At 69.2% G+C, this 113,234-nt stretch carries 104 protein-coding genes, 3 tRNA genes and 3 pseudogenes (1 of these 110 only partly in view); 60 read left to right on the plus strand and 50 right to left on the minus strand.

All coding sequences use genetic code 11. The annotated features are described in order from the left end of the window. Positions 1–10: 10 nt before the first annotated feature. Both IFT51_RS11285 and IFT51_RS11290 read left to right on the plus strand, forming a co-directional pair. Positions 11–346 carry an Lsr2 family protein gene (locus IFT51_RS11285; RefSeq protein WP_192061181.1) on the plus strand — a complete coding sequence of 112 codons (336 nt, stop codon included), beginning with the start codon at positions 11–13 and terminating at the stop codon, positions 344–346. Positions 347–350: 4 nt separating this feature from the next. Then, positions 351–848, plus strand: coding sequence for a CarD family transcriptional regulator (locus tag IFT51_RS11290; RefSeq protein WP_192061182.1), 498 nt, complete (start codon positions 351–353; stop codon positions 846–848). A gap of 182 nt (positions 849–1,030) precedes the next feature. Here IFT51_RS11290 and IFT51_RS11295 read toward each other — a convergent pair whose 3' ends face one another. Together IFT51_RS11295 and IFT51_RS11300 are read right to left on the minus strand one after the other, a co-directional pair. Beyond that, positions 1,031–2,098 (minus strand): LacI family DNA-binding transcriptional regulator, encoded by a 1,068-nt coding sequence (locus IFT51_RS11295; RefSeq protein WP_192061183.1) that lies wholly within the window; start codon positions 2,096–2,098, stop codon positions 1,031–1,033. A 37-nt stretch (positions 2,099–2,135) separates the two neighbouring features. Then, on the minus strand, positions 2,136–2,831 hold the full coding sequence (locus IFT51_RS11300; RefSeq protein ID WP_192061184.1) for a hypothetical protein: 696 nt from the start codon (positions 2,829–2,831) through the stop codon (positions 2,136–2,138). Between the two features lie 147 nt (positions 2,832–2,978). Between IFT51_RS11300 and nucS the strand changes: the two genes are divergently transcribed. The 4 genes from nucS (at position 2,979) to IFT51_RS11320 (ending at position 6,113) form a co-directional block, all read left to right on the plus strand. Further along, positions 2,979–3,674, plus strand: a complete 696-nt coding sequence (nucS, locus tag IFT51_RS11305; RefSeq protein ID WP_192061185.1) for an endonuclease NucS — start codon at positions 2,979–2,981, stop codon at positions 3,672–3,674. Positions 3,675–3,781: 107 nt separating this feature from the next. After that, positions 3,782–4,021, plus strand: coding sequence for a hypothetical protein (locus IFT51_RS11310; RefSeq protein WP_192061186.1), 240 nt, complete (start codon positions 3,782–3,784; stop codon positions 4,019–4,021). An 80-nt stretch (positions 4,022–4,101) separates the two neighbouring features. Beyond that, the gene (locus IFT51_RS11315; protein WP_192061187.1) at positions 4,102–4,779 is read left to right on the plus strand and encodes an HAD hydrolase-like protein; all 678 of its coding nucleotides are present in this window, start codon (positions 4,102–4,104) and stop codon (positions 4,777–4,779) included. After that, positions 4,776–6,113 (plus strand): MFS transporter, encoded by a 1,338-nt coding sequence (locus IFT51_RS11320; protein WP_320477651.1) that lies wholly within the window; start codon positions 4,776–4,778, stop codon positions 6,111–6,113. Before IFT51_RS11315 ends, IFT51_RS11320 begins: the two co-directional genes overlap by 4 nt. On the opposite strand, the gene IFT51_RS11325 is transcribed toward IFT51_RS11320, so the two are convergent. Beyond that, positions 6,079–6,969, minus strand: coding sequence for an SDR family oxidoreductase (locus IFT51_RS11325; protein ID WP_192061188.1), 891 nt, complete (start codon positions 6,967–6,969; stop codon positions 6,079–6,081). The genes IFT51_RS11320 and IFT51_RS11325 overlap by 35 nt on opposite strands. Positions 6,970–7,180: 211 nt before the next feature. On the opposite strand from IFT51_RS11325, the gene IFT51_RS11330 reads away from it, so the two are divergent. Then, positions 7,181–8,095 carry a cation diffusion facilitator family transporter gene (locus tag IFT51_RS11330; RefSeq protein ID WP_192061189.1) on the plus strand — a complete coding sequence of 305 codons (915 nt, stop codon included), beginning with the start codon at positions 7,181–7,183 and terminating at the stop codon, positions 8,093–8,095. A 79-nt stretch (positions 8,096–8,174) separates the two neighbouring features. Here the strand turns inward: IFT51_RS11330 and IFT51_RS11335 are convergent, their stop codons facing one another. Continuing rightward, positions 8,175–8,693 carry a universal stress protein gene (locus IFT51_RS11335; RefSeq protein ID WP_192061190.1) on the minus strand — a complete coding sequence of 173 codons (519 nt, stop codon included), beginning with the start codon at positions 8,691–8,693 and terminating at the stop codon, positions 8,175–8,177. Positions 8,694–8,808: 115 nt separating this feature from the next. On the opposite strand from IFT51_RS11335, the gene IFT51_RS11340 reads away from it, so the two are divergent. Next, a complete protein-coding gene (locus IFT51_RS11340; RefSeq protein WP_192061191.1) occupies positions 8,809–9,492 on the plus strand; it encodes an SOS response-associated peptidase in 684 nt (227 codons plus the stop codon). A 53-nt stretch (positions 9,493–9,545) separates the two neighbouring features. Here IFT51_RS11340 and IFT51_RS11345 read toward each other — a convergent pair. Continuing rightward, positions 9,546–9,629, minus strand: a tRNA-Leu gene (locus IFT51_RS11345). Positions 9,630–9,736: 107 nt separating this feature from the next. Here IFT51_RS11345 and IFT51_RS11350 point away from each other — a divergent pair. From IFT51_RS11350 to pknB, 7 genes are all read left to right on the plus strand, one after another. Beyond that, positions 9,737–10,453, plus strand: coding sequence for a DUF3662 and FHA domain-containing protein (locus tag IFT51_RS11350; RefSeq protein ID WP_192061192.1), 717 nt, complete (start codon positions 9,737–9,739; stop codon positions 10,451–10,453). After that, on the plus strand, positions 10,450–10,974 hold the full coding sequence (locus IFT51_RS11355) for an FHA domain-containing protein (protein WP_192061193.1): 525 nt from the start codon (positions 10,450–10,452) through the stop codon (positions 10,972–10,974). The genes IFT51_RS11350 and IFT51_RS11355 overlap by 4 nt, the downstream gene beginning before the upstream one ends. 7 nt (positions 10,975–10,981) lie before the next feature. Next, a complete protein-coding gene (locus IFT51_RS11360; RefSeq protein ID WP_192061194.1) occupies positions 10,982–12,226 on the plus strand; it encodes a PP2C family serine/threonine-protein phosphatase in 1,245 nt (414 codons plus the stop codon). A 154-nt stretch (positions 12,227–12,380) separates the two neighbouring features. Further along, complete coding sequence (locus IFT51_RS11365; protein WP_243213742.1) at positions 12,381–13,673, plus strand: FtsW/RodA/SpoVE family cell cycle protein; 1,293 nt, start codon at positions 12,381–12,383, stop codon at positions 13,671–13,673. Beyond that, the gene (locus IFT51_RS11370) at positions 13,673–15,148 is read left to right on the plus strand and encodes a penicillin-binding protein 2 (RefSeq protein ID WP_192061196.1); all 1,476 of its coding nucleotides are present in this window, start codon (positions 13,673–13,675) and stop codon (positions 15,146–15,148) included. Before IFT51_RS11365 ends, IFT51_RS11370 begins: the two co-directional genes overlap by 1 nt. Continuing rightward, positions 15,145–16,947, plus strand: a complete 1,803-nt coding sequence (locus IFT51_RS11375; RefSeq protein WP_192061197.1) for a protein kinase — start codon at positions 15,145–15,147, stop codon at positions 16,945–16,947. Before IFT51_RS11370 ends, IFT51_RS11375 begins: the two co-directional genes overlap by 4 nt. Positions 16,948–17,116: 169 nt before the next feature. Then, entirely contained in the window at positions 17,117–18,811 is a 1,695-nt protein-coding gene (gene pknB, locus IFT51_RS11380; protein WP_371740771.1) for a Stk1 family PASTA domain-containing Ser/Thr kinase, read from the plus strand. A 198-nt stretch (positions 18,812–19,009) separates the two neighbouring features. On the opposite strand, the gene IFT51_RS11385 is transcribed toward pknB, so the two are convergent. Together IFT51_RS11385 and IFT51_RS11390 are read right to left on the minus strand one after the other, a co-directional pair. Continuing rightward, on the minus strand, positions 19,010–19,648 hold the full coding sequence (locus IFT51_RS11385; RefSeq protein WP_192061199.1) for an aminodeoxychorismate/anthranilate synthase component II: 639 nt from the start codon (positions 19,646–19,648) through the stop codon (positions 19,010–19,012). 160 nt (positions 19,649–19,808) lie between these two features. After that, a complete protein-coding gene (locus IFT51_RS11390) occupies positions 19,809–20,582 on the minus strand; it encodes a class E sortase (protein ID WP_192061200.1) in 774 nt (257 codons plus the stop codon). A gap of 108 nt (positions 20,583–20,690) precedes the next feature. Here IFT51_RS11390 and IFT51_RS11395 point away from each other — a divergent pair, with 108 nt between their 5' ends. Then, on the plus strand, positions 20,691–20,939 hold the full coding sequence (locus IFT51_RS11395; RefSeq protein ID WP_192061201.1) for a cell division protein CrgA: 249 nt from the start codon (positions 20,691–20,693) through the stop codon (positions 20,937–20,939). Positions 20,940–21,111: 172 nt separating this feature from the next. Here IFT51_RS11395 and IFT51_RS11400 read toward each other — a convergent pair whose 3' ends face one another. Together IFT51_RS11400 and IFT51_RS11405 are read right to left on the minus strand one after the other, a co-directional pair. Next, the gene (locus tag IFT51_RS11400; protein WP_192061202.1) at positions 21,112–21,969 is read right to left on the minus strand and encodes a rhomboid family intramembrane serine protease; all 858 of its coding nucleotides are present in this window, start codon (positions 21,967–21,969) and stop codon (positions 21,112–21,114) included. Continuing rightward, complete coding sequence (locus IFT51_RS11405) at positions 21,970–22,509, minus strand: peptidylprolyl isomerase (RefSeq protein WP_192061203.1); 540 nt, start codon at positions 22,507–22,509, stop codon at positions 21,970–21,972. 138 nt (positions 22,510–22,647) lie between these two features. Between IFT51_RS11405 and IFT51_RS11410 the strand changes: the two genes are divergently transcribed. Next, the gene (locus IFT51_RS11410) at positions 22,648–23,184 is read left to right on the plus strand and encodes a hypothetical protein (protein WP_192061204.1); all 537 of its coding nucleotides are present in this window, start codon (positions 22,648–22,650) and stop codon (positions 23,182–23,184) included. Positions 23,185–23,465: 281 nt separating this feature from the next. Here the strand turns inward: IFT51_RS11410 and IFT51_RS11415 are convergent. From IFT51_RS11415 to dnaA, 10 genes and pseudogenes are all read right to left on the minus strand, one after another. Continuing rightward, a tRNA-Ala gene (locus IFT51_RS11415) sits at positions 23,466–23,538 on the minus strand. A gap of 40 nt (positions 23,539–23,578) precedes the next feature. Continuing rightward, positions 23,579–23,652: transfer RNA gene (locus IFT51_RS11420), tRNA-Ile, on the minus strand. Positions 23,653–23,675: 23 nt separating this feature from the next. Continuing rightward, positions 23,676–24,069, minus strand: a pseudogene (locus tag IFT51_RS11425) (DUF3566 domain-containing protein); the annotation flags it as partial. Then, positions 24,062–26,731: a DNA gyrase subunit A gene (gene gyrA / locus IFT51_RS11430; RefSeq protein ID WP_192061205.1), complete on the minus strand. Its 2,670-nt coding sequence runs from the start codon at positions 26,729–26,731 to the stop codon at positions 24,062–24,064. The gene gyrA and the pseudogene IFT51_RS11425, both read right to left, overlap by 8 nt. 76 nt (positions 26,732–26,807) lie before the next feature. Next, positions 26,808–28,787, minus strand: coding sequence for a DNA topoisomerase (ATP-hydrolyzing) subunit B (gene gyrB / locus IFT51_RS11435; RefSeq protein WP_192061206.1), 1,980 nt, complete (start codon positions 28,785–28,787; stop codon positions 26,808–26,810). 165 nt (positions 28,788–28,952) lie between these two features. After that, positions 28,953–29,522 carry a DUF721 domain-containing protein gene (locus tag IFT51_RS11440; RefSeq protein ID WP_243213707.1) on the minus strand — a complete coding sequence of 190 codons (570 nt, stop codon included), beginning with the start codon at positions 29,520–29,522 and terminating at the stop codon, positions 28,953–28,955. Beyond that, positions 29,519–30,688, minus strand: a complete 1,170-nt coding sequence (gene recF, locus IFT51_RS11445) for a DNA replication/repair protein RecF (protein ID WP_192061207.1) — start codon at positions 30,686–30,688, stop codon at positions 29,519–29,521. The genes IFT51_RS11440 and recF overlap by 4 nt, the downstream gene beginning before the upstream one ends. A gap of 16 nt (positions 30,689–30,704) precedes the next feature. Then, the gene (gene gnd, locus IFT51_RS11450) at positions 30,705–31,592 is read right to left on the minus strand and encodes a phosphogluconate dehydrogenase (NAD(+)-dependent, decarboxylating) (RefSeq protein WP_192061208.1); all 888 of its coding nucleotides are present in this window, start codon (positions 31,590–31,592) and stop codon (positions 30,705–30,707) included. Positions 31,593–31,646: 54 nt separating this feature from the next. Next, positions 31,647–32,795: a DNA polymerase III subunit beta gene (gene dnaN, locus IFT51_RS11455; protein ID WP_192061209.1), complete on the minus strand. Its 1,149-nt coding sequence runs from the start codon at positions 32,793–32,795 to the stop codon at positions 31,647–31,649. A 494-nt stretch (positions 32,796–33,289) separates the two neighbouring features. Then, positions 33,290–34,705 carry a chromosomal replication initiator protein DnaA gene (gene dnaA / locus IFT51_RS11460; protein ID WP_055799026.1) on the minus strand — a complete coding sequence of 472 codons (1,416 nt, stop codon included), beginning with the start codon at positions 34,703–34,705 and terminating at the stop codon, positions 33,290–33,292. Between the two features lie 366 nt (positions 34,706–35,071). Here dnaA and rpmH point away from each other — a divergent pair, with 366 nt between their 5' ends. The 8 genes from rpmH (at position 35,072) to IFT51_RS11500 (ending at position 40,325) form a co-directional block, all read left to right on the plus strand. Beyond that, positions 35,072–35,209: a 50S ribosomal protein L34 gene (rpmH, locus tag IFT51_RS11465; RefSeq protein ID WP_043595303.1), complete on the plus strand. Its 138-nt coding sequence runs from the start codon at positions 35,072–35,074 to the stop codon at positions 35,207–35,209. A gap of 9 nt (positions 35,210–35,218) precedes the next feature. Beyond that, entirely contained in the window at positions 35,219–35,557 is a 339-nt protein-coding gene (rnpA, locus tag IFT51_RS11470) for a ribonuclease P protein component (RefSeq protein WP_192061210.1), read from the plus strand. Next, on the plus strand, positions 35,554–35,916 hold the full coding sequence (gene yidD / locus IFT51_RS11475; RefSeq protein ID WP_192061211.1) for a membrane protein insertion efficiency factor YidD: 363 nt from the start codon (positions 35,554–35,556) through the stop codon (positions 35,914–35,916). Before rnpA ends, yidD begins: the two co-directional genes overlap by 4 nt. Before the next feature lie 10 nt (positions 35,917–35,926). Continuing rightward, positions 35,927–36,889, plus strand: a complete 963-nt coding sequence (gene yidC, locus IFT51_RS11480) for a membrane protein insertase YidC (RefSeq protein WP_192061212.1) — start codon at positions 35,927–35,929, stop codon at positions 36,887–36,889. A 23-nt stretch (positions 36,890–36,912) separates the two neighbouring features. Then, on the plus strand, positions 36,913–37,491 hold the full coding sequence (locus IFT51_RS11485) for a R3H domain-containing nucleic acid-binding protein (RefSeq protein WP_192061213.1): 579 nt from the start codon (positions 36,913–36,915) through the stop codon (positions 37,489–37,491). A gap of 20 nt (positions 37,492–37,511) precedes the next feature. Continuing rightward, positions 37,512–38,153, plus strand: a complete 642-nt coding sequence (gene rsmG, locus IFT51_RS11490; protein ID WP_192061214.1) for a 16S rRNA (guanine(527)-N(7))-methyltransferase RsmG — start codon at positions 37,512–37,514, stop codon at positions 38,151–38,153. A gap of 322 nt (positions 38,154–38,475) precedes the next feature. Continuing rightward, entirely contained in the window at positions 38,476–39,378 is a 903-nt protein-coding gene (locus tag IFT51_RS11495) for a ParA family protein (RefSeq protein WP_308196159.1), read from the plus strand. Next, the gene (locus IFT51_RS11500; protein ID WP_192061216.1) at positions 39,378–40,325 is read left to right on the plus strand and encodes a ParB/RepB/Spo0J family partition protein; all 948 of its coding nucleotides are present in this window, start codon (positions 39,378–39,380) and stop codon (positions 40,323–40,325) included. Before IFT51_RS11495 ends, IFT51_RS11500 begins: the two co-directional genes overlap by 1 nt. A gap of 916 nt (positions 40,326–41,241) precedes the next feature. Here IFT51_RS11500 and IFT51_RS11505 read toward each other — a convergent pair. The 6 genes from IFT51_RS11505 to IFT51_RS15640 all read right to left on the minus strand — a co-directional run. Continuing rightward, entirely contained in the window at positions 41,242–42,201 is a 960-nt protein-coding gene (locus tag IFT51_RS11505) for a D-alanine--D-alanine ligase (protein WP_192061217.1), read from the minus strand. A gap of 49 nt (positions 42,202–42,250) precedes the next feature. Continuing rightward, the gene (locus IFT51_RS11510) at positions 42,251–43,558 is read right to left on the minus strand and encodes a PLP-dependent aminotransferase family protein (RefSeq protein WP_192061218.1); all 1,308 of its coding nucleotides are present in this window, start codon (positions 43,556–43,558) and stop codon (positions 42,251–42,253) included. Between the two features lie 114 nt (positions 43,559–43,672). Then, positions 43,673–43,999: a thioredoxin gene (trxA, locus tag IFT51_RS11515; RefSeq protein ID WP_055799001.1), complete on the minus strand. Its 327-nt coding sequence runs from the start codon at positions 43,997–43,999 to the stop codon at positions 43,673–43,675. A 68-nt stretch (positions 44,000–44,067) separates the two neighbouring features. Then, entirely contained in the window at positions 44,068–45,066 is a 999-nt protein-coding gene (gene trxB / locus IFT51_RS11520; protein ID WP_192061219.1) for a thioredoxin-disulfide reductase, read from the minus strand. A 182-nt stretch (positions 45,067–45,248) separates the two neighbouring features. Continuing rightward, complete coding sequence (gene murJ, locus IFT51_RS11525; RefSeq protein ID WP_243213698.1) at positions 45,249–46,919, minus strand: murein biosynthesis integral membrane protein MurJ; 1,671 nt, start codon at positions 46,917–46,919, stop codon at positions 45,249–45,251. Continuing rightward, a partial coding sequence (locus IFT51_RS15640; RefSeq protein ID WP_371740772.1) for a DUF6049 family protein occupies positions 46,916–49,101 on the minus strand: 2,186 nt, incomplete at its 5' end. The genes IFT51_RS15640 and murJ, both read right to left, overlap by 4 nt. A 149-nt stretch (positions 49,102–49,250) precedes the next feature. Here IFT51_RS15640 and IFT51_RS11535 point away from each other — a divergent pair. From IFT51_RS11535 to dnaB, 7 genes and pseudogenes are all read left to right on the plus strand, one after another. Further along, a complete protein-coding gene (locus IFT51_RS11535; protein WP_192061221.1) occupies positions 49,251–50,681 on the plus strand; it encodes a CCA tRNA nucleotidyltransferase in 1,431 nt (476 codons plus the stop codon). A gap of 112 nt (positions 50,682–50,793) precedes the next feature. Continuing rightward, entirely contained in the window at positions 50,794–52,221 is a 1,428-nt protein-coding gene (locus IFT51_RS11540; protein WP_192061222.1) for an extracellular solute-binding protein, read from the plus strand. Between the two features lie 117 nt (positions 52,222–52,338). Beyond that, positions 52,339–52,701, plus strand: a pseudogene (gene rpsF, locus IFT51_RS11545) (30S ribosomal protein S6); the annotation flags it as partial. Positions 52,702–52,824: 123 nt separating this feature from the next. After that, positions 52,825–53,391: a single-stranded DNA-binding protein gene (locus tag IFT51_RS11550; RefSeq protein ID WP_192061224.1), complete on the plus strand. Its 567-nt coding sequence runs from the start codon at positions 52,825–52,827 to the stop codon at positions 53,389–53,391. A 66-nt stretch (positions 53,392–53,457) separates the two neighbouring features. Then, complete coding sequence (rpsR, locus tag IFT51_RS11555) at positions 53,458–53,718, plus strand: 30S ribosomal protein S18 (protein ID WP_043595327.1); 261 nt, start codon at positions 53,458–53,460, stop codon at positions 53,716–53,718. 26 nt (positions 53,719–53,744) lie between these two features. After that, positions 53,745–54,200: a 50S ribosomal protein L9 gene (rplI, locus tag IFT51_RS11560; RefSeq protein ID WP_192061225.1), complete on the plus strand. Its 456-nt coding sequence runs from the start codon at positions 53,745–53,747 to the stop codon at positions 54,198–54,200. A 642-nt stretch (positions 54,201–54,842) separates the two neighbouring features. Continuing rightward, entirely contained in the window at positions 54,843–56,228 is a 1,386-nt protein-coding gene (dnaB, locus tag IFT51_RS11565; protein WP_055798980.1) for a replicative DNA helicase, read from the plus strand. A gap of 462 nt (positions 56,229–56,690) precedes the next feature. Here dnaB and IFT51_RS11570 read toward each other — a convergent pair whose 3' ends face one another. Continuing rightward, a complete protein-coding gene (locus IFT51_RS11570) occupies positions 56,691–58,334 on the minus strand; it encodes a P-loop NTPase fold protein (protein ID WP_192061226.1) in 1,644 nt (547 codons plus the stop codon). Positions 58,335–58,365: 31 nt separating this feature from the next. Here IFT51_RS11570 and IFT51_RS15195 point away from each other — a divergent pair. Continuing rightward, positions 58,366–58,926: pseudogene (locus tag IFT51_RS15195) on the plus strand (DDE-type integrase/transposase/recombinase); the annotation flags it as partial. A gap of 313 nt (positions 58,927–59,239) precedes the next feature. Here IFT51_RS15195 and IFT51_RS11575 read toward each other — a convergent pair. Together IFT51_RS11575 and IFT51_RS11580 are read right to left on the minus strand one after the other, a co-directional pair. Then, positions 59,240–61,783, minus strand: coding sequence for a hypothetical protein (locus IFT51_RS11575; protein WP_192061227.1), 2,544 nt, complete (start codon positions 61,781–61,783; stop codon positions 59,240–59,242). A gap of 504 nt (positions 61,784–62,287) precedes the next feature. Further along, the gene (locus IFT51_RS11580) at positions 62,288–62,653 is read right to left on the minus strand and encodes a helix-turn-helix domain-containing protein (RefSeq protein WP_192061228.1); all 366 of its coding nucleotides are present in this window, start codon (positions 62,651–62,653) and stop codon (positions 62,288–62,290) included. An 86-nt stretch (positions 62,654–62,739) separates the two neighbouring features. Here IFT51_RS11580 and IFT51_RS11585 point away from each other — a divergent pair, with 86 nt between their 5' ends. The 3 genes from IFT51_RS11585 to IFT51_RS11595 all read left to right on the plus strand — a co-directional run bounded on the left by IFT51_RS11585 (position 62,740) and on the right by IFT51_RS11595 (position 64,209). After that, the gene (locus IFT51_RS11585) at positions 62,740–63,141 is read left to right on the plus strand and encodes a RidA family protein (RefSeq protein ID WP_192061229.1); all 402 of its coding nucleotides are present in this window, start codon (positions 62,740–62,742) and stop codon (positions 63,139–63,141) included. A 182-nt stretch (positions 63,142–63,323) separates the two neighbouring features. Beyond that, positions 63,324–63,827 carry a hypothetical protein gene (locus IFT51_RS11590; protein WP_192061230.1) on the plus strand — a complete coding sequence of 168 codons (504 nt, stop codon included), beginning with the start codon at positions 63,324–63,326 and terminating at the stop codon, positions 63,825–63,827. A gap of 97 nt (positions 63,828–63,924) precedes the next feature. Next, positions 63,925–64,209: a hypothetical protein gene (locus IFT51_RS11595; protein WP_192061231.1), complete on the plus strand. Its 285-nt coding sequence runs from the start codon at positions 63,925–63,927 to the stop codon at positions 64,207–64,209. A gap of 109 nt (positions 64,210–64,318) precedes the next feature. On the opposite strand, the gene IFT51_RS11600 is transcribed toward IFT51_RS11595, so the two are convergent. The 4 genes from IFT51_RS11600 to IFT51_RS11615 all read right to left on the minus strand — a co-directional run bounded on the left by IFT51_RS11600 (position 64,319) and on the right by IFT51_RS11615 (position 66,534). Further along, entirely contained in the window at positions 64,319–64,618 is a 300-nt protein-coding gene (locus IFT51_RS11600) for a hypothetical protein (protein ID WP_192061232.1), read from the minus strand. Continuing rightward, positions 64,615–65,466 carry a serine hydrolase domain-containing protein gene (locus IFT51_RS11605; RefSeq protein ID WP_192061233.1) on the minus strand — a complete coding sequence of 284 codons (852 nt, stop codon included), beginning with the start codon at positions 65,464–65,466 and terminating at the stop codon, positions 64,615–64,617. The genes IFT51_RS11600 and IFT51_RS11605 overlap by 4 nt, the downstream gene beginning before the upstream one ends. Positions 65,467–65,511: 45 nt before the next feature. Continuing rightward, the gene (locus IFT51_RS11610) at positions 65,512–66,081 is read right to left on the minus strand and encodes a hypothetical protein (RefSeq protein ID WP_192061234.1); all 570 of its coding nucleotides are present in this window, start codon (positions 66,079–66,081) and stop codon (positions 65,512–65,514) included. Positions 66,082–66,222: 141 nt separating this feature from the next. Further along, positions 66,223–66,534 (minus strand): Dabb family protein, encoded by a 312-nt coding sequence (locus IFT51_RS11615; protein ID WP_192061235.1) that lies wholly within the window; start codon positions 66,532–66,534, stop codon positions 66,223–66,225. A gap of 432 nt (positions 66,535–66,966) precedes the next feature. Between IFT51_RS11615 and IFT51_RS11620 the strand changes: the two genes are divergently transcribed. Beyond that, on the plus strand, positions 66,967–67,557 hold the full coding sequence (locus IFT51_RS11620) for a DinB family protein (protein ID WP_192061236.1): 591 nt from the start codon (positions 66,967–66,969) through the stop codon (positions 67,555–67,557). 125 nt (positions 67,558–67,682) lie between these two features. After that, the gene (locus IFT51_RS11625; protein WP_192061237.1) at positions 67,683–68,102 is read left to right on the plus strand and encodes a low molecular weight phosphatase family protein; all 420 of its coding nucleotides are present in this window, start codon (positions 67,683–67,685) and stop codon (positions 68,100–68,102) included. A 35-nt stretch (positions 68,103–68,137) separates the two neighbouring features. Here the strand turns inward: IFT51_RS11625 and IFT51_RS11630 are convergent, their stop codons facing one another. The 3 genes from IFT51_RS11630 to IFT51_RS11640 all read right to left on the minus strand — a co-directional run bounded on the left by IFT51_RS11630 (position 68,138) and on the right by IFT51_RS11640 (position 71,520). Beyond that, on the minus strand, positions 68,138–69,151 hold the full coding sequence (locus IFT51_RS11630; protein ID WP_192061238.1) for a zinc-binding dehydrogenase: 1,014 nt from the start codon (positions 69,149–69,151) through the stop codon (positions 68,138–68,140). A gap of 88 nt (positions 69,152–69,239) precedes the next feature. Further along, positions 69,240–70,010 carry an SDR family oxidoreductase gene (locus tag IFT51_RS11635; protein ID WP_192061239.1) on the minus strand — a complete coding sequence of 257 codons (771 nt, stop codon included), beginning with the start codon at positions 70,008–70,010 and terminating at the stop codon, positions 69,240–69,242. Positions 70,011–70,128: 118 nt separating this feature from the next. Next, positions 70,129–71,520 (minus strand): GntP family permease, encoded by a 1,392-nt coding sequence (locus IFT51_RS11640; RefSeq protein WP_192061240.1) that lies wholly within the window; start codon positions 71,518–71,520, stop codon positions 70,129–70,131. 179 nt (positions 71,521–71,699) lie between these two features. Here IFT51_RS11640 and IFT51_RS11645 point away from each other — a divergent pair, with 179 nt between their 5' ends. Both IFT51_RS11645 and bla read left to right on the plus strand, forming a co-directional pair. After that, positions 71,700–72,407: a FadR/GntR family transcriptional regulator gene (locus IFT51_RS11645; protein ID WP_244637235.1), complete on the plus strand. Its 708-nt coding sequence runs from the start codon at positions 71,700–71,702 to the stop codon at positions 72,405–72,407. A 251-nt stretch (positions 72,408–72,658) separates the two neighbouring features. Beyond that, complete coding sequence (gene bla / locus IFT51_RS11650) at positions 72,659–73,621, plus strand: class A beta-lactamase (RefSeq protein ID WP_192061242.1); 963 nt, start codon at positions 72,659–72,661, stop codon at positions 73,619–73,621. A 54-nt stretch (positions 73,622–73,675) separates the two neighbouring features. Here bla and IFT51_RS11655 read toward each other — a convergent pair whose 3' ends face one another. Beyond that, positions 73,676–74,833: a nuclease-related domain-containing protein gene (locus tag IFT51_RS11655; RefSeq protein WP_192061243.1), complete on the minus strand. Its 1,158-nt coding sequence runs from the start codon at positions 74,831–74,833 to the stop codon at positions 73,676–73,678. A 192-nt stretch (positions 74,834–75,025) separates the two neighbouring features. Here IFT51_RS11655 and IFT51_RS11660 point away from each other — a divergent pair, with 192 nt between their 5' ends. The 5 genes from IFT51_RS11660 to IFT51_RS11680 all read left to right on the plus strand — a co-directional run bounded on the left by IFT51_RS11660 (position 75,026) and on the right by IFT51_RS11680 (position 81,908). Next, positions 75,026–76,063, plus strand: a complete 1,038-nt coding sequence (locus IFT51_RS11660) for a LacI family DNA-binding transcriptional regulator (protein ID WP_192061244.1) — start codon at positions 75,026–75,028, stop codon at positions 76,061–76,063. Positions 76,064–76,336: 273 nt separating this feature from the next. Next, positions 76,337–78,463 (plus strand): beta-galactosidase, encoded by a 2,127-nt coding sequence (locus tag IFT51_RS11665; RefSeq protein WP_192061245.1) that lies wholly within the window; start codon positions 76,337–76,339, stop codon positions 78,461–78,463. A gap of 45 nt (positions 78,464–78,508) precedes the next feature. Then, positions 78,509–79,867: an ABC transporter substrate-binding protein gene (locus tag IFT51_RS11670; protein WP_192061246.1), complete on the plus strand. Its 1,359-nt coding sequence runs from the start codon at positions 78,509–78,511 to the stop codon at positions 79,865–79,867. A gap of 86 nt (positions 79,868–79,953) precedes the next feature. After that, positions 79,954–80,946 (plus strand): carbohydrate ABC transporter permease, encoded by a 993-nt coding sequence (locus IFT51_RS11675; protein WP_192061247.1) that lies wholly within the window; start codon positions 79,954–79,956, stop codon positions 80,944–80,946. Beyond that, positions 80,943–81,908 carry a carbohydrate ABC transporter permease gene (locus IFT51_RS11680; protein ID WP_371740773.1) on the plus strand — a complete coding sequence of 322 codons (966 nt, stop codon included), beginning with the start codon at positions 80,943–80,945 and terminating at the stop codon, positions 81,906–81,908. The genes IFT51_RS11675 and IFT51_RS11680 overlap by 4 nt, the downstream gene beginning before the upstream one ends. Before the next feature lie 205 nt (positions 81,909–82,113). Here IFT51_RS11680 and IFT51_RS11685 read toward each other — a convergent pair whose 3' ends face one another. The 6 genes from IFT51_RS11685 to IFT51_RS11710 all read right to left on the minus strand — a co-directional run bounded on the left by IFT51_RS11685 (position 82,114) and on the right by IFT51_RS11710 (position 88,481). Next, positions 82,114–83,283 carry a Gfo/Idh/MocA family protein gene (locus IFT51_RS11685; RefSeq protein ID WP_371740774.1) on the minus strand — a complete coding sequence of 390 codons (1,170 nt, stop codon included), beginning with the start codon at positions 83,281–83,283 and terminating at the stop codon, positions 82,114–82,116. Further along, on the minus strand, positions 83,280–84,539 hold the full coding sequence (locus IFT51_RS11690; RefSeq protein WP_192061248.1) for a Gfo/Idh/MocA family protein: 1,260 nt from the start codon (positions 84,537–84,539) through the stop codon (positions 83,280–83,282). Before IFT51_RS11690 ends, IFT51_RS11685 begins: the two co-directional genes overlap by 4 nt. Further along, positions 84,536–85,324 (minus strand): ThuA domain-containing protein, encoded by a 789-nt coding sequence (locus tag IFT51_RS11695; protein WP_192061249.1) that lies wholly within the window; start codon positions 85,322–85,324, stop codon positions 84,536–84,538. The genes IFT51_RS11690 and IFT51_RS11695 overlap by 4 nt, the downstream gene beginning before the upstream one ends. Positions 85,325–85,356: 32 nt before the next feature. Further along, positions 85,357–86,109, minus strand: coding sequence for a carbohydrate ABC transporter permease (locus tag IFT51_RS11700; RefSeq protein ID WP_371740777.1), 753 nt, complete (start codon positions 86,107–86,109; stop codon positions 85,357–85,359). 130 nt (positions 86,110–86,239) lie between these two features. Then, a complete protein-coding gene (locus tag IFT51_RS11705; protein ID WP_192061251.1) occupies positions 86,240–87,241 on the minus strand; it encodes a carbohydrate ABC transporter permease in 1,002 nt (333 codons plus the stop codon). Between the two features lies 1 nt (position 87,242). After that, the gene (locus tag IFT51_RS11710) at positions 87,243–88,481 is read right to left on the minus strand and encodes an ABC transporter substrate-binding protein (RefSeq protein ID WP_192061252.1); all 1,239 of its coding nucleotides are present in this window, start codon (positions 88,479–88,481) and stop codon (positions 87,243–87,245) included. Positions 88,482–88,695: 214 nt separating this feature from the next. Here IFT51_RS11710 and IFT51_RS11715 point away from each other — a divergent pair, with 214 nt between their 5' ends. Continuing rightward, positions 88,696–89,811: a LacI family DNA-binding transcriptional regulator gene (locus IFT51_RS11715; RefSeq protein WP_192061294.1), complete on the plus strand. Its 1,116-nt coding sequence runs from the start codon at positions 88,696–88,698 to the stop codon at positions 89,809–89,811. Positions 89,812–90,023: 212 nt separating this feature from the next. On the opposite strand, the gene IFT51_RS11720 is transcribed toward IFT51_RS11715, so the two are convergent. The 5 genes from IFT51_RS11720 to IFT51_RS11740 all read right to left on the minus strand — a co-directional run bounded on the left by IFT51_RS11720 (position 90,024) and on the right by IFT51_RS11740 (position 96,103). Then, positions 90,024–91,007, minus strand: a complete 984-nt coding sequence (locus tag IFT51_RS11720) for a carbohydrate ABC transporter permease (RefSeq protein WP_192061253.1) — start codon at positions 91,005–91,007, stop codon at positions 90,024–90,026. Further along, positions 91,004–92,143, minus strand: a complete 1,140-nt coding sequence (locus tag IFT51_RS11725; RefSeq protein WP_192061254.1) for a carbohydrate ABC transporter permease — start codon at positions 92,141–92,143, stop codon at positions 91,004–91,006. Before IFT51_RS11725 ends, IFT51_RS11720 begins: the two co-directional genes overlap by 4 nt. Before the next feature lie 75 nt (positions 92,144–92,218). Next, positions 92,219–93,580, minus strand: a complete 1,362-nt coding sequence (locus IFT51_RS11730; RefSeq protein WP_192061255.1) for an ABC transporter substrate-binding protein — start codon at positions 93,578–93,580, stop codon at positions 92,219–92,221. Between the two features lie 140 nt (positions 93,581–93,720). Next, positions 93,721–94,743, minus strand: coding sequence for a LacI family DNA-binding transcriptional regulator (locus IFT51_RS15645; RefSeq protein WP_192061256.1), 1,023 nt, complete (start codon positions 94,741–94,743; stop codon positions 93,721–93,723). Positions 94,744–95,086: 343 nt separating this feature from the next. Further along, complete coding sequence (locus tag IFT51_RS11740; RefSeq protein ID WP_192061295.1) at positions 95,087–96,103, minus strand: LacI family DNA-binding transcriptional regulator; 1,017 nt, start codon at positions 96,101–96,103, stop codon at positions 95,087–95,089. Between the two features lie 148 nt (positions 96,104–96,251). On the opposite strand from IFT51_RS11740, the gene IFT51_RS11745 reads away from it, so the two are divergent. The 12 genes from IFT51_RS11745 (at position 96,252) to IFT51_RS11800 (ending at position 109,833) form a co-directional block, all read left to right on the plus strand. After that, the gene (locus IFT51_RS11745) at positions 96,252–97,538 is read left to right on the plus strand and encodes an ABC transporter substrate-binding protein (RefSeq protein ID WP_192061257.1); all 1,287 of its coding nucleotides are present in this window, start codon (positions 96,252–96,254) and stop codon (positions 97,536–97,538) included. A 10-nt stretch (positions 97,539–97,548) separates the two neighbouring features. Next, entirely contained in the window at positions 97,549–98,583 is a 1,035-nt protein-coding gene (locus IFT51_RS11750; protein WP_192061258.1) for an ABC transporter permease subunit, read from the plus strand. After that, positions 98,580–99,485, plus strand: a complete 906-nt coding sequence (locus IFT51_RS11755; protein ID WP_192061259.1) for a carbohydrate ABC transporter permease — start codon at positions 98,580–98,582, stop codon at positions 99,483–99,485. Before IFT51_RS11750 ends, IFT51_RS11755 begins: the two co-directional genes overlap by 4 nt. A 173-nt stretch (positions 99,486–99,658) precedes the next feature. After that, entirely contained in the window at positions 99,659–101,950 is a 2,292-nt protein-coding gene (locus IFT51_RS11760; RefSeq protein ID WP_244637262.1) for a glycoside hydrolase family 3 N-terminal domain-containing protein, read from the plus strand. 215 nt (positions 101,951–102,165) lie between these two features. Further along, positions 102,166–102,693, plus strand: coding sequence for a hypothetical protein (locus IFT51_RS11765; protein WP_192061260.1), 528 nt, complete (start codon positions 102,166–102,168; stop codon positions 102,691–102,693). 113 nt (positions 102,694–102,806) lie between these two features. Continuing rightward, entirely contained in the window at positions 102,807–103,595 is a 789-nt protein-coding gene (locus IFT51_RS11770; RefSeq protein WP_192061261.1) for an ABC transporter ATP-binding protein, read from the plus strand. Next, positions 103,592–105,061: an FtsX-like permease family protein gene (locus IFT51_RS11775; protein WP_371740775.1), complete on the plus strand. Its 1,470-nt coding sequence runs from the start codon at positions 103,592–103,594 to the stop codon at positions 105,059–105,061. The genes IFT51_RS11770 and IFT51_RS11775 overlap by 4 nt, the downstream gene beginning before the upstream one ends. A gap of 171 nt (positions 105,062–105,232) precedes the next feature. Beyond that, positions 105,233–107,080, plus strand: coding sequence for an alpha/beta hydrolase (locus tag IFT51_RS11780; RefSeq protein ID WP_192061262.1), 1,848 nt, complete (start codon positions 105,233–105,235; stop codon positions 107,078–107,080). Further along, positions 107,080–107,781, plus strand: coding sequence for a hypothetical protein (locus IFT51_RS11785; RefSeq protein ID WP_192061263.1), 702 nt, complete (start codon positions 107,080–107,082; stop codon positions 107,779–107,781). Before IFT51_RS11780 ends, IFT51_RS11785 begins: the two co-directional genes overlap by 1 nt. A 3-nt stretch (positions 107,782–107,784) precedes the next feature. After that, positions 107,785–108,465, plus strand: a complete 681-nt coding sequence (locus IFT51_RS11790) for a hypothetical protein (protein WP_192061264.1) — start codon at positions 107,785–107,787, stop codon at positions 108,463–108,465. 147 nt (positions 108,466–108,612) lie between these two features. After that, positions 108,613–109,149: a hypothetical protein gene (locus IFT51_RS11795; protein WP_192061265.1), complete on the plus strand. Its 537-nt coding sequence runs from the start codon at positions 108,613–108,615 to the stop codon at positions 109,147–109,149. 33 nt (positions 109,150–109,182) lie between these two features. Further along, positions 109,183–109,833 carry a hypothetical protein gene (locus IFT51_RS11800; RefSeq protein ID WP_192061266.1) on the plus strand — a complete coding sequence of 217 codons (651 nt, stop codon included), beginning with the start codon at positions 109,183–109,185 and terminating at the stop codon, positions 109,831–109,833. Positions 109,834–109,852: 19 nt separating this feature from the next. Here the strand turns inward: IFT51_RS11800 and IFT51_RS11805 are convergent, their stop codons facing one another. Next, on the minus strand, positions 109,853–110,932 hold the full coding sequence (locus IFT51_RS11805) for a GTP-binding protein (RefSeq protein WP_192061267.1): 1,080 nt from the start codon (positions 110,930–110,932) through the stop codon (positions 109,853–109,855). A gap of 63 nt (positions 110,933–110,995) precedes the next feature. On the opposite strand from IFT51_RS11805, the gene ykgO reads away from it, so the two are divergent. Both ykgO and IFT51_RS11815 read left to right on the plus strand, forming a co-directional pair. Further along, on the plus strand, positions 110,996–111,118 hold the full coding sequence (gene ykgO / locus IFT51_RS11810; protein ID WP_192061268.1) for a type B 50S ribosomal protein L36: 123 nt from the start codon (positions 110,996–110,998) through the stop codon (positions 111,116–111,118). A 49-nt stretch (positions 111,119–111,167) separates the two neighbouring features. Beyond that, positions 111,168–111,503, plus strand: coding sequence for a hypothetical protein (locus tag IFT51_RS11815; RefSeq protein ID WP_192061269.1), 336 nt, complete (start codon positions 111,168–111,170; stop codon positions 111,501–111,503). A gap of 83 nt (positions 111,504–111,586) precedes the next feature. Here IFT51_RS11815 and IFT51_RS11820 read toward each other — a convergent pair whose 3' ends face one another. Together IFT51_RS11820 and IFT51_RS11825 are read right to left on the minus strand one after the other, a co-directional pair. Continuing rightward, entirely contained in the window at positions 111,587–112,759 is a 1,173-nt protein-coding gene (locus IFT51_RS11820) for a zinc-binding alcohol dehydrogenase family protein (RefSeq protein WP_192061270.1), read from the minus strand. Positions 112,760–113,077: 318 nt separating this feature from the next. Further along, positions 113,078–113,234 carry the end of a PepSY domain-containing protein gene (locus tag IFT51_RS11825; protein WP_192061271.1) on the minus strand. Its footprint extends 1,478 nt past the window's final position, so the window shows 157 of its 1,635 coding nt (coding positions 1,479–1,635); its start codon lies beyond the right edge, outside the window; it ends in the stop codon at positions 113,078–113,080.

Below are 113,234 nucleotides of genomic sequence, written 5' to 3' on the forward strand. Positions count from 1 at the left end.
GGAGACTCCGTTGGCCCAGAAAACACTCATCCAGCTCGTCGACGACCTCGACGGCACCCCCATCGCCGACGGCGAGGGCAAGACCGTCTCGTTGTCGCTCGACGGCGTCTCGTACGAGATCGACCTGAGCGACGCGCACGTCGACGAGCTCACCGAGGCTCTGGCCCCCTTCGTCGGAGCGGCGCGCAAGGCCGGGCGCAAGACCCCGGCCCGCACCGGCTCGACCAAGTCGAACTCCGACGATCTGCAGAAGATCCGCGAATGGGCGAAGGCGAACGGGCACGACGTGTCCGACCGCGGCCGCATCGCCGCCACCGTCCGCGACGCTTACGACGCTGCGCACTAGAACGGTGACTACGACATACGAAGTCGGCACGACGCTGGTCTACCCGCACCACGGCGCCGTCACGATCACCGACCTGACCACCAAGAACATCAAGGGCTCGCCCACCGAGTACATGTCGCTGCGCGTGCACACGAGCGAGCTGGTCATCCAGATCCCCACCGGCAACGCCACCGACATCGGTGTGCGCGAGGTCATCGACCAGGCCGGTGTCGAGCGCGTCTACGACGTGCTCCGCACCTCCGAGGTCGAAGAGGCTGGCAACTGGTCGCGTCGCTACAAGAGCAACCAGGAGAAGATGACGAGCGGTGACGTCTACAAGGTCGCCGAGGTCGTCCGCGACGTCTGGCGTCGCGACCAAGACAAGGGCATCTCCGCCGGCGAGAAGAGCATGCTCGGTCGCGCTCGGCAGATCCTGGTCTCCGAGCTGGCTCTGGCGCTGAACACGACCTCCGAAGAAGCCGACAAGGCCCTCGAGGGCGTGCTCGCCACCCCCGCCGGCTGACACGCCGCGTCCTGCGAAGAGGGGCGTCGCACCGCTGATCCCAGCGGCGCGGCGCCCCTCTCCTCGTCCCCGGGCATCCCGAGGCGGAGCCTGCAGGAGGCGCGGCGCCCGTCCCGCAGGACGCAGCGCCGAAGACGAGGCGGACCCGGGGCCTGGTATCTGCAGGGGAGGCGCGGCGCCGGTCAGCGACGCGGCGGCGCCGTGGTCGACCCGCGATGGAACACGCTCGTGAAGGTCGTCGACTCGGCGGGTGCGCCGGCCAGCAGGTCGAGCAGCGCCCGGCCCGCCGCACGCCCCTTCTCGACCGCGGGCTGCCGCATCGTCGTCAGGTCGGCTGCGCGGGGGTCGTCGAGCCGGATGCCGTCGAAGCCGACGACGCTGAGGTCGCGCGGCACCTCGAGTCCGAGCTCGGAGGCCGCGGCGATGACCCCCGACGCGAGCAGATCGCTCTGGGCGACGATCGCCGTGGGGCGCTGGTCGGGGGCGACGTCGAGCAGCGCCCGACCGGCCCGGTGCCCCTCCGACGTCCAGCTGCCCGCCGTGACCACGCCGCGGGCCCGGGGGAAGACCTCGCGGACCCCCTGGAGACGCTGCAGTGCGGTGTGCGTCGTCCCCGACGCGATGCGCTCGTCGGTGATCGGCCCGAGGGTGCGCGTGGGGCCGAGCTGGAGCGCGACCACGGCGACGTCGCGGTGACCGAGGTCGTGCAGGTGCCGGGCGAGGGCTCGAGACGCGTCGACGTTGTCGAGACCGATGTCGAGCACCCCCTCCATCGCCCGCGCCTCGATCGACACGACGGGGATGCCCCGACGACGCACGACGGCCACCGACTCGTCGAGCCGCAGACTGCAGCCGAAGAGCACGACGGCGTCGACGGGCGCGTCGATCAGTCGCGACTGCTCCGGTCCGGTCTCGGTCAGCAGCAGCAGCGAGTTGTCGGCCGGGCCGGTGACGTCGGCGAGCCCGTCGAGCATCGCCACGTTGACCGGGTCGCGGAACGCGTCGCTGAGACTCGACTCGATCACGGCGCCGACGATCCCCGAACGGCCGCGGCGGAGCGACCTCGCGCGCGGATCGGGCCCGCCGTAGCCGAGCTCGGCGGCGACGGCCAGCACGCGGTCGCGGGTGGCCGGCGAGACGGGCCCGGCCCCGCTGAAGGCCAAGGAGGCGGTGGAGGCGGACACACCGGCCGCCTGCGCCACGGCGGCGAGCGTCGGCCTGACGGCGGCGGCCTTCTCTGACCGGGTCATGGTGGTGCAGCCTAGCGAAGCCGCCGGAGAGAGCCCCCTACGGCTTGTCGGGAGCGAACGCGATGGAGAAGTCGGCCATCAGACCGGGGATCGCGCGCCATTCGCCGTAGTGCACGGCCGTCTCGATCTCGTCGACGATGCGGGCGCGGAGATCGTCGGAGAGAGCGGGGGCCGCTCCGTGGACGCGCAGCGCCTGCTCGGTCGCGAGCACCGAGAGCGGGCGGACGACCTCGCGATCGAGTCGAGCGGCCTCGTCGTCGTCGAAGAGGCCGAGCAGCGGGTCGGCGAGCTCGATGAGGCGGGCGATGTCGAGGGGCGTCTCGAGCCCGTGCCGGTCGCCGAGGGTCGCGGCGGGCCGCGGCTCGGGGAGGTCCTCGGCCTGGGCGCCGCGGGCCAACGCGAGCTCGATGGCCCCGCCGAGACGGCGCAGCAGGGTCGTCGTGCAGTACGCGGGCAGTCCGACGACCGCGTCGCGTCCGAACGGGGGGCGCAGCAGGACGCCGATCCGGCAGAGCACGTCGACCGACCGGCGCACCTCCGCGAGCGTGACGCCGAGCTCGTCGGCCACGGCCGCCTCGTCGAGCACGTCGCCCGGGGTGTGACGACCCGTCGCGAGATCCACCAGGAACACGTCTCCGACGAGGTCGACCACGGGCCGGGGGTCGCTCGCCTGCGGGTCGCTCGGGTGCGGCGCGGTCGGGTGCGATGCGGTCGGGGGCAGCGTGGTCGACATGGTGTTCCTCCGGGGTCTGAAGCGGATGGTCGGGCACCGATCGTGTCGGTGTCATGAACATATGTCGCATTTCACACTCTGTCAATACCGGGTCGCGGTCCGATCGACGAAGCCCCCCTCCGCCCGGCCACCGCCTAAGATCGTCGGGTGCGTCTCGTCATAGCCCGTTGCTCAGTCGACTACGCCGGGCGACTCTCGGCCCATCTGCCGCTGGCCACCCGCCTGCTCATGATCAAGAGCGACGGCAGCCTCCTCGTCCACTCCGACGGCGGCAGCTACAAGCCGCTCAACTGGATGAGCCCGCCCTGCTCGATCAGCATCCTCGAGGCCGACGCCGACCAGCAGGAGGCGGGGGTCGTCGAGCTCTGGAAAGTCACGCAGGCGAAGACCGCCGACATCCTCGTGGTCTCGATCCACGAGATCATCCACGACTCGAGTCACGAGATGGGCTTCGATCCCGGCCTGACGAAAGACGGCGTCGAGGCCGATCTGCAGAAGCTCCTGGCCGAGCAGATCGAGCTGCTGGGCGAGGGTCACACCCTCGTGCGCCGCGAGTACATGACGGCGATCGGCCCGGTCGACATCCTCGCCCGCGATGCCTCCGGAGGCGCGGTGGCGGTCGAGCTGAAACGTCGCGGGGACATCGACGGCGTCGAGCAGCTGACCCGCTACCTCGAGCTGATGAACCGAGATCCGCACCTGGCGCCCGTCACGGGCGTCTTCGCGGCGCAGGAGATCAAGCCGCAGGCACGCACCCTGGCGCACGACCGCGGCATCCGCACGCTGCTGCTCGACTACGACGCCATGCGCGGGCTGGACGACTCGCACTCGCGGCTGTTCTAGCGCGGCGGCGGACGATGTTCGCCGACCCCCTTGCGGAACCGGAATATGAGGGTAACATTTCTTATGACCCGCCCTCTTCTCCGACCCGCGACCTCCTGGAGGCTCCCGTGACCTCGCCCATCTTCGACCAGATCCTCTCGCAGCGAGAGGCGACTCCCCTGTTCGAGTCCATCTCCGGCTCGTTCCCGAGCGTCATGCGAGACGACATCGACGCCCTCCCCTCGATCTCGCGCCGGCGCTCCGGTTCCGAGCGTCCCGCCCGTCGACCGGTCTCGTCCGATCGCGTCCGACCGGTCGCCCCGCTGACCGTCCCGACGACCACCTGGCCCCTCGGCCCGGTCGCCTGAGCACCGCCGGTCGAGACGCATGGCACGGCGGCCGACCGCACCGCCGCCCGGTGTCGGCGGCGATGCCTAAGCTGAGGGTGATGACTCTCCCCTACACCGCCGTGCTCTTCGACCTCGACGGCACCATCGCGGACTCCGCTCCGGCGATCACCGCCAGTCTCGCCTACACGATCGAGGCCATGGGGCTGCCGGTGCCCCCGGCGACCGAGCTGATCGCCTGGGTCGGCCCGCCCCTCCCGCAGAGCTTCGAGGTCCGTCTCGGTCTCACCGGCGACCGTCTGGTCGAGGCCATGCGCATCTACCGGGCGCACTACCTCGAGACCGGGGCGCTCACCAGCCCCATCTACCCCGGGGTCGCCGATCTCCTGGCCGCCGTGCACGCCGCCGGCATCCCCACCTCGACGGCGACCTCCAAGCCCGAGACCCCGGCCACGCGCATCCTCGAGGTCAACGACCTGGTCCGCTACCTCGACATCATCACCGGCGCCTCCGACGACGAGGTGCGCAACACCAAGGCCGACGTCGTCGCCGAGGCGCTCCGCCGACTCGAGGCCCGCGGCGTCGACCTGTCGCGTCCGGTCCTGATCGGCGATCGGCACCACGACGTCGAGGGCGCCGCCGTCCACGGCGTCCCGACGATCATCGCCGGCTGGGGCTACGGCGACGAGAACGAGCACGTCGGGTCCGTCGCGGTGGCGGCCGACGTCGACGAGCTCGCGGCCCTGCTGGGCGTCACCCTCCTGCGCGGCGCGGCGTGAGCACCCGCGCGGGCGCCGCCGTGCGGTCGCCCGCCACCTGGCTGCTGACCCTCGCGATCGTCCTGATCGCGATCAACCTCCGTGGTCCGATCGTGGCCACCGCACCCGTGCTCGACCAGATGATCGGCGACCTGGGGCTCTCCGCGGTCGTGGCCGGCCTGCTGACCAGCATCCCGGTGCTCTGCTTCGCCGTCGCGAGCCCGGCGGCCTCGGCCCTGATCGGCCGGGTGGGCCCCGAGCTGGCGGTCACCCTCGGTCTCGCCGGCGTGCTCGCCGGCACGATCATCCGCACCCTCGGCAGCTCCTTCTGGCTCTACGCCGGCACGATCGTCATCGGCATCGCGATCACCATCGGCAACGTGGTGCTGCCGGTGGTCATCAAGCGCGACTTCTCACCCGAGCGGGGCGGCTTCGTCACGGGCGTCTACACGTCGGCGCTCAACGTCGGGTCGATGATCACCTCGCTCGGCACCGCCCCGATCGCGTCCGTCGTCGGGTGGCCGGTGGCGCTGCTCACCTGGGGTCTCCTCGCGGTGCTCGCGGGGGTCGTGTGGTCGATCGCCGTGGGGCCCCGGGTGGCGCTGCGGGGCGTGCGCGAGCGGTCGGCGACGGGCGCGGGCGACGCGACCCGCGCCTCCTCGGCTCGCGACGGGTCCGACACGACGCCAGGGGCCGAGCCCGGCGCATCCGACGTGCTGACCGGCGGCGTCCCGGTCATCGACGAGCGGTCCGCCGCCGCCGACGCCGCGCGCCGTGCCGAGGCCGATCGTCCGCCGCTGCTGCGCCGCTGGACGACCTGGGGGCTCACCCTCGCATTCGCGGGCCAGGCCTTCGGCTACTACGGGCTGACGGCCTGGATGCCGACGCTCCTGCGCGACGAGATCGGACTCACGCGCGAGGCCGCGGGCGCCAGCTCGTCGGTCTTCCAAATCCTGGCCGTGGTGGGTGCGCTCGGGGTGCCGGTGCTGGCCCTGAGACTGCGCCCCGCGATCGTCATCGCCCTGATCAGCCTCTTCTGGACGGTCATGCCCCTCGGGCTGCTCTTCGCCCCCGAGCACTGGCTGCTCTGGTCGATCTTCGGCGGCGCGGCCCAGGGCGGCGGCATCACGATCATCTTCATCGTCATCGTGCGCATGGCGAGCACCGACACCGACGCCAGGCGCCTCTCGGCGCTCGTGCAGGGCGGCGGCTACGCGATCGCGGCACTCGGTCCGCTGGCGATCGGCGGGCTGCACGACGCCTCGGGCAACTGGCAGGTGCCGATGCTCGGCGTCTTCGCCGCGACGCTCGTGCTCGGCGTCAGCGGCGTGCTGTCGTCCCGGCGGATCCGCTGACCAGCTGCTCGAGCGTCAGCGGGTCGTGCCCGGTCAGATCGCGCACCGCGGTCGAGACGCCCGACACCTCGCCCGAGGCGATCGACGCGTAGGTGCTGACCCAGGCGTCGGCGATGTAGGGCTCGGGGTTCCAGGCCGCGCGCGACGCGTAGGCCTCGTCGAGGGTCTCGTCGACGAACGTGTGCCGGCGTCCGGTCGCGGTGGTCAGTCGGGCGGCGAGCTCGGCGAGGCTCAGCGCCTCGGGGCCCGTCAGGTCGTAGGCGGCGCCCCGGTGCGCCGACGGGTCGCGCAGCACGGCGACCGCGGCGTCGGCCACGTCGGCGCGGGCGACGGCGGCGACCCGCCCCTCCCCCGCCGGTCCGCGGATCACCCCGTCGGCGTCGGCGAAGTCGATCAGGGCGTCAAGGTAGAACGAGTCGCGCAAGAACGTGGTGGCGGCACCCGAGGCGAGCAGGTGCTGCTCGGTGGCGGCGTGGTCGCGCGCCAGCGTGAAGACCGCGTCGGGCGCCGCGCCCTGGAACGACGTGTAGACGATGTGCCGCACCCCGGCCTCGACGGCGGCGTCGACGAACGCGCGGTGCTGGTCGAGTCGGTCGACGGCCTCGGCGGCCGACACCATGAAGAGCGTCTCGACGCCCTCGAGCGCCGTGCGGGCCGCGGCGCGGTCGGCGTACGAGGCGACGGCGATCTCGACGTGCTCGCCGAGGCTCGGCGCGCGCGAGGCGTCGCGTACGACGAGGCGCAGCGGTACGCCGTCGGCGGCGAGCGCGGCGGCGACCCGCCCGCCGAGGGCTCCGGTGGCGCCGGTCACGGCGACGAGGCGGGGGGAATCCGAGGAGGTGCGGGTCGAGTCCATGACTCAGCCAACCGCGGTCGCGCCCTCCCTGTTCCGTGACCCGCGCCTCCTGGGCTCGATCGCCGTGCTGACGCGGATCGAGAGTCGTTATCGACTGGGTCCGAGACCTGTCGGGTGTCGGCGGCCCGGGCTATCGTCGGGGTGAGCGATCACCGACGACCCGCGACCGGGCCGTGGGCTCGAGCCGCCCGAACACCCGAGAGAGCACAGCATGGCGCACGACCACCAGCACGGTCACATGGCGGCCGACGGGCGACGGCTGCGACTGGCGATCCTCGTCATCGCGCTCGGTCTGGTGGCGCAGCTGATCGGCGCCCTCCTCTCGGGGTCGCTCGCCCTGCTCGCCGACTCGGGGCACATGTTCTCCGACCTCGCCGGCCTGGTCGTGGCGTTGGCGGCCACCATCGTCGCGGCGCGACCCGCGAGCGGTCGGCAGACGTACGGCTACCGGCGGGCCGAGGTCTTCGCCGCCGCGATCAACGGCCTGGTGCTGATCGCCGTGTCGATCTCGGTGGCCGTCGCGGCCGTCGGGCGACTGCTGACCCCATCCGATCACGAGGTGCTCGGTCTTCCGATGCTCGTCGTCGGCGTGATCGGCGGGGCGACCAACGTCGTCGCGCTGCTCGTGCTGCGGGGCGGGGCGACGCACTCGATCAACATGCGGGGCGCCTACCTCGAGGTGCTCGGCGACCTGCTCGGCTCGGTCGCCGTCGTCGCGGCGTCGATCGTCGTGCTGACGACGGGCTTCGTGCAGGCCGACTCGGTGGGGTCGCTGATCATCGCGGCGATGATCGTGCCGCGCGCCTGGTCGCTGCTGCGCGAGGCGTTCCGGGTGCTCTTCGGCTCGGCGCCCGGCGACATCGACCTCGACGACATCCGCAGCCACATCACCGAGACGCCCGGCGTCGTGTCGGCGCACGACGTGCACGCCTGGCAGATCACCAGCGGCGCGACGGTCTTCTCGGCGCATGTCGTCGTCGACCGCGAGGTCTTCTGCGACATGCGGGTCGACGAGACCCTCGACTCGCTCGACCGCTGCCTGGCCGCGCACTTCGAGGTCGAGCACGCGACCTTCCAGCTCGAGCCGGCCGATCACGCCGACCACGAGCGCGCGACGCACGCGTAGTCGACCTCGTCCGCGCCCCGCGCCCCGCGCGGTGATCCCGCCACCACCCGGCGCGGGGTCGGGGGTCAGGGGTCAGGGGTCAGAGGTCGTGCTCCCACGGCAGCCGGTCGGTGCGCGCCACCGGGGCCAACGGCACGACGACGACGGGCAGGTGCTGTCGGTGGCTCAGATGCAGAGCGACCGAGCCGGCGAAGAACTCGCGGACGCTCCCCCGCAGACCCGCCTCGCGGCTGCCGACGACGATCATCGGGGCGCCGATGCGCTCGGCGAACCGGCCGAGGCAGTGCGCGGGTTCACCGGTGAGGGCACGGGTCTCGAGAGCGACGCCCCGGGCCTCCGCGATCGGCCGGAGCCGCGCCTCCTGGTCGTCGTCGAAGGCCGGCGGGCCGTCCAACTCGTCGGGGTCGAGGGGGTACGAGAGCACCGTCCCGTCGATGCCCTCGGTGAAGGCCACGCGATCCGGTTCGACGATCACGCAGACGAGGCCCGTGCCGAAGCGGGCGGCGAACTCGACAGCCCGGGTGACCACCGCCTCGCCGCTGCCGGGGACCACGCCCGCCACGACGTAGCCGTGCAGGTCCGAATCGTCTGTCGCCATGGTCACCCTCGTCTCGTCGAGGCCTCGCGGGGCCGGTGCTGCGGCGGCGTGACGCCGACCGCTCGGCCTCAGTGAAGCACTACCGGTGGGGGCTGCGGAAGGGGAGACTGGGCGCATGTGCGGCCGTTACGTCATCGCCCGAGCCACGTCCGATCTGCTGCCGAGCCTGCTCGACGGTCTGGGACCGCTGCCCGACGACTTCAACGTCGCGCCGACGACCCGCGTGCCCGTGGTGCGCGAGCGGCAGGGTCGACGCGAACTGCCGCTGATCCGCTGGGGCATGGTGCCCTCGTGGTACCCCGATCTGAAGCGGCGACCGCAGCCGATCAACGCCCGCATCGAGACGGTGGCGACGAGCGGCATGTTCCGTCGACCGTTCGCGCAGGCCCGGTGCATCGTGCCCGCGCTCGGCTACTACGAGTGGGTGGTCACCGAGACGGGCAAGCAGCCGCACTTCATCCATCAGCCCGAGTCGGGGCTCGCGATGGCCGCGGTCGCCAGTGCGTGGCCCGACCCGGCCAAGACCGACGACGACCCCGACAAGTGGCTGCTCTCGATGTCGATCATCACCCGCGACGCCCATGTGGCCCCGGGCGAGGTGCACGACCGGATGCCGGCCTGCCTGACCCCCGACTCGTACGACGACTGGCTCGGCGACCACCTCGACACGACCGAGCTGCTCGAGCTCCTCGACCGCGACTCGCACGAGATCGCGCACGATCTGGTGCACCACGAGGTCTCGCGAGAGGCGAACAGCGTCCGCAACAACGGCCCGCACCTGATCACCCCCCTCCCCTAGGAGGCGCGGTGCAAGAGAAAAGGCCCTCCCGTAAGGGAGAGCCAATTCGTTCGTGCGCGAGGGGGGACTTGAACCCCCACGCCCTTTCGAGCACTGGCACCTGAAGCCAGCGCGTCTGCCAATTCCGCCACTCGCGCGAACTCGAAAACACTAGCATGAAGACGGCCTCCCGCTTCGCACTCGTGAGAACATGCCACCCGTTCCGGCTAAGATCGGGCGACCTGAGACCCGACCCTGGAGAGACATGGGACTGCTCGACAACTTCGAACGCGGGCTGGAGCGTGCCGTCAACGGCGCCTTCGCCAAGACGTTCCGTTCGGGCGTGCAACCTCTCGAGTTGACGAACGCGCTGCGGCGCGAGCTCGACACGAAGGCCGCCGTGGTCTCGCGCGACCGCATCCTGGTGCCCAACGAGCTGCTGGTGCGGCTCGCCCCGGTGGACTACGAGAAGATGGCCGCCATCGGCTCCAGCCTCATCGACGAGCTGACCCAGTTGACCCAGCGTCACGCGACGGCGCAGGGGTACCACTTCGCCGGCCCGTTGAGCATCCGCCTGCGCGAAGACGAGTCGCTCAGCATCGGCATCATGGCGGTCGACTCGCGCAACGTCCGGGGCGAAGAGGTCTCGTGGCGACCGGTGGTCGACATCGACGGGCAGCGGCACGTCCTCCGCGGTCAGCGCACGGTGATCGGGCGCGGATCCGACGCCGACATCACCATCCAAGACACGGGCACGTCGCGTCGGCACGTCGAGATCCTGTGGGACGGCAACCGGGCCCAGGCCCGCGATCTCGGCTCCACGAACGGCTCGAAACTCAACGGCGAACCCCTGTCGAAGGCCCCCTTGCCCCCCGATTCGACGATCCAGATCGGTCGTACGCGTATCGTGTTCCGCGTGCTCCCCCTCTCAGCGACGCCCGACCCCTCTCCTGGGCCCGACGTCTCGGGGGGTCGACGATGACGAGTGAGCTCACCCTCCTCGCCCTGCGGTTCGGCTTCCTGGCCGTGCTGTGGCTGTTCGTGTTCGCGATCGTCTTCGCGCTCCGGTCCGATCTCTTCGGCCAGCGGGCCCGCAGACTGCCCGCCGACCAGCAGCCGGGCCAGATGTCCGCAGCCCCCGCCGCGCCTCCTGCCCCTGCCGCGCCTCGCGCCTCGGCTCCGGCCGCCCCCGCCGCGTCCGACGGAGACTCCGCCGCCCGCCGCCTGGTCATCACGAAGGGCGCGAAGGCCGGGCTCGAGATGCCCCTGATCGACGGCCCGCTGACGATCGGTCGCTCGCAAGAGAGCAACCTCGTCATCCGCGACGACTACACGTCGACGCATCATGCGCGTCTCATGCTCTGGAACGGGCGCTGGGTCATCCAAGACCTCGACTCCACGAACGGCACGTTCCTCGCGGGCGAGCGTGTCACGGTCCCGACCCCGGTGCCCGTCGGTTCCACGGTGACGATCGGCCAGACGAGCTTCGAGCTGCGACGGTAAGCGCCCGATGACGCCTCCCAAGAGCGCGGCTCTGTCCAATGTGGGCAAGATCCGCTCGAACAACCAAGACAGCGGCTATGCCGGCGGTCGTCTGTTCGTGGTCGCCGACGGGATGGGCGGGCATGCGGGTGGCGACGTCGCCTCCGCCATCGCCATCCGTCGGATCCGCGAGACCGACAAGCAGTACAGCTCGCCCGGCGACGCCGAGTTCGCTCTGCAGTCGTCGCTGATCGCGGCGAATCAGCTGCTCGCCGAGACGGTGTTCGAGCATCAGGAGCTCACGGGCATGGGCACGACCGTCAGCGCGATGCTGCGGGTCGGCGACAGCATGGCGATCGCGCACATCGGCGACTCGCGCATCTACCTGTGGCGCGAGGGCGAGCTCAGTCAGATCACAGCCGACCACACCTTTGTGCAGCGACTGGTCGACAGCGGCCGCATCACGGCCGAAGAGGCCGCGGTGCACCCCCGTCGCAGCGTGCTGATGCGCGTGCTGGGCGACGTCGACGCGGCTCCCGAGATCGATACGGCCATCCTCGGCACGCAGCCCGACGACCGCTGGCTGATCTGCTCCGACGGTCTCAGCAGCTATCTCGCCGAAGACCGCATCAAGAAGGCCCTCGCGGCCGGGCTCGACCCCGAGCAGACCGCCCGTCGTCTCGTGAAGGAGACGCTCGACCACGGCGCCCCCGACAACGTCACGGTCGTGATCGTCGACGTCGACGAGTCGGGCGACTCGTCCGTCGAGCCGCCGGTGACGGTCGGTTCCGCCGCCGTCCCGCTCACCTTCGAGGGCGAGACGGGTCGCAAGTCGCTCCGGCTGCCCACGATCCTGCTGCACCCGCTCAAGGTCGCGACCACCCCCGAAGACAGCCACTTCGAGCCCGAGTCCGACGAGTACCTCGCCGAGCTCATCGCCGAAGACAAGCGCCGTCGCCGCCGCCGCCGCATCACGTGGCTGGCCGCGCTGGTGGTCGCGATCGGCGCACTCGTCGCCGGTCTCGTGCTCACCTACCAGTGGACCCAAGACCACTACTACGTGGGTCAGCAAGACGGAACCGTCGTGATCTACCGGGGCGTGCAGCAGACCCTCGGGCCGATCGCGTTGTCGAGCGTGGTCGAGGAGACCGATCTCGACGTGTCCGATCTGCCGAACTACACGCAGCGGACCGTCGAAGACACGATCAACGCCGGTTCGCTGGCCGACGCCCGCGCCATCGTCGAGAGGTTGACCGATGCCAGCACCCGGTGACGACACGTCGACCGAGCTGATCGGTCGTCCTTCAGGAGGCGCGCGAGGGTCCGCCAAGACCCCCCGCCCCGCACCCGCCGAGCCCACCAGTCTGACGCAGGCCATCACCATCCGTCTGCGGCAGCCGGCCCGGCTCCGCAACCTCGAGCTGCTCATGCTGCTCATCGCGTGCGGCATCTGCGCGGGCGCCGTGGTGCTCGTGCAGCTCGGCGCCACCGACGCCATCGATCCCAGCGTGCTGATCGCCGGCTCCGCCGTGCTCGGTCTCGGTCTGATCTTCCATGTCGTGCTGCGCGTGGTCGCCCGCGAGGCCGACCCGTTCATCCTGCCGATCGGGCTCGCCCTGAACGGCATCGGCATCGCGATGATCTACCGCATCGACCTGGCCTACGGTCGTTCGGGCTGGGAGGCCTTCGGCATCAAGCAGATCGCCTGGACGGCGATGGCCATGGTGATCGCCCTCGTCGCGCTGTTCGTGGTCCGCAACTACCGCATCCTGTCGCGCTACCGCTACATCGCCATGTTCGTCTCGATCGTGCTGCTGCTGCTGCCGCTCATCCCGGGTCTCGGCCGAGAGGGCCTCAACGCGCGCGTCTGGATCGACATCGGGCCGTTCTCGTTCCAGCCGGGCGAGATCGCGAAGATCACGCTGGCGATCTTCTTCGCCGGCTACCTGGTGACCGCGCGCGACAACCTCTCGCTGATGGGCCCGAAGATCCTCGGCATGCGGTTCCCGCGACCGCGCGACCTGGGGCCGATCCTCATCGTCTGGCTCGTCGCCATGGGCGTGCTGATCTTCCAGCGCGACCTCGGGACGTCGCTGCTCTACTTCGGGCTGTTCCTCGTCATGATCTACGTCGGCACCGGTCGTGCGAGCTGGATCGTGCTGGGTCTGACGCTGTTCCTCGGGGGCGCGATCGTCGCCTCCACGTTCCTGGGCTACGTGCAGGGGCGCTTCGCCGCCTGGCTGAACCCCTTCGACCCGGCGGAGTACAGCGCCGACGGCGGATCGTTCCAGCTGGTCTCCGGTCTGTTCGGCTTCGCGAACGGCGGGCTGATCGGCACGGGGCTCGGTCAGGGTCGACCGCAGACGACGCCGCTCGCCGAGAGCGACTACATCTTCGCGTCGCTCGGCGAAGAGCTCGGTCTCGCCGGCATCTTCGCGATCCTCGCGCTCTACCTGCTGCTCGTCTCACGCGGGTTCCGCATCGGCTTCGTCGGTCAGGACGACTTCGGCCGGATGCTCGGCGTGGGTCTGGCCTTCGTCATCGCCCTGCAGGTCTTCGTGGTCATGGGCGGCGTGACCCGCGTCATCCCCCTGACCGGTCTGACGGCGCCCTTCATGGCCGCCGGCGGATCGTCCCTCGTGGCGAACTGGATCATCGTGGCCCTGCTGCTGCGTCTGTCCGACTCGGTGCGCAATCAACCCAGGCTGGTGATCGGCTGATGAACAAAGAACTGAGACGAGTGAGCCTCGTCGTCCTCGCGATGTTCGTCGCGCTGTTCGTGTCGAGCACGTACATCACGACGTTCCAGGCCGACGCCCTCCGGGCCGACCCGCGCAACTCGCGCTCCCTGCTCGCGAGCTACTCGGCCCAGCGGGGTCCGATCCTCGTCGGCGGCGAGCCCGTGGCGCAGTCCGACCCCGTCGACGACGTCTACGAGTACCAGCGCTCGTACCCGCAGCCCGAGCTCTACGCGCCCGTCACCGGCTACTACACGCTCGGTCAGGGGTCGCGGGGCATCGAGGACGCGATGAACCAGTACCTCACCGGCAACGCGAACTCGCAGTTCTTCGAGCAGATGAACTCGCTGCTGACCGGCCAGTCGCCCGAGGGCGCCACGGTGAACCTCACACTCGACCCGGCCGTCCAGCAGGCGGCCTTCGACGCGCTGGGCTCCAACAACGGCTCGATCGTCGCCGTCGAGCCCTCCACCGGCAAGATCCTCGCCATGGTGTCGAAGCAGAGCTACGACCCCAACCCCCTCGCCAGTCATGACAGCGCCGCCGTCAAGGCCGCGTACGACTCGCTCGTCGCCGACCCGGCCGACCCGCTGCAGAACAAGGCCATCGAGGGCAACCTCTACGTGCCGGGGTCGACCTTCAAGCTCATCACCGTGGCGGCGGCGCTCGAGAGCGGCGACTACACGCCCGAGAGCGCGTTCCCGAACCCGTCCACGCTGACCCTGCCCGGCACGTCGACCAACATCAACAACGCCGAGGGCGGCAGCTGCGGCGGCGGCGACGAGGCGACGATCGCGACCGCCCTCCGCCTGTCGTGCAACATCCCCATGGCCCAGCTCGGTCGCGCGCTCGGCGCCGACGCGTTGAAGGAGCAGGCGCAGGCCTTCGGCTTCGACGACGACTCGATCGAGATCCCCCAGTCGGTCACCCCCAGCCAGTTCCCGATCGAAGACGCCGACGGCGCCGAGATCAGCGACGCGTCCCTCATGCTGCAGTCGTTCGGACAGGGCAACGACCGCGTCACGCCGCTGCAGATGGCGATGGTGTCGGCCGCGATCGCCAACGGCGGGACGCAGATGGATCCGACCCTGATCGACAGCGTCCTGAACCCCGATCTCAGCCCGGTGGAGGATTTCTCGCCCACCGAGTACGGCGACCCGATCAGCTCCGACACGGCGTCGACGATGACCGACATGATGGTGGACGACGTCGCCGACGGCGCGGCCAGCAATGCAAGAATTAGCGGTGTCGATGTGGCCGGCAAGACGGGCACGGCGGAGAACGGCCCAGGCGAGCCGTACACGCTGTGGTTCACCGGCTTCGCCCCGGCAGCCGACCCCGAGGTCGCCGTCGCGGTCGTCGTCGAGAACGGCGGCGGGCAGGGACAATCCGCGTTCGGAAACAGTGTCGCGTCACCAATCGCGAAGAAAGTCATTGAGGCGGTGCTGAACAAATGAGACCTTCGGGCGGAATCACCTTCGGTGGGCGTTACCAGCTGTCGACCCGCGTCGCCATCGGCGGCATGGGCGAGGTCTGGGAGGCCACGGACCTCGTGATCGGGCGCACCGTCGCCATCAAGATCCTGAAAGACGAGTACCTCGGCGACCCCGGGTTCCTCGAGCGCTTCCGTGCGGAGGCCCGCCACGCGGCCCTCGTCAACCACGAGGGCATCGCCAACGTCTTCGACTACGGCGAAGAGGAGGGCAGCGCCTACCTGGTGATGGAGCTGGTGCCCGGCGAGGCCATGTCCACCGTGCTCGAGCGCGACCGCGTCCTGCCGACCGACAAGGTGCTCGACATCGTCGCCCAGACGGCGTCGGCTCTGCAGGCCGCCCACGCCGCGGGCCTCGTGCACCGCGACATCAAGCCCGGCAACCTCCTCGTCACGCCCGACGGTCGGGTCAAGATCACCGACTTCGGCATCGCGCGCATCGCCGACCAGGTCCCGCTGACCGCCACCGGTCAGGTCATGGGCACGGTCCAGTACCTCTCGCCCGAGCAGGCCAGCGGCCACCCGGCCTCCCCGAGCACCGACATCTACTCGCTCGGCATCGTCGCGTACGAGGCCCTCGCCGGTCGACGTCCGTTCACGGGCGAGTCGCAGGTCGCCATCGCGATGGCTCAGATCAACGAACAGCCACCGGACCTCCCCGCCACCGTCTCCGAGCCCGTCCGCCGACTCGTCATGTCGTGCATCTCGAAGAAGCCGGGCGAGCGACCCGCGACGGCCTCGGCCCTCGCGCAGGCCGCCCGCGCCCTGCGTCGAGGCGACGTCGGCGCAGCGACCGTCGCCGTGCCTGCCATCGGCGCCGCGGCCCTCCCCGCCGACGACGCGACCCGCGCCTTCGCGGCGCAGGACGCGACCACGCAGCTCTTCAACCCGAACGCCACGGGTGCGGGTGCGGCCGTCACCGGCGCCTACACGCCCGGGTCCGCAGACCCCGACGCCCTGCGCGACGACGACCTCGACGACGAGCCGAAGCGGCGGAGCCCCTGGTTCTGGCCCCTCATCGTGCTCGGGGTGCTCGTCCTGGCCGGTGCGGTCGCCGTGATCGCCTTCGCGCTGAGCTCGAACGAGCCCGCGCCCGCGCCGACCTCGTCGTCGGCCGCGCCGTCGACCGAGCCGAGCCCGACGCGGACCACGCCGAGCCCGACGCCGAGCCCCACGCCCGACACGGTCAACGTCGTGCCCGGCGACTACGTCGGCATGAGCGAGAGCGACGCACGGGCGGCGCTCGGCGCCCTCGGCCTCGCGGTCGAGTCGGCTCCGAGCTCGGCGGCCCCCGCCAGCGCTCAAGACGTCGGCACCGTCGCGAGCCTGAACCCGAGCGGCAACGTCCGCAAGGGCAGCACCGTGACGATCCTGATCTACCAGGAGGCGCCCCAGCCGACCCAGCCCGGGTCGCCGACCGCGTCGCCCACCCAGATCACCGCCGACGGCACGGACGCCGCCACGATCACGTGGGAGCCCTACGCGGGCTGCCCGGCCGGCTACTCGCTGACCGGCTACTCGTACTCGATCACCGGGGGCACCGACACGGCGGGCCAGACCGGCGGCGCCGTCGGCGCGAACGTCTCGTCGATCCAGGTCGTGACGACGACTCCCGGCAACGTGACCGTCGCCTACGTCGCGAACTGCGGCGACCTCGCGTCCGACCCGTCGCCCGGGGTGACGGTCACCGCGACGGCCGACGAGTCGCAGCCGACCGCCGAGCCGACGACGCCTCCGACCGACCCCGTCGTCCCCACCCCGTAGCACCCTCTCGTGACCACGGCCCTCGCCGGCCGTGGTCACGAACCCGTGACAATCATCCCCACGACGGACCTCGACACCCGATCTGGGGCCAGACGGCCAAGTACACTTGCTGCGACCGTGTGTTCCGAGTTCGCGGTCTCGTGAGGGAGTGTACGGCGTGGTCGAAGGCGTGAGAGAGGGCATCGAACTCCTCGCCAACCGCTACCAGATCGGTGAGCGCATCGGTCGTGGCGGCATGGCAGACGTGCACGTCGGCACCGACGCCCGTCTGGGTCGTCGCATCGCGATCAAGCTGATGAAGCCGGCGCTGGCCACCGATCCGGCGTTCCGCACCCGGTTCCGCCAAGAGGCGCAGGCCGCTGCGCGGATGGCCCACCCGACCATCGTCCGCGTGTTCGACGCGGGCGAAGAGACCGTGCGCTCGGCCAACGGCCACGAGGTGCAGGTCCCCTTCATCGTCATGGAGTACGTCGAGGGGCGCCTCCTCAAAGACATCGCAGCCGAGGGCCCGATGGAGCCCGCCGAGGCCGCGCGCATCACGCAGGGCATCCTGACGGCGCTCGAGTACTCCCACCGTGCCGGCGTCGTGCACCGCGACATCAAGCCCGGCAACGTCATGATCAACCACGCCGGCGAGGTCAAGGTCATGGACTTCGGCATCGCGAGGGCCATCTCCGACTCGTCGGCCACCGTCGCCCAGACGACCTCCATCCTCGGCACGGCCCAGTACTTCAGCCCCGAGCAGGCCCGGGGCGAGACCGTCGACGCCCGCACCGACCTCTACTCGACCGGTGTGCTCCTCTTCGAGCTGCTCACCGGGCGTCCGCCGTTCCGGGGCGAGTCGCCGGTCGCCGTGGCCTACCAGCACGTGAGCGAGCCCCCCGTCCCGCCCAGCACGATCATCCCGAGCATCTCGCCTGCGCTCGACGCCGTCGTCCTGCACGCGCTGGCCAAAGACCGCTTCGAGAGATTCCAGACCGCGGCCGAGTTCCGCTCCGACGTCGAGGCCGCCGCCGACGGGCGGGCGCCGAATCGTCGTCGCCCCGCCGCTGCCGCCGGCTCGACGCTGTTCGGCGTCAACCCCGCCGCGGCGGCGGGCAGCGAGGCGGCGCTGAAAGAGCTCGCCTCCGACGACAACACCCGCCCGCAGCGCACTCAGACCCGACCTCCGGTCGCCTGGATCTGGGCCGGCATCGTCCTGGTCGCCATCGTCATCGTCGCCGTCGTCTTCTGGGTCGTCAATCTGACTCCTCCCGTGGTCGACAACACGCAGTCCGCGCGCATCCCCGATCTCGTGGGGGTCAGCTACGAAGAGGGCTCCGCCGAGCTCGGCGAGCTCGGACTCGACGTCACCCGGGCCGAGATGCCCGACGACACCGTGTCCGAGGGCGACATCATCTCGACCGATCCGACCTCGGGCATGTCCGTCCCTCTCGACACCACCGTCACGGTCACCGTCTCCACCGGCCCGCAGCTGGCGGCCGTGCCCGACATCGTCGGCTCGCAGGTCGACGCGGCCTGGGTGTCGTTGTCCGATGCTGGCTTCACGCAGGGCCAGCAGACCACGGACTACTCGCCCGACGTCGCCCAGGGCGCGGTCATCTCGGCCGACCCGGCGACGGGCACGGAGGTGCCGACGGGCAGCACGGTCGATCTGATCGTCTCGAACGGGCTCGTCAACGTCCCCGATGTGACGGGGCTGTCGACCGTCGACGCGAACGCGCAGCTCGGCGAGCAGCTGCGACTCGTCGTGACGCTCGAGTCCGACTTCACCTGCACGGGCGGTGTCGTCGCCGGGCAGACCCTCGCACCCGGCGATCAGCCGCAGGGTTCGGCCATCACCCTCCGGGTCTGCAGCGGCTGACCGAGCGCGCGCGGGCGGTACCGAGTCACTTCGGGTCGTCTCGAACCGCGTTCGCGACGATGAACCGCGATGTACCGCGGTTCATCTTCGCGAACGCGGTTCATCGTCGCGAACGCGGTTCATCGACATCGCACCCACCCCGGTCCACCTGACCCGCCGCGCCGCCCGGCGCCCGCCGTGGGCGCAGCGCGCCCGCTCTCAGCTGAGGTCGAGCAGCGGTGACAGCCCTCGGGCCGTGACCTTCGCCTCGGGCAGCCCCGCCTCGCCGAGCCAGTTGCCGATCATCTGGTAGCCGCCCTCGGTCAAGACCGACTCGGGGTGGAACTGCACGCCGTACACGGGTGCACTCCGGTGCCGCAGGCCCATGATGATGCCGCCCGTCGTCCGCGACGTGACCTCCAGGGCCTCCGGCACGGTCTCGTCGACGACGGCGAGCGAGTGGTAGCGCGTCGCGGTGAACGGCTGCGGCACGCCGTCGTAGAAGGGGCTGTCGTCGTGCGTCACGGCCGAGGTCTTGCCGTGCATCAGCTCTTCGGCGTGGGTCACCGTCGCACCCAGCGCCTCGGCGATCGCCTGGTGCCCGAGGCAGACTCCGAGCAGCGGCTTGTCGACCTGCAGGGCGGCGTTCACGACGTCGATCGACACCCCGGCGGCCGCGGGCGTGCCCGGACCGGGCGAGAGCAGCACGGCGTCGTAGTCGCCGATGCGAGCAGCCGCGTCGCGACCCGAGAAGGAGTCGTTGCGGACGACCTCCGTCTCGGCGCCCAGCTGCTGCAGGTAGCCGTTGAGGGTGTACACGAAGCTGTCGTAGTTGTCGACGACCAGGATGCGCGTCATGGGTTCTCCACAGTGACGTCGGGGGCGGGCAGCAGCTCGTTGACGGCGGGGAAGACCCACTCGACGAGTGCGAAGAGGACCGCTGCGAGCAGGACCAGCACCATCACCAGCCTCACCCACCACGGACCCGGAAGAATACGCCACAGGGCTGCGTACATGGTCAGCTCCCCACACCGGTGGCGGCGAGCTCGGCCGGAGGCCCGGCGGAGAGCGGCTGCCACGAATCGAAGACGCCGTAGGCGACGATGCGCTCCTGGGCGGTGAACATCGGATTGCAGCTGGTCAACGTGATGAGTCGCTCGCCCGAGGCGGACGAGACGTCCGGGGCGTCGGGCACCGGCTGCAGCACCGACACCTGGGTCGCCTGGACGTACTGCAGATTGCGGAAGCCGTAGGTGTACCAGCCGTCCTTCGTCTCGACGTACATCTTGTCGCCCGCACGGAGGTCCGCGATCGCGTTGAACGGGGCGCCGTAGGTCGTCCGATGCGCGGCGATGCCGAAGTTGCCGACCTCTCCCGGCATCTGCGTCTGGTCGTAGTGCCCGATCCCGACCGTGTTGAGGGTCTTGACCGTGCTCGTGCCCCCGGCGATCGGCACGGCGTAGTCGTCGCCGAAGCGCGGCACGTAGAAGTTCGCGAACTCCTCGGCCTCCGTCGGCTGCTCGCCCACCGGCGGATCGCCGAACGACCCGTCGGCGTCGGGCTCTCTCGCCGGCCCGGCCTCCTGCTCGAAGCGCTCACTGAGACTCGACGCCTGATCGCGGTGCTCGCCGGCGACGACGAGGTCGTTGAACCACTGCTGCCACCCGATGAAGAGCAGCACGAGCGCACCGGCCGTGATCAGCAGCTCACCGACGACACCCACGAAGGAGGTGCGGTGAGGGGCCCGACGCGACCGCGGCTTCCGACCGGGTCGGCGCAGGTCGTCGGTCATGGCTCGATTCTAGGTGCAGGCCCTCGGGGGGCCGGCCGTCTCGGAGACGGCTGTGGACGGATCGACCTCCCCCGCGCCTCCTGAAGGCCCCACGGTATGATGTCGGCCATGGCCAAAGACACGAACCGCACCTCGAAGCCCATCGATCCGCGCGAGACGCGCACGGCAGCAGACGCCCCGAACCCGGTGTGGTTCAAGCCCGTCATGTTCGGCTTCATGCTGATCGGGCTCGCCTGGATCGTCGTCTTCTACGTCAGCCAGAGCACGCTGCCCGTGCCGTCGATCGGCTCATGGAACATCCTCGTCGGCTTCGGCATCATGTTCATCGGGTTCCTGATGACGACCCGCTGGCGCTAGAACACACCTTCGGACTTACACGGATGTAACTATCCCCAGTGTTAATAAACCTGTGGATAACTTTCTGTGGACAACGGTGTGAAAAGTCCCGGCCCGGCCACGAACGACAGAAGAGGGGGCTCCTGAACGGAGCCGCCTCTTCTGTCGTCTGCGTGTTCGAACCCTCGCCGGGTCAGATGATGCCGTAGGCCTGTGCGAGTTCGTACGAGCGCCAGAACACGATCGCGAGCACGACGACGCCGATCCCGGCGATCGCGGCGGTCTGGACCGCGCGCTTCGACCGGTGCCGGGTCTTCGAGAACACGAACGCGACCGCGGCACCGGCCACGAGGCCGCCGACGTGCGCCTGCCACGAGACGTTCGGCAGGACGATGCCGATCACCAGGTTGATGCCGACCAGCACCAGCAGCTGCACCCCGTTCGAGCCGCCCAGACTGCGGGCGATCACGAAGAACGCCGCCATGAGGCCGAAGATGGCCCCGGAGGCGCCGATCACGCTCGACAACGGAGCGATCAGCGAGACCGCTGCCGCGCCTCCTACCCCGCTGATGAAGTACAGCGCCAGGTAGCGACCTCGGCCCAGCGTCCGCTCGAGCTGCCCGCCGAAGATGAACAACGCGTACATGTTGAACAGCAGGTGCAGCAGACCGGCGTGCGCGAACAGCGACGTGACGAGTCGCCACGGCTGAGTGATCTCGAACGGCGCCGAGAACGACAGCTGGTTCGTCAGAGCGGAACCGAAGACGAACTGCAGCACGTACACGAGCACGCTGACGCCGATCAGCGAATACGTCGCCACGGGCGCACCGCTCGCCGACGCGCTCCGCATGCGGGTCACGACGGCGGGCTGGACCCGCGGGGCGTTGCTGCGCGCCTCACGGACGCACTCCGGGCAGTGCACACCGACGGCCGCCGGTGTCTGGCACTGCCCGCAGATGGTCCGTCCGCAGCGCTGGCAGAGCACGAAGCTCTGCCGATCGGGGTGTCGGTAGCAGAAGTTGCCCGCATCCGACGGAGAGGGTCGCGTCACTTAGACCTCGTCGATGGTGACGCTCTGGATGACGACGTCCTCGAGGGGCTTGTCGCGAGCGTCGGTCTTGACCGCCTCGATGGCGTCGACGACCTTCTTGGACTCGTCGTCGGCCACCTCGCCGAAGATGGTGTGCTTGCCCTGCAGCCAGGGGGTCGCGACGGTCGTGATGAAGAACTGCGAACCGTTGGTGCCCTTGCCGCCCTGGGTGCCGGCGTTGGCCATGGCGAGGACGTACGGCTGGCTGAAGTCGAGCTCGGGGTTGATCTCGTCGTCGAACTGGTAGCCGGGGCCGCCGATGCCCTGGCCGAGCGGGTCGCCGCCCTGGAGCATGAAGTCTTTGATGATGCGGTGGAAGACGACACCGTCGTAGAGCTTGTCGGTGCTGACCTTGCCGGTGCCCGGGTGCTTCCACTCGATGGTGCCGGTGGCGAGGCCGGTGAAGTTGGCGACGGTCTTGGGGGCGTGGTTGCCGAACAGGTTGACCTTGATCGTGCCGAGCGAGGTCGTCACGGTGGCAACAGAAGTGTGCTTTGACATGGGCCTCATTCTTTCACAGGGGCCCGTCGACCTCAGGGTGGGTACAGAATTCGTGGTGTTCCCTGTCAGGTTGCGTCGTGCCAGGATGGAGGAGCCAGTATCCCTCTGGCCCCGTTGCCTACTCGTTGGAGGAACACTGTGGCCCTGTCACGCAAGCAGAAGAAGGAACTGAAGAAGTTCAAGAAGCACGCGTCCGACTTGTGGACGGAGCAGCGCGAGGTGCTCGGCCACGCTGGCAAGGTCCTCGTCGACGTCCGCGACGCCGGAGTGAAGGCCGCCAACAAAGAGGTCGTGCCCCGGGTCCGCTCCGCGGTGGACAACAACGTCCGCCCGGCCGTGTCGACCGGTCTCGCCGCCGGCAGCAAGTACGCGACCAAGGCTCAGGACCGCCTGAAGCACGACGTGTACCCGAGCGTGCAGTCGTACCTGAACGGTCTCGACATCACGAACGACCCCAAGGTGCAGAAGGCCGTCAAGAACGCCAAGAAGCAGGGCGCGAAGGTCGCGAAGAAGTACGCACCCGCCCCCAAGAAGTCGGGCCCCGGCGTCGGCGGCGTGCTGCTGATCGGCGTGGGCGTCATCGCGCTCGGCGCTCTCGTCTTCGCCGCCGTGCAGACGCTCCGTGCCGACGACGAGCTCTGGGTCGCGGACGACGACGCCGACACGAAGGCGTAGTCTTCCCCGAACCACCGAGAGGGCCCGCATCCATCGGATGCGGGCCCTCTCGCCGTCCGGGGCCGGCAGACGCAGACCCCACAACTCATTCGGCGGGTTCCCGTCATCCTTGGCGGGTCAGCGCTGACCCGCCACGGATGACGCGAACCCGCCGAACCGGACTGCACGGCCCCGAGCACCGAGCCTTCGAGCCCAGCGCCACGAGCCACGAGCCACGCGAGCACAGACAAGAAATCCCCGCTGCCCGACGACATCGGGGAGCGGGGAAAAAGTACTTCTCGTGGAGCCTAGGAGAATCGAACTCCTGACATCCTGCTTGCAAAGCAGGCGCTCTACCAACTGAGCTAAGGCCCCGTGGAGCTGGGGTTTCACCCGCTGGTGGATCTCACGGGAGTGGGGCTAACAGGACTTGAACCTGTGACCTCTTCGTTATCAGCGAAGCGCTCTAACCGCCTGAGCTATAGCCCCCGAACCGTCGTAAAGCCTACAANAACCGACGAGGAGACCGCCGGTCACACGCACACTGAGGTTGTAGAGCACCGCGACGATGGCGCCGATCACGGTGCCGATCACGACGTTCAGGATGGCGACGACGATCGCGAAGAGCATGACCTGGCCGATGCTGAACGACTCTTGGATCGAGAAGTCCTGATCGCCGAGGATGTCGCGCAGCAGCTGGTCCAGGTCGTTGAAGATGCCTGTCTGGTTGAGGATCAACCAGATCAGGAACGTCGCGACGACGGTGATGATGCCCAGGGCGACCGCGATCAGGAACGAGAGCTTCACGACCGACCAGAAGTCGATGTAGACCAGCTTCAGCCTGACCTGCTTGGTGCCCGCAGGTCGCTTGGCTTTGCGCTGGAGTCGCTCGGCGACACTACTCATTGATCGGTTCCTCTCCGGTGGTGCCGTCGTTCGGCACATCGGTCGTCGTGGCGTCGGTGTCGACGGCGTCGATCACGTCTCCGGGACTGACGGCCGGTACGGCCTCGTTGTCACCGACGGCATCGATGACAGCCTCGTCGGACTGTGCCACGAGGTTGCGCTCGGTGTTGCGCGCCACGGCGATGATCCGATCATCTGCGGCGAACCGTGCGAACACGACACCCATGGTGTCGCGGCCCTTGGCAGGCACTTCGGCCACGGCAGACCGTACCACCTTGCCGCTCGACAGCACCACGAGCACCTCGTCGTCCTCGCCGACGATGAGTGCGCCGGCGAGGTCGCCCCGCGCCTCCGCGAGCTTGGCGACCTTGATGCCGAGACCGCCTCGGTTCTGCACCCGGTACTGGTCGGCGGCGGTGCGCTTGGCGTAGCCGCCCTCGGTCACGACGAACACGTAGCCCTCGTCGTCCGAGACCGACGCCGACAGCAGCGTGTCGCCCTCGCGGAAGGTCATGCCCTTCACACCCGACGTCGACCGACCCATCGGACGCAGCGAGTCGTTCGTCGCCGTGAAGCGGAGCGACATCCCGTGGCGCGAGACGAGCAGCAGATCGTCGTGCTCGTCGACCAGCAGGGCGGAGACGAGCTCGTCGTCGTCGCGCAGGTTGATCGCGATGATGCCGCCGGTGCGGTTCGTGTCGTACTCGGTGAGCGCGGTCTTCTTGATCAGACCGTCGCGGGTGGCTAGCACCAGGTACTGGGCCACCTCGTAGTCGCGGATGTCGAGCACCTGCGAGATCTGCTCGTCGGGCAGCATCGCGAGCAGGTTCGCGACGTGCTGGCCCTTCGCGTCGCGACCGGCCTCCTGGAGCTCGTAGGTCTTGGCGCGGTACACGCGACCCTTGTTCGTGAGGAACAGCAGCCAGTGGTGCGTGGTGGTGACGAAGAAGTGGTCGACGACGTCGTCGGCGCGCAGCTGCGCACCCCGCACGCCCTTGCCGCCGCGGTGCTGGCTGCGGTAGTTGTCGCTGCGGGTGCGCTTCACGTAACCGCCGCGGGTGATGGTGACGACCATCTCCTCTTCGGGGATGAGGTCCTCGACGCTCATGTCGCCGTCGAAGCCGAACATGATCTCGGTGCGCCGGTCGTCGCCGAACTTCTCGGTGATCTCGGCCAGCTCGTCGCTGACGATCGTGCGCTGGCGCTCGGGCTTCGCGAGGATGTCCTTGTAGTCGGCGATCTCGCGCTCGAGCTTGTCGGCGTCCTCCTGGATCTTCTGCCGCTCGAGGGCGGCCAGACGGCGCAGCTGGAGGTTGAGGATGGCCGAGGCCTGGATCTCGTCGACCGTGAGGAGGTCCATCAGGCCGACCCGCGCCTCCTCGACGGTGGGCGACCGGCGGATCAACGCGATGACCTCGTCGAGGGCGTCGAGCGCCTTGAGGTAGCCGCGCAGGATGTGCACGTCGGCTTCGGCCTTCTTCAGACGGAAGCGGGTGCGCCGCTGGATGACGTCGATCTGGTGATCGACCCAGGCCGAGATGAAGCCGTCGAGCGCGAGCGTGCGCGGGATTCCGTCGACGATCGCGAGCATGTTCGCGCCGAAGTTCTCTTGCAGCGACGTGTGCTTGTAGAGGTTGTTCAGCACGACCTTCGCGACCGCGTCGCGCTTGAGCACGATGACGAGTCGCTGACCGGTGCGACCCGAGGTCTCGTCGCGGATGTCGGCGATGCCGCCGACGCGACCGTCTTTGACGAGCTCGGCGATCTTGATCGCCAGGTTGTCGGGGTTGACCTGATACGGCAGCTCGGTGACGACGAGGCAGGTGCGACCCTGGATCTCTTCGACGTTGACGACGGCGCGCATCGTGATGGAGCCGCGACCCGTGCGGTAGGCGTCCTGGATGCCCTTGACGCCGAGGATCTGCGCACCCGTCGGGAAGTCGGGCCCCTTGATGCGCTGCATGAGCGCCTCGAGCAGCTCTTCGCGCGACGCCTCGGGGTTCTCGAGGTACCACTGCGCACCCGACGCGACCTCGCGCAGGTTGTGCGGCGGGATGTTCGTGGCCATGCCGACCGCGATGCCGACCGAGCCGTTGACGAGCAGGTTCGGGAACCGGCTGGGCAGGATGGCCGGCTCTTGGGTGCGGCCGTCGTAGTTGTCTTGGAAGTCGACGGTGTCTTCGTCGATGTCGCGGACCATCTCGAGTGCGAGCGGCGCCATCTTGGTCTCGGTGTACCGCGGTGCCGCGGCCCCGTCGTTGCCGGGCGAGCCGAAGTTGCCCTGGCCGAGCGCGAGCGGGTAGCGCAGGCTCCACGGCTGCACCAGACGCACCAGCGCGTCGTAGATCGCCGTGTCGCCGTGCGGGTGGAACTGACCCATGACGTCGCCGACGACGCGCGAGCACTTCGAGAACGCGCGGTCGGGGCGGTACCCGCCGTCGTACATCGCGTAGATGACCCGGCGGTGCACGGGCTTCAGGCCGTCGCGGACCTCGGGCAGCGCGCGCCCGACGATGACGCTCATCGCGTAGTCGAGGTACGAGCGCTGCATCTCGAGCTGGAGGTCGACCTGCTCGATGCTGTCGCGCTTCAGCGCCGCCGCGAAGGTGGGCGTGACCTCGGGGTCGGTGCCCTCGGGGGTGTCTGTCGGCTCGTCGGCCATGATTCTCCGTTTGTCGTCGTCGGCCCCGATCTGCTCCGCGGGGCGCGGATGTCCTCCGGATCACCGGAGGCGCGTGTCAGATGTCGAGGAAGCGCACGTCTTTCGCGTTCTGCTGGATGAAGTTGCGTCGCGACTCGACGTTCTCGCCCATCAGGGTGTCGAAGATCGTGTCGGCGGCCGCGGCGTCCTCGAGGGTCACCTGCAGCAGGGTGCGGGTCTCCGGGTCCATCGTGGTCTCCCACAGCTCCTTGTAATCCATCTCGCCGAGGCCCTTGTAGCGCTGGATCGCGTTCTCCTTGGGGATCCGCTTGCCGGCGGCGCGACCCGACACCAGCACGGCGTCGCGCTCGGCGTCGCTGTAGACGTACTCGTGCGGCGCGTTGCTCCACTTGAGCTTGTAGAGCGGCGGCTGTGCGAGGTAGACGTAGCCGAGGTCGATCAGCGGACGCATGTAGCGGAACAGCAGGGTCAGCAGCAGCGTCGTGATGTGCTGGCCGTCGACGTCGGCGTCGGCCATCAGCACGATCTTGTGGTACCTGGCCTTGTCGGGGTCGAAGTCCTCGCCGATGTCGGCGCCGAAGGCCTTGATCATCGCCTGGACCTCGTTGTTGCCGAGCGCGCGGTCGAGACGGGCCTTCTCGACGTTGAGGATCTTGCCGCGGAGGGGCAGGATCGCCTGGGTCTCGGGGTTGCGCCCCTGCACGGCCGAACCTCCGGCCGAGTCGCCCTCGACGATGAAGATCTCGCTGAGCGAGGGGTCTTTGCTCTGGCAGTCCTTCAGCTTGCCGGGCATGCCGTTCGACTCGAGCACACCCTTGCGGCGGGTCTGCTCGCGCGCCTTGCGGGCGGCCATGCGGGCCTGCGATGCGAGGATCCCCTTGCGGACGATCTCGGCGGCCTGACGCGGGTTGCGGTCGAACCAGTCGGTGATCTGGTCGAACGCGACCTTCTGCACGAACGACTTCGCCTCGGTGTTGCCGAGCTTCGTCTTCGTCTGACCCTCGAACTGCGGTTCGCCCAGCTTGATCGAGATGACGGCGGTCAGGCCCTCGCGGACGTCGTCGCCCGTGAGGTTGTCGTCCTTCTCCTTCAGCAGCTTGTTCTTCGGGTCTTTCGCGTAGCGGTTGACCAGCGTGGTGAGCGCCGCACGGAATCCCTCTTCGTGGGTGCCGCCCTCGTGCGTGTTGATCGTGTTCGCGTAGGTGTGGACGCTCTCCTGGTACGAGGTGTTCCACTGCATGGCGACCTCGAGCGAGATCTTCTTCTCGGTGTCCTCCTGCTCGAAGGCGATGATGTCGTCGTGGACGGTCTCGACCTTCTTCACCGTGTTGAGGTACTCGACGTAGTCGACGAGGCCCTTCTCGTAGTGGAAGACGTCGTGCCTCGGCTCGGCGTCGTCCTCTTGCACGCGCTCGTCGCTGAGCTCGATGCGGAGGCCCTTGTTCAGGAAGGCCATCTGCTGGAATCGGGTGCGGAGCGTCTCGTAGTCGAACTCGATGCTCTCGAAGATCTCGGCGTTGGGCCAGAAGGTGATCGTGGTGCCGGTGGTCTCGTCCGCCTCGCCCTTGGCGAGCGGCGCGACGGGCACACCGTCGGTGAAGCTCTGCCGGTACACGTTGCCCTGGCGGCGGACCTCGACGTCGAGCTCGCTCGAGAGCGCGTTGACGACGGAGCTGCCGACGCCGTGCAGACCACCCGAGACCGCGTAGCCGCCACCGCCGAACTTGCCGCCGGCGTGCAGCACGGTGAGGACGACCTCGACCGTCGACCGCCCCTCCACCGGGTGGATGTCGACCGGGATGCCGCGGCCGTTGTCGACGACGCGGACGCCGCCGTCTTCGCGCATCGTGATCTCGATGTGGTCGCAGTGCCCCGCGAGGGCCTCGTCGACCGAGTTGTCGACGATCTCGTACACGAGGTGGTGCAGACCCCGGGGCCCTGTCGAGCCGATGTACATGCCCGGTCGCTTGCGGACGGCCTCGAGCCCTTCGAGCACCTGGATGTCGCCGGCGCCGTAAGAGTGGTCGGGTTGGGCGTCGGTGGTGTCAGGTGACATGTGCGGGGAGGCTCCTGCCGGATGGGACGAGGGTGGAACGCCCGTTCTCCGAACCCCTGAAGAGGCCGGCGGACGACCTTCCGAGTCTACCGCAGGCCCGTCCGCGACGGGGCGAAATCCGCCCTCAGAGGGATTTTCTCCACCGCCTTGGACGATTCACCCTCGTCACCCGTAGGTATCGCGAGGACCACGCCCTGGAACCGATCTGGGACCGCGTTTCCAGGTCGGGGCGTTGGGTGCCAAGAATCGCACCGACTGAATGCCCGCCTCGGGGTACCTCTGGACGATGGTCGTGGTGACCTGTCCGCGCATCAGACGGAGCTGCGTCGCCCAGGCCGTCGAATCGCACTGCACGGTGAGCGTGCCGTCGTCGATCGACACCGGATGCGAGTGCCCCGAGAGCTCGTCGCCCACCAGCGCCGGCCACGCCTCCATCAGCTCGGACTGCGCGAGCGGGGAGTTCCAGCCCATCTCGGTCGTGACGCTGGCGAGCACGTCGGCGATGCCCCGTGGCTCGCGACCCGTGCCGAAGGGCTGACTCGGCGATCCGAGCTTGATCGCCTTGCGTCGGCGACCGTCGCGCGACCGGCTGGTGGGGTCGCCGAAGACCCGACGGAACCGGAGATACACCCGCTGCGCCTCGTCGGCGGGCGGCGGCTCGACCGGCGGCAGCTGCGGGCCGGGGACCGGAGGAGGCGCGGCGCCGGTCTCGGACGGATCGGGCGCGTCGGTCACGGGGTCGCCTCGTCGACGATGGTGCCGGCCGCGATGCGCACGGTGTGCGCCTTCAGTCGCTGCGGCACGTCGCCCTCGACCGCGGCGGTGATGAGCACCTGCTCGTAGCCGGCGACCTCGTCGGCGAGACGCTCGCGGCGGGATCCGTCGAGCTCGGCGAACACGTCGTCGAGCACGATGACGGGGTCGCCGGTGGCCGACTCGGAGCGGACGACCGCCGCCGACGCGAGCTTCAATGCCAGAGCGAACGACCACGATTCGCCGTGGCTGGCGTAACCCCGTGCCGGGAGGCCGTTCAACGAGAGGAAGAGGTCGTCGCGGTGCGGCCCGACCAGGGTGAGACCGCGATCGAGCTCGGAGGGACGCACGCGGGCGAGCGCCTCGCGGAACACGTCGGCGACGGACTCGGCCGGGATCGCCTCGTCGGGGACTTCGGCGGCCGCCGCGGTCTCGTCGTCGGGGACGGACCCGCGGATGCTCAGCACGGTGGCGAGCCGGGCCCGGTGGTCTTCACCGGCCACGGCGGCGTAGGCGCGGGCGACCTCGGGGGCGAGATCGGCGGCCAGTCGATCGCGCGCGATGATGAGCTCGCTGCCGAGGGCGACGAGACGTTCGTCCCAGATGTCGAGGGTGCCGAGCTGACCGGCCTTGACGCCGCTGGCCCTGGCCGACTTGAGCAGGGTGTTCCGCTGCTTCAGCACCCGCTCGTAGTCGGTCTGGACGCCGGCGAAGCGAGGTGATCGGGCGACGAGCAGCTCGTCGAGGAACCGGCGGCGACCCGACGGCTCGCCTCGCACGAGTGCGAGGTCTTCGGGGGCGAACAGCACGCTGGTGAAGTAGCGCGGCAGCTCGCGGGGCTTGATCGCGCCGCGGTTGATCTGCGCCCGGTTCGCCGACGACCGGTTGATCTGCACCTCGGCGAGCAGCTCGCGACCGTCGGCCTCGAGTCGGGCCCGGACGATCGCGGAGTCGGCGCCCTGTCTGATGAGGGCGGCATCGCTCGAGACGCGGTGCGAGCCGAGACTCGAGAGGTAGCCGAGCGACTCGACCAGGTTCGTCTTGCCCTGGCCGTTGCTGCCGACGAAGAGGTTCGGCCCGCGCGCGAGGCCGACTTCTGCAGTGGTGTAGTTGCGGAAGTCGGTGAGACTGAGATGCAGTACTCGCACGCGGGCCGGAGAGGCGCTAGGCCTTCTTGACCGCGTGGCCACCGAACTGGTTGCGCAACGCGGCGACGGCCTTCATGGTCGGCGAGCCCTCGCCCTGACGCGAGACGAAGCGCGCGAAGATCGACGCGCTGATCGTCGGCATCGGCACGGCGTGGTTGATCGCCTCTTCGAGAGTCCAGCGACCCTCGCCGCTGTCCTCGACGTAGCCCGAGATCTCGGCGAGCTTCGGGTCGGCCTCGAGGGCGAGGACCATCAGCTCGAGCAGCCAGGAGCGCACGACGGTGCCGCGCTGCCAGGCCTTGAAGGTGCCGGGCACGTTCTTGATCAGGTCGGAGCGGGCCTCGAGGAGCTCGTAGCCCTCGCCGTAGGCCTGCATGATCGCGTACTCGATGCCGTTGTGGACCATCTTCGCGTAGTGACCGGCGCCGGTGTCGCCGGCGTGCACGAAGCCCTCCTCGCGGGGGCCCTCGGGACGGAGCGCGTCGAAGATCGGCTGTGCGATGGCGACGTTCTCGGTGGAACCGCCGACCATGAGGCCGTACCCGTTGTCTTTGCCCCAGACACCGCCCGAGACGCCGGCGTCGATGTACTTGATGCCCTTGGCGCCGAGCAGCTTCTCGTTGGCGAAGTCGCTGGTGAACTTGCTGTTGCCGCCGTCGATGACCAGGTCGCCCTCGGAGAGCTCCTTGGAGAGGTCTTCGATGACGGCGGCGGTGATGTCGCCCGCGGGGACCATCACCCAGACGATGCGGGGGCTGGGGAGCCCGGCGGCGAGATCGGAGAGCGTGGCGACGTCGGAGACGGCGGGGTTGGCGTCGTAACCGGTCACCTCGATGCCCTTGTCGCGGAGGCGGGCACGCATGTTGTTGCCCATTTTGCCGAGACCGACGAGGCCGATGTGCATAGGTTTCCTTTGTTCGTGGGAGGCGCGGGTGGGCGCCTGCTCTGGGGGGCGCGTCTAGCGCAGGAGGAGGTTGGGCTGCAGCAGGTACTTGTAGCTGTCAGCGCCTGCCTGGTCTTTGGAGGACTGACTGGTGATCAGCACCGGACCGGGCTTGTTCGGGTTCTCCGTCTTCGTGAAGGAGATGCGGACGAACTCGGAGTGGACTGCTCCGAGACCGTCGAGAAGGAACTGCGGCTTCAACGAGACCACGGTGTCCTCTCCCGTCAACAACGCATCGATCGACTCTGACGCCTGCGCCTGCTCGCTACCGATGGCCTCGAGGGTGAGGCCGTCGATGGTGAACGTGAACCTGAGGGCCGCCTCGCGCTCGAGGACGAGCGAGACGCGGCGGATGGACTCGACGAGCTCGGCCGTGTTGATCACGGCGTAGTTCTCGACGGTCTCGGGGAAGAGCCGCTTGACCGGGGGGAAGTTGCCCTTGATCAGCAGCGAGGTGACGGTCTTGTTGCCGGCCTGGAACGCGATGAGCTCGCGGTCGTCGCTGCCGGTGATCGACACGGAGACGGTGGTCGCGTTGCCGAAGGTCTTGCCGACCTCCTGCAGGGTGCGGGCCGGGACCAGCGCGGTGGTCGTCTCGGCGCTGGCGGCGGTGCCCGGGTCGAAGTCGATGCCTCGGACGGCCACGCGGTACCGGTCGGTGGCCACGAGCGAGAGTGCGTTCTCGGTGACCTCGAGCTGGACACCCGTGATGACCGGGGTGACGTCGTCGCGTGACGCGGCGACGGCGACCTGCGAGACGGCCAGTGCGAAGCGGTCGCCGGGTACGACACCCGATTGCTCGCCCACCGTCGGCAGCGTCGGGTACTCCTCGACGGGCATGCTCAGCAACGAGAAGTTGGCGGACCCGCAGCTGACCGCGATGCGGTTCTCCTCTGTGGAGAACGTGACGGGAGCGTTCGGCAGGCGACTCGCGATGTCCGCCAGCAGACGCCCGGAGACGAGGATCGTGCCGGGTTCGTCGACCTCGGCGGGGATCTGCGTCTGAGCCGAGACCTCGTAGTCGAACGACGACAGGGTGAGGCCGTCGGCGTCCGCCTCGATCAGCACCCCGCTCAGGATCGGCAGCGTGGTGCGCTGCGGAAGGAGCTTCACCGCGAAGGAGACGGCATCGCTGAAGACGTCACGGTTGACCTGGAACTTCACGCGGGGGACCCCTATCGACTACCTGCTCGTGGATGGCCGGTTAATACTGGCACAGCAATCGGCGCCCCGGACCCGTGGCCTCGAGGGCCCTCGATCCGTCCACAAGGTTGTCTCTCCAATGATTTCTTGTAATGAGGATTAACAGTCTTAACCGTTGTGCACAGTGTGGATAACCTGTTAAAAACCCCGCGGCGACAGGGAACTACAACCGTGTGACTTGTGCACTCGGTGTGGACCGGAATCACAAACTCCGGGACGACCGCCGGTGGGGTCGAGGGCTGTTCCCACAGGGTCATGTCATCCGTGAACAACCGGCCCCCAAGTTATCCACCACTTTCCACAGGTTATCCACACTGTGGGATCGTCCGGTCTCCTGGGGTGCTGCTGCGCACCTCCTGCAGGTCGACGAGACGACGAACGGGCGCCGACCGATGGTCGACGCCCGTTCGGACGGTGCTGCCGGGAGGTGACGATCTCGCCCCTCGACCGGGCCCTTATTTGTAGCGGGTGTCCTGTTTGATGCGGCTGGTGAGCTCGGTGACCTGGTTGTAGATCGACCGGCGCTCCTTCATCAGCTCGCTGATCTTCTTGTTCGCGTACATGACCGTCGTGTGGTCGCGGTTGCCGAACAGCTGACCGATCTTCGGCAGCGACAGGCTGGTCAGCTCGCGGCACAGGTACATCGCGATCTGCCTCGCGGTCGCGATCGCCTGCGACCGCGACGAGCCGTAGAGGTCGTCGACCGAGAGCTTGAAGTAGTCGGCGGTGTGGTTGATGATGTCGACCGGCGCGATGATGTTGTCTTCGTCGAGCGTGATGAGGTCCTTCAGCACGGTCTGCACCAGCGCCAGGTCGACGGCCGTCCGGTTCAGGCTCGCGAACGCCGTGACCCGGATGAGCGTGCCCTCGAGCTCGCGGATGTTGCTCGACACCTTCGTGGCGATGAACTCGAGCACCTCGTCGCGGATCTGCAGCTTCTCGCTCTGCGCCTTCTTGCGGAGGATCGCGATGCGGGTCTCGAGGTCGGGCGCCTGCACGTCGGTGATGAGGCCCCACTCGAAGCGCGAGCGCATGCGGTCCTCGAAGCCGGTCAGGTGCTTCGGCGGCAGGTCGCTGGTGATCACCAGCTGCTTGTCGTGATCGTGCAGCGTGTTGAAGGTGTGGAAGAACGCCTCCTGGGTGCTGTCCTTCCCCTGCAGGAACTGGATGTCGTCGATCAGGAGGATGTCGATCTCGCGGTACCGCTGCTGGAACAGGTTCGAGCGGTTGTTCGCGATCGAGTTGATGAAGTCGTTCGTGAACTCCTCGCTGCTGACGTAGCGGACGCGGATGCCCGGGTACATCGTCTCGGCGTAGTGGCCGATGGCATGGAGGAGGTGCGTCTTGCCCAGACCGGACGACCCGTAGATGAAGAGGGGGTTGTAGGCCTTGGCCGGCGCTTCTGCCACGGCGACCGCGGCGGCGTGGGCGAACCGGTTCGAGGCCCCGATGACGAAGTTGTCGAAGCTGTACTTCGGGTTCAGTCGCGAGTCGTTGCGCTTGCCCGTGGTCGGCGACTCGACCGGGGTGGGGACGAACGGGGCCTCGATGTAGTGGGCCGGCTCGGTCTGCTCGGGCTGCTGGGTGAGGGTGTCGGGCGTGATGTCGGGGTTGACCGTGATGGCGAAGCTCGCGACGGAGTCGTCGCCGAGCGCGGCGATCGACTCGAGGAGCGGCCCCCGGATGCGTTGTTCGAGCATGCCCCGGGTGAGGTCGTTGGGCACCTCGAGGTAGAGGGTGCCGCCCAGAACGCCCTTCGGCTCGACCAGGCTGATGAAGCCGTGCAGCTGGGGGGTGATGCGGTCGTCGGTGGTCAGACTCGCGAGCACGGACCGCCAGAGGTCCTGGACCGGATCGACGGTGTTCGCCACGGGGATTTCTCTTTCTGCCGGTGATCTGCGTGCTGGGCACGCCGTGCGCCCCGGGGGCGACGGCATCTCGGCGTACCGAGTTATGCACAGCTTTGTCCACGGGTCGGCGGTGGCCGATTCAGCCGGGAGTGGTGCTCGTTCCCCGTGTTTACGCGGATCCGGAGCGGGAGGTACCCACCCTAGTTCGGATGAGTATGTCTTCTGCAATCGGAGTTTTCAACACTGTGGATAAACTCGTTCGAGGCTGCCGTTTGACCGCAGGGCCGATGCCGCGTACTTTTAATCAGTTGATTTCAGCCAGTTGGGCTGTACAAGACTTCTCGGATCATGGCAGCAGGCCAGGTCCGCATCACTGGAGAAAACACCATGAGCAAGAGAACGTTCCAGCCGAACAACCGCCGCCGCGCCAAGAAGCACGGTTTCCGTGCTCGCATGCGCACCCGTGCGGGTCGCGCCATCCTCGCCGCCCGTCGTGGCAAGGGTCGCACCGAACTCTCCGCGTAGTCGCACCCGGTGTTGGCCAGAGCCAACCGGATCGTCCGCGCAGACGACTACCGAAACACCGTGCGCCGTGGCCGCAAGTCGGCCACGGCGCACTCGGTCGTCTACGTGCGTCGTCATGACGACGGCGGCGACGTCCGGTTCGGGTTCATCGTGGCCAAGACCGTGGGCAACGCGGTCGCCCGCAACACCGTGCGTCGTCGCCTCAAGCACGTCTGCCACGAGCTGCTGCCGTCGCTGCCCCCGGGCACCGACATCGTGATCCGCTCTTTGCCAGGCAGTGTCGACGTTTCCTGGTCTACCCTGCTGAGGGATATCTCAGGGGTCGTCGACAAGGTCGTGAAAGCGTGAGAGAACTCGTACTGTTCGTGTCGTTGCTTCCACGCAACGTCGCGATCGTCGTGCTCCGCGCCTACCGGGCTGTCATCTCCCCGCTCTACGGCGAGGTCTGCCGGTACCACCCGTCGTGCTCGCGGTACGCGCTCGAGGCGATCCAGCGGTACGGCGTCGTCGCCGGCTCCGCTCGCGGCGCCTGGCGCATCGCGCGGTGCAACCCCTGGGCGGCGGGCGGCATCGACGACGTCCCTGAACCGCGGTTCCAGAACTTCTCGATCACGGGCTCCGGCTTCGTGCTCCCCCGTCGTGCGGCCCGAGCCTCCGCTCCCGTCGCACCGCACGGTCTCCTCGTACAGAGCCACGGAAAGGGCTGACCCGAACACCATGGGCTTCATCGACACCATCCTCTGGCCCCTCAAGTGGGTCGTCGAGGCGATCCTCGTCGGCTTCCACGAACTCCTGACCAGTGCGGGCATGGGCTTCGACTGGGGCGGAACGTGGGTGCTGTCGATCGTCGGCCTGGTGCTCGTCGTGCGCGCGCTGCTCATCCCGATCTTCGTCCGGCAGATCAAGAGCCAGCGACGCATGATGGAGATCGCACCCAAGCTCAAGAAGATCCAAGACAAGTACAAGGGCAAGCGCGACCAGTTCAGCCGCGAGGCCATGTCGCGCGAGACCATGGCGCTGTACAAAGACACCGGCACCAACCCGCTCAGCTCGTGCCTGCCGCTGCTGATCCAGATGCCGATCTTCTTCAGCCTCTTCTCGGTGCTGCAGAACGCCCAGCGCGAGGGCGTCGGGGTCGGCCTGCTGAACCAGGCGCTCTCCACGTCGTTCGGCGAGGCGACCCTCTGGGGCGCACCGCTGAAGGAGACCTTCCTCAGCGCCACCACCTGGGAGGTGCGTCTCATCGCCGCCGGCATGGTCGTCGTCATGACCGCGTCGCAGTTCATCACCCAGCTGCAGATCGTCTCCAAGAACATGTCGCCCGAGACCAAGGCGAGCCCCATGTTCAAGCAGCAGCGCATGCTCCTCTACGTGCTGCCCCTCGTCTTCGTCTTCTCGGGTCTCTCGTTCCCGCTGGGCGTCATGTTCTACTGGCTGACCTCGAACATCTGGACGATGGCGCAGCAGTTCATCGTCATCCGCAACATGCCCACGCCCGGCAGCGAGGCCGCGCTCGCCCGCGAAGAGCGCCTCGCTCGCAAGCAGCAGCGCAAGGGGCAGGGTCTGCCCGCGATCACGGTGACCGAGATCGAGTCGGCTCCGGCCGTGCCGAAGACCACCCAGCGCACTCAGCCGGTGGGCAAGAACCGCGCCAAGAAGCAGAACGGCAACAAGAAGTGACGAGCGAGACGGACCACAACGACGTGACGAACACGCAGCCGACCGACGCCGAGGGCGTCGCCTCCGAGACCGAGTCCCCCGAGGAGGCGCGGGTCGACCCCAGTGCCGCCGAGGCCTCCGACGAGAACGCGACCAGCACCTCCTCGACGGGCGACCTCGACGAGGGTGAGATCGCCGCCGACTACATCGAAGAGCTGCTCGACATCTGCGACTTCGACGGCGACATCGACATCGAGGTCCGCGCCGGCCGCTCGTACATCTCGGTGGACTCGACGGGCGAGGGCAACCTCCGCGTGCTGTCGAAGCCCGACACGGTGAACGCCCTTCAAGAGCTGACGCGCATCGCGGTGCAGACCAAGACCGGCGAGTTCTCGCGGCTCATCCTCGACATCGGCGGCTCGCGCGCCATCCGCGAGGCCGAGCTCGGCGCCCTCGTCGACCGCGCGGTCGAGAAGCTCGAAGAGGGCGGCACCGCGGCGTCGCTGCCCCCCATGTCGTCGTACGAGCGCAAACTGGTCCACGACATCGTGGCCGCCCGTGGCTTCACCTCGGAGTCCGAGGGCGAAGGCCGCGACCGCCACACCGTCATCACCCGCGCCTGAGTCGGCACGCCGAACGACCGATGGCCGACCAGAGCACCCTCGAGACCGAACCGGCCGTCGCCGCCGAGATCTTCGGCGACCGCATCGACGTGGTGCGGCAGTACGCACGTGATCTCGCCCAATACGGCGAAGAGCTCGGTCTGATCGGCCCGCTCGAACTGCCGCGGCTGTGGACGAGGCACATCGTCAACTCCGGTCTCGTCGCACCGCTCCTCGTCGACGGCCGCGTGGGCGACGTGGGGTCGGGTGCGGGTCTGCCCGGCCTGGTTCTCGCGGCCGCCCGACCCGGCGCGACGCTCGTGCTGATCGAGCCGATGGAGCGTCGCACGGACTGGCTGCGTGCCGAGGCCGAGCGAATGGGCCTGACGAACGTCGAGGTCGTGCGGGCTCGTGCCGAGGAGGTCGAGCTCGACGGCTGGCTCGACCAGGTGACCGCCCGCGCGGTGTCGGCGCTGTCGAAGCTGATCCCGCTGACCGCTCCCCTGGTCAAGACGGGCGGCCAGCTGCTGCTGATGAAGGGCGCGCGGGTCGATGCCGAGGTCGACGCGGCTCGCAAGGTCATCGCGAAGAACCATCTCGTCGACGTCGAAGTGCTCGAGCTGGGCGTCGGCGTGGTCGACCCGACCGAGACGACCAGGGTGTTCCGCGCCACCCTGGCCTGACCACCTTCAGGAGGCGCGATCCGGCTCCACAGGAGCCGATCTGAGCGCGATCGGTCGCGTCGGGGTGCGACTCGTGGTGGCTGTAGCGCTGAGAGAGCGTTTGACGCATGCGACACCCGATCTGGTATCTGAACTACCCTTGATCAGGAGTTTCGACGCTTTGCGTGTTATTGCGCGCTCACCTCCGTGCTTTGTCGGTGCTGCAAGCTAAAGTTGAGCCAGTGCTCGACCTGTCGCCGCGCCTCCTCGGTGTTCGACTGTGTTCGTCGGGCGGCACCCACGTTGTTCCACGTGAAACATGGCGATTCGGAGAATCCATCCGGTGAGTTCCTCCACTGACTACGACGGCACCACTCCCCTGGCTCGGGAGCTCGCCGACCTGAACCGGCGCAAGGCGGCACTGTCGCGTGCGCCGCTTCCCCCTCCGGCGGAGACACGGGTCTTGACCGTGTCGAACCAGAAGGGTGGTGTGGGCAAGACGACGACGACGGTGAACCTCGCCGCAGCCCTGGCTCGCAGTGGCGCCCGCGTGCTCGTCATCGACCTCGATCCCCAGGGCAACGCCTCGACCGCTCTCGGAGTCGACCACCGGGCGGACACCCCGAGTGTCTACGACGTCATCGTCAACGACGGCAACATGGACGACGTCGTGCAGCAGAGCCCCGAGTTCGACACCCTGTTCTGCATCCCGGCCACCATCCACCTCGCCGGTGCTGAGATCGAACTCGTCTCTCTCGTCGCCCGTGAGCAGAGGCTCCGCACGGCGTTGGAAGCGCACCTCGAGCGGACAGAGGCTGCGGGCCAGCGCTACGACTACGTGTTCATCGACTGCCCGCCGTCACTCGGTCTCCTCACCATCAATGCGTTCGTCGCTGCAGGAGAAGTCCTGATCCCGATCCAGTGCGAGTACTACGCGCTGGAGGGGTTGAGCCAGCTGCTCCGCAACATCCAGCTGATCGAGAAGCACCTCAACCCGCGTCTGGCCGTGTCGAGCATCCTGCTGACGATGTACGACGGGCGCACGAACCTGGCGCAGCAGGTCGTCGCCGACGTACGCGAGCACTTCCCCAAGGAGGCGCTCAAGACGCTGATCCCCCGCTCGGTGCGGATCAGCGAAGCCCCTGGTTACGGGCAGACCGTGATCAGCTACGACCAGAACTCCCCCGGGTCGATCTCGTACCTCGAGGCGGCCGCCGAACTCGCACACCGAGGAGCACCCCAGTAGTGGCTACGAAGAGAACCGGACTCGGGCGCGGCATCGGCGCTCTCATCCCCGTGAACGACGAGACACAGGGGCGCCCTGTCGACGTGTTCTTCCCCACGGCGCAGCAGACGGCGGAAGACCTGGTCGCGGTGCCCGGGGCTCGGTTGGCGAACCTCAATCCCCTCGACGTGGTTCCCAACGCGAAGCAGCCGCGCACGGAGTTCCGTGACGAGGAGCTGGCTGAGCTCGTGACGTCGATCCGCGAGGTCGGTGTGCTGCAGCCCATCGTCGTACGGCCCCTGCCGAACAAGGGCAAGAAGACGACGCCGGTGCAGTACGAGCTCGTCATGGGCGAGCGCAGACTCCGCGCGACGAAGGAGCTGGGTCTCGCGACGATCCCGGCGATCGTCAAAGACACCGCTGACGACGCGATGCTGCGTGATGCTCTGCTGGAGAACCTGCACCGAGCCGAGCTGAACCCGCTGGAAGAAGCATCCGCCTATCAGCAACTTCTCGCTGACTTCGGCATCACCCAGGATGAACTCGCGACGCGCATCGGCAGAAGCCGACCTCAGATCACCAACACGCTGCGCCTTCTGAGGCTGCCGGCCAGTGTGCAGCGCCGGGTGGCTGCGGGCGTGCTGTCGGCCGGTCATGCACGGGCGATCCTGTCGACGGGCGACCCCGTGCTGATGGAGCGTCTCGCGGAAAAGATCGTCAACGAGGATCTCTCCGTCCGACAGGCTGAGGCGATCGCTGCAGGATCGCCGGCGAAGGCCAAGACCACCAAGGCGGCCGGCCGCCACCAGGCGCACCTCGATGAGATCGCTGAGGGCCTCGGCGACCGGCTCGAGACACGGGTAAAGGTCAACCTGGGTGCGCGAAAGGGGTCGATCACCATCGACTTCGCCACGATCGACGACCTGAACCGCATCCTCGGCGAATTGGGCCAGGACCCCGTGGTCTGAGGTCGAACTGGCCGTCTCGGCGGTCGTGTTTCACGTGAAACGCCCCCTCCTCGGAGGGGGCGTTTCGACGTCGTGGATGCTGAGCAGTGCTGTTACTGACATTGGCTGCGTACAGACCGGATTCCTCGTGTGGCTTGGTAGGTGGGCCTGGCCCTCGCTCTCGCCCTGTCCCGGGTACAGTACGTTGTCGCGGTCGTACCGTGCAGGGGCGTGCAGGGCGATCTCGAGGGTCTGCTCGTCCCTGCAATAGCCATGGTGTGTTGCTCGTCGCTGGACGCCGATGCGCTGTTACATGTCTGTGAACAGCAGTTTCGACGGTACGACCTACTCTTCCGTGCTGTGTCGGGGTATCCGAGTCGCCGATCGTGGCGCGACGCCCGAGCAATACATCCGCAGGGCCATGCGACGGGCAGGACTGCGGCGACCTAACTTGCGGCTGTGTCAGGACACCACGGAGAGGGCGCATGTGGTTGCGCAGGTATGAAAATCGATGGCGGTGGTCCATCTACGCATAGTCGCCTGCGCCGGTGCGCCGGTGCGCCGGTGCGCCGGAGCGAAAGTGCGGAGGTGCGCAGGTGCGCAGGTGTTCGAGAGGGAGGTGCCGGGTCCGCGGGTGTTCGAGAGGGAGGTGCCGGGTCCGCGGGTGGGCAGGCACGCAGCGTGCAAATACGAGGTGCTGGGTTCGGGATCCGGGGTTCGGGGTGTGCGGGTGCGCGGGTGCCGGGTGCCAGGTACCAGGTGTCAGGTGCGAAGGTCCGCGTGTCGTCGGTCAAGTCGGTACGTTTCACGTGAAACGGGACCGGAGCACCTGCCTCAGTAGCGCGACCTGGCACTTGAAGGGGTTTGGAAGCCAGAGACTGCCGCACTTCCAACGGGTTTCACGTGAAACACAGCCACACAGATCGGCGTGGAAGACCTACTGGTGGTCGCGCACTGCCTTCTCTGCCAGCGCGGCATAGACGAGGCCGAGCTCGAAGCCAGCGGCATCGAGTGCCATGGGCACGAGAGAGGTCTCGGTGAGCCCGGGCAGCACATTCACCTCGAGGAACCACGCCGCACCGGTCGCATCGACGATGAGGTCGACCCGCGACAGGTGCCGCAGCCCCAGCGCCTCGTGTACGGCGACCGCCGCGCGGGCCGCGCCCTCAGCAGCGTCATCATCGAGACGAGCGGGCGTGAAGAAGGTGGTCTCCCCCGCGTTGTAGCGCGCGTCGAACCCATAGAAGCCGCTCCGCGGCACGATCTCCACAGCCGGCAGCGCCGTCGGACCATCACCGGTGTCGATGACCCCGACTGCGATCTCGGTGCCGGTGATCTTCTGCTCGACGATCACGTCGTCGCAGTACGTGTAGGCGTCGACCATCGCACGGGGCAGGCCATCTGCGGACTCGACGACCGTGACTCCCTGCGCCGAGCCTCCTCGGGCCGGCTTCACCACGACGGGCACCGGGTGCTCGTCGGCGATCGCTGCGAGGACTCCCGCGGCGCCCAGTTCACGGAAGGCGTCGTGCGACAGGGTGAGCCCCCGAGGGGTCAGAACCCCGGCGCGACGGGCGAGTTCTTTGGCGGTCGGCTTGTCCCACGCGAGTCGCGCCGCGGCGGAGGTGCTGCCGACGAACGGGATGTCCAACGCCTCGAGCAAGCCTCGCAGAGCGCCGTCCTCACCGCTAGCGCCGTGCAGCACCGGCCACACGACGTCGGGCCGCGTCTCGGTCAGGTGAGCCAGCAGAGTCGCATCGGGATCACGGAGCTTGACCGTGATCCCGTGGGAGGCGAGACTGTCGACCACGCGCCTCCCTGATCGCAGAGACACGTCCCGCTCGTGCGAGATGCCGCCGGCGAGGACGGTGACGTTGCGCAGAGGGCTCGAGTTCATGACCGGTGATCCTTCGGGAGAGTGAGCGGTGTTACGGGTAAAAGCCTGATCAGGAGATGTTCGGCGGCGGCATCGTGACGCCCTCGCGCTGACGGCTGGGCTTGCCGAGCTGCGCCCCTGAGAACGTGTTGAGCAGATCGAGCTCGCCGTTGATGACGGTCGCCAGCCGGGCCACGCCGACCTTGATCATCTCGGACGTCGGATAGCAGAACGAGAGGCGGATGTTCTGCCGGCCACCCCCGTCGGCGTAGAACGCCGTACCGGGCGTGTAGGCGACGAGCTCCTTCACGGCCCGCGGCAGCATGGCCTTCGAGTCGAGCTCGTCGGGCAGCGACAGCCACACGAAGAAGCCGCCCTCGGGGCGCGTCCAGCTGAGCGACGGCAGGTACTCCCCCAGTGCCGACAGCATGGCGTCGCGCCGCTCGCGGTAGAGATCGCGGAAGATGTCGATCTGCCCCCGCCAGTCGGCCTGGTCCAGGTACTCGGTGATCACGAACTGACCGAACGAGTTCGGCGACAGGGTGGCCGACTCGTTCGCGAGGATCAGCTTCTCGCGGATCGCGTGCGGCGCCAGAGCCCAGCCGACGCGGAACCCGGGGGCGAGCGTCTTCGAGAACGAACCGAGGTAGATGACGCCCTCGTCGTCGACCGAGCGCATGGCCTGCGGGGCCGGCTCGTCGAACGACAGCAGCCCGTACGGGTTGTCTTCGAGCACCAGGATGCCCGCGCTGCGGCAGATCTCGAGGATCTCGAGCCGGCGGGCCCACGAGAGCGTGACACCGGCCGGGTTGTGGAAGTTGGGGATGGTGTACAGGAACTTGATCGTGCCGCCCCGCGAGGTGACGGCCGTGATCGCCTCTCGCAGCGCCTCCGGGATCAGCCCCTCGTCGTCCATCGCGACGTGCTGAACATCGGCCTGGTAGGCCTTGAAGACGCCCAGGGCGCCCACGTAGCTCGGCGACTCGGCCAGCACGACGTCGCCCGGGTTGATGAACAGCCGGGTGACCAGGTCGAGCGCCTGCTGCGAGCCGGTCGTGACGACGACGTCGTCGGCGCTGCCGCGGATCCCCTCCATCGCCATGATCTGCATGATGTGCTCGCGGATCGCCGGTGTGCCCTGCCCCGAGCCGTACTGGAGCGCCATCGCGCCCCCGCCCTTCGACATGACGCGGTCGATCGAGCCCGTGACGAGCTCACGGGGCAGGGCCGACACGTAGGGCATGCCGCCGGCCAAGGAGACCACCTCGGGGCGGGAGGCGACGGCGAACAGGGCTCGGACCTCGGAGGCGCTCAGGCCGGCCGTGCGGTCGGCGTACGAGTCGTACCACGGATCGAGGTTGGTGCCCTTGTCGCTCATCTGCGTCCTTAACGGTCGGAGGGTGAATCGCTCAAGACTATGCCTGGTGCGGCGGTGAGACCACGAGAGCCCGCCCAGCGTGGTGCTGGGCGGGCTCTCGATGCGGTCTGTCGACTACGCCAAGAACTCCGCCAGGTCGGCCTCGAGGGCCTGCTTGGGCTTCGCGCCGATGACGGTCTTGACGACCTCGCCACCGCGGTAGACCTTCATGGCGGGGATCGAGGTGATCTGGTACTTCGCCGCGGTCTGCGGGTTGTCGTCGACGTTCAGCTTGACGATCTCGATCTTGTCGGAGTGCTCGGCCGCGATCTGGTCAAGGATCGGCGAGACGGCGCGGCACGGGCCGCACCACTCGGCCCAGAAGTCGACCAGGATCGTCTTGTCGGAGGTGATGACGTCGCTCTCGAAGGACGCGTCGGTGACTGCCTTGGCGGTGCTCATGGTGGTTCCTTTCGTCGTGGGGACTGTTAGGGCTGTGGGGTTCGCGAGACGGTGACCGGGGGCGCCGGTCAGACGCCCACCGCGACGGACTCGGCCGTGTCGATGCCCTCGGCCGCGCCCTCGGTGTTCTCGGCTAGAAACGTCTGGTCGAGGCTCGCCAGGAAGTGCTCGGCGTCGAGCGCTGCGACGACACCGGAGCCGGCGGCGGTGGCCGCCTGGCGGTAGGTCGCGTCGATGACGTCGCCGGCCGCGAACACGCCGCGGAGGTTGGTCTTCGAGCTGCGGCCCTCGACGGCGATCGTGCCGTCGACCGTGAGGTCGAGCTGGTTGTGGACGAGGTGCACGCGCGGGTCGTTGCCGATCGCGATGAAGAGACCGTCGAGGTCGAGGTCGCTGGTGCTGCCGTCGACCGTGTCGGTCAGCTGCACGCCCGTGGCCTTCTCGTCGCCGTTGATCTTCGTGACGGTCTTGTTCCAGAGGAACTCGATCTTGTCGTTGGCGAAGGCGCGCTCTTGCATGATCTTCGACGCACGCAGCGAGTCGCCGCGGTGGATGACGTAGACCTTGCTGGCGAAGCGGGTGAGGAACGTCGCCTCCTCCATCGCCGAGTCGCCGCCGCCGACGACCGCGATCTCCTTCTGCTTGAAGAAGAAGCCGTCGCAGGTGGCGCACCAGCTGACGCCGCGGCCGCTGAGGCGCTCTTCGTCGGCGAGGCCGAGCTTGCGGTACGCGCTGCCCGTGGCGAAGATCACCGTGACGGCCTCCTCGACGGTGCCGTTGCCGAGCGTGACCTTCTTGACGTCACCGGTCAGGTCGACGCTGGTGACGTCGTCGAGCAGCACCTCGGCGCCGAACTTCTCTGCCTGCTCTTGCAGCTTGAACATGAGGTCGGGGCCCATGATGCCGTCGGGGAAGCCCGGGAAGTTCTCGACCTCGGTGGTCTTCATGAGCTCGCCGCCGGCCTCGACCGAGCTGGCCACGATGAGCGGCTCGAGCCCGGCTCGTGCGGCGTAGATGCCGGCCGTGTAGCCCGCGGGGCCGGAGCCGATGATGATGATCTGGCGCATGAGCACCTCTCTGGAAGAACGTGGCGGATGTCGTGCCAGATGCGTTCGAGCCGTGGTGCCCGATCGACGTTCTCGCCCGACCGTCTGAGTGAACACATCCTAACGACGGGCTATTCCGAGCGACCCGGGAGGCACGGCTCACCCCTGCGGACTTCGCAGGCCGGACACCGAGGAGGCGCGGATCAGCGCTTCAGGACGCGCGCCAGCATCGGTCGTGCGCGGTTCCACACCGGCGCCGTGAGCGCCTCGAGCTCGGGCAGGCGGATCAGCTTCAGCATGCCGAGGTAGACGACGGCCATGACGGCGGCCGCGACCATGACGGTCAGCAGACCGGGGATCCGGCCGGTGTGGGCGAAGCCATCGGCGGAGAAACCGCCCATGGCGGTCACGACGACGAGCCCGACGGCACCGGCGATCAGCGAGAAGAACAGGAACTGCACGTAGCGGCGCAGCACCCAGCGGCCGTCCATGCCGTCGAGGCGCCGCGAGATGAGCACGAGCGCCACGACCGTCTGCGTCGAGCCGGCGATCGAGGTGGTCACGGCGATGGCGACGGCCACCTGGTCGTCTGCCACCACGGCCGACGAGATGAGGGTGCCGACCACGAAGATGCTCGACTGGACGACCTGCATGAAGAACGGCGTGCGCTGGTCGTGCAGGGCGTAGAAGACCCGCTGGACGACGAACAGCACGCTGAAGAGGATCAGCCCCGGCATGAAGCCGAGGATGACCTGGGCCATCTGGCTGGCGCCCTCGAAGGTCCGCTCGAAGAAGCTCGCGAACGGGTAGGCGACGACGCACATCGCCACGGCCGCGAAGACCATGAACATGCCGATGGTGCGGAGCGACTGCGACAGGTCGGCGCGGACGGCCCGGAGGTCGCCGCGGGACGCGTGACCGCTCATCCGGGTGAAGTAGGCGGTCGCGATCGAGACGGCGACGATGCCGTGCGGCAGCATGAACAGCAGCCACGAGTTGGCGAGCACGGCGTTCGAGGCGCCCGCGCCGCTGCCCTGCGAGGCGACCCGGCTCTGCACGAGGCCGGCGACCTGGGTGACGAGCACCATGCCGAACAGCCAGCCGGCCGCCTTGCCGGTGGCGCCCAGACCGACTCCGCGCCAGCGGAAGTCGGGGCGGAACGTGAGCCCGGCGCGACGCCAGAACAGCAGCAGGAACGCCGCCTGCGCCAGCACACCGAGCGACGCGGTGCCGGCGATGACGGTGATGCGGTCGGGCGACCAGACGTCGACGGACGAGTTCGACTCGGCTCCGCCGAACAGCACCATGAAGACGACGAGACCGGCGATCGCGACCACGTTGTTGAGCACCGGTGCCCAGGTGAACGGGCCGAAGACCTGACGGGCGTTGAGCACCTCGCTGAGCAGCGAGTACATGGCGTAGAAGAAGATCTGCGGCAGGCACCAGTAGGCGAACGCGGTCGCCAGGGCCAGTGACTCCGAGGTGTAACCCCCTTGACCGGATGCATTCGCCTGCTGCGCGTAGATCGAGACGAGCACGGGCGCGAGCAGGGTGCCGAGCAGCCCGACGGCGGCGAAGACGATCGTGCCGAGGGTGACGATCTTGTTGATGAAGCGCTGCCCCCCGTCGTCGTCGTGGGTCGCCGCCCGGACGATCTGGGGCACCAGCACGGCGCTGAGCAGCCCGCCGGCGATCAGCGCGTAGATGTTGTTCGGCAGCTGGTTCGCGAGGGCGAACGAGTCGGCGGCGCGGCTCGCCGACTGGCCGATCGCCGCGGCGAGCACGGCCGTCTTGACGAAGCCGAGCACCCGCGACACCATCGTGCCCGAGGCGAGCAGCACGCTGGCGCGGCCGAGACCGCCTTGACCGGTCACGCGACGGCGTCTTCCGACGATGCGTCGTGCGACGTGGCGTCTCCGTCGGCTGCGCCGCGACGGCGCTTGCGGATCGTGCGGTAGATGCCGCCGCCGAACAGCAGCGCGAAGCCGATGCCGAAGGCCCAGGTGATCGCGGTCTCCCACCCGGCCTGCACGTTGATCGAGACGACGGCCGGGGTCGCGATGGTGACCCCGGTGGAGCTGACGAGGGACATCGAGACGTCGACCGTTCCGTTGGCGATGGACTGCACGGGCACCCGCACACGGGTCTGCGACTGCGCCTGCACGGTCACGGGGATGCGGTTCTCCTCGACGAGGAGGCGCGAGCTGGACGGCGCGAGGGTGAGGAACACCGTCGCTGCCGAGTCGGAGGTGTTCTGCACGTAGAGCGGCAGCGACGAGCGGTCGCCGAGGATGAGCTGATCGCTGCCCTGCACGATCGAGACGAGCTTCGAGGTCTCGGTGGCCGCGATCGCGGCGTCGGCGACCTCGTTCGTCAGACCCTCGGCGTTGTCGCGCCAGGCGTTCGACGACAGGGCCAGCGTGCGCAGACGGGCGGCGCCGGTGACGGTCTCCGGCTGCTCGAGCGCGGTCGAGAAGTCGGTGACCTGCTGGTCGGACCTGACGAGCGAGCGGAGCTCGCGGAGGCGCTCGGCCGGCTCGGGCCGGTCGACGACCGTCGCATCGGTCGGCTCGGCTGCCAGGGTGTCGCCCAGCGACGACGGGGCCGACCAGGGCAGCGCGTCGAGCGCCTGGAGGGTCTGGCGCAGACGGTCGCCGTCGATCGACCACGAGCGGTCGAGGGTCGCGAGCATGGTGCGGGCGTCGCTGGGGCGCTCCTTCGCGATCGTCGCGACGCTCGCCGACAGCTCGGCCATCGCGGACTGCCAGAGGTCGGTCGACGTGGCCGAGGCGGCCTCGCGGACGAGATCGGAGAGGGTGTCGTCGGAGACGAGACCGGTCGAGCCGCCGAGGTCGACGGGCGCGTTCTCGGTCGCGTCGGTCGCCACGTTCACGTTCGAGCTGGAGAGGATCGTCGACGTGTAGTCGCGCTGGGTGATCGTGTCGACGTCGGAGGCGACGACGCTGTCGTCGACGGGCCAGGCGATCGACGAGAGCGACCACGGGAACGCCAGCAGCGACTCGGTCGTCGGCAGCGGCGGCGCCGAAGGGGCCTCGGTGGGGGTGGCGGTCGGCTCGTCGGTGGGCGTCGCGGTCGCACCGGAGCCGGCGGCCCCGGAGCCGGAGTCGGACGAGCCGGAGCCCGACGAGCTGGTGCTCGAGTCCGACCCGTCGCTCGTGCCGCCGGTCTCGACCGGGCTGGGAACGTCGGTCGCGGTGGCCGAGGTGTCGAACCGCGACTCGTCGACGAACGAGTCGAACGAGGTGGGCGCCGGCACGGAGGGGGCGCCGGCCTGGCTGAGCCCGGCGACGTCGGCGTCGGCGTAGGTGAGGGGGAACGTCTCGAGGCCCGCCGACGTCAGCTCGTCGAGCCACTCGACGGCCGACTCGGGGGCTTCGCTGCCCAGCAGGCGGATCGACGAGATGATCATCGGGTCGACGGCCACGGTCGCCGAGCTGCCCACCACCTGGCGCAGCTGCCGGGTCAGGGTGCCGTCGGCCGAGGTGTACGCCTCGAGCGCGGCGGCGTCGAGCACGCCGCTCTCGGTCTCGGGGGTCGTGATCGGCACCGCGACCGAGAGCCTGGTCGGCTGGAAGCTCTCGCTCGGGTACCAGACGACGCTGCTGCGGGCCTGCGCGACCTGCAGCCCGTCGGAGCCCAGGAGGCGCACGCCGAGTGCCCGCGCACCCCACGTCCACCCGTCGAGGGCCGTCCGCTCGGCCGGGATCGACACGTCGTCGACCGTGACGCTCTGACCGGCGGCGACGGCGGGGACGTCGACGCGCGCCATGTAGAGGCCGAGGTAGTCGTCGCCCGTGGTCGTCTCGGGCTCGAGCCAGTCGGCGAGCTTCGAGCGGGTGAGGAACGAGTCGCGGTCGAGGTAGATCCGCGCGCTGCCCGCCTCGAGGTCGGTCTCGCCGCCGTTGCTGATCGTCAGCGTCAGGTCGAGGTCGTCACCCGAGCGCAGCACCCCGTCGGCCTCGGGCGCGACCGTCAGCGTGACCGAGTCGGCGTCGGCCGCCTCGCTCGCGGCCGACGCCCTCGTGCCCGTGCCCGNGTCGCGCGAGCAAGGCGAGTCTAGAGAATCGTCCCTCGCAGGGGGACCTCGAGCACGCCCGGCGGGCGCTTCGGGGGTGGGGAACCAGCCCTGGGGAGGAGGCGCGCGACGGTGATCCGCGCCTCCTCGTGTGGCAAAGTGGTCGCCCATGGACAACGTCGCCGCCGCCGTCGAGCGCCTCGGTCGACTGGCCGCCACTCCCCGCATCGCCCGCCTGTCGGCCGCCTTCGCCGCCGCGGGTCACGAGTTCGCCCTGGTGGGCGGTCCGGTGCGCGACGCGTTCCTCGGGCACCGGGTCAACGACCTCGACTTCACGACCAGCGCCTCCCCCGATCAGATCCTCGAGATCGTCGTGCCGCTGGCCGAGGCCCACTGGGACGTCGGGCGCGAGTTCGGCACCATCGCGGCCCGGGTCGACGGCGAGGTCGTCGAGATCACGACCTACCGCAGCGACGTCTACGACGGCGAGACCCGCAAGCCCGTCGTCGAGTTCGGCGACACGCTCGAGGGCGACCTCGTCCGCCGCGACTTCACCGTGAACGCCATGGCGCTGCGCCTGCCCGAGCAGGTGCTGGTCGACCCGTCGGGCGGCGTCGACGACCTCCTGGCCCAGCGCCTCGCGACACCGGGCGCCGCCGTCGACAGCTTCCGAGACGACCCGCTGCGGATGATGCGGGCCGCACGGTTCACCGCGCAGCTCGGCTTCGAGGTGTCGCCCGAGGTGCGCGAGGCGATGACGACCCGCGCCTCCACCCTGTCCATCGTCTCGGTCGAGCGCGTCGCCGACGAGCTCTCGAAGCTGCTGCGCACCGCGACCCCGACCCCGGGCATCCGCCTGCTGGTCGACACCGGGCTCGCCGAGCACGTGATGCCCGAGCTCGCGGCGATGCGCCTCGAGGTCGACGAGCACCACCACCACAAGGACGTCTACGAGCACAGCCTCACCGTGCTCGAGCAGGCCATCGGCTACGAGGCCGAGCGGCACCCCGGCGACTCCCCCGATCTCACGCTGCGTCTCGCCGCCCTGCTGCACGACTGCGGCAAGCCGGCCACGCGTCGACTCGAACCCGGCGGGGTCGTGACGTTCCACCACCACGACGTGGTCGGCGCCAAGCTCGCGAAGAAGCGGCTCAAGGCGCTGCGCTTCGACAACGACACGATCGCGGCCGTCCACCGCCTGATCGAGCTGCACCTCCGCTTCTTCGGCTACACCGAGGGCGGCTGGACGGACTCCGCCGTGCGTCGCTACGTGCGCGACGCCGGCGACCAGCTCGAGCGGCTGCACATGCTGACCCGCGCCGACGTCACGACCCGCAACCGTCGCAAGGCCGACCGCCTGGGCTTCGCCTACGACGACCTCGAGCACCGCATCGCCGACCTGCGCGAGCGTGAAGAGATCGACTCGCTGCGACCCGACCTCGACGGCGACGACATCCAGAGGGTGCTCGGCATCGGCCCGAGTCGCGAGGTCGGCGAGGCGTACCGGTTCCTGCTCGAGCTGCGCACCGAGGAGGGGCCGCTGGGCGCCGAGGCGGCGACCGAGCGGCTGCTGGCCTGGTGGGGCGGGCGCGGGGCGTAGACGAGCCGCGCCGTGCGGGTGCGGCGGAGCGGTCGGGCTGACCCGTGGACCCGGCCGCGCCTCCTGGCCAGGCCGACCCGCGCCTCCTCGGCGGTGCGGGTAGCCTGCATCGGTGTCCAAGCCTCTGAACTCCGCGATCGTCGCCGGGTCCGTCTGCGTCGCGATCGTCGCCGCCTCGGCCCTCGGCATCACCGCGTTCGGTCTCGCGAACTCGGGTCACTCCGGCCCGTCGCGTCCCGGTCCCGACGAGGATCAGACCACGGTGACCGTCCGCGTGTGGGATGAGACCGTCGCAGCCGGTTACGAGAAGTCGTTCGCGACGTTCGAGCGCGACAACCCCGACATCGACATCGAGGTCGACGTCGTGCCCTACGGCGAGTACTTCACGACTCTCGCCGACGACGTCGAGTCGGGCGAGGCCGACGACATCTTCTGGTTGAACAGCTCGAACTACACGACCTACGCCGACGCAGGCGCGCTGCTCGACATCGACCGCGCGCTGGCCCGATCGTCGCGGGCCGCGTGGTCCCCCGCCGTCGTCGACCAGTTCACGACCGCCGACGGCCACCTCTGGGGCGTGCCCCAGCTGTCGGACGGCGGCATCGCGCTCTACTACAACGCCGATCTGCTGAAGCAGGCGGGCATCGACCCGGCCGCGCTCGACGATCTCACCTGGGTGGCCGGCGGCGGCGAGGGCGACACCCTGCTGCCCGTGCTGAAGAAGCTGACCCGCGACGCCGCCGGTCGCACCGCCGACGACCCGGCCTACGACGGCACCCCCGTGCAGTACGGCTACAACGCCGGCAACGACCTGCAGGCCGTCTGGTACGACTACCTGGCCTCGGCCGGCGGCGCCTTCGAGAACGACGACATGACTGCGTTCGCCTTCGACACCGAGGAGGCGCGGGTCGCCTTCCAGTACGTGGTCGACCTCGTGCAGCAGGCGCGTGTCGCGCCTCCTGCGGCATTGACCAACGACGACGCCGACTTCAGTCGCGAGCAGTTCGCGGCCGGCAAGATGGCGCTCTTCCAGTCGGGGCTGTACAGCCTCTCGCCCGTGGCCGCCGGGGCCGACTTCGAATGGGGCGTCGCGCCGATGCCGGCCGGGCCCGAGGGTCGCGTGAGCGTGACGAACGGCATCGTGGCGGCCGGCAACTCGGCGTCGCCGCACCGCGACGACACCGCCAAGGTGCTCGCCTGGCTCGGCTCGACCGACGGCGCGAAGCACATCGGGGCCGACGGCGCCGCCGTGCCGGCCGTGCTCGGCGCGCAGGAGGGGTACTACGACCACTGGACGGCGCAGGGCGTCGACGTCCGGCCGTTCTTCGACGTGATCGACGACGGGCCGACCATCGCCGCGCCGAGCGACATCTACGGTCGCACCCAGTCGATCATCGAGCCGATCTTCGACGAGATGTTCGCCGGGCGGATCTCCGTCGAGGACGCCCTGGCGCGCGCGCAGAGCGAGGCGAACGCGGCGCTCGAGACTCCCCCGGCGGGCGACGAACCGGGCGACGGAGACGACGGGGCATTGAACTAGGAGGCGCGAGCGGCTACCCTTGCAAGGTTGCGTGTACCCATGCGGTGCCCGTGACCATGAATACCCTCCTGTCACAGACCGTCTGTGACCGTTAAGTCCGAAGGAGGTGGGTTAGTCATGAACCAGTACGAACTGATGGTCATCCTGGACCCCGAGATCGATGAGCGCACCGTCGCCCCGAGCTTGGACAAGTTCCTCAACGTCATCCGCAACGACGGTGGCACGATCGACAACATCGACATCTGGGGTCGTCGTCGTCTCGCCTACGAGATCAACAAGAAGACCGAGGGCATCTACGCCGTCGTCAACATGACCTCGAACTCGGCCGCCACGGTCGAGCTCGACCGTCAGCTGGGTCTCTCCGAGGCCGTGCTGCGCACCAAGGTGCTCCGCGCCGAGGAGGCCATCGCGATGGTCGCCGCCGCGAAGAAGGTCTCCGACGAGAAGGCCGCCCGCAAGGCCGCCAACGCCGCGTCGGCTCCCGCCGCTGCTCCGGCCTCCGCGTCGGCTCCCGCCGCGTCGGTCGCCTCCGCGTCGTCCGAGAAGCCCGCTGCCCCGGCAGCGCCCGCTGCTCCGGCCGCACCGAAGGCCTCCGAGTAACCGATGGCAGGCGAGACCGTCATCACAGTGGTGGGTAACCTCACCAGTGACCCCGAGCTGCGTTACACGCAGAACGGGCTCGCGGTCGCGAACTTCACCATCGCGTCGACCCCCCGCACGTTCGACCGCGCGTCGAACGAGTGGAAGGACGGCGAAGCGCTCTTCCTCCGTGCCAGCGTCTGGCGCGAGTTCGCGGAGCACGTGGCCAGCAGCCTCACCAAGGGCAGCCGGGTCATGGCTCAGGGGCGGCTCAAGCAGCGCTCGTACGAGACCAAGGAAGGCGAGAAGCGCACCAGCATGGAGCTCGAGATCGACGAGATCGGCCCCTCGCTGCGTTACGCGACCGCTCAGGTGACCCGCGCCTCCTCGTCCCGCGACGGCGCTGCCGGAGGCTCCTTCGGGGGCAACCGCGGCGGCGGCCAGCAGGGCCAGCAGGGTCAGGTCGGCGGCGGTCAGGCGCAAGAGCCGTGGGGTCAGCCCGCAGCCGCTCCGCAGGGTGGAAACACCTCGGGCGACGTGTGGAACACCCCCGGTGGCGGCGGCACCTACAACGACGAGACGCCCTTCTAGGCACCCTGCCTCAGGGCACGTCGTTCACCTCAGTACTTCTTCTTACTCATCTGAAAGCAGACCACAATGGCTGGAAAGAGCAGCGGCGACCGCCGCAAGCCCCTCCGCGGCAAGGGCGGCAAGAACGCCGCTCCCGCGAAGTCGATCCGTGTCGGCGTCATCGACTACAAAGACGTCGCGACCCTTCGCAAGTTCATCTCGGAGCGTGGAAAGATCCGCGCCCGTCGCATCACCGGCGTCTCCGTCCAGGAGCAGCGCCTCATCGCCCGTGCCGTGAAGAACGCCCGCGAGATGGCGCTTCTCCCCTACGCCGGCTCCGGCCGCTGATCAGCGCCGACTGAAGGAGAGAACGCATGTCTTTGAAAGTAATCCTCACGCACGAGGTCTCCGGCCTCGGCTCGGCCGGTGACGTCGTCGACGTCAAGAACGGCTACGCCCGCAACTACCTCGTCCCCCAGGGCTTCGCCGTCGCGTGGTCGCGTGGTGGCGAGAAGCAGGTCGCTCAGATCCGCACGGCCCGCGAGACCCGCGAGCTGAAGACGATCGAAGAGGCCCACGACCTCAAGGCCCGCCTCGAGGCCCAGAAGATCCGTCTCACGGTCAAGACCGGTGCCGACGGTCGTCTGTTCGGCTCGGTCCGTCCGGCCGACGTGGCCGACGCGGTCACCAAGCAGGGCGTCGCGACCATCGACAAGCGCAAGGTCGAGATCCCCTCGGCCATCAAGCTCGTCGGTGAGCACGAGGCCACGCTGCGTCTTCGCGAAGACGTCATCGCCACGATCACCCTCACGGTGGTCTCGGCCAAGTAGCTCTCTGAGCTCTGGCGAGCGGCGCCCCTCCTGTCGGGAGGGGCGCCGCTTTTCGTCGTGGTGGGGGCATGAACCGCGTTCGCGAAGATGAACCGCGCTCTATCGAGGTTCTTCTTCGCGAACGCGGTTCATGGGCGTCTCACTGAATCGGGGCGCGCAGCGGGGCGCTGAGGGGCTGCTGAGGGGCCGAGGAGGCGCGGCTGGGGGAGTCGAGACCGGGTTACCGGAAGCTGAACGGGAGCCGAGTCCGTATCGGTCACCGCGCCTCCTTGTCAAGTTCTCTGTGCACAGGCCGTTGTCAAATCGGGAGTCTCGACCCAGGGTTGAGACTAGTTTTTACACACAGGGTGAGTAAATCGAAAACCCAGGTCAGAGGGGGTTCTGGCCAGTGAAGTATCTCTTTCTCCACAGGTTGATCCACAATTCTCCCCAAGCGCCTCCGGCGTTTCGCACGGGTTCTCCCCAGAGTTATCCACAGGCTTGTTTGCTGTGGAGAACTAGGTGTCCATATGGTGTACACGCGCTCGTAGGGGATAGGTCGCGGCGGTTCGGGCAGCGATGTCGGGGGTCCGCTGTAGAACAGTCCCGAGTGTCGTTCGTGCCCGTCGGCACGCGCCCGATCAGCTCTCGCCAGGAGGCCACATGTCGCTCGCCCAGCTCGGTATCGCCAGCGATTCGCCGCGTGACCGCGATCGCCCCGCGATGGGTTCGGGCATGGATCGTGTGCCGCCGCACGACCTGCTGGCCGAGCAGAGCACGATCGGCGGCATGCTGCTGAGCAAGGACGCCGTCGCCGATGTGATCGAGACGGTGCGCGGCATGGACTTCTACGTGCCGAAGCACGAGGTCATCTACGACGCGATCCTCGGGCTGTACTCGCACGGCGAGCCCACCGATGTCATCACGGTCAGCGACGAGCTGATGAAGTCGGGCGATCTGTCGCGTGCCGGTGGGGCCGAGTACCTGCACACGCTGACGGGTGTGGTGCCGACGGCGGCGAACGCCGGGTACTACGCGTCGATCGTGGCGGAGAAGGCGGTGCTGCGCCGTCTGGTCGAGGCCGGTACGCGCATCGTCCAGATGGGTTACGCCAGCGAGGGCGAGGTCGTCGACCTGGTCAACAACGCGCAGGCCGAGGTCTACAACGTGGCCGGGGGAGTCCAGACCGAAGACTACGTGCCGTTGAACGAGGCCGTGACGGTCGCGATCGACGAGATCGAGGCGGCCAAGGGTCGTGACGGTCAGATGACGGGTGTGCCGACGGGGTTCGCGCAGCTCGATGCGTTGACGAACGGGTTCCACCCCGGACAGCTGATCATCGTGGCGGCGCGACCGGCGCTCGGTAAGTCCACGTTGGCGCTCGACCTGGCGCGGGCGGCGTCGATCAAGCACGGTCAGGCGTCGGTGTTCTTCTCGCTCGAGATGGGGCGAAGCGAGATCGCGATGCGTCTGATGTCGGCCGAGTCGAGTGTGCCGCTGCAGAACATGCGCAAGGGCACGGTGGATGCGCGTGACTGGACGAACATCGCGCAGGTGCGTGGGCGGATCAACGATGCGCCGCTGTTCATCGACGACAGCCCGAACATGACGCTGGTCGAGATCCGAGCGAAGTGCCGGCGGTTGAAGCAGCAGCACAACCTGAAGCTCGTGGTGATCGACTACCTGCAGCTGATGACGTCGGGTAAGCGCGTCGAGAGCCGTCAGCAGGAGGTGTCGGAGTTCTCGCGTGCGCTGAAGCTCATGGCGAAAGAGCTGCAGGTGCCGGTGATCGCGCTGTCGCAGCTGAACCGTGGCCCTGAGCAGCGTGCCGACAAGAAGCCGGCGATCAGCGACCTGCGAGAGTCCGGTTCGCTGGAGCAGGACGCCGACATGGTCATCCTGCTGCACCGCGAGTCCGCCTACGAGAAGGACAACCCCCGCCAGGGCGAGGCTGACTTCATCGTCGCCAAGCACCGCAACGGTCCCACGGACACGATCACGGTGGCGTTCCACGGGATGTTCTCGCGGTTCGTGGACATGCCCAGCTAGTTCGCGACTCTTGTGAACTGCCCGCAACTACTGCGTCACAAATCACCGATGGCCAACTTCGTGGCCGGGGCCCCAGGACAGCATCTGCAAGCGGGCCTCGGAGTTGACGCCGACATTGTCCTGACGATGCCCTTCCGCATCGTCAAAGTGGTGCCGGCGCCCCGTGTTGATCGACCATCGCCATGACAATGGCGAAGGAGCGGAGGTCGTACTTCTCGCGAATTGGAATGAATCGGATGGGTTGGTGTCTTTGCCTTCGCTCGGGCCAATGCTGCGATTGATCGCCGCTGACGGGTCTCCGCATTCACACCAGGATTCTCCACAGCGATGAAGCCGTCAAATTAGAAACAGTTCGCGAGCGGACAGCATCGATCGAATGTCGCTAGTCACGAGAGCCGGCCGGGGTCCAGGCGGTGCCGTGCCGCTGGTTCGCTTGACCTAGGGGGCGTTGGCCCGTCCGACCTATTGCGGAGCAGGCGCTTGCCTCGCCACGGCGCTGCCCGCCGCCAGGCTCTTGTTCGCATCCTCGAGCGCGCGCACGGCGTACTGCATAGCGAAAGACTCGTTCTCCTCCGTCACCTGTAACGAGCGAGCGAAATTTGTCCCTAGACGAGGTGGTGCCCCACGAAATACCGGCTGATCTGTCAGCTCTGGCGTCATAAAGTCCGGATAAGAAAGGCGAAGCCCCTGCCGCCGCGCCTGAGAATCGACACGAAGAAACACCTTGGATCCGAGTCGGAAAACAATGTATTGCTTTCGTGTCACAGCTTTGGCACCTAGATTCACGAGCTGCTCCCGAATTCGCTCGAAGATGGCCATGTTTTCATCGCCCAGCGTGAAGAGTTCGTCGCCCGACTCGGGACCGGAGTCGTCACCCGAATCGGCTTCTGACTGGTTAGATGCGGTCGTCTGCGAATACTTCATAGCCGCAAACACATCATCTCGGGTGAGCGTTTCGGGGAGGACGGCGTCCATGTACTCCGCAAGATCTTCATCGCCACGCAGAGTGTTTAGGAAGTCGTAGTCGGATAGAAATCCGCTGTCTGGGTCCCACGATAGAGCGCGGTAGGTTGCCTTGAAAGCATCGGGCCATCGGAGTTGCATACCGATGACAGCAAGCAAGATCGATTTGTCCCCTTGGCCTCCAGAAGCGTCTCCCATGATGTGCTGAGCGACGAGCATCGAGTTCACAAGTCGCTTCACCTGACGAGGATTCGTTCGAAGGGCGAGATGAACAACCGTCTTAAAAGTTTCCGCTTCCGCAGCATTTAGGCCGATGACGCCTTCCCAGCCAGCAATTACATCGTCAATCACGACGGCACTGCGTTCTGCTTCAGGAATTGAGAAGGGAATTTGAATGATTTTCTCGATAAATTCAGGGGCATTGGCCGACGGGTACTGGTCTTTGATGGCATCAATCAAAACCTCATAGTCCAGAGCCATCACGAACACGAACCCCTGGACGTCAGTCAAGACGTGAATTGCCTCCAAGATCCCAACGATCGTTCCCGGAGGGCACCGGTCAAGGTCATCGATAAGAACGATGATCCGCCTCTGCTCTTCACTTAGCTCGTCCCCGATCTCTTTCAGTCGGTAGTGCGGTACCTCGGCGCGCCGGCGCTCTGCGGGTTCGCGCCACGCCTGCGCTGCGCCTGACACTGCATTGCTGACGTCCGCCAGAGATACTCCTGGGATGGGCGTGGGCACGCCAATACCAGCGGTGATGGCCCGAATGCCACGCCCGATGGACTTCCAGAACAGACCCTTCTTGGTCGCCAGGGCTTCTTCCACTTCGTGCAGCAGAGGCACGAGAACGTTCGGGTCCCTCGCATATCGCCAGGCATCGAAGATGGCAACGGGTTGGTCGTCGCTTTCCAATTTATTCGCTAGAGCATTCAAGATGGATGACTTCCCGACGCCCCAGGACCCGTAGATCCCGACTGTGTACCTGGCTGGCACCCCGTTCAGAACTACGGCGGCGAGAGTGTCCACATACTTCTGGTACCCGAGGCCAAGGGGCCGCCCGTCCGGACGGACTGGCTGGTCGACGAAGATCTTCAGGGCTGAGTCGGTGGCAGAAGCGCTCTGCAAGTTGATGTTGGGCATTCCTAACACCCTGTCGTATTGCGACAAGTGGCGTCAACACGCATTAACTCGAATCGGTCGCGTCCCACTTGGAATGCTTCGCTCGGCTCCAGCCCACGACGACTTCGTGCTCCGCGACTTCACCATCACGACGGAGAACCGGCTGTGGCTGACGGACACTACCGAGCACGGGGCCGATGAGGGCCAGCTTCACTTCTGCCCGATTAAGGACGTCTGCTCGAGCCGAATTGTTGGGTATTCGACTCGCGGATGACTGCCAGGCTGGCCGTTGCAGCGCGCCGCAATGCAGTCGCTCTCGGCGCACCAGTCGGAACCAGGTTGCACTGAAACTGAGGATCCCAGTTCCGGTCGAGGAGGCCTATATAGCAACTCAGGGAACTCGTGATCACCGGCGGGATGGGCCGAGTCGGTGCTTGCGCCAACAACGCCGCGGTCGAGTCGTCGTTTTCGCTGCTGCAGAAAGACGTGCTGAACAGGCAGCGGTGGCACTCGCCGCAGGACCTACCACCGCCGCAGGCGGCAACGAAGGCTCGGTCGGCTCACCCCGATCGAGTTCGAGACCATCAACTCACACGCCGCTCAGGCGGCCTGAAAACCCTATATAAGACGAGTCAACGAAACTGACAGCAGTTCCATCCCGGAGGGGGATTCGAGACAAAGTTGCGACTGCAGATCAAATCTATGTCAAGCGAGGCCGATTCCTACACCGAGTTCGACGCTAAGTATGGACCTACGGCCCACTAACTGTGAGTCTTTCGCCGACCTCGTCGCCCGTCCTGTGCGCGAGGATGACGAGCACACCCACCCGGCAACTGAGGTGTTCTGATTAACGGATGTGAACTCGATGTGGTTCTCCTGCCCCACGACTCGCCCAACGGACTGGCTGTCACTACGGCGCAGAGTCGCTACGCACGTGCGGCTGCGAATGAATCTGTCTCAATAAGCGATGTAACTTCCTCAGTCTCTCCTGCTACGGTTCTCCGCCCCCGCTGAGGGCGAATGGGAAACGAACGCCAGTACTCGTCGTACTCAGACTCGAAGCCGCGAAGAAATCGCAACACTTCTCCGGGGGCGGCAAAGACCGCACCCACAAAAATGTATTGATCCCGGCCAAGACTCGGAAGACGAAGCCACTCGTATGGAGATGGGGATGTAAAGATTATCTCCCGGCGATCACCCAAAAAAGTCGTCGTTGAGTTACCCCACCTATCCATCGTTGACTGTCCCAGCTCGAAGGTCGAACGCGCGCCCCCAATGCTCTCCAGCTGACTTAACGCAGCTCGCGCTTTCTGGAGCGCCATTGTCAATTCTGAAAGAGAGGGCACCTTTTGCTTCGCGTGGAGAAGACCATTTCGGGCAGTCATGATTCCAGAGTCGTTTAAATCAGCACCGACCTGAGCAAAGACTTCCATCAACTTGACCTGCGACTCTGGCGTCAAGTCAAGAAACGGAACCGTGTGGTTGAAGGGAAACACCTGCAATTTCGTGCGCCCGACATACAGTGGTTTTTCATCTTCACTACGCCGAAAAGAGGCCTCTTGCGAGCGATAGCCCTCAAGAACCTTGGCCAGTCGAGAATAGCCTGCCACGAGTGACGACAAACTCGATTCACGCTGGAGGACGTAATTCGTTTCGCCATCGCCATCGCCATCGCCATCGCCATCGCTGTTACCGTCGCCGTCGCCGTCGCCGTCGCCGCTGTCGTTGTCGCCAGAAAGTATGCTAAAAGCGACTGCCTCGGCACGCGACTTTGCATAAACATATGGTTGGGCGTCGATAAAATGGTCGTTTGTGAGGGCCCAAGTACTGTAGACGAGTGAATCGAAGAGGTGCTCTTCAAGGGCTACAAAGTAGTTGCTAGAACGTGCTCGAATGTCGGACTCTGCGACGGATGCCCCAACGGAAGCGGTACGGACAAGCGTTTCGAGCTCGTCGTGTTCTTGCCAGTAATGAATTCTCGTGTCTCGCGGAGCCGATGGTGGCAAACCAAGACGCCAGAGAATGACCTTGATCATTTCCTCGTCTGACAAATCGTCGGCCACTCGAAGTTCTTCCCGAACCCTTTCCACCGTCGAGCGTCGCGCGAAGAACAGGGTCCGAACCACATCCTCTGGAGGTGCTGACTTGAGGAACGACTCCAGACGCTCCTGCGCAGTTTGACCAGGACTCTCGCGGAGGGTCCACGCCAGGTCCTCCATGTCGGTAGCCGAATCGATGTCGAAAAGGGAACGAGCTAGTGCCGTCAACCTGAGTAGCGGCAGTTGGGGGTCATTCGAGACAAAGCGCACGCCGAGGTGGCTCATCTGAGCGCTCTGATGCCACATCCCAGAGGTAACACGTGCGTTGACTTTGGCATAACGTATCTCCCCCTCAGGCATCGTAATTTTTCCGTCCCTGATGCAAGCGTCCAGCAACGATGTGAGGGAAACATTCGTCTCTGTCAGCAACAGATGCATGACCTGAGCGCGACTCATCTCGTCGACGTAAGACATAATCTTGCGCGGTAAACCCCAAGACAAGGCCTGGCTCCGCAGTCGACCGTCAGTACTATTCATTGCATAGGCGAGGAAGGAACGCAGCTCATCGTCCCCCAGCGCGTCACCGATCAAGTGGACAACGGTGGAAAGACTCTCAGCTTGTATCGGCTGTTTACGGTCATCGAGCAGATCGCGGAAGTAACCATTCCAGTCCGACGCATCCACCGACACGGAACTGAGGATTTTGTCGAGAGCGGTGCGCTTGCGGTTTACTTCGGGTGCCATGCTCGTAGCGAGTTGCACGCCGTGTACGGCTGCGCACGCGTGATCTGCGCAATGCTGAAGTGGGATGAAAGTCCGCGGAGCAACACTCCTCCTGAAGTCAGTACGCTTGGCCCCGTAAGGGCCAACTAGATACGGACCTGCATGAAAGACGCCTTTGTCTGAGTTCTCGAGCAGAGAGACGGTTTCATCATGTGTCAAATACTCTCTTTCTTCCGAAAAGAGTTCCGCGCAGCGTAAGTAAAGTTCTTTTCCGAAGATGAATGGATAGCTGAGCAGGCCCGATGCGATCTCATCAGAAATCACTGCCGCTAAATTGCCATGGACAGTCGCTGAGACATCTACAAGAGGTTCTACATGCATCATGGCCAAAAGTGTCAGGACTTGCGCTTCGCGCGGATTAACCTTTTCCCGGGTAATGAGCGCCTGGCGAACCCCTTTTCCTGCCTCGGTCAAGACGATTGCACTACTCAGTTCGGGTGAGACTTTATAGTCAGCATGAATTATCGCGTCGCGAAGAAGACTAACGAGTGACAACAAGTCGAATAGGTCATCTTGCCAGGTTGTGTCCGAGAAGCGTTCCGCTAACTCGTTTTTTGTAAGCGGTGTTTCGCCATTCAAATTGCTACCCCCACTAGAGCTTGCAAGCAGTCCTTGCTTCGCGCTGAGTCTACTAACTTGAGCATCCATCGAGTGGCAGCTTGACGCGGGTGGCGGCTTGGCCCCGTAATACTTGGAACCAGACAGTTTCTAACGGGGCCAGGAACGGCTACACCCCCGTGGCGTTGGCAGCCTTTCGTGCCGACCCCGTTCCGACTGGCCCGACGCCGACTGCTTCCGGGACATCCACGAGCGCAACCTCTAACGCTTCCTCCCGAGAATCGCCGGATGCATCCGCAACGTCGACGTCCCAACGACCGAGATCCCGTACTGCTGCCCCGACTCCGTCAAGACCGACCTGAGCACCCTGTTTCGCGAGCTCGAATCCGAGAACTAGGTCACCGGCCCCGACATGACAATTGATCCTGGTTGCCTCGCAGACCGCTAGATCGAAGGCCTCGTCATCCGCCCCGGCTCGGGCGAGAATGGACCTCTGCCTGCCCTTCTCGGCGAGTCCGACACCCAGGGCCGCCGTGACCACCGCCTCCTGAGGGAGGCGACATGCGCCGTCTTGGCCGACCCGCGCCTCCTGAGTTAGAGGGTTTCGGGGGCGTCGAAGGTTGTTCGGGCGGCTGTGACGGCGGGGAGGCTGGTGGTGGTCCAGTGGTAGAGGGCGTCGATGAGGTTCTGGACGGAGTGGGCCAGAGGGGTGAGGCGGTACTCGACGGCCACGGGGCGGGTGGTGAGGACGGCTCGCTCGACCATTCCGTTGCGCTCCAGACGGCGGAGGGTCGTCGTCAGCGACTTGGGGGTGACGTCGGGCACTGCACGCCTCAGGTCGTTGAAACGCCGCGGGCCCTCACAGAGCTCGTCGATTATGTGCAGCGACCAGCGGTCGAGGAGCTCGCCCAACAGCTCACGGTGCTCGGGCGTGATGACGGCCCCATCGGTGTCGTGCATGCCACCTCCTTTCGTTGAAGTGCCCTGGGGTCGTCCCGTAGACAGTCGTGCGACGGCCTCCAGCGCGGCGGCCTCGAGAGGATGACATGACCGTTCAGCTCAGCAGCCCCGCGGGGATGCTCGCTCCTACCCCGTACCACCACGTCTCGGTCGCCACCGGGTCCCGGTTCGTCGAGGTCGCGGGGCAGGTGGCTCATGGTGCGGACGGGGTTCCGGCGGATCTCGCGGGGCAGGTGGCCCTGGCGCTGCGGAACACCGCGGTGGGGCTGGCCGGGGCGGGCGCATCGTTCGCGGACGTGACTCGGCTGCGGTTCTTCGTCACCGAGTGGTCGGTGGATCAGATGGACTCGTTCATGGCCGGGGTGCTCGCCGTGGCGGGGGAGTTGGGGATCCCGTCGCCGATGCCTCCGGCGTCGCTGATCGGGGTGGAGATCCTGTTCGAGCCGGGGGTTCGGGTGGAGGTGGAGGCTTCGGCTGTAGTGGGGTGAGCGGGCGGCGTGGCGCGGTCTGGCGCACTCGCTAGCGTGAGCGTGAGCCGGCGTTCGCTGCGATGATGTGGGTGGGGTGCAGCGGGGACTGCTGGGCGGGGTGTCGGGGTCTGGGGGACTGGGCCGCCGGCGCGCGAGCCGCAGAGGTGTCGTGTGCGCCGTCACCGTGATGGAGGAGGAACGTGTCGAAGCCGAAGCGGCCACCGAAGCCGATCGAGCCGCTGACTGCTCGGCAGAAGCGCGACCTCAAGACGATGGGGATCTTCCTGCTCGTGGTCGTCGGGGGCATGGGCCTCTTCTTCGTGGCGATGCTGATCTGGAACGAACCCGACTTCCCCCAAGAGATCGCCGAATCGACACCCCACAGCATCTTCGAGACCGACGACGGCCGCCCGGGATCGTGGGAGTACCTCGACGAGAACCTCGAGACGCACCCTCTCGGCGAATGCGTGCGGATCGACGGGTGGCGCAATCAGAGGCCCTTCCAATGCACCTCGGCCGACGAATCACACGTCTTCACCTTCCGAGACCCGGGCGGACATACCGGCGGCGGCTTCCAGGACGAGGCCCTGACCGTCGACGGCCGAGACGTACCCATCGAGTGCACCCTCGAGAACGACTGGGACGCCCTCATCTACTGCGCGCCCCTCTCGGCGATACCGTCACCCGAAGCTCGAGGACGGTGAGGGGCGTGAGCCGCTCGCCCGAGGAGACCGACCGCGGAGGATGCAGACCGATGACTTCTACCCGGACCCACCGCCTCATCGATCGGGGGCGGCTCTCATGACGACGTGGCTGCGCGCCCTCGCCCCCGTCGCGCTGACGGCGATCGCCCTCGTCGTCTTCTTCACGGGTGACCGCACCATCGGGATGCTCCTGATCGTCGCCGCACTGGGGTCGGCGTTCCTGACGGGCACGAGCATCCTCGGGCGCCCGGTCACGCGCAGCTCAGGCAAGGTCGCCGCCGCCGCCGACTCCGAGGCCGTCCGGGCGTATCGCCGGGCCCATCCGGGCAGCACCATCAGCGAGGCCGTCCGTGCCGTAGGGGAGGACGAGTCATCTAGGTGACTCAATGCGGGGGGTGAGGTGGGTTGGGGCGCGTTTCGGGGCACTTCGATCGGCTCGGGGGGCGACCCGCGCCTCCTCGGCTGGGGTCGAGGGTGAGGGGCCCTGAGGCTCAGGAATCGAGGAGGCGCCACTCGCGAGCGAACTCGGCGACGCTCTTGGTCTCGAGGTCGTTCCGCACCGTGGCGAGGAGCTGATCGGCCTCCTCGAGCGTGCCCGCCCCGGTGCGGAGGACCTCGCGGCCCGTGTCCCGCCGCGTCACGACCAGGTCGATGCCCCCGGTCGCAGCGGCCCCGTCTCCCGTCAGCAGGCTCCCGATCAACCCGGCGACCAGACGACGCGTCCGCCCGCGCGCGGGGTCTCGCTGCTGATCGAGCCGCGCGTCGAGAGCGGCGCTCGCGGGCTCGGTCACGATCGCCGCACCTCGGCGTCGGTGCCGGCCTCGGGGCCGAGGAGGCTCACGGCGATCTTGTCGGCGGCGTAGGGGCGACGCCCCAGGGTGTGGACGGCGATCGCGCCCTCTCCGGTGACGACGAGGCAGGCGCCGCTGTCTCGGGTCTGCCCGCTGTGCCAGACGAGACCGTCGCGGTGCTCCCAACCCCTGAGGCCCGGGTTGGTCGAACGGGCGCTCGCACCGTGGCGGGCGAGATCGTCGACGGTCGACCACAGACCGCCCGCGGCGACATAGGGGGTCCGCGAGATGCTCCAGGGCTCGCGCACCTTGCCCCGCCAGCCGGTCAGCACGACGCGGTCGCCCGGGTCGGGGTCGATGGTGGCGGTGGTGACTCCGGCCGGCGCCAGCACCCGCTCGGTGCACGCGTCGAACCAGCTCGTACCCGTCATCGTCTCGATGACCTCGCCGAGCAGGGCGTAGCCGAGGTTCGAGTACTCCCTCGGTCGCCCGCCGGGGGCGGCGTCGGTCGACAGGCACTCGAAGACGGTCGCCCGATCGGCCCTCGCATACGGATCGCCGACGAGCCCGCTCGACATCCCGGGATGCACCCGCGGCAGACCCGACGTGTGATCGATCAGATCACCGACCGAGAACGTGCCCGCGATCAGGAGGTGCGGCGCCAGTTCCGAGACCGGCGTGCGTTCGTCGACCCGCGCCTCCTGCAGGACGATGAGCATGGTCGCCGCCGTGACCGTCTTCGTGACGCTCGCCCACTCGACGAGCGGGGCGCCGCGGTAGGCGCGGCCGAGCTGCGTCTCGATGCGGGCGCCGTCGATGACGCAGGTCGCCTGCGTGTCGGTCTTCACGGGGTCGCTCCCTCGGTGGTCGGAGTGGGCCGGGGCGCCGATGGGTCACGGAGACCCGCCGGCGGCATCGAGCAGGGCGGCGAGGGCCTCGTCTCGCGTGGGGAAGCGGCCGTAGTCGACCTCACGGGGTGTGGTGGCCGTCCAGTCCCCGACGCGCGAACACAGGAGGACGCCGATGTGGTCGGTGAGGAAGCCGTGCTCGTCGGTGGCGGGGGAGGTGAACACGTCGTAGAACGTCGGGCCGCTGTCGTTCTCGAGCCAGTCGGCGTTCGGGCGGAGCAGGGTCCCGCGGAGACCCGCCTCGAGTGCGCCGCCTCGCTCGGCGAACGACTCGGCTCGTCGGTCGACCCCGCGTCTGAGTCGCCAGAAGTCGAGCCATCGACCCGCTCGCGCTCGCGTGAGCGCGTCCTTCAGGGCAGCGGACTCGAACGCGTAGAGGCTCGTCCCACCCCAGACCGCGGCTCGCTCGTCGGTCGCCCACACGCGGTAGCCGACGTAGTCGTCACCGGTCACGACGACCGTGTCCATCACGTTGCTGTGATTCTCGAAGATCTTCAGGCGCAGCTTCTCAGCGTCGCGCAGCGCGACCAGTTCTTCTCGCGTCAGGTCTGGCATTCGTGGTCCCCCGGAGCGGGCGGCGGTGGACGCCGCACCCCTCCCATCCTGTCAGGCCGGCGAGGCGGCGCGCGGGGTCATGCACCCGTGGGGGAGGCGCGACCTGCGCCTCCTGGGCTGGGGCACCGCGGGTCGACGACGCTACGCCGCGATGTCGAACACGACCACCCGCGCCGACGCGTCGCGCAGGTACGCCGACACCGGCTGATGCGACGGGTGCGGCAGATAGCCGTCGAGCGCGGCCCGGTCGCGGAACCGCACGACGAGCATCCAGTCGAACCCGGCCTCGAGGCCCTCGCCGCCGACGCTCTCGCCGCTCGACACGGAGAGGACGCCGTCGATGCGGGGGAGGTGCTCGCGCGAGAGGCGCGACGCCTGCTCGGCCACATCGGTCGGCGCCCCGTCGGCCCACTCGACCAGGACCACGTGCACCAGCTCGTCCGTCACGGTCATGCGCGCATCCTCACGTCGGCGACGCCGCCGACCGCGGCGTCTGGTCGATCCTGGCACGCGGGGCGGGCCACGGCGCCGGGTTGTGGACATGACGCCGGGTTTAAGGCTGGCGTCGTGTCCATCTCCTGGCGCGGTGGCGGGCGGGCGGCGCCAGCCCGCCACGAGTTCGACACGCCGCCACGCGCTCCGGTGGCGGGGTGTCGAGTCGGTGGCGGGTAGAGCGAGTCGGGCTCGGTGCTCCTCAGCCGCCGCCTGACCGCGTCGAGTAGGCACGACTCACCGCGGGGAGTGGGGGAGGCGCGGCGTGTCTTGACTCCTCGAGGTGCGGGCCTCGGGGCTCGGGGCTCGGGGCCCGGGGCTCGGGGCTCGGGGCGCGAGCCCCGAGGCGCGGCGGCGCTGGTGCGCGGGCCCGGATGGGGCCACTCTGGGCGCATGGACGAGAAAGAGACCCTGCAGCGCTACCTCTCGAAACAGCGCGCCGACCTGCTCGGCAAGCTCGACGGACTCGGCGAGTACGACATCCGCCGCCCGCTCGTACCCAGCGGCACCAACCTCCTCGGCCTCGTCAAGCACGTCGCCAGCGTCCAGCTCGGCTATCTCGGCGAGGTCATGGGGCGCCCCGCCGGCCGCGACGTCCCCTGGCTCTCCGACACGAGCGAACCCGAAGCCGACCTCTGGGCCACCGCCGACGAGACGAAGGAGGCGGTGGTCGAGTTCGCCCACTACTCCGCCACCCACGCCGACGCGACCGTCGCCGCCCTCGACCTCGACTCGCCCGGCCTGGTGCCGTGGTGGCCGGAGGGTCGGCGCGACGTCACGCTGCACTCGATCCTCGTGCACCTCTGCGTCGAGACCGCGCGTCACGCAGGGCACGCCGACCTCCTCCGCGAGCTCGTCGACGGGCGCCTCGGCAACGGCGCGAGCGACCCGAACGTGCCGGAGCGCGACGGGGCCGGGTGGCGCAGCCACCACGACCGGGTGGAGGCCGCCGCGCTCGCCGCGAGCGGGCGCGCCTCGGGCTGAAGGTCGAGGAGTCACGACTCGCCGCGGGGAGCAGGGGAGGCGCGGCGTGTCTCGACTCGTGGACGGGGCGGGTCCTGGGGGAGGCGGGGCGCGCCTCCTCGGGGGCTGCGGCCTATTGTGAGCGCATGACTTCGACGGCTCCCTCGGTCCTGTTCGTCTGCCGGAAGAACGGCGGCAAGTCGCAGATGGCCGCCGGCCTCATGCGACACGTCGCCGGCGACGCCGTGCACGTCGCGTCGGCCGGCACCGCACCGGGCAGCGCACTCAACGCCCAGTCGGTCGAGTCGCTCGGCGAGCTCGGCATCTCGCTCGACGGCGAACAGCCCAAGGCGATCACCGACGAGATGGTGCGCGACGCCGACCTGATCGTCGTCCTCGGCGAGGAGGCGCGGGTCGAGGACGCCGCCGGCACCCCCGTCGAGACGTGGATCACCGACGAGCCGTCGCTCCGCGGCATCGAGGGGATGGAGCGCATGCGGCTGGTGCGCGACGACATCCGCAGCCGCGTCGACGAGCTGCACGCGCGCCTGCTGCGCGACGCCTAGGCGGCGCCCCGGCGCTGGCGCGCCGCGCGGCAGCCCTACTCGGGCCAGGCGGCGAGCAGCACCTTGCCGCTCACCGATGAGTCCTTCGCCACGTCGAACGCGTGCTCGGCGGCATCGGTGCCGATCACGTGCGTCACGACCGCCTCGAGCGAGGGCGTCGCCGCCAGGATCCGCACGGCCTCGTCGATCTCGTCGACGAAGCGGAACACCCCGAGCACCGACAGCTCCTTCGAGATGGCCGGCGCCAGGTTCACCGGGCGCTCCTCGTTCGGCATCATGCCGACCTGCGCCACCGTGCCCTGACGGCGTGCGGCGACGAACGCCGCGCTGACCGCCTTCGCCGCACCCGAGCACTCGAGCACCACGTCGAACGAGTCCGCCGGCACCTCGTCGACCCCGAGTCGCAGGGCCTCGTCGGCGCCGATCGCCAGCGCCCGGCTCAGCGGCCCCGGCAGCAGGTCGACCACGGTCACGCTCGCCGCACCGCGGGCCTTCGCCGCCGCCGCCGCGAGCAGACCGATCGGCCCGGCACCCGAGACGAGCACCCGCGCGCCCGTCACATCACCGACGCGGGTCAGAGCATGCAGCCCCACCGCCAGCGGCTCGGCCAGCGCCGCACGCTGCAGCGGCAGACCCTCGGGCAGCACGCGGATCATGCCGGCGTCGACCACGAGGTACTCGCTCAGCGCCCCCTGCGTATGCGGATGCGTCGACGCGCTGCCGAGGTACGACCCCCCGCGCCGCAGGTGCGGAGCGTTCTCGAGACCGGGCTCGTCCGCGCCGAAGCGGGCGGGGTGCACGGTCACCGGGGTGCCCGGCGCGAGACGCCCGCTCGGGTCCGCGTCGACCCGGCCCGAGAGCTCGTGGCCGGGGGCGAGAGGCTCCTCGACGACGAACGCACCGTTGGCACCCTCGAAGTAGTAGTGCAGGTCGGACCCGCAGATGCCGACGTAGTCGACCCGGATCCGCACCTCCCCCTCGGCTGGCTCGGGCGTCGCCACCTCACGCTCGGTCAGGACATGGGCGGAATCGATCTGGATGGTCTTCATGCTGGTTCTCTCTGGGGTCTGCGGGGGCACGGAGCAGGGGAGGAGCCGAGGAGGCGCGGCGCGAGACCGCCCGCAGCCCGGCCCCGGCTCAGACGACGCTGGTCATGCCGCCGTCGACGAAGATGTTCTGCCCTGAGACGAAGTCGCTCGCGGCCGACGACAGGTAGATGAGCGTGCCCTGAAGCTCTTCGATGCGGCCCCAGCGCTGCGCGGGCGTCCGCTGGCGCAGCCAGGCGTCGAAGGTCTCGTCCTGCCAGAGCGCCGTGTTCATCTCGGTCGCGAAGTACCCGGGCGAGAGCGTGTTGACCTGCACGTTGTGCCGCGCGAGGTCGGCGGCCATGCCGCGGCTCAGCTGCGCCACGCCGCCCTTGCTCGCCGAGTACGGCGCGATGGTCTGGCGCGCGAGCATCGACTGGACGCTCGCGATGTTGATGATCTTGCCCGAGCCGCGCTCGACCATGCCGGGCGCCACGAAGCGGGACACGTAGAAGACGCTCGACAGGTTGGTGGCCATGACGGCGTCCCAGTCCTCGACGGCGAACTCGGTGAACGGCGCGCGCTTCTGCACGCCGGCGTTGTTGACGAGGATGTCGGGGACGCCGTGCTCCGCGACGATGCCGGCCACCGCCTCCTCGACGGCCTTCGCGTCGGTCACGTCGAAGACGGCCGCCGCCGGACGGGTGCCCGTCGACTGCTCGATCGCGTCCCGCGTCGCATCGACTGCGGACTCGTCGCGTCCGTGCACGATCACCCGCGCCCCGGAGTCGGCCAGCGCGGTGGCGAGCGACCGGCCGAGCCCCCGGGAGGAGCCGGTCACGAGCGCCAGGCGCCCGGTGAGGTCGAAGAGCGGGGATGACATGAGACTCCTTCGTGAGGGTGCGACGGGAGGGGCGGGAGGCGCGGGAGGCGCGGGAGGCGCGGCGCAGGAGGCGCGGGCCGGGTCGACCGGGAGTGTCCGGTCGACCCGACGGGCCGGGTCAGATCAGCGAGCCGACCGCGAACACCAGCAGTGCGGCGGCGAAGCCGAGCACCGACTCGATGGCCTGCTGCAGGGTCCAGACGCGGAGGGTGGTCTTGACGTCCATGCCCATCAGGCGACCGACGAGCCAGAAGCCCGAGTCGTTGACGTGACCGGCGAAGACCGAACCGGCCGCGGTGGCGAGCACGACGGCGGCGAGCTGGACGGCGTTGAGGTCGGCGAGGGCGACGGCGGGCGCCACCAGGCCGGCGGCGGTGACCAGCGCGACGGTCGCCGAACCCTGCGCGAGTCGCAGGATCGCGGCGATGACCCACGCGGCCACGATGACCGGCAGACCGAGGTCGCCGAGCACGTCGGCGAGGGCGTCGCCGATGCCCGAGGCGCGCAGCACCCCGCCGAACATGCCGCCGGCGCCGGTGATCAGCACGACCGAGCAGATCGGGCCGAGCGCGCTGTCGAGCACCTTCTCGAGGGCGCTGCCGGTGACGCCGCGGGCACGGCCGAGCACGATGGCGGCGACGAGCACCGAGATGAGCAGCGCGATGCCGCTCGTGCCGACGAGGACGAGGGCCTGGACCCAGCCGGCCTCGGGGTCGACGATGCCGACGGAGCCGAGCGAGCTGAGGCCCGTGTTGAGCAGGATGAGCACGAGGGGCACGGCGAGCACGGCGATCACGGTGCTGGCCTTGGGCGGGTTCGCGGCCTGGACGTCGTCCTTCTCGCTGCCGAAGAGCGAGAGCACGGGCAGCGGGATGCGCTTGTTGACGGCCTTGGCCCACAGGTAACCCGAGACGTACCAGACGGGGAACACGATCACGAGACCGGCGAGCAGCACGATGCCGAGGTTGGCGCCGAGCAGCTCGGTCGCCGAGACGGGGCCCGGGTGCGGCGGCAGGAACACGTGCATCACCGAGAAGGCCGCGGCGGCGCTGATGCCGTAGAGCAGCATCGACTTGCCGCCCATGCGGCGGGCGACGGCGAACACGATCGGCAGCATGACGATCAGGCCCGCGTCGAAGAAGATCGGGAACCCCATGATCAGCGACGCGAGGCCGAGCGCGAACGGCGCCCGCTTCTCGCCGAAGACGTCGACCATGCGGTCGGCCAGCACCCGGGCGCCGCCCGACGACTCGACGAGGCGGCCGAGCATCGCGCCGAGTCCGACGAGCAGTGCGACCGAGCCGAGCGTCGTGCCGAAGCTCGTGACGAGCAGATCGGCGATCGCGCCGGTGGGGATGCCGGTGACGAGGGCGGTGAGCGCGGCCACGATGACCAGCGTGAGGAAGGCATGCAGCTTGAACTTGATCACCAGGATCAGGATCAGTGCGATCGACCCCGCTGCTATGGCGAGAAGAGGTCCCGCGTCGAGGGTCTGGGTCCAGTCGTCCATGGTGGGGTTCTCCGTCGAATCCGGTGCGCCTGTCGGCTGCGGGGTGTGAGCTCGGGGTCTTTCGGGTGGTGCGTCTGCGAGGGGTCTGTCGCGCGCCTCCTCGGTGTCCGTAGGTTGCCACCAAAAGTAGTACTTTTGCAACCCCATCGACTCAGGAGGCGCACGCCAGGATGGTCACGATGACGTCACCACCCGCCCGCGAGGGCGCACACGCGCAGCTGCTGCACGCCCTCGGCGGCACGATCGCGGCCGGCCGCCTGGAGCCCGGCGCGGTGCTGACGCTCGCCCGCCTCGAACACGACTACGGCGTCTCGCGGACCACCGCGCGCGAGGCCGTCCGCGTGCTCGAATCGCTGAGCATGGTGCAGTCGCGCCGCCGCGTCGGCATCACCGTGCTGCCGCGCGCCGACTGGCGGGTGCTCGACGTGCAGCTCATCCGCTGGACCCTCGCCGGCCCCCTGCACCGGCAGCAGCTCGTCGAGCTGATGGAGCTGCGCGCGGCGCTCGAACCGGCCGCCGCGGCGCTCGCGGCGGTGCGCGCCTCGGACGCCCAGCGCGTCGCCCTGGTGGAGCACGCCACCGAGCTGCACCGCCTCGGCAGCGCCGCCCGCGGCGACTCGGCGGAGTACCTCGCGGCCGACATCCGGTTCCACACGCTGCTGCTCGTCGCCAGCGGCAACGTGCTCTACGGCGAGCTCGCCGCCCCCGTGCGCGAGATCCTGCAGGGGCGGCACGAGCTCGGGCTGACCCCGGCCGTCCCGGCAGCCGGCACGCTCGACGCCCACCTCGCCGCGGCACGGGCGATCGCCGCAGGCGAAGGAGGCGCGGCGCGGGAGCACTCGCGCACCCACCTGTCGCTCGTCAGCGACGAGGTCGAGGGCGCCTGACGGGTGTCGCGGCTGCGGCGGTGCGGCGCGGCGGCGGTGGGCGGGTACGACGCCGGGATGTGGACACGACGCCGGGTTTAAGCGTGGCGTCGTGTCCATCTTCTGGCGTGGTGGTGGGGCGTGGGGCGGCTGGCCGCCACCGACTCGACACGACGCCACGGGATTCGGTGGCGGGGTGTCGAACGCGTGGCGGGGTGCGGGGTGGATGCGGGGTGGGCGGGGAGGGAGCGGCGTGTAGCACCATGGCGGGTATGAGACGCCGAACAGCGACCCCGACCGCCGCCGTGCTCGCCTCCGCCGCGATCGTCGTCGCCGGGGTGACTGGCTGCACCACCGGGGCGACGCAGGGCGATGCGGGGGAGGCGACCCGCGCCTCCTCGGCTCCGGCATCCGCGACGCCCGCACCCACGGCCACCACGGCGCCGACCGCCGACGCCTCGGCCGCGCTCGGCGCCCTCGAGACCGAGTTCGACGCCCGCGTCGGCGTCAGCGCCCTCGACACCGGATCGGGCACCACCCTCGACTACCGGGCGGACGAGCGGTTCGGCTACGCGTCGACCATCAAGGTGTTCGCGGCCGCGGCGTTCCTCCAGCAGGTGCCCGCCGATCAGCGCGACGAGGTCGTCACCTGGACGGCCGCCGACGTCTCGGCCGCCGGCTACTCACCCGTGACCAGCCAGTATGTCGACCAGGGCATGAGTCTGTCGTCGCTGGCCGAGGCCGCCGTGCGCCAGAGCGACAACACCGCGCTCAACCTCGTGCTCGACCGGATCGGCGGCCCCGCAGGGCTCGACGAGGCCCTCGAGCAGCTCGGCGACAGCACCACCGAGGTCGTGAACCGCGAACCCGACCTCAACACGATCGAACCCGGCAGCACCGACGACACGACCACCCCGGGCGCCTTCACGGCCGACCTCGCCGCCCTCGCCAGCGAAGAGAATCTGGCGCCCGTCGACCGCGCGCTCCTGCTCGACTGGGCGAGCGGCAACGCCACCGGCGACACCCTCGTCCGGGCCGGCGCGCCCGAGGGCTGGACGGTCGTCGACAAATCAGGAGGCGCGGGAGGCATCCGCAACGACGTCGCCGTCGTCACGCCCCCGGGCCGCGACCCCATCGTGCTCACCGTCCTGACGACGAAGAACGACCCCGAGGTCGCCTACGACGACGCGCTCGTCGCCCGGGTCGCCGCCGCGGTGCTGGCCGAATTCGGCTAGCTAGGCCAGCTGGTCCAGCTCGGCTAGGCGGACCAGCCGGGCTAGACGCCGGGCCTACGCCTGGGTCCGGTCGGAGGCCTCAGCGGAGGCCGTGTCCGTGTCGGCGGCCGGTGCCGTGTCCGAAGCCGTGCCCGAGACCGGGTCCGAGGTCATGGCCGGGGCCTGCTCGGGGGTCGGTGCCGGGGCCGACGCGGCCGACGCGGCCGACGCGGCCGACGCGACCCGCGCCTCCTCGGCGAACGCGCCGAAGCGGAGCACGTCGGCCCCGTACGAGGCGAGCAGCGCCGCGACGTCCTCGACGCGCGCCTGAGACAGCTTCTTGGTCGGACGCGAGATCAGCTCGCGCACGACGGCCTCGAGCTGGGTCGGGGTCGACACGATCTGCGTGGCCGCGCCTCCTTCGCTGCGGTCCTGATCGACGGCGAAGACGGTCGCCTTCGGGTGCGAGTACAGCACGCAGGTGTCGAACCACAGCCTCGCGTCGATCGACTCGTGCACCCGGTCGGACAGCCTGTTCGCCTGGCGCCGCACCTGCGACGCCGGCGACTTCGTGCCGAGGTGCGACCGCACGGTCAGCACGGTGGGCGAGTCGTCGACCACCTGCAGGGCGAACGGCGGCGACATCGTGCTCTCGTCGAAGAGCCCCCCGAACGCCGGGAACACGCTGCTCGGACGCCGACCGTCGAACACGATGCCGCGCCAGCCCTTGTTCTCGACCACCATCGCCCCGGTCTCGCCGACCAGCACGTGGTCGACCTGCGCGACGAACCTGCCGGAGGCGCTGCTCGCGGCGGGCACGAACACCACGTTGGTCAGCAGCACGACGTCCGCGCCGGCCGCACGGCAGGCCGCGGCGATCAGCTCGCGCGACGTCGCCTCGTACTTCAGGCCCGTCGACAGCATGGCCCGGGTCTGCTCGGCCTCGTCGAGGGCGGCCTGCTTCTCGTCGGCCAGCCGCTTGTTCTCGGTGCCGAGCTCGGTGGCGAGGGCCTCCTTCTCGCGGGCGTGCTCGGCGGTCGTGCGCGCCATGCGGGTGTCGTGGTGGGCGTCGCGGGCGTCCTGCTCGGCACGGGCCTGGCGGGCCTGCTCGTCGGCGGCCCTGCGGGCCTGCGTGAGGCGGCGTCGCAGCACCAGCAGCACCACGACGACGGCGATGACGACGACGAGCAGTGCGGCGGCGATGATCCACGGGAGGGTCTGATCGGAGAGCATGAGGCCAGCACATCACGAGGAGGCGCGGCGCGGGTCGTCCCTCGCCGGGCCGGACCGAGGTCGGCCTGCTCGCGCGTCGTCGCGCCTGCTGATCGCGTAGGCCGCGAGACCCCGGGAAGTGGCTGAGACCCCTTCGCGCGCACGGGGGTCTCAGCGACATCCTGGGGTCTCGGCGCAGGCTAACCTCGGGGCATGCCCGACGCCACGATCTACGACGTGGCGGCCCGTGCGGGGGTGTCGCATCAGACGGTCAGCCGGTTCCTCCGCGGCTTCGAGGGGATCCGGCCCGAGACCCGCGCCAAGGTCGAGTCGGCCCTCGCCGAGCTCGAGTACCGGCCGAACAGCGCCGCGCGGTTCCTCCGGCTGAAGCGCACCAACCGCATCGCCCTGCTCGCCGACAACATGCACCTGTCGGGCCCGGCCCGCACGATCGCCAGCGCCACCGAGGCCGCGCGCGACCTCGGCTACGTCACCGACATCGTCACGATGGACGGCAGCGACGAGGGCAGCGTCCGCGAAGCCCTCGATCTCGTGCTCAGTCAGCAGATCGCCGGGCTCGTGCTCATGGCCCAGACCGCGATCGCCCGCACCGCCATCGCCCAGCGCGACATCTCGATGCCCGTGGGCCGCGACTTCGGTCTCGTCGTCGACGGCACCGGCGAGTCGCTCGGCATCCGGGCCGGTCGCGTCGCCGCCGAGCATCTGATCGAGCTCGGCCACCGCCGGGCCGCCTACGTCGCCGGGCCCGAGCAGTGGCTCGTCGCCCGGGAGCGTCAGGAGGGCTTCACCGCCGCCTTCACGGCCGGGGGAGGCGAGGTCGTCGCGAGCACCGCGGGGGACTGGTCGGCCGAGTCGGGCTTCGCCGCGGCCCGCCTCCTGCTCGCCGAGGGCGCCCTCGAGAGCGGAGGAGGCGCGGGTCGTGCCCCCGACGGAGGCGCCACCGCCGTCGCGGTCGCGAACGACACCATGGCGATGGGTCTGCTCGCGGCGCTCGCCGAGGCCGGCGTCTCCGTGCCCGGCGACGTCAGCGTCGTCGGCAACGACGACGCCCCGGAGGCGCGCTACATGGTCCCGCCGCTCACGACGGTCGACCTGGACTTCGCGCAGGAGGGCGTGCTCGTCGTCACCTCCCTGATCGACCGTATCGAGGGGCGCGAGACCGACCCCGTGATCCACGTGCCGACGCCGGCGTTGGTGACCCGCGCCTCCACGGCTCCGCCCCGCGTCTGAGCCACCGGCACCGGCCGCAGACGCCTCGGCACCGGCCGTAGACGGCCCCGCGCCGGCCGAAGACGCCCCGCCGCTGGCCGCAGACGGCCCCTGCACCCACCGCCGCATCACGGTCGGGTCACGCCACTCGATTGCCACTTGCGCGACGTCGGCGGCTCGACTAGCTTCCTCATCAACGCCGATGTTATCGACAACATCGGCCGACCATCATGCACCACCAGCACGCCAGCATCCGCGGATCGACGCCGATCCGCACGAGCAGACAGGTCGACGATGACGTCAGCACCACGCCACTCCGGGGTCCTCTTCGGGGCCGCCTACTACGCCGAGTACCAGCAGGCGGGCACCCTCGATCGCGATCTCGACCTGATGGTCGAGGCCGGCTTCACCGTGATCCGCGTGGGCGAGTCGGTCTGGTCGACGTGGGAGCCCCGCGAGGGCGAGTTCGACCTCGACTGGCTGCAGCCCGTGCTCGACGGCGCCCACGCCCGCGGCATCTCGGTCGTGCTCGGCACGCCCACCTACGCCGTGCCGCCGTGGCTGCAGGTGCTGCACCCCGAGATCGCGGCCGAGCGCACCTCCGGGGTCCGGGCCGGCTGGGGCGCCCGCCAGGAGATGGACCAGAGCCACCCCGCCTACCGCTTCTACGCCGAGCGCGTCGTCCGCCGCGTCGCCGCCCGGTACGCCGACCACCCCGCCGTGATCGGCTGGCAGGTCGACAACGAGCCCGGCAACGAGCTGCCCCGCAACGAGCAGGTCTTCCAGCGGTTCGTCGCCTGGCTGCAGCGCCGCTACGGCACGGTCGAGAGCCTCAACGACGAGTGGGGCCTCGTCTACTGGTCGCACCGCATCACCGAGTGGTCGCAGCTCTGGCGCCCCGACGGCAACGTGCAGCCGCAGTACGACCTCGAGTGGCGCCGGTTCCAGGGCGAGCTCGCCGACGAGCTGATCGCCTGGCAGGCCGACGTCGTGCGCGAGTACGCCCGCGACGACCAGTTCGTCACCACTTGCATCTCGTACGCCCGCCCGCAGGTCGCCGACGACCGGCTCGTGAAGAGCCTCGACGTGACCGCCGGCAACCCCTATTACAAGATGCAAGACGGTCTGACCCGCGGCGTCGAGATCCCCCGCGAGGCCGGCTGGTGGCACACCGGCGTCTGGGCCCTGCACCAGTGGGGCGACCGGGCGTTCTCGTCGGCGCAGTCGTCGTTCCTGGTGACCGAGACCAACGCGCAGTCGATCGGCGGCCCGTGGCAGAACCACCCGCCGTTCGACGGGCAGATCAAGCAGGCCGCGCTCGCCCTGGTCGCCCGAGGCGCCCGAATGGTCGAGTACTGGCACTGGCACACGCTGCACTTCGGCGTCGAGACCTACTGGGGCGGCGTGCTGCCGCACAGCCAGCGACCCGGTCGCATCCACCGCGAGGTCGCGGCCCTCGGTGCGACGCTCGAGGCGGTAGGAGGCGCGGTGGACGGATTCACGCCGGCCGCCGACGTGCTCATGCTCTGGTCCACCGACACGAAGTGGTCGTTCGAGGGCTACCCGCCCCTGGCCCTGCCGAACGGCGACCCCGACCCCGACTCGTACCTGCACCTGTTCGACTCGCACTACCGGGGCCTCGCCGAGTCCGGCGCCCAGGTGCGCATCCAGCACGTCGAGCAGTTCGTCGCCGCCATGACCGTCGATCCCGCGGCGCTGGCGGCCGAGCACCCCGTGCTCGTCGTGCCCGGTCTCTACGTCGTCGACGACGAGACGCTCGACGCGCTCTCCGCCTACGCCGAGGCCGGGGGTCACCTCGTGCTCGGCGTCCGCACCGCGTACGGCGACCAGCTCGCGAGGGCGCGGCGCGACGTCGCCCCCGCCCGGCTCTCGGGCCCCGCGGGCGTCTGGTACGAGGAGTACACGAACCTCGACGAGCCCCTCGAGGTCCTCACCGCCGGCCCCGCCGACGGTCTCGCCCTCGAGCCCGGCTCGGCCGGCACCCGCTGGGCCGACGTGCTGAAGGTCGACGACGCCGAGGTGCTGGTGCGGTTCCCGGCCACCGAGATCGGGGCCGACGCGGTGATGACGACCCGCGCCTCCGGGGCCGGTCGCGTCACCTACGTCGCCACCGTGCCGAACCCCGAGCTGTCGCGGAGCATCGCCCGCTGGCTCGTGCCGCAGACGGCGGCCCGCGACTGGGCGGCGACGGACGCCGTCACCGTCACCACCGGGTCGCGCCCCGACGGGCCCGACCTGGCCTTCGTGTCGAACTGGTCGGCCCACGAGGCCGCCGTGACCGCACCCCGCGCCGTCCGCGATCTCGAGACCGGCGACGTGCTCGAGGCCGGTCGCACCCTGACCCTCACCCCCCGATCGGCCCACGTGTTCGAGCACGTGGCCACGACCTCCACCCCCTGACCCGGCGTCTCGCCCGAGACGCCGCACACCCCGAAAGAGAAGACCATGAAGCGGAAGAACACAGCAAAGGCGCTCGTGTCCCTGGCTCTCGTGTCGGCGTTCGCGCTGACCGCGTGCGCCCCCGGCGGCGGAGGAGGCGGTGGCGGCGGCGAGACCACCGCCCCGGTCTCGCAGGCCGACATCGACGCGGCGATGGACACCGAGACGACCATCACCTTCTGGACCTGGGTGCCCGACATCCAGAAGGAGGTCGACCTCTTCGAGGCGAAGTACCCGAAGATCACCGTCGACGTCGTCAACGTCGGCACGGGCACCGTGCAGTACCCCAAGCTGCGCACGGCTCTGAAGGCCGGCAAGGGCGCCCCCGACGTGGCGCAGATCGAGTACCAGTACATCCCGTCGTTCCGTCAGACGGACAGCCTCGTCGACCTGACCCCGTACGGAGGCGCGGAGCTGGAGTCGAAGTACGTCGAGTGGGTCTGGAACCAGGTCGCCGACGACAGCGGCGTCTGGTCGGTGCCGCAGGACTCCGGGCCGCTCGGCAACCTCTACCGCTCGGACATCTACGAGCAGGCCGGCATCACCGCCCCGCCCGCCACCTGGGACGAGTTCGCCGAGCAGGCGCAGACCGTGAAGGACGAGACCGGCTCGTACATGTCGAACCTGCCGGGCAACGACCCCGGTCAGGTCGTCGGGCTCTTCTGGCAGGCCGGCGCCAAGCCGTTCTCGTACGACGGCGACAAGACCGTCGGCATCGACCTCGACTCGGCCGAGACGCAGAAGGTCGTCACGTTCTGGCAGGACCTCATCGACAAGGACCTCGTCTCGACCGACGCCGACTTCACGGACTCCTGGTACCAGGGCTTCTCGTCCGGCAAGTACGCCAGCTGGCAGACCGCCGCCTGGGGCCCGGTGTTCCTGCAGGGCACCGCCGCGAACACGAGCGGCAAGTGGACCGCCGCGAAGATCCCGCAGTGGGAGGCCGGCGACGACGTCTCGGGCAACTGGGGCGGATCGTCCGACGCCGTGATCACGGGCACGAAGAACCCGATCGTGGCCGCCGAGTTCAGCAAGTTCCTCAACAGCGACCCCGAGTCGACCCTCGCCTTCGCGAACGAGCAGTTCCTGTTCCCGACGACGACCGACACCCTCTCGAGCAGCGAGTTCACCGGCACGGCCAGCGACTTCTACGGCGGCCAGAAGGTCAACGAGCTCTTCGCCGGCGTCTCGGACACGGTCAGCACCGACTTCCAGTGGCTGCCGTTCATGGACTACGTCTACTCGAGCTTCAACGACACCCTCGGCAAGGCCATCGCCGACCACGACGACATGTCCGCCGCCCTCACGGCGTGGCAGGACGACGTCACCGCCTACGCGAAGCAGCAGGGCTTCACCGTCCAGTAGTGCTCACGGCACCGTCCGTCGACGTCGACCCGCCTCCGGGCGGGCGGCGGCGGCGGACGGTGCCCCCGGCCCGGCAAGGAGCCCCGATGTCCACCTCCGTCACCCCCACCCCCGCCTCCGCGAGTGCTCGTCGAGACGCGACCCGCGCCTCCTCGGCCCGCGCCTCCTCGGCCCGCACGCCGACCCCGCGTCGTCGCAGCACGCTGCACCGACCCCAGCTGATCGCCGCCTGGGCGCTCGCGATCCCGTTCCTGCTCGTCTTCGCGGCGATGTTCCTCGTGCCGCTCGGCTACGCCGGGTACCTCAGCACCTTCACCTCTCAGCTGGTCGGAGGGCAGGTCTTCTCGGGGCTCGCCAACTACGAGCGGGCCCTGAACGACCCGAGCTTCTGGGCCGGTCTCGGGCGCGTCGCGCTGTTCCTGTTCGTGCAGGTGCCGATCATGCTCGTGATCGCCCTGTTCGTCGCCCTCGCGCTCGACACCGGTCGCGTCGCGGGCAGCAAGTTCGTCCGCCTCGCGATCTTCGTGCCGTACGCCGTGCCCGGCGTCGTCGCGACGCTCATGTGGGGCTACCTCTACGGCCGCGAGTCGGGGCTGATCGCCCAGGTGCTGACCGGTGTCGGCCTGCCCGCCCCCGACCTGCTGTCGCCGCAGAACGTGCTCGGCAGCACGATGAACATCGTCAGCTGGGAGTTCATCGGCTACAACATGATCGTGCTGTACGCGGCCCTCCGCAGCGTGCCGACCGAGATGTACGAGGCCGCCGAGATCGACGGCGCCGGGCCCTGGCGGGTGGCGTGGAGCATCAAGATCCCCGCGATCCGCTCGGCGATCCTGCTGACGGTGATCTTCTCGGTGATCGGGTCGTTCCAGCTCTTCAACGAGCCGAACCTGCTCTACAGCATCGCCCCGAACGCGATCGGCTCGGACTTCACGCCGAACCTCTACGCGTACAACGTCGCGTTCCGCAACCAGGACGTCAACTACGCGGCGGCCATCGCGTTCCTGCTCGGGTTCCTCATCATGATCATCAGCTACGTGGTGCAGCTCGCCACCTCACGCAAGGAGCGACTGTCGTGACGATCGCACCCGCACCCGTCGACACCGCCGGAGCCACGGCCGTCGATCGTCCGGCCCGCCGACTGCAGAGCGCAGGAGGCGCGGGTCGGCGACGCCCCCGACGTCGCGTCGAGCGCTCCCAGCGCAAGACGCCGATCCTGACCGTGATCCTCTGGATCACGCTGGCGTACTTCCTGCTGCCGCTGGTCTGGCTCGCGATCCAGGCGACGAAGACGAACGGCGACATCTTCAGCACGTTCGGTCTGGCACTCGGACGCAGCTTCGCGCTCGGCGACAACGTGGCGCAGCTGTTCACCTTCCAGGACGGCATCTTCCTGCAGTGGATGGGCAACACGGTGCTCTACGCCGTGGTCAGCTCGGTGGGGGCGGCGCTGCTCGCCACCATGTGCGGGTACTCGCTGGCGAAGTACGTCTTCAGGGGTCGGTCGTTCGTCTTCGGGCTGATCCTCGGGGCGGTCATGGTGCCGCTGACGGCGCTCGCCATCCCGACGTACCTGCTGTTCAGCGCCGCGAACCTGGTCGACACCCCGTGGGCGATCATCCTGCCGTCGCTCGTCAGCCCGTTCGGCGTCTACCTGATGCGCGTCTACGCGAGCGAGGCCGTCGACGACAGCCTGCTCGAGGCCGCGCGCATCGACGGGGCCGGCGAGCTGCGGATCTTCCTGACGATCTCGTCACGACTGCTCGCCCCGGGCATCGTCACGGTGCTGCTGTTCGCGCTGGTCTCGACCTGGAACAACTACTTCCTGCCGCTGATCATGCTGAACGACCCGAGCCTGTTCCCGGCGACGGTCGGTCTGGCGCAGTGGCAGCAGGCGGCGACCGGAGGCGGCGGGGCGCAGGTGCTGTTCTCGACGGTGCTGACCGGGTCGTTCGTGTCGATCCTGCCGCTCGTGGTGGCGTTCCTGTTCCTGCAGCGGTTCTGGCAGTCGGGCCTGAGCGCCGGCGGCGTGAAGGGGTAGCGGCGGACGGCGTGGCAGGCTCCTGCCCCGCCCCTCCTGCCGCGCCCCTCGCTCCGCGCCCCCCGCTCCGCGCCCCGCGCCTCCTGCCCTGCCCCCCACGCGAAGAACCGCGTTCGCGAAGATGAACCGCGATACATCGCAGTTCAACTTCGCGAACGCGGTTCATGGCGCATCCGCCCCGAGAACGCAGGAGGCGCGGGTCGCGCTAGACGGGCAGCCAGACGGAGTCCGCGGCGTCCGACGCCTCGACCGCGGCCAGCACGCGCTGCACCTGCAGGCCGTCGGCGAACGACGGGGCCGGCTGCGCGCCGGCGGCCAGCGCCACCACGAGATCGCGCAGCTGGTGCGTGAACGCGTGCTCCCACCCGAGCCCGTGCCCGGCCGGCCACCACGCGTCGACGTACGGGTGCTGCGGCTCGGTCACGAGCACGCGGCGGAACCCCGACTCGGGCCCGTCGACCTCGAGCACCTCGAGCTCGTTCGGACGCTCGAGGTCGAACGCCACGGCGCCCCGCGAGCCCGAGACCTCGAGCCGGAAGGCGTTCTTGCGACCCGTCGCGAACCGGGAGGCCTCGACCGAGGCGATCGCGCCTCCTTCGAGTCGGGCCGTGAACCAGGCGGCGTCGTCGACCGTCACCCGACCGCGCTCCGACCCCGCGACCCCGCCGAGGCCCGACGTCGTCACCGTCTCGTCGACCAGCGGCCGCTCCGTCACGAAGGTGTGCAGGGTGCCCGACACGTCGGTGAGACGCCGACCGGTCACGAACTGCGCCGCGTCGACCGCGTGGGCCCCGATGTCGCCGAGGGCGCCCGAGCCCGCGACCGCCTTGTCGAGTCGCCAGGTCATCGGGTCGGTCTCGTCGATCAGCCAGTCCTGCAGGTACTGCGCCCGCACCTGACGCACCTCGCCGATGCGCCCCGCCGCCACGATGTCGCGCGCCAGGGTCACGGCCGGCACCCGCCGGTACGAGAAGCCGACCATCGCGAACACCCCGCGCTCTGCGGCGGCCGCGGCCGCCGCCATGCGCTCGGCCTCGGCGACCGTGTTGGCCAGCGGCTTCTCGCAGAGCACGTGCTTGCCCGCTTCGAGCGCAGCCACCGCGATGTCGACGTGCGTCGAGCCGGGCGAGCAGATGTCGATCACGTCGATGTCGGGGTCGTCGACCGCGTCGCGCCAGTCGGACGCCGTCGACTCCCACCCCCACCGCTCGGCCGCCGCCCGGGTGGCCGCGACGTCGCGACCGACCAGGGTCGCCATCACGGGCGCCAGCGGCAGGTCGAAGAACGCGGGCGCGACACGGAGGGCCTGCGAATGCGCCGCACCCATGAACCCGTGACCCACGAGGGCGAAGCGGAGGACGCCCTGCCCGGTCACCGCGCCTCCTGCCGTTCCCGCTCCGGAGCCGAGGAGGCGCGGGTCGCGTCGACCCCGCCCGCCCCGCCCTGCAGGGCCGCGCGCACCGACGCCCACGACTCGAGACGCGCCTTCACCTCGGGGTCGCGCTCGACCGAGACCGCCTCGCGGTGCGCCTGCTCGAGCACGTCGTCGACCAGCACGCGCTCGCCCGTGCGCGTCGACCGGATCGCCGCCTCGACCATCACGAGGCTCATCACGTTGCCGTGCACCTCGCCGTCGGGGCGCTCGCCGGTGCGGAGGGCCCGGGCGAACGCCGCGAGCGAGCCCGCGATCTCGACGCCCACGGTCGGTCGCGCCTCGGGGGCCCCGGGGGCGCCGTCGATCTCGCTGACCGGCTCGTCGTCACCCGACCAGAGCGCCGTGCCGCCCGAGCCCGAGACGCGCCAGGCGCCGTTCCACGAGGTCTCGACGCCGGGGCTGCACCACGAGCCGTCGTAGCTGTAGCGGACACCGCCCTCGAAGCCGATCACGGCGCTCGCCGCCGCGTCTCCGCGGTACCACGACCACGAGGGGTTCCACGAGTCGCACCACACCGACACGGGGTCGCGACCGATCAGGTAGCGCGCCGAGTCGAACGCGTGGATCGCCATGTCGAGCAGCAGCACGTCGTCCATCTGCTCGCGGAACCCGCCGAAGTGCGGCGCCTTCGCGAACGACGTCGACACCATGCCCACGTCGCCGAGCAGCTCGGCGTGCGCCTTCAGCGCCACCAGCTGGTCGTTGTAACGGCGCGACTGCGACACCATGAACAGCTCGCCCGTCACCTCGGCTGCGGCCGTCAGCGACAGAGCCTCGGCGACGCTCTGCGCGGCCGGCTTCTCGCCGAGCACCGGCAGACCGAGGCGGAGCGCCTGCATCGTCACCGGGTGGTGCGCCACCGGCACGGTCACGTCGAGCACGGCGTCGGGCGAGACCCGGGCCACGAGGGCGGCGAGGTCGCGGTCGACCGGCAGATCGGGCAGACCGGCGTGCTGGGCCCCGGCGCGGGCGGCGTCGAGATCGAGGTCGACGATGCCGACCAGCTCGACGTCGGGGGAGTCGGCGACGGTGCGGAGCCAGGCCCGCCCCATCTCGCCGGCGCCGACCTGCACGACCCGCAGCGCGCCTCCTCGGCGGTCGACGCGGCGGAAGCCGCCGGGTGCGGCCCCGGGTGCGGAGCCGGGTGCGGGGGTGCCGGGTGCGGTGGTCTCGTCCACGGGGATCGGGGCGCTCATGCGTCGGCCGGCTCCTCGATCGGGCCCGAGTAGTCCTTGCCGTCGAAGTACTCGCCGAGGTCGTAGCGGAGCAGCGTCGGCGTGGCGCGTTCGCGCTCGGGGCGGGCCCACTCGGCGGCGTTCGAGATGACGCGGCGGACGTCGGGGTGGAAGTACACCGGGAAGTCCTGGTCGCCGGGCGAGAAGAAGAAGATCTTGCCGAAGCCGCGGCGGTAGGTCATGCCGCTGCGGAACACCTCGCCGCCGGTGAAGCCCGAGATGAAGATCAGCTCGTCGGGCGTCGGCACGTCGAAGTACTCGCCGTACATCTCCTGTTCGGGGATCACGATCGGGTTCGGCACGCCGCGGGTGATCGGGTGCTGCGGGTTGACCGTCCAGACGAGCTCCTGGTCGTGCTCGCTGCGCCAGCGGAGCGTGCAGGTCGTGCCCATCAGCTTCGTGAAGATCTTCGACCAGTGGCCGGAGTGCAGCACGATCAGCCCCATGCCGGCGAGCACGTGGCGGTGCACCCGCTCGACGATCTCGTCGTCGACGTCGCCGTGCGCCGCGTGACCCCACCAGGTGAGCACGTCGGTGTCGGCCAGCAGCTCGTCGGTGAGGCCGTGCTCGGGCTGGTCCATCGTCGCGATGCGGACGACGGCGTCGGGCAGGTTCTCGCCGACGCCGGCCGCGATCGCCCCGTGCATCCCGTCGGGGTAGCGGTCGGCGACGTGCTGCTCGACCTTCTCGTGGACGTTCTCGCCCCAGACGGTGACCCGCAGGGGTGCGGTGGTGTTCGTGGTCATGGTGTTGCCTCCCTCTCGGATGTGCGCCGTCGTCACTTGACGGCCCCGCCGGTGGCACCGGCGGCGATGAACTTCTGCGCGGCGAGCAGCAGCACGATGGCGGGCAGCGACGCGAGCACGGCGGCGGCCATCACGGTCGACCAGTCGGCCGTGTAGGTGCCGATGTACTGGTAGATGCCGAGCGTGATCGGCCGGATGTCGGTGGTCGTCGTCAGCGTCAGCGCCATCAGGAAGTCGCTCCAGGTGAACAGGAACGTGAAGAGACCCGCGGTGATCATCGCGTTGCGGCTGATCGGCAGCACGATGCTGCGGAACGCCCTGAAGTCGCCGGCCCCGTCGACCTTCGCCGCCTCGATGACCGACGGCGGGATGTTCAGCATGAACGCCCGCATGATCAGGATCGCGAACGGGACCCCCGCCGTCGAGTCGGCCAGGATCAGCCCCGGGATCGTGTTCAGCAGCCCGACGTCGTTGTACGCGGCGTAGAGCGCGTTCGCGACGACGATGCCCGGGATCATCTGCGAGATCAGGATCGCGAACAGCACCGCGTTGACCCCCCTGACCTTGAACTGCGCCAGAGCGTAGGAGGCGGGGGTCGCGATCGCGAGGCTGAGCACGACGCTGCCGAGTGCGATCACGAGGCTGGTGACCAGGTTGCCGCCCTGGTCGGCCAGCGCCTGGGCGTACCCGCCGAACTGCGCCTCGAACGGGAACCAGGAGGCCTCGATGGCCGACCCGGCGGGTTGCAGCGAGATGTTGACCATCCAGTAGACGGGGAACAGCATCCCGGCGAGCAGCAGCACGCCGATCGCGCTGAGCAGGTACTTCTTCGGCCCCTCGGGGCGCGAGAGCGGTCGGCGGCGTGCGGCGCCGCGACGATCGACGGCCCCGGTGCTCGGGACTCGCAGGGCTGTCTCACTCATCGACGGCCTTCCGGTTGAGTCGCAGGTACACGACGGCGAACACGGCCGAGATGACGATCAGCACGTTGCTGAGCGCCGCCCCCGACCCGAAGTCGAACTGCTGGAACGACAGGCTGTACGACTGCGTCGCGATGGTCTGCGTAGCGTTCGCCGGCCCGCCGTTCGTCAGCCCGAGGATGATGTCGAGCACCTTGATCGTGTAGACGACCCCGAGCACGAGCACCACGCTGACCACCGGTCGCAGCAGCGGCCAGGTGACGTGGCGGAAGCCCTTGAAGCCGGTGGCTCCGTCGAGCGACGCCGCCTCGTAGAGCTCGGTGGGGATGTCCTGCAGACCGCCGTAGAGGATGGTCGTGTTGAACGGGATGCCGATCCAGATGTTGACGAGCACAACGGTCAGCAGGGCCACGCTCGGGCTGGTCAGCCACGGCACGGCCGGGATGCCGAATGTGCCGAGGAACTGGTTCAGCACGCCCGAGTCCTGGTCGAGGATCCACTTCCAGATCGCGCTCGAGACGATCAGCGGCAGCAGCCAGGGCAGCAGCAGGAGCGACCGCAGCACGCCGTTCAGCGGGAAGGCCCGGCGGAAGAACAGGGCGAACAGCAGCCCGATGACGAACTGCCCGACGATCGAGCCGATCGTGAAGAGCGCCGTGTTGAGCAGGGCCGTGCCGAAGAGCTGCGAGCCGAGCACCTGGGCGTAGTTGGCGAAGCCGACCCAGGGCGCCTCGCCCGTGTAGAACGTGGTGGTCGTGTACGCCTGGAAGCTCATGATCAGGTTCTTGACCACGGGGTAGCCGAAGAACAGGACGATGAACAGCGCGGCCGGCAGCACGAACAGCAGCTGCGAGACGCGCTCCCAGCGGCGGGCCGTGCTGCGGCGGGTCGTGCGGCGGCCCGAGGGGCCGGGATCGCCGCGGCCGGGCCGCCGATGCGAGACCGGGGTCTCGTCGCCGGCGACCGGGCGGGTGCCGATCGAGGAGGCGGTGGTCATGTCACTCGCTCGGCTGCGCGTCGTCGAGTGCCTCGGCGGGTGAGGCCTGGCCGGTCAGCGCGGCCTGCACGGCGGTGTAGATGGCCGTGGCGGCGGCGGGCCAGTCGGCACCGAGCTCCGCCGTGCGCGACCGGGCGCCCGCGACCAGGGTGACGAACGCCTCCTGCTCGGGCTGCTGCTCGGCGTAGGTGTCCGCGACGCTCGTCTTCGAGGGGATCGTGTTGCGCTGCTCGGCCATGGCGAGCTGGTTCTCGTCGGAGTTCATGCACTCGACGACCTTCGCGGCGACGGCCTGACGGGCCTCGTCGCCGGTCTGCGGCACCGTCCACACCTCGCCGCCGAGCGGGGCGACCGCGGTGTCGGAGGCGTCTTTGACCGGGATCGTCGTCACGCCGTACTCGACGGCGGTCTGGGCGTTCAGGGCGGGCAGCTGCCACGGGCCGTTCACCATCATCGCCGTCTTGCCGGCCATGAACTGGTCGTTCACGTCGGCCTGGGTCCAGTTGACGACGCTCTTCGACATGGAGCCGTCGGCGACGAGGTCCGTCCAGAGCTGCAGCGCCTCGGCGGTCTCGGGCGTCGCGATGTCCTTCTCGTCGCCACCGTTCGACCACATGAAGGGCAGGAACTGCCAGGTGCCCTCGTAGGTCGCGTTGGCGTCGACGGCCATGCCGTACCGGTCGCCCGAGGTGAGGGTCGCGGCGGCGGTCTCCAGCTCGTCCCACGTGGTGGGCGGCTCGACCCCGGCGTCGGCCAGGGCCTGCTTGTTGTAGAACAGCGCGATCGTGTTGACGGTCGGCGCGAGGCCGTAGAGCTCGCCGTCGTAGGTGCCCGACTGCACGACGCCCTCGGCGTAGCCGTCGGCGTCGAGCCCGAACTGCGACAGCGGGGTGAGCGCGCCCGTCTCGGCGATCTGCGCGAGGTCGGGGTTGTCGAGCATCAGCACGTCGGGCAGGGTGCGCGACGACGCCTGCTGCAGCACCCGCTGGATGAGCGACCCGCCGGGCACCATGGTGCGCTCGATCTCGACGCCGTTCTCGGTGCCGCACTGGTCGAGGAACGTCGTGATGACCTTCTCGTCGTTCTCGCCGTAGTAGTCGACGACGGTGATCTTGTCGACCGAGCCTCCGGAGGACGCGCCTCCGCCTCCGCCGCCGGTGCACCCGGCGAGGACGAGGGGGACGACGGCGACGAGGGCCGTCGCGGTGAGGGTTCTGGTGCGGATCGATGCGGGCTTCATTGCTCAGCTCTCTCTCGGTGACTGGTGGGCGGCCGGCGACGTCGGCCACGCGGGGGTCGACCCGAGAGGCGGAGTGCGACGTCGCTGCTCCGTTGCAGGGAAGCTAGCAGTTAACCGCTTTACATGTAAAGCGGTTAACACGGATCCGTCCGATGTCTGCGCTGCAGGTCCGCCGCACTAGCCTGGTGTCGAGCGAAGGAGAGTCGTGGCGACCATGCGAGAGGTGGCCGCACGGGCGGGGGTGTCGATCGCCACGGTGTCGTTCGTGGTGAACGGGTCGCGCAGCGTGTCGGCGGGGGTGCACCGGCGGGTGACCGACGCCATGGGAGAGCTCGGCTACACGAACAACGTCGTCGCCCGCGCCCTGGCCAGCAAGCGGACGCGCATCATCGCCCTGCTGTTCCCGGCGCTCGAGCAGCGACTCGGCGGCATCGCCCTCCACATGTTCATGAGCGCCGCCACGCGCGCCTCCGAGCTCGGCTACCACCTCGTGCTCTGGCCCACCGGGCAGACGGACGACGACGTGCGCGAGCTCGTGTCGGGGCGGCTGTTCGACGGCGTGCTCGTGATGGAGGTGCAGCTGCACGACTCGCGCGTCGAGGCGCTGCTCGAGCTCGATCTGCCGTTCGTCTCGATGGGGCGCACGTCGCAGAACGACCGGGTGCCCTACGTCGACATGGACTTCGAGGAGGCGGTGGAACAGGCCCTCGATCATCTCCAGTCGCTGGGGCACCGCAGCATCGGCCTCGTGGTCGAGGACTTCGCGGGGACCCCGATCGTCGGGTACGGACCCACCGCCCGCACGGAGGACGCCTTCCGAGCATCGACGGCCCGCCGCGGACTCCGCTCGGCCGTCGTCACGAGCGGGCAGTCGGCGGTCGGCGGGCGGCAGGCCGCCCACGATCTCGTCGAGGCGCTGCCGGACGTCACCGGGGTGCTGATGCTCAAGGACGACGCGACCGGCGGGCTGCAGAGCGGCCTCGCGGCGACCGGGCGCGAGGTGCCGCGCGACGTCTCGGTGGTGCTGCTGGCGTCGTCACGGGCGGCCGGAGCCGCGACCGAGCCCACGATGACGACGCTCGACGCGCCGGGAGCCGAGATGGCGCGCTTGGCGGTCGAGGCGCTCGTCGCGCGGCTCGACGCCGGTGCCGGTGCCGGTGCTGGTGTCGGTGCTGGTGCTGGTGCTGGTGCCGGTGCTGGTGCCGCCGGTGCAGGTGCCGGTGCCGCTGCCGGTTCAGGTGCTGCTGCCGAGCTGACGCAGGTGCTGCTGCCGTGCGTGCTGCACGTCGCGGGCTCGAGTGCGCCCGCCCCCGCGCCCCGCGCCTCCTAGGCTCCCGCGCCCGCCCTGCCCGGCCCCGCCTCCGCCACGCCCCGCCTGCCCCCGCCTCGCCCTCGCATCCTCCCCACGCGAAGAACCGCGTTCGCGAAGATGAACCGCGACATATCGCAGCTCATCTTCGCGAACGCGGTTCATGGTGCGCGCCCCGGGAACGCAGGAGGCGCGGGTCGACCGACCCGCGCCTCCTCGGCTCCCGCAGGCGGTCAGCCCTTCGTCGCTCCGGCCAGCAGCCCGCGCACGAAGAAGCGCTGCAGCGCGAAGAACACGATCAGCGGCACGATGATCGAGATGAACGCGCCGGCGGTCAGCAGCTCCCACGACTGGCCGTACGACCCGGAGAGGTCTTGCAGGGCCTTCGTGATCGGCAACCCCTGCCCCGACGTGAACACCGTCGCGACAAGCAGGTCGTTCCACACCCAGAGGAACTGGAAGATGCCGAAGGAGGCGATGGCCGGCATCGACAGCGGCAGCACGATGCGGAAGAACACCTGCCCGTGCCCCGCGCCGTCCATGCGCGCGGCCTCGATGACCTCGGCCGGGATCTCGCTGATGAAGTTGTGCAGCATGAAGATCGCCAGCGGCAGGGCGAAGATCGTGTGCGCGATCCACACCTTGGCGAACGAGCCGTCGAGCCCGTTCACCCCGAGCCCCGGCAGGATGTACAGCCCGCCGATCCGCAGACCGTCCGAGAACAGACGCAGCAGCGGCACGAGCGCCATCTGGATCGGCACGATCTGCAGGGCGAAGACCAGGACGAACATCGTGTTGCGACCCTTGAAGTCGATCCAGGCGAAGGCGTAGGCCGCGAGGCTCGCGATCGTGATCGGGATCAGCGCCGCGGGCAGCGTGATGACCAGCGAGTTGAGGAACGCCTTGCCGAGGGTGAGGCTGTCGCCCGAGTTCAGCGCGTTGACGTAGTTGTCGAGCGTGAAGCCGGGGTTCGCGAAGACCGTCCACCAGCCGGTGGTCTTGATGTCGTTCGCGGGGCGGAACGACGAGATGAACAGACCGGCGGTGGGCAGGGTCCAGATCACGGCGATGATCAGCGCGGCGATGGTGGCGCCCCGGCTGGTCGTGCCCTTCTTCAGCTTGCCGCTCGAGCTCTCGATCTTCGCGACGCCGCGCTTCAGCTGGCTCTCGGTGCCCGGGGTGACGGCGACACCGACCGGGGTGGGGGTGGCGGTCATCGGATCTCCCTCTGCTTCTGGATCTGACGGGCGTTGTAGATGACGATCGGCAGCACGAGGATGAACAGGATCACGGCGAGTGCCGAGCTGTAGCCGGTGCGGCTGCCGAGCTGGAACTGCCGCACCATCTCGAACGCGAGGATGGTCGTGTCGTTGCGACCGCCGGTCATGGCCGAGACGATGTCGTAGACCTTCAGCGACGCGATCGAGATCGTCGTGAGCACGACGATGATCGTCGTCCGGATGCCCGGGACGGTGATGTGGCGGAAGGCCTGGAACCCGTTGGTCCCGTCGAGCGACGCGGCCTCGAGCTGCTCGGCGGGCACGCCCTTGATCGCGGCCGAGAGCACCGTCATGGCGAAGCCGGCCTGGGTCCAGATGAGCACGATCACGAGCAGCAGGGTGTTCCACGGCTCGAATCCGAGCCAGTCGACCGGCTGCCCGCCGAACGCGACGAGGATGCCGTTCAGCAGACCGATCTGCTCGCCCTGACGGATGTCGTAGAAGAACTTGAAGATGATCGACGCGCCGACGAACGAGATCGCCATCGGCATGAAGACCAGCAGCTTGAGGAATTTCTCGCCGCGGCTCTTGTCGATGAAGACGGCGTAGGCGAGACCGATCGCGGTCGCGGTGATCGGGGCCAGCAGCACCCAGATCAGCGTGTTGCCGAAGGCGGTCAGGCCGTCGGGGCTGGTGAAGACCCAGATGAAGTTGTCGATGCCGGCGAAGCCCGACCCGTCGTTCTTCATGAACGCCTGACCGGCGGTCGTGATGGTCGGGTAGATCAGACCGATGATCAGGAAGAAGACCGCGGGGGCCATGAACCCGATGAGCTGCAGCGAGTAGCCGGCGCCGCGCTTCGAGCGGTAGTCGAGCAGGAACAGCCCGCCGCCGAGGACGGCGGCGATGACCGCGACCCACATGACCGAGTTGTAGAGGCCGAAGGCGAAGAGCACCCCGACGGGTACGAGCACGCAGACGGCGAGGCGGAGGATCGTGTACAGGCGGCCGCGACGGGGCGCGAATTCGACGAAGACCAGCACGATGCCGACCAGGGCCGTGAAGGCGAGCAGGATCAGGGGGATCTGAGCGAGCGGCGGGATCCCCGCCAGCCACTGGAAGAAACTGGACATCGCTGTCCTTTCGGGTACGGGTGAGGGTACGGGTCAGGGGCCGCCGACGAGCGGCGACCCCTGACTGTCGGGCGACTAGGAGGTGTAGCCGGCCTGGATCTCTTCGAGGACCGTCTCGGTGTCCGAGCCGTCGATCCAGTCGACCATGCCCTTCCAGAACGAGTCCGAGCCGACCGACTTGGGCATCAGGTCGGAGCCGTCGAAGCGGAAGGTGGTGTCGGTGCCCTGCAGGATCTCGACGGCGCTCTTCAGCAGGTCGCTGCCGGCGTTCTCGGGGTCGAGGCCCTGGTTGGCCGAGATGACTCCACCGAGCGAGACGCGGCTGTTGGCCCAGTCGGCGCTGGCGAGGTACGCCTGCACCTTGGCGGTGTCGTCGTCGTTCGAGAACGCGGCGACGAACTCGCCGCCACCGGTGACGGCGGCGGGGTCGCCCTCTTCCATCGGCGGGGTGAGGAACGCCCACACGTCGCCGTCTTCGGCGACCGTGGCGGGCTGACCGTCGGCGTTGTTCGCCGCGGTCAGGAAGCCCTCGAAGAACGAGGCCTGGTGGGTCAGCGCGCAGCTGCCGTTCGCGACGTTGGTCGCGACGTCGCCGAACGCGGTCGAGTTGATCGACTTGACGTCGCCGTAGCCGGCGTTGACCATCGAGGGGTCCTGCAGGATGGTGCCGACCGAGTCGAACGCGGCCTTGATGTCGGGGTCGGTGAACTCGGTGTCGCCCGAGACCCACGAGTCGTAGGCGTCGGGGCCGGCCTCGCGCAGCACGAGGTCCTCGATCCAGTCGGTGCCCGGCCAGCCGGACGCCTCACCCGAGTTGAAGCCGGCGCACCAGGGCGCCTCGCCGCTCTTCTCCTGGATGGTCTTCGAGACCTCGACGAGCTCGTCGTAGGTCTTGGGGACCTCGACGCCCCACTCCTCGAACTTGGCGGGCGAGTACCAGACGTAGCCCTTGACGCTGGCCATCAGGGGGGCGCCGTACTGGGTGCCGTCGACCTGGCCGTACTTCTGCCAGTCTTCGGACCAGCCGTCCTTCACGTTGGCGAGAGCCTCTTCGGGGAGCTCCTGCACCTTGCCGGACGAGACGGTGTCGGCGAGCAGACCGGGCTGCGGGAAGATCGCGAGGTCGGGGGTGTCGCCGCCCTGGACCTTGATGCCGATCTGCTTCTCGAACTCCTTGTCGCCCGTGTACTTGATGTCGATGTCGTTCTCGGTCTCCCAGTCGGCCCAGCTCTCTTCGAGCAGGGTCGCCTCGTCGCCGTTGATGGTGCCGTAGATGTTCACGACGCCGTCGGCCGTGCCGACCTCGGCGCCGCCGCCGCTGCCGCCCGCGTTCGGGTCGTTGGGGTCGGCGGTGCCGGAGCAGCCGACCATCAGGAAGCTGGATGCCGCCAGGATGGCCAGAGGGCCTGTGATCCGACGGTGCAGGGATGCTCGCATTGGTTTCTCCTCATTGAGTGCAAGACAGGCGACCGGTCGTGCTGTCAGCCGGTCTCCGCGACACGTCGTCGTCGACGCGCGTCGACGACGATCTTCACACAGCCTCAGGAGGCGCGCAACCGGATCGAGGGTCGCTCAGGTCACGGGCTCGTAACGGGTGCGGAGCTGCCCCGCACCGTCAATCGGGGCGCGATCAACACGTGTGGCGCATCGTGCCGACGCCCCTCGATGCGGTCGACGAGATCGTCGACGGCGGCCGCCGCGATCCGGATGCCGGGCGGGCTGACCGTCGTCAGCGGGGGCGACGTCATCTCCGCCGCGAGGTCGCCGATGCTGAGTGCGACGACGCTGATGTCGCGGGGGATCGACCGCCCGGCCGCGGCGGCCGACTGCACGAAGCCGGCGAGGGCCGTCTCGTTGAACGCGAGCACGGCGGTCGGTCGACTCGGCCGCGCGTCGAACACCTCGAACGCCGCGCGACCGCCGGGCACCGAGTTCTCGGCGAGATGCGTCTCGAGTCGCAGCCCGCGCTCGGCGGCGGGTCGCTGCAGCGCGCTGGTCGCGCGGTCGAGCGGACCCGAGCCCCGCTCGGGTGACGCGATGATCTGACTGAGGAAGAACACCCGCTCGTGCCCGAGATCGGCCAGATGGTCGACGGCCATCCGCCCGAGCGACTCGTAGTCGGCGTCGACGAACCACAGCCCGTCGGCGTCGTCGGGTCGGCCGATGTTGCTGAACGGCACGCCCGAGTCGGTCAGCACCGCGACCCGAGCGTCGCTCGCCGTCAGCTCCATCAGGATGACCCCGTCGACGAGCCCCTCGCTGACGAGGCTGCCGAGCCCGTCGACGTCGTTGATCGGATGCGACCAGAGGAGGAGGTGGTAGCCGCGTTCGCGCGCCCGATCGGTGGCCGCGGCGACGTACTCGAACTCCGACGACGTCACGCCCCGGCGGCTGTACGGGTAGTGCAGCGCGAGGATCCCGCCGCGCGACCCGGCGAGCCCGCGGGCGAACGCGTTGGGCGTGTAGCTGAGGTCGGCCATGGCCTGCTCGACCCGCTGGCGCGTGCTGGCCGAGATCGTGCGGCGACCGCTGATCGCGTACGAGACGGTGCTGGCCGACACCCCGGCGAGCCGCGCCACATCGTCTCTCGTCGCCGCCACGGCCCGCACCTCGCCTCGTCACGCCTCACGCGTCGCTCGAAGGAGAGGACGACGTCGTCCGAGCACCCGGGTGCCCTTCGTGGATCGTAGCCGGTGCGGCCCGCGAGACCGGCACCGCGCCTCCTGCCGGTGCCTCCCGCCCGCGTGCCCCCGGCCCGCGCCGGCCTCCCGCCTGGCGCGCCTCCCGCCGGTGTCCCGCCTGGCGATGAACCGCGTTCGCGAAGATGAACCGCGATAGAACGCGGTTCATCTTCGCGAACGCGGTTCATGGTTCGCCGGCGGCAGGCGCTGCGCGCGCGTCAGGCGCTGCGGGAGGCGCCCGCGCGCGGCGGCCGGTGCGGGGTCAGGCGCCGCGCGCGGCCGGCGGGGCGGTGGTGCCGCGCACGACCAGGCGCGTCGGCAGCTGCACCTCGGGCGTCGTCGGCGCACCCCCGTCGAGCATCGTGAAGAGCATGCCCGCCGCCGCGCTCCCGAGCCGCTGCATCGGCTGCTGCACGGTGGTCAGCGGCGGGGACTCGCGCGACGCCTCGGGGATGTCGTCGAAGCCGACGATGCTGAGGTCGTCCGGCACCCGCAGCCCGAGCTCGAGCGCCGTGCGCAGCAGCGCGATCGCCGACAGGTCGTTCGTCGCGAACACGGCGGTCGGCCGGTCGGCCTGGGTCAGCAGCGAGCGGGCGGCCTGCCGCGCCGTCGTCAGCTCGAAGTCGCCGTGCCGGGTCAGGCAGGGGTCGCGCGTGATGCCCGCCGCCCGGAGCGCCTGCACGTAGCCGGCCTCGCGCAGCGACGCCGAGCGCAGGTCGGGTCGCCCCGACAGGAACCCGATGCGGCGGTGCCCGAGCGCCAGCAGGTGCTCGACGGCGAGCAGGGCCCCGCCGCGGCTGTCGGCCTCGACGGAGGGCAGGTCGGTGCGACCGGTGTGCGGGTCGACGGCCACGACCGGGATGCTCACGGTCGTCGTCAGCACCGACGGCGTCACGAGGATGGCCCCGTCGATGAGGGTGCCGCTCAACCGGCTGAGCGACCGGCGCTCCCACCCGCTGTTCTCGCCGTGGTGGGCGCCGCTGTAGGCGAGCAGGTCGTACTCCGAGCCGCGCGAGCGGACGGCCGCGCCGACGCCCTTCAGCACCTCCGAGCTGAACGGCTCGAAGTCGGCGACGAGCACGCCGATCACCCCGGTGCGCCGGGCGCGCATGCTGCTCGCGACGAGGCTCGACTCGTAGCCGAGCTCGTCGACCGCGGCCATGACGCGCTCGATCGCCTGGGGCGAGACCCCGTACCGCCCGTTGACGGCCTTCGACACGGTCGCCGTCGAGACGCCGGCGGCCTTCGCCACGTCGTGGATGGTCACCCGACTCGTCATCACGAGCCGAATCCTAGTCACGTCGAAATGGTTTTCGAAAACGTTTGACACCTGCGCAGCCGTTTTCGACACTGAGGCGACGCCGCGCATCGGAGCACGGCGCGCTCGGCCGACCACGGCCGCTCAACGAAGAGGAAAAGGTGGAACCATGACCACATCTCGACGGCTCCTGGCCGGGTCTGCGGCCCTGCTGATCGGAGCGGGACTGCTGACCGGCTGCAGCACCGGAGGAGGCGGGGGAGACGACGACGGCTCGCTCACCCTCTGGCAGAACTCGACCACCGGCCCCGGGCAGGACTTCTGGGTGAAGGCCGCGGCCGACTTCGAGGAGGCCAACCCCGGCGTGACGATCGACGTCCAGACCGTGCAGAACGAGGACTTCGACAGCAAGCTGCAGACCGCCCTGAACTCGGGCGACGCGCCCGACGTGTTCCTCCAGCGCGGCGGCGGCAAGCTCTCGGCGATGGTCGAGGCCGGCCAGGTGAAGGACATCAGCGACGGCATCTCGGACGACGCCCGGGCCGACATCAGCGAGGGCACCTTCGGCGCCGGCTCGGTCGACGGCAAGGTCTACGCGATGCCCGTCGCCGTGCTGCCCGGTGGCTTCTGGTACAGCCAGGACCTCTTCTCCGAGGCCGGCATCGACGCGGCGCCGACCACGATCGACGAGCTCGACGACGCGGTCTCGAAGCTGAAGGACGCCGACGTGCAGCCCGTCGCGCTCGGCGGCAAGGACGCCTGGCCCGCCGCGCACTGGTACTTCTTCTTCGCCCTGCGCGCCTGCAGCAGCGACGTGCTCGAGCAGGCCGCGACCGACCGCGACTTCAGCGACCAGTGCTGGGTCGACGCCGCCCAGGACCTCGCCGACTTCCGTGACACCGAGCCGTTCAACGAGGGCTTCCTCACCACCGCCGCCCAGCAGGGCGCCGGCAGCTCGGCCGGCCTCATCGCCAACAAGCAGGCCGGCATGGAGCTGATGGGCGCCTGGAACCCCGGCGTCATCGCCTCGCTGACCCCCGACGAGAAGCCGCTGCCCGACCTGGGCTGGTTCCCGTTCCCCGAGATCGAGGGCGGCGACGGCGAGACCGGCGCCATCATGGGCGGCGTCGACGGGTACTCGTGCTCGACCGATGCTCCCGACTCGTGCGTCGACTTCCTGAACTACCTCGCGACCCCCGACGTCCAGACGGCCTACTACAAGGCCTTCAACGCGCCTCCGGTCAACACGGTCGCGCAGGAGTCGGTCACCGAGCCCTACCTGCAGGACGTCCTGACCGCCTACAACGACGCCCCGTTCGTGTCGCAGTGGCTCGACACCGTCTACGGCCTGAACGTCGGCAACGCGATGAACGTCGCCGTGGTCGACCTGCTCTCGGGCGACGGCACGCCCGAGCAGTTCGTCGAGGCCGTCGACGCCGCCGCCAAGAAGGCGTAGGGGTCGCATCGTGAGTCTCCGCGAACCCTCCGTGCGGCCCGCCGCACCCTCGCGGGCTCACGCCACCGCCGGGGGCGATGCGCTCGCATCGCCCCCGGCGGCCTCCCGGGCCGTGTCCCGGAAGGGGCGTGGCGCCCGGGGTCTCGAGATCGCCCTGCTCGTCGGGCCCGCCCTCGTGGTGTTCCTGGCGTTCGTGGTGTTCCCGATCGTCATGGCCGCCTACTACGGCTTCTTCAGCTGGTCGGGCTTCGGGGCGCCGACCGACTTCGTCGGGTTCCGCAACTACCTGACGATCTTCCAGGACGTCGCGTTCCTCGACGCCCTCCGCCACAACGCGACCATCGTGGTGCTCTCGCTCGTGCTGCAGGGCCCGGTAGCGATCGGTCTGGCGCTGCTGCTGAACCGGAAGCTCCGCGGTCAGTCGCTGATCCGCGTGCTGATCTTCGTGCCCTACGTCATCAGCGAGGTCGTCGTCGGCACCGGCTGGAGCCTCATGCTGCAGGGCAGCGGCGCCGTCAACGACATGCTGACGAAGATCGGCCTCGGCTCGCTCGCGCAGGACTGGCTCGCCGACCCGAGCATCGCCATCTGGACCCTGCTCGTCATCATCACCTGGAAGTACGTCGGCTTCGCCGTCATCCTGTTCCTCGCCGGTCTGCAGGGCGTCCCCGAGGAGCTCAGCGAGGCCGCGGCCATCGACGGCGCCAGCTGGTGGCAGATCCAGCGCCGCATCACGCTGCCGCTGCTCGGCCCGACGCTGCGCATCTGGGCGTTCCTGTCGATCATCGGCTCGCTGCAGCTGTTCGACCTCGTCTACATCATCTGGGGTCAGTACATCGCGGCCACCGCCGGCACCTCGACGATGGCCACCTACATGGTCGCGAACGGCCGCACCTCGGGCAGCTACGGCTACGGCAACGCCGTCGCGGTCGTGCTGTTCCTCATCTCGCTCGTCGTCGCCCTCGTGTACCAGCGCTACGTGCTGCGTCGCGACACGGCCGGCGCCGTGACGACCTCCGCCACCACCGCAGGAGAAGAACGATGACCGCCTCGACCCTCGCCGCGCCTCCTCGGGGCCGCGGGTCCGCCTCCACCGACGACCGACCGCCGAAGCGAAGGAGGCGCGGGATCGCCGATCCCGGACGCGGCGTCGCGTACGTGGTCGCCCTGGTCGTCATCGTGGCGATGCTCGCGCCCGTCGCGTTCATCGTGCTCGGCGGGTTCCGCACGAACGCGCAGATCACGACCGACCCGTCGGGGTTCCCGAGCCCGTGGCAGATCGGCAACTACCTCGACGTGCTGACCGAGGGAACCTTCTGGCGGCAGGTCGGCAACTCGCTGATCTCGGCCGGGGCGACCACCATCGGCACCGTCGCGCTCGGTCTCGCCGCGAGCTACGTGCTGGCCCGCTACCGCTTCGCCGGTCGCGGCGTGCTCTACGCGATGTTCGCCGCCGGGTTGATGTTCCCGATGACCGTCGCGATCACGCCGCTGTACCTCGTCATCCGCGACCTGGGGCTGACGAACTCGCTGGCCGGGGTCATCCTGCCGCAGATCGCGTTCGCCCTGCCGACGACGATCATCATCCTCGTGCCGTTCCTCCGCGCGATCCCCGACGAGATCGAGGAGGCCGCGTTCATCGACGGCTGCAGCCGCCTCGGCTTCTTCTTCCGCATGGTGGTGCGCCTGTCGCTGCCCGGCGTGATCACCGTGGGCATCCTGGCGTTCATCGGCGCGTGGAACTCGTATCTGCTGCCGCTGTTCATCCTCAACGACCCGTCGACGTTCACCCTGCCGCTCGGCGTGCAGGCGTTCTCGTCGCAGTACTCGGTCGACACCGCCCGGGTGCTCGCCTTCACGGCGCTGTCGATGCTGCCCGCGCTGATCTTCTTCAGCCTCTTCGAGCGCCGCATCGTCGGCGGACTCACCGGGGCGGTCAAGGGATGACCGCCGCCGACACCGTCACCGAGACGGTGCAGAACCCCTCAGACCAGGAGGCGCGAGCCGACATGACCGACACCGCCCAGCGACCGCAGTCTCCCGCGACCGACACGGCCGAGGCGACCCTCCTGCGGGGCGAACCCCGTGCCTCCGGCCGGGTCTCCGCTCTGCTCGCCGACATGACCCTCGACGAGAAGCTGGCGCAGCTGGTCGGCTGGTGGGTCGACCAGGGGGCCGAGAACGTGGCGCCGATGCAGGGCGAGATGGCCACCTCGGGCGACTACGAGGAGGCCACCCGGCACGGACTCGGGCACCTGACGCGGGTCTACGGGACGCGACCGGTCGACCCCGCCGAGCGCGCCTCCTGGTTGTGGCGCGAACAGCGTCGCCTGCGCGACGAGACCCGTCTCGGGATCCCGGCCCTCGTGCACGAGGAGTGCCTGACCGGGCTCGCCGCCTGGCAGGCCGCGACCTTCCCGACGCCGCTCGCCTGGGGCGCGTCGTTCGACCCCGAGCTGGTGGAGCGGATGGCCGAGCTGATCGGCGGGTCGATGCGCGAGCTCGGGGTGCACCAGGGGCTCGCACCCGTGCTCGACGTGATCCGCGACCCGCGCTGGGGGCGGGTCGACGAGTGCATCGCCGAGGACCCGTACGTGGTGGGCACCATCGGCACCGCCTACGTGAGGGGGCTGCAGAACGCCGGGGTGCATGCGACGCTGAAGCACTTCGTCGGGTACTCGGCGTCGGCGGGGGGGCGCAACCACGCCCCGGCGCAGATCGGGCCGCGGTTCGTCGAGGACGTCCTGCTGCCGCCGTTCGAGATGGCCGTGCTCGACGGCGGGGTCCGCTCGGTGATGAACTCGTACGCCGAGATCGACGGGGTGCCCGTCGCCGGGACCCCGTCGTACCTGACCGATCTGCTGCGCCGCCGGTGGGGGTTCGACGGGGTCGTCGTGTCGGACTACTTCTCGGTGGCGTTCCTGCAGGTGATGCACGCGGTGGCGGCCGATCGGGGCGAGGCCGCCGCGCTGGCCCTCGAGGCCGGCATCGACGTCGAGCTGCCGACCGGCGACGCGTACCTCGCGCCGCTGGCCGAGCGGGTGCGCGCCGGGCTGGTCGACGAGGCGCTGGTCGATCGGGCCGTGCTGCGCGTGCTCGCGCAGAAGGAGGAGCTCGGCCTCCTCGACGAGACCTTCGAGACGCCGCCGCCCGCCGCGTTCGACCTCGACTCGAGGGAGCACCGCGCCGTCGCACGTCGACTGGCGGACGAGTCGGTCGTCGTGCTGACGAACGACGGGGTGCTGCCGCTGGTGGGTGCGGGTGCGGGCCCGGCCTCGATCGTGGTGCTCGGGCCGAACGGCGACAGCGCCGAGGCCCTGATGGGCTGCTACTCGTTCGTCAACCACGTGCTGGCGCACCACCCGGGAGTGCCGCTCGGCATCGAGCTGCCGACCGTCGCCGACGCGCTGCGGCTCGAGCTGCCGGGCGCCGATGTCACGGTCGTGGCGGGCTGCGACGTCGAGGGCGACGACCGGTCGCGCATCGACGAGGCCGTGGCCGCCGCCCGCGACGCCGAGGTGGCGATCGTGGTGGTCGGCGACCGCGCCGGCCTGTTCGGTCGCGGCACCGTCGGCGAGGGCAACGACGTCGAGAGCCTCGAGCTGCCGGGGGTGCAGCGTGACCTGGTGGAGGCGGTCGTCGCCACCGGCACGCCCGTGGTGATGGTCGTGCTGTCGGGGCGGCCCTATGCGATCGGGTGGGCGGTCGGTGGCGCGGGGGCGCCGGCGGCCGTCGTGCAGGCGTTCTTCCCGGGGGAGGAGGGCGGCGCCGCCGTCGCGGGCGTCCTCACCGGGAGCGTCGAGCCCTCGGGTCACCTGCCCGTGTCGCTGCCCCGTTCGGCAGGAGCGCAGCCGTTCTCGTACCTGCACCCCGTGCTCGGCGGCCCCTCGGAGGTGGCGAGCGCCGACAGCACGCCGGTGCTGCCGTTCGGCCACGGGCTGTCGTACACGACGTTCGAGCGGACCGACCTGGTGGTCGGGTCGCCGGCCGGCTCGTCGGGTTCGGCCGGCTCGGCGGGTTCGGCCGCGGAAGTGGCCGCCGGAGGCTCGTTCACCGCCTCGGTGCGCGTCGCCAACACGGGTGACCGGCGCGGCACCGACCTCGTGCAGCTCTACGCCCGCGACGTGATCGGCTCGGTCACGAGGCCGGTCGCGCAGCTGCTCGGCTACGCCCGGGTGACGCTCGAACCGGGTCAGGAGGCGCGGGTCGAGTTCGATGTGCCCACCTCCCGTCTGGCGTTCACCGACCGGCACGGCCGTCGCGTCGTCGAGCCCGGCGACGTCGAGCTGTGGGTGGGCCCGTCGTGCGACGCCCGCGAGACGGAGGCGCGCATCCTGCTCACCGGCGACGTGCACCCCGTCTCCCTGACCGACCCCCGGCTGGTCGGAGTGACGACGCACCCCCATCGGTAGCCGCCGCCCCGCCCCGCCCCGCCCCGTCGCCCGCGCCGCGCCATGAACCGCGTTCGCGAAGATGAACCGCGATACATCGCAGTTCATCTTCGCGAACGCGGTTCTTCGGTGCGGCGGCGGCGGACCCGCCGCGGGCAGCCAGGGGGATAACCCCCGCGCGGGTCTGGGTGCGGGCGTCATAGGGCCGCGCGGCGCACGTCGCGAGGATCGTAGGCATGGAAGATCACGCCGCCCCCACCACGCCCACCACCACCCGCCGCCGTCTGCGCGCCGGGGCGCTCGCCGCCCTCGGAGTCGCCGGCATCGCCGCCCTGACCGGCTGCTCGTCGATGGTCAGCGCCGCCGAGGAGGCCCTCGGCAGCGAGCAGGTGCAGCAGCGCCACTACGACACGTACGCCGATGCTCCGAGCTCGCGCACCTCCGACGACGTCGCCTGGTTCATGCCCGACTGGGTGCCCGCCGACGCCCGCGACATCGACGTGCGTCTCGACACCGAGCAGCCCGGTTACGAGCTGTCGTTCACCTCGGCGGAGGGTGTCGACCTCGACGCCTGCGAGCCCGTCGACGGCGATCTCGGCGGACCGGCGATGCCGACCGAGACGCTGCCGCAGCCCCTCCCGACGACCGGTCTCGTGTCGTGCGGCGACGGTCGCGTGACCGCCACCGTCGACGACCGCTGGGCCAGCTGGACGACCCTCGAGGCCGTGCCCGGCGACGACGGCGGCAGCACGCTGCGCCGCTGACCCGCGCCTCCGCGCCGGTCTCGACCCGCGCCTCCTCGCCGGTCTCGACCCGCGCCTCCTCGCCGGTGCCGACCCGCGCCTCCTCGACCCCTCTCTCCGACAGGACCCCCCTCATGACCCACCCCGCAGCCCACCCCGCCACCCGCACCAGCCGAGGAGGCGCGGCGCCCGTCGCCCGCGTCGAGAACGTCACGAAGTCGTTCGGCCTCGGCGACGGCCGCGTCGACGCTCTGCGAGACGTGTCGCTCGACCTCCGCGCCGGGCAGTTCACCGCCGTGATGGGCCCGAGCGGCTCGGGCAAGTCGACGCTCATGCACATCACCGCCGGGCTCGACCAGGCGACCTCGGGCCGGGTGATGCTCGGCGACACCGACATCACGCGCCTCGACGACACCCAGCTGACGCTGCTGCGCCGCCGCCGGATCGGCTTCGTCTTCCAGGCGTTCAACCTCGTGCCGACGCTCGACGTGTCGGCCAACATCGAGCTGCCGTTCCGGCTCGACGGCCGCCGCGCCTCCGTCGAGGAGCGCGCCTGGATCGACTGGCTCGTCGGCACCCTCGGCCTCGACTCGCGTCTGACGCACCGGCCGCATCAGCTCTCGGGCGGACAGCAGCAGCGCGTCGCGATCGCCCGCGCGCTCGCCACCCGGCCCGATCTGATCTTCGCCGACGAGCCCACGGGCAACCTCGACTCGAAGGCCGGCCGCGACGTGCTGGAGGTGCTGCGCACCGCCTCGCGCGACCACGGCCAGAGCATCGCCATGGTCACCCACGACCCCGTCGCGGCGAGCTACGCCGACCGCGTGGTGTTCCTCGCCGACGGACGCATCGTGCACGAGGTCGGCGCCAGCACGCCGGCCGAGATCTCGCAGGTCATGCTCGAGCTGGAGCGCGCCGCGTGAGCGCCACCACGGTCGACCGCACCGGCGCCCGCGGCTCTGCGCCCACCGGAGCCCGCGCCGCAGCCCGCTCCGCCCTCGGCGACCAGCTGCGCGAGCACCGCCCCAGCGTGCTCGTCGCCGCGCTCGGCACCACGTTCGGCGTCGCCCTGCTCTCGGTGTCGCACGTCTTCGAGCAGCTGATCGCGTCCGACCCGGCGGTCGCGGCCAGCGGCACCGTGTCGACGATGCTCGATCTCGTCGCGTCGGTCTTCGTCGGGCTGGCCCTCTACGTCGGCGCGATCGTGACGGCCAACACCTTCACCACGGTGGTCGCCGGTCGCACGCCGACGATCGCCCTGATGCGCCTGCTCGGCTCGTCGGCCCGAGACCAGCGTCGGGTCGTCGCCCGCGAGGGGCTCGTCGTCGGCGTCGCCGGTGCGCTGATCGGCGTCGTCGTCGGCACCCTGCTGGTCGTCGTCGCCGTCGGCGTGCTGGTGGCCCGCGGCACCCTGCCCGACCTCGACTACTCGTACGTCTCGGTCGGCGGCCTCGTGCCGGCCGTCGCCGTCGTCGCGACCACGGTCGCCGCCGCCTGGATCGGCTCGCGTCGCGTGCTGCAGGTCACCCCGCTGCAGGCCACGGGCGTCGTGCAGGAGGAGCCGGTCGGCTCGCGCCCCCGCCGGGTGCTCCGCACGGTGCTGGCGGCGCTGCTCGTCGTCGGGGGCGGCGTGCTGCTGCTCGCCGGGGTGCTCATGGGGCTCGCGAACGAGGCCGGCGTGCTCGTCGCCTTCGTCGGCGGGGTCCTCTCCTTCTCGGGTGTCGTCGTCGGCGCCCACACGGTGATGCCCGCCGGGCTCGCCGCGGTCGGCCGCCTGTTCGGCTCGGGTCAGGTGGCGCGCCTGGCCGCCGAGAACGCCGTGCGTCAGCCCGAGCGCAGCACCCGGGCGACGATCGGCATCGTGATCGGCGTGACCCTGGTGACGACGATGTCGGTGGCGCTCGAGACGCTCCGCAGCTTCATCGGCAGCATCCAGCAGGACCCTGCCTACGCGGCCGAGCTCGACACCATGTTCACGACGACGCTGCTCGTCATGGCGGGCCTCGTCGGCTTCTCGGCCGTGATCGCCGCGGTCGGCATGGTGAACGACATGTCGCTCAGCGTGCTGCAGCGGCGGCGCGAGCTGGGGCTGCTGCGCGCCGTCGGGTCGACGGTGGGCCAGATCCGCGGGATGATCCTGCTCGAGGCGGCGCAGATGGCCGTCACGGCGATCGTCGTCGGGGTCGTGCTCGGCACCGTCTACGGCTGGGCCGGGGCGCAGTCGCTGCTCGGGGCCGCCAACCAGGGGATGCTGATCGCGCCGACGCTGCCCGTGCCGCTGCTCGTCGGGCTGGCGCTGACGGCAGCGGTGCTGGCTGGGGTGGCGGCGCTCGTGCCGGCTCGCCGGGCGACCTCGGTGACCCCGGTCGAGGCGCTCGCCGCCCGCTGAGCCGCGCCGCGCCTCCTCGGCTCGCACTGCACCCCGTTTTCGGCGCTGCACCCCGATGGATGCGGGTGCAGCGCCGGGAACGGGGTGTCGCAGGAGGCGCGGGGGACGCGGGCGGACGGGGTGTACCTTCAGAGGCACAGACAAGTGGGTTCACGCGGGGGTGTGGTGGGCATGACGACGATCGAGTTCGACGATGGCGCGGCCGATGCGTTGATCGCTGCGGCGGACGGGGCGTCGAGCGACCTGGGTGAGCAAGCGTTCACGAACCGGTTCTCGGTCGAGGGCGTGGTGGCGGACTTCAAGGGCGCGTACGCGACTCTCTTCACGCAAGCCAACATCGTGCGATCCGAGGACACGCTGTCGTTGACTGGTGTGCTCACAGACCTGATGACTGCCGTGGGTGAGTCCAGGCGACAGGCTGACGACGAGCGTCAGCGTCTCTCCGACCTGTCTGACTGGAAGAAGCGAGAGGCCGAGCGCGAACGTCAGCGTGGATCTGGTGATGTGCTCCAGGAGTCTTCGGCGTTCGTCTCGGAGCTCGTCGACCGAAGACCGTCGGAAGTTCCGATCAGGGCGACGCCCATCTCCGTTGCCTACAGCGCCCGCGAGCGAAACCGCACACGTGGCGGTGCGTCCGGTGGAACCTCGTCAGCTGATCCAGACGTGCTGCGGACCTTCGTCGGCATGAGTCGAGCTTCCGATCTGAGCACGGCTCAGCACGTGATCCAGATGAAGAACGCTTGGACGCGTTTCGCGTCGGCATGCTCATGGGTGCCCATCGAGTCGTCGACGGCGATCACGAGTCTCGACACCCTCATGGCAGAGAACGCACTGGACGCGACCTGGATCGAGGGGATCGCGGCGGAGTTCGATGCGGCGGGCGGCGCGTCACTGCCCGACCTGCGGCTGGATGGAGTGGTCATCACCGCCGCTTCACCGGCACTCACCAAACTGCTGCAGCCCGGTCTCACCCCTGCTGAGGTCGCCGAGGCGTACGCGCTGCTGCCGCAGTCAGACGCATACATTGAAGGATTGCCGCTCGTTGCTCAGTACTTCCTGGCCAACCTGGACGGCGTCCCTGCGGTCTCGCGGGACGTTGCCTCCCGTGCCGTTCTGGATGCCGCCGTCGCGAATCCAGAAGCGGTAGCGCAGTTGATGGGAATCGTGCCGGACGGGCCGCTGGCCGAGCAGGACTTCGAGGAGCAGGTTGTCGCGCTGAGGAAGGCGGTGGACCAGGCCGACCTAACGGCGAAAGAACTGCTCGGGCAGGATGGCGCCTCGAGCATTGCGCAGCTTGTCGGTTTTGGTGTGCACGACGGGGCCGTCGTGGCCGCCATCTCGCTTGGCGACCTTGACACCGCTTCCAACGTAACCGTGAACGTCCCAGGGATGAAATCGAACGCGGGGGAGATGAAGTCGGCGTTGACGGCAGCGGATGAGCTGGTCCGAGCCGCTGTGAGAGGGAACCCGGACGCTAGCTATGCCGTCGTCTCGTGGATGGGCTACAACTCGCCTAGTGAATTCGAAGTGGCGTCTCCCGCTCGTGCGTTGTCCGGGGCAGCCGAACTTGCGTCGTTCATGGACGGCCTGCATGAAAGTCGTGCCGACGTCCCGGCGGACTCATACTCCGTCATGGCCCACTCATACGGTTCGACGACGACGTCGGAGGCATTGCTGCTGACCCAGCATCGTGTCGACTCGTTCATCTCCTACGGTTCCGTGGGGTTGACGAACGAAGCGACGGTCTATGACCTCAACGCCGATGAGGTCTATGCGACTCAGGCCTGGGGAGACGGGCTCGCGCCTGTCGGGCTGGCTCTCGGTCTCGGTACGCGAACGAACCCGACGATCGTCGACGGTGTGCACGTATTCTCGTCCGGGGCCGGACCGGGTACCGAGGCTGTGACGCAGCATGACATGTTCTTGGATTCCGGGTCCGACCAGAACGGGTACCTCTCGGCGGACACGACATCCCTCAAGACCATCTCGCAGATCGTCGCTAATGGAAGACCGGACTGATGAACGAAGTCAAGAACCAACGCCTGCATCATGTCGCCGCGTTGGTGGCGACGATCCTGGTGCTCGTGACGACAGGCTGCGGGACGAACGCGAAGAACGGAGATGACGTGGTGAGACAGGGTGGACGGGACGCCGCCGGGTTGACGCAGGCAGAGGTCGCCGGGATGTCGCTGGAAGACGAGTTCGGGTTGGCATCGGAGCGGTACGTCAAGATGCAGGGCCTGCTCGAGGAGGCGCAGCTACAGATCTCAGACGGCTCGTGGGTCTGGATCGGTGGTGATGTGCTCCCGGTCATGGGTGGGGCCAATGCGTACGGTGAGGCGCCTGAGGGTGCCAACGAGGACAACAGCTACTACGTCCGTACCAGCCGAAACGTCAAACTGAAGGGGACGACGGGCGAGCGTGCCGATCTCGATCCGATGATCCAGTACTTCGACGAGAAGGGCTGGGAGTCGGGCAGCATGAAGATCGGCCGGAACTTCGAGGCCAGGGCCGACACCGGTGACGGGTGGTGGGTCATGTACACGGTTCGACCTAACGGGCAGTACACGGTGGATGTGTACAGCGAGGTGTTCTGGACGAACGACTCGAGTGAGCTGCGTCTGGCGATCGGCAAGCGGGACGTGACACCGTTTCCGCGCGAGTCTGTGCCGGGCGAATACGAACTATTCCCCTCGTGGAGCGATCCGGTTCAGCCTTAGTTCATGATCAGACCTGGGGGTGTTCTTCGAGCCGTAGTGCTGTCAGTGGTGACGGTGCTCGCGGTGGCGGGGTGCGCCTCCGGGGCGGGGTCGACAGGCGAGGATGCACGGGACGCGGCGGGGTTGACGCAGGCAGAGGTCGCTGGGATGTCGCTGGAGGACGAGTTCGGGTTGGCTGCGGACCGGTATTCGGAGATCGAGTCCGTGCTCGAAGAGGCGCAGCTGCAGGTGTCGGATGATGCGTGGCGGTGGAACGGCGGGGATGTGCTGCCGAGCGCGGGCGGTCCGGGGTCGTTCGGTGAGCCATTACCGGGGGCCGATGGTGACAACAGCTATTACTTCCGTGTGGGTCGGACGCTTCGGCCGGAGGGTGCCAGTGGTGCGGTCGCTGGTCTCGAGCCGATGAGCTCGTACTTCGATGAGAAGGGGTGGAAGTACGGCACCCGCGAGAGCGGCACGAAAAGCGAGGTGCGCGCTGACACGGGTGATGGGTGGTGGCTGACGTACACGGTGCGTGACAACGGGCAGTACTCGTTGGTCGTGTATAGCGAGCTGTACTGGACGAACGACGCGGGCGAGTTGCGACTAGCGATCGGCAAGCGGGACGTGACTCCGTTCCCTGAGGAGTCCGTGCCGGGCGAGCATGAGCCTTTCCCCACGTGGAGCGACCCGGTTCAGCCGTAGATCGTGACGCGACCTGGGGGTGTTCTTCGAGCTGTGGTGCTGTCAGTGGTGATGGTGCTCGCGGTGGCGGGGTGCGCCTCCGGGGAGAGGTCGGCGAGCGAGGATGCACGGGATGCCGCGGGGATGACTCAGTCGGAGGTGGCTGGGATGTCGCTGGAGGACGAGTTCGGGCTGGCGGCTGAGCGGTATGTCGAGATGCAGGGCGTGCTCGAGGAGGCGCAGGTGCAGCTCTCGGACGGCTCATGGTTCTGGAACGGTGGTGACGTGCTTCCTGTCGCAGCGGGGGCCGACGCGTTCGGCGAGGCGCTGCCTGGTGCGGACGATGACAACTCGTACTTCTTCACAGCGGGGAGGATTCTCGAGCCGGAGGGTGCCGAGGGTGAGCGGGCGGATCTCGATCCGATGATCGCGTATTTCGACGAGAAGGGCTGGGAGTCGGGCAGTCGCGAGATCGGCCGCAATTTCGAGGCGAGAGCCGACAGCGGTGACGGGTGGTGGGTCACCTATACGGTTCGTCCGAACGGCCAGTACTCCCTCGCCGTGTACAGCGAGCCGTTCTGGACGAACGACTCGCGTGCGTTGTTCTCGGCGATCGCCGATCGTGATCCGGCCGATTTCCCGCAGGAGTCCGTGCCGGGCGAGTACTCGCCGTTCCCTTCGTGGGACGACCCGGTGCGGCCGTAGATCGTGATGCGATCTGGGGGTGTTCTTCGAGCGGTGGTGCTGTCTGTGGTGACGGTGTTCGCGGTGGCGGGGTGCGCCTCCGGGGCGGGGGCGGCAGGCGAGGACGCACGGGACGCGGCGGGGTTGACGCAGGCGGAGGTCGCCGGGATGTCGCTGGAGGACGAGTTCGGGTTGGCTGCGGAGCGGTATTCGGAGATCGAGGCCGTGCTCGAGGAGGCGCAGCTGCAGGTGTCGGACGATTCGTGGCGGTGGAACGGCGGGGATGTGCTGCCCAGTGCGGGCGGTCCGGGGTCGTTCGGTGAGCCTCTGCCCGGCGCGGATGGAGACGACAGCTACTCCTTCCGAGCAGGCCGATCACTCCGGCCCGACGGTGCCAGTGGTGCGGTCGCTGATCTCGAGCCGATGAGTTCGTACTTCGATGAGAAGGGGTGGAAGTACGGAACCCGTGAGAGTGACACGAAGAGCGAGGTGCGCGCCGACACCGGTGACGGATGGTGGCTGACGTACACGGTGCGTGACAGCGGGCAGTACTCGTTGGTCGTGTACAGCGAGTCGTACTGGACGAACGACTACAGCGCCTTGCTCGCTGCTGTCGCTGATCGGCTCCCGACCGACTTCCCTGAGGAGTCTGTGCCAGGCGAGTATGAGCCTTTCCCCTCGTGGAGCGACCCGGTTCGACCGTAGACCCCGCCCCACCTCGGCCTCAGCCGGCGGCCCAGACCGGGAACGGGTCGGCGAAGTCACGCCATTCGGCCGGATCCCGCAGCAGTTCGGCATCGCTCAGGAGGCACGAGTCGAGCTCACGACGGATCGTCGCCACGTCGAGATCCAGACCGAAGAACGCGATCTGCTGACCGTGCGGCGAGTCGGGGTGCCACGACGGACTCGACGTGGGGTCGAGGCTCAGCATCTGCCCGACGCTCGACCACGACCCGACCCGGTCGCACCGCGTGGCGAACTGGGTGAACCCGCGCGATCGCAGCACCGTCCCCACGGCCCCCGGCGCGAAGGTGCGCTCGACGACGGCGGCGAGGCGCTCGGGGTGGAACGGGCGCTCGTCGCGGTAGACGTAGGTCGTGATCGTCCCGTCGTGGGCGAGGTCGGGGGTGTGCTCCGAGAGGGCCTGCATCCAGCCGGCTGCGCTGCCGAGGTGCGCCGCGCCTCCTCGGGTCGCCAAGGAGGTGCGGGTCACCTCGTCGACGGGCAGCACCGCCGCCTCGGGTGCGAGCCTCGCCAGCAGCCGCTCGAGCGTCCGGCGGTCGGCGGCGGGCACGGCGTCCGTGTCGGCGAGGGCGACGACGGTTGCGTACTCGACCAGTTCGACGACGTGCTCGGCGGCGCGGAACCGGTCGTCGACACCGCCCAGCACCAGCTCGGCGAGGTCGACCGCGCTGACGACGGAGACGACGTGCTGCAACAGCGACCGGCCGTCGGGCAGCCCCAGATCGGCGTCGAGCAGCGCGCCGAGCATCAGCCCGGTGGGCCGCAGCGGGGTGCCGGGTTCGACCGAGGCGACGATGTCGACCGCGGCGCCGTCGTGGGCGAGGTCGAGCGCGAGGCGGTGGACGGTGTCGACGGCGGTGTGCGGGTCGGGACTGGGGCCTAGGTCGGGGTCGAGGTCGGGTCGGGGCTCGGGCTGGCGCTCGCGCTCGGTGGAGAGTCGTCGGCTGGCGGGGCCGGCGAGCTCGTCGGCGAGGCGTCCGACGAGGGCTGGGCTCTGGCCGCCGACGAGGACGACTCCCCGGTGTCGCGAGAGCCGAGGGGTGGGCAGCGGTTCGATCATGCCCCTAAGCTAAGTGATAACTGTTCTCAGTAACAAGCTGGGGACGCTGATGAAGGAGGCACGGTGAAGGTCCGCAACTCGCTCAAGGCTCTGAAGGCGATCCCGGGGTCGCAGGTGGTGCGCCGCCGCGGCCGCGTGTACGTGATCAACAAGAAGAACCCCCGGTGGAACACGCGACAGGGGTGAGTGCTGCCGAGGTCTCCGGTGTCGGAGGTCTCGCCTAGCGTCGGCTCGCATGGGAGTCCAGTCGTCGTTCGTCAACGCCGCCGCCGCGCTCGCGAAGCGGCCGCACGAGCATCCTTATGCGATCCCGCCCATGCCGGGAGGGCAGGGGCTCTGGCTGATCCGGCAGGGTGCGGCTGCGCCGCTCGGCTTCGTCAGGATGCGCCCGGTGCTCGGGGGGTACGCGTTCGACGTCTACGCGCACTGCCGTGACGACGGCGGGCGCCGCCCCTGGCTGCACACTGCGGGGAGCCTCGACTCGGCGGTCGCCTGGGCGGTGCAGCACGACCGCGAGATCCGCGCGCTGATCGCCCGCTGTGCCCCCGAGCCCGACGTCTGGCCGGCGTGAGTGAGCACCGGTGGACGCGCGCCAGCACCTTCGCCCCGCGGTGAGTGCGGTGTCGGCTCGACCCGCGCCTCCTCGGCCCGGCTCTACAGGCGGACGACGAGCTTCTGCGCCGAGACGCCGGCCCGCTGGCGGTCGACCGCACCCTGGATCGCGGCGAGTCCTTCTCCGGTGACCAGCGCCTCCGGCATCGGACGCAGCGAACCGTCGGCGAGACCGCGGGGCAGCACCTCGCCCCAGAGCCGCTCGCCGAGGTCGTCGTCGCGCAGGCTGCTGCCCCAGATGAATCGCGCCGTCACCCCCGCCTGCCGCGCGGCCAGCGCCGAGCGCGCCGTCGCCAGCCCGAGGCGCGCGAAGGTCGGCAGGGCCGACGGGATGAGCCTCCGGCCGGCCGCGACCTCGGCGAGCGACACGGGGGTGCTCGCGATCGCGAGGCGCGTCCCTCCTGTGCGGGCCAGCAGGCGGATGCACGCCTCGGTCGAGCCGGCGCCGATCGCGACCGCCCCCGCGACGGTGCGACCCGCGATCACCGCGACGAGCTTGTCGACCACCTCGGGGTCGCGGTAGTCGTAGACGTGGGTCGCTCCGAGCTCCCGCACGGTCTCGGCGTTCACGGCCGACGCGGTGCTCAGCACGTCGTAGCCGGCCGCCGTCGCCAGCTGCACCGCGTTCATCCCGACGCTCGACGAGCCGCCCCAGACGACGACGACCTCGCGCTCGGCCGGTGCCGCGCCTCCTTCGGTGGGTGAGGGGTCGCGTTCGGCCGGCGCCGCGCCTCCTCGGGATGTCGGCGGGAGTCGCAGCCCCAGGTGCCGCTCCTGGAACAGCGCGCACGCCGCGGTCGACACCCCGAGCGGCAGCACCGCGGCCCGCTCGAACGACAGCCCGTCGGGGATCACCGTCGTCAGCCGCTCGAGCAGCGCCGTGTAGTGCTGGAACGCCCCCTCGCGCGTCGAGTCGCGCCCCTTGTCGGTGCCGGTCGCCAGCCCCGCGACCCGGTCGCCGACCACGAGCCGCGTCACGTGCGAGCCGATCGCGACCACCTCGCCCCCGACGTCCGTGCCGAGCACCGCGGGATGCGCGAGCCAGCGGTACGTCAGCTGCCCGGTGCCCTGCACCACCCAGTCGAGCGGGTTCACGGCGACGGCGCGCACCCGGACGACCACCTCGTCGGGAGCCGGCTCGGGCAGGGCGGCCGGGCCGACCTCGAACGGGGTGCGCGGTGCGCGCAGGAACGCGGCGGTGTTCGTGCGGGGCATGCTCGGTCCTGACGTCGGGGGTGCGCGGGGGCGCGGGGTGGTCGGGTGCACGGGTTGTCGGGTACAGCATGGCGCGCCTGCCGGGGTGTGCAAATCGCGACCGTTCCGGCGGTTCGGGGCGTCATAGCCCGGTTCTTCGCAGTGCGTGAGCGTGCACAGGTCGGGTTCGGCCCGCCGGAGCAGCCGCGCGCGGTCGCGATTTGCACAGATCCGGCTGGCGGCGGTCGCGATTTGCACAGGCAGGGGGCGGGGCGGTCGCGACCCGCGCCTCCTCGAGTCGTCAGCGCTGCGCCGCGCCGAGGAGGCGCGGGTCGCGGATCAGCGTCGACTCGCCATCCAGAGCGCGTCGCCGACCACGAACACGACCAGCGTCACCCCGAGCAGCGGCAGGAACAGCGCCAGCACTCCTCCGACCGCGAGCACCAGCGCGACACCCCACCACGGCGCGCGCGCCAGCGCCCCGGCCGGCGCAGCA

It is taken from the genome of Frigoribacterium sp. CFBP 13712, from assembly GCF_014842255.1.
In the GTDB taxonomy this organism is placed as follows: domain Bacteria; phylum Actinomycetota; class Actinomycetes; order Actinomycetales; family Microbacteriaceae; genus Frigoribacterium.

What these genes read in the sequence shown, in the direction of transcription:
- IFT51_RS11780 (WP_192061262.1), top strand. Translation starts at nt 105,233, where the DNA reads ATGACGACGATCGAGTTCGACGATGGCGCGGCCGATGCGTTGATCGCT.
- IFT51_RS11625 (WP_192061237.1), top strand. Translation starts at nt 67,683, where the DNA reads ATGACTTCGACGGCTCCCTCGGTCCTGTTCGTCTGCCGGAAGAACGGC.
- IFT51_RS11710 (WP_192061252.1), bottom strand. Translation starts at nt 88,481, where the DNA reads ATGAAGCCCGCATCGATCCGCACCAGAACCCTCACCGCGACGGCCCTC.
- IFT51_RS11595 (WP_192061231.1), top strand. Translation starts at nt 63,925, where the DNA reads ATGACGACGTGGCTGCGCGCCCTCGCCCCCGTCGCGCTGACGGCGATC.
- gyrA (WP_192061205.1), bottom strand. Translation starts at nt 26,731, where the DNA reads ATGGCCGACGAGCCGACAGACACCCCCGAGGGCACCGACCCCGAGGTC.
- rsmG (WP_192061214.1), top strand. Translation starts at nt 37,512, where the DNA reads ATGGCCGACCAGAGCACCCTCGAGACCGAACCGGCCGTCGCCGCCGAG.
- IFT51_RS11575 (WP_192061227.1), bottom strand. Translation starts at nt 61,783, where the DNA reads ATGGATGCTCAAGTTAGTAGACTCAGCGCGAAGCAAGGACTGCTTGCA.
- IFT51_RS11615 (WP_192061235.1), bottom strand. Translation starts at nt 66,534, where the DNA reads ATGACCGTGACGGACGAGCTGGTGCACGTGGTCCTGGTCGAGTGGGCC.
- IFT51_RS11325 (WP_192061188.1), bottom strand. Translation starts at nt 6,969, where the DNA reads ATGGACTCGACCCGCACCTCCTCGGATTCCCCCCGCCTCGTCGCCGTG.
- IFT51_RS11340 (WP_192061191.1), top strand. Translation starts at nt 8,809, where the DNA reads ATGTGCGGCCGTTACGTCATCGCCCGAGCCACGTCCGATCTGCTGCCG.
- IFT51_RS11300 (WP_192061184.1), bottom strand. Translation starts at nt 2,831, where the DNA reads ATGTCGACCACGCTGCCCCCGACCGCATCGCACCCGACCGCGCCGCAC.
- IFT51_RS11640 (WP_192061240.1), bottom strand. Translation starts at nt 71,520, where the DNA reads ATGGACGACTGGACCCAGACCCTCGACGCGGGACCTCTTCTCGCCATA.
- IFT51_RS11580 (WP_192061228.1), bottom strand. Translation starts at nt 62,653, where the DNA reads ATGCACGACACCGATGGGGCCGTCATCACGCCCGAGCACCGTGAGCTG.
- IFT51_RS11355 (WP_192061193.1), top strand. Translation starts at nt 10,450, where the DNA reads ATGACGAGTGAGCTCACCCTCCTCGCCCTGCGGTTCGGCTTCCTGGCC.
- IFT51_RS11760 (WP_244637262.1), top strand. Translation starts at nt 99,659, where the DNA reads ATGACCCTCGACGAGAAGCTGGCGCAGCTGGTCGGCTGGTGGGTCGAC.
- IFT51_RS11505 (WP_192061217.1), bottom strand. Translation starts at nt 42,201, where the DNA reads ATGAACTCGAGCCCTCTGCGCAACGTCACCGTCCTCGCCGGCGGCATC.
- IFT51_RS11350 (WP_192061192.1), top strand. Translation starts at nt 9,737, where the DNA reads ATGGGACTGCTCGACAACTTCGAACGCGGGCTGGAGCGTGCCGTCAAC.
- IFT51_RS11395 (WP_192061201.1), top strand. Translation starts at nt 20,691, where the DNA reads ATGGCCAAAGACACGAACCGCACCTCGAAGCCCATCGATCCGCGCGAG.
- gyrB (WP_192061206.1), bottom strand. Translation starts at nt 28,787, where the DNA reads ATGTCACCTGACACCACCGACGCCCAACCCGACCACTCTTACGGCGCC.
- IFT51_RS11755 (WP_192061259.1), top strand. Translation starts at nt 98,580, where the DNA reads ATGACCGCCTCGACCCTCGCCGCGCCTCCTCGGGGCCGCGGGTCCGCC.
- IFT51_RS11740 (WP_192061295.1), bottom strand. Translation starts at nt 96,103, where the DNA reads ATGACGAGTCGGGTGACCATCCACGACGTGGCGAAGGCCGCCGGCGTC.
- dnaB (WP_055798980.1), top strand. Translation starts at nt 54,843, where the DNA reads ATGTCGCTCGCCCAGCTCGGTATCGCCAGCGATTCGCCGCGTGACCGC.
- IFT51_RS11390 (WP_192061200.1), bottom strand. Translation starts at nt 20,582, where the DNA reads ATGACCGACGACCTGCGCCGACCCGGTCGGAAGCCGCGGTCGCGTCGG.
- IFT51_RS11370 (WP_192061196.1), top strand. Translation starts at nt 13,673, where the DNA reads ATGAACAAAGAACTGAGACGAGTGAGCCTCGTCGTCCTCGCGATGTTC.
- IFT51_RS11785 (WP_192061263.1), top strand. Translation starts at nt 107,080, where the DNA reads ATGAACGAAGTCAAGAACCAACGCCTGCATCATGTCGCCGCGTTGGTG.
- IFT51_RS11550 (WP_192061224.1), top strand. Translation starts at nt 52,825, where the DNA reads ATGGCAGGCGAGACCGTCATCACAGTGGTGGGTAACCTCACCAGTGAC.
- IFT51_RS11330 (WP_192061189.1), top strand. Translation starts at nt 7,181, where the DNA reads ATGGCGCACGACCACCAGCACGGTCACATGGCGGCCGACGGGCGACGG.
- IFT51_RS11795 (WP_192061265.1), top strand. Translation starts at nt 108,613, where the DNA reads ATGTCGCTGGAGGACGAGTTCGGGCTGGCGGCTGAGCGGTATGTCGAG.
- IFT51_RS11720 (WP_192061253.1), bottom strand. Translation starts at nt 91,007, where the DNA reads ATGACCGCCACCCCCACCCCGGTCGGTGTCGCCGTCACCCCGGGCACC.
- IFT51_RS11700 (WP_371740777.1), bottom strand. Translation starts at nt 86,109, where the DNA reads ATGCTGTTCCCCGTCTACTGGATGGTCAACATCTCGCTGCAACCCGCC.
- IFT51_RS11655 (WP_192061243.1), bottom strand. Translation starts at nt 74,833, where the DNA reads ATGCTCTCCGATCAGACCCTCCCGTGGATCATCGCCGCCGCACTGCTC.
- IFT51_RS11360 (WP_192061194.1), top strand. Translation starts at nt 10,982, where the DNA reads ATGACGCCTCCCAAGAGCGCGGCTCTGTCCAATGTGGGCAAGATCCGC.
- IFT51_RS11635 (WP_192061239.1), bottom strand. Translation starts at nt 70,010, where the DNA reads ATGTCATCCCCGCTCTTCGACCTCACCGGGCGCCTGGCGCTCGTGACC.
- IFT51_RS11690 (WP_192061248.1), bottom strand. Translation starts at nt 84,539, where the DNA reads ATGAGCGCCCCGATCCCCGTGGACGAGACCACCGCACCCGGCACCCCC.
- IFT51_RS11620 (WP_192061236.1), top strand. Translation starts at nt 66,967, where the DNA reads ATGGACGAGAAAGAGACCCTGCAGCGCTACCTCTCGAAACAGCGCGCC.
- gnd (WP_192061208.1), bottom strand. Translation starts at nt 31,592, where the DNA reads ATGCACATCGGCCTCGTCGGTCTCGGCAAAATGGGCAACAACATGCGT.
- IFT51_RS11365 (WP_243213742.1), top strand. Translation starts at nt 12,381, where the DNA reads ATGCTGCTCATCGCGTGCGGCATCTGCGCGGGCGCCGTGGTGCTCGTG.
- IFT51_RS11660 (WP_192061244.1), top strand. Translation starts at nt 75,026, where the DNA reads ATGCCCGACGCCACGATCTACGACGTGGCGGCCCGTGCGGGGGTGTCG.
- bla (WP_192061242.1), top strand. Translation starts at nt 72,659, where the DNA reads ATGAGACGCCGAACAGCGACCCCGACCGCCGCCGTGCTCGCCTCCGCC.
- IFT51_RS11815 (WP_192061269.1), top strand. Translation starts at nt 111,168, where the DNA reads ATGGGAGTCCAGTCGTCGTTCGTCAACGCCGCCGCCGCGCTCGCGAAG.
- IFT51_RS11295 (WP_192061183.1), bottom strand. Translation starts at nt 2,098, where the DNA reads ATGACCCGGTCAGAGAAGGCCGCCGCCGTCAGGCCGACGCTCGCCGCC.
- IFT51_RS11715 (WP_192061294.1), top strand. Translation starts at nt 88,696, where the DNA reads ATGCGAGAGGTGGCCGCACGGGCGGGGGTGTCGATCGCCACGGTGTCG.
- IFT51_RS11790 (WP_192061264.1), top strand. Translation starts at nt 107,785, where the DNA reads ATGATCAGACCTGGGGGTGTTCTTCGAGCCGTAGTGCTGTCAGTGGTG.
- IFT51_RS11375 (WP_192061197.1), top strand. Translation starts at nt 15,145, where the DNA reads ATGAGACCTTCGGGCGGAATCACCTTCGGTGGGCGTTACCAGCTGTCG.
- IFT51_RS11585 (WP_192061229.1), top strand. Translation starts at nt 62,740, where the DNA reads ATGACCGTTCAGCTCAGCAGCCCCGCGGGGATGCTCGCTCCTACCCCG.
- IFT51_RS11730 (WP_192061255.1), bottom strand. Translation starts at nt 93,580, where the DNA reads ATGCGAGCATCCCTGCACCGTCGGATCACAGGCCCTCTGGCCATCCTG.
- IFT51_RS11535 (WP_192061221.1), top strand. Translation starts at nt 49,251, where the DNA reads ATGGACAACGTCGCCGCCGCCGTCGAGCGCCTCGGTCGACTGGCCGCC.
- IFT51_RS11610 (WP_192061234.1), bottom strand. Translation starts at nt 66,081, where the DNA reads ATGCCAGACCTGACGCGAGAAGAACTGGTCGCGCTGCGCGACGCTGAG.
- rplI (WP_192061225.1), top strand. Translation starts at nt 53,745, where the DNA reads ATGTCTTTGAAAGTAATCCTCACGCACGAGGTCTCCGGCCTCGGCTCG.
- IFT51_RS11510 (WP_192061218.1), bottom strand. Translation starts at nt 43,558, where the DNA reads ATGAGCGACAAGGGCACCAACCTCGATCCGTGGTACGACTCGTACGCC.
- IFT51_RS11805 (WP_192061267.1), bottom strand. Translation starts at nt 110,932, where the DNA reads ATGATCGAACCGCTGCCCACCCCTCGGCTCTCGCGACACCGGGGAGTC.
- IFT51_RS11725 (WP_192061254.1), bottom strand. Translation starts at nt 92,143, where the DNA reads ATGTCCAGTTTCTTCCAGTGGCTGGCGGGGATCCCGCCGCTCGCTCAG.
- IFT51_RS11630 (WP_192061238.1), bottom strand. Translation starts at nt 69,151, where the DNA reads ATGAAGACCATCCAGATCGATTCCGCCCATGTCCTGACCGAGCGTGAG.
- IFT51_RS11820 (WP_192061270.1), bottom strand. Translation starts at nt 112,759, where the DNA reads ATGCCCCGCACGAACACCGCCGCGTTCCTGCGCGCACCGCGCACCCCG.
- IFT51_RS11665 (WP_192061245.1), top strand. Translation starts at nt 76,337, where the DNA reads ATGACGTCAGCACCACGCCACTCCGGGGTCCTCTTCGGGGCCGCCTAC.
- IFT51_RS11385 (WP_192061199.1), bottom strand. Translation starts at nt 19,648, where the DNA reads ATGACGCGCATCCTGGTCGTCGACAACTACGACAGCTTCGTGTACACC.
- IFT51_RS11675 (WP_192061247.1), top strand. Translation starts at nt 79,954, where the DNA reads ATGTCCACCTCCGTCACCCCCACCCCCGCCTCCGCGAGTGCTCGTCGA.
- trxB (WP_192061219.1), bottom strand. Translation starts at nt 45,066, where the DNA reads ATGCGCCAGATCATCATCATCGGCTCCGGCCCCGCGGGCTACACGGCC.
- IFT51_RS11770 (WP_192061261.1), top strand. Translation starts at nt 102,807, where the DNA reads ATGACCCACCCCGCAGCCCACCCCGCCACCCGCACCAGCCGAGGAGGC.
- rpmH (WP_043595303.1), top strand. Translation starts at nt 35,072, where the DNA reads ATGAGCAAGAGAACGTTCCAGCCGAACAACCGCCGCCGCGCCAAGAAG.
- IFT51_RS11315 (WP_192061187.1), top strand. Translation starts at nt 4,102, where the DNA reads ATGACTCTCCCCTACACCGCCGTGCTCTTCGACCTCGACGGCACCATC.
- IFT51_RS11670 (WP_192061246.1), top strand. Translation starts at nt 78,509, where the DNA reads ATGAAGCGGAAGAACACAGCAAAGGCGCTCGTGTCCCTGGCTCTCGTG.
- IFT51_RS11745 (WP_192061257.1), top strand. Translation starts at nt 96,252, where the DNA reads ATGACCACATCTCGACGGCTCCTGGCCGGGTCTGCGGCCCTGCTGATC.
- IFT51_RS11645 (WP_244637235.1), top strand. Translation starts at nt 71,700, where the DNA reads ATGACGTCACCACCCGCCCGCGAGGGCGCACACGCGCAGCTGCTGCAC.
- trxA (WP_055799001.1), bottom strand. Translation starts at nt 43,999, where the DNA reads ATGAGCACCGCCAAGGCAGTCACCGACGCGTCCTTCGAGAGCGACGTC.
- IFT51_RS11705 (WP_192061251.1), bottom strand. Translation starts at nt 87,241, where the DNA reads ATGACCACCGCCTCCTCGATCGGCACCCGCCCGGTCGCCGGCGACGAG.
- IFT51_RS11335 (WP_192061190.1), bottom strand. Translation starts at nt 8,693, where the DNA reads ATGGCGACAGACGATTCGGACCTGCACGGCTACGTCGTGGCGGGCGTG.
- rpsR (WP_043595327.1), top strand. Translation starts at nt 53,458, where the DNA reads ATGGCTGGAAAGAGCAGCGGCGACCGCCGCAAGCCCCTCCGCGGCAAG.
- IFT51_RS11765 (WP_192061260.1), top strand. Translation starts at nt 102,166, where the DNA reads ATGGAAGATCACGCCGCCCCCACCACGCCCACCACCACCCGCCGCCGT.
- IFT51_RS11405 (WP_192061203.1), bottom strand. Translation starts at nt 22,509, where the DNA reads ATGTCAAAGCACACTTCTGTTGCCACCGTGACGACCTCGCTCGGCACG.
- IFT51_RS11570 (WP_192061226.1), bottom strand. Translation starts at nt 58,334, where the DNA reads ATGCCCAACATCAACTTGCAGAGCGCTTCTGCCACCGACTCAGCCCTG.
- IFT51_RS11695 (WP_192061249.1), bottom strand. Translation starts at nt 85,324, where the DNA reads ATGACCACGAACACCACCGCACCCCTGCGGGTCACCGTCTGGGGCGAG.
- yidC (WP_192061212.1), top strand. Translation starts at nt 35,927, where the DNA reads ATGGGCTTCATCGACACCATCCTCTGGCCCCTCAAGTGGGTCGTCGAG.